This window comes from Burkholderia sp. Tr-20390, from assembly GCF_017104595.1.
Lineage (GTDB): Bacteria > Pseudomonadota > Gammaproteobacteria > Burkholderiales > Burkholderiaceae > Burkholderia.
Genome location: NZ_JAAGPC010000001.1, coordinates 1 through 115,343 on the forward strand (window position 1 = coordinate 1; position 115,343 = coordinate 115,343).

The 115,343-nt window shown below is 58.9% G+C and carries 120 protein-coding genes; 91 read left to right on the forward strand and 29 right to left on the reverse strand.

All coding sequences use genetic code 11. The features are described 5' to 3' along the window. Window positions 1-56: 56 nt before the first annotated feature. The 7 genes from G3N98_RS00005 (at window position 57) to G3N98_RS00035 (ending at window position 3,214) form a co-directional block, all read left to right on the forward strand. Window positions 57-383, forward strand: a complete 327-nt coding sequence (locus tag G3N98_RS00005; RefSeq protein WP_206146692.1) for a phage protein NinX family protein — start codon at window positions 57-59, stop codon at window positions 381-383. A 318-nt stretch (window positions 384-701) separates the two neighbouring features. Then, window positions 702-971, forward strand: a complete 270-nt coding sequence (locus G3N98_RS00010; protein WP_206146693.1) for a hypothetical protein — start codon at window positions 702-704, stop codon at window positions 969-971. A gap of 92 nt (window positions 972-1,063) precedes the next feature. Then, window positions 1,064-1,342, forward strand: a complete 279-nt coding sequence (locus G3N98_RS00015) for a hypothetical protein (RefSeq protein ID WP_206146694.1) — start codon at window positions 1,064-1,066, stop codon at window positions 1,340-1,342. 76 nt (window positions 1,343-1,418) lie between these two features. Next, window positions 1,419-1,991, forward strand: a complete 573-nt coding sequence (locus tag G3N98_RS00020; RefSeq protein WP_206146695.1) for a hypothetical protein — start codon at window positions 1,419-1,421, stop codon at window positions 1,989-1,991. Window positions 1,992-2,019: 28 nt separating this feature from the next. After that, on the forward strand, window positions 2,020-2,571 hold the full coding sequence (locus G3N98_RS00025) for a hypothetical protein (protein ID WP_206146696.1): 552 nt from the start codon (window positions 2,020-2,022) through the stop codon (window positions 2,569-2,571). Between the two features lie 36 nt (window positions 2,572-2,607). After that, window positions 2,608-2,931, forward strand: a complete 324-nt coding sequence (locus tag G3N98_RS00030) for a hypothetical protein (RefSeq protein ID WP_206146697.1) — start codon at window positions 2,608-2,610, stop codon at window positions 2,929-2,931. 16 nt (window positions 2,932-2,947) lie between these two features. Then, window positions 2,948-3,214: a hypothetical protein gene (locus tag G3N98_RS00035; RefSeq protein ID WP_206146698.1), complete on the forward strand. Its 267-nt coding sequence runs from the start codon at window positions 2,948-2,950 to the stop codon at window positions 3,212-3,214. On the opposite strand, the gene G3N98_RS00040 is transcribed toward G3N98_RS00035, so the two are convergent. The 15 genes from G3N98_RS00040 to G3N98_RS00115 form a co-directional block, all read right to left on the reverse strand. After that, entirely contained in the window at window positions 3,211-3,450 is a 240-nt protein-coding gene (locus G3N98_RS00040; protein WP_206146699.1) for a helix-turn-helix transcriptional regulator, read from the reverse strand. The genes G3N98_RS00035 and G3N98_RS00040 overlap by 4 nt on opposite strands. Window positions 3,451-3,800: 350 nt before the next feature. Next, the gene (locus G3N98_RS00045) at window positions 3,801-4,046 is read right to left on the reverse strand and encodes a helix-turn-helix transcriptional regulator (RefSeq protein WP_206146700.1); all 246 of its coding nucleotides are present in this window, start codon (window positions 4,044-4,046) and stop codon (window positions 3,801-3,803) included. 260 nt (window positions 4,047-4,306) lie between these two features. Next, entirely contained in the window at window positions 4,307-5,842 is a 1,536-nt protein-coding gene (gene pilV / locus G3N98_RS00050; protein ID WP_241025626.1) for a shufflon system plasmid conjugative transfer pilus tip adhesin PilV, read from the reverse strand. Window positions 5,843-5,858: 16 nt separating this feature from the next. Further along, entirely contained in the window at window positions 5,859-6,812 is a 954-nt protein-coding gene (locus G3N98_RS00055; RefSeq protein WP_206146701.1) for an ATPase, T2SS/T4P/T4SS family, read from the reverse strand. Between the two features lie 24 nt (window positions 6,813-6,836). After that, window positions 6,837-7,442 carry a type 4 pilus major pilin gene (locus tag G3N98_RS00060; protein ID WP_206146702.1) on the reverse strand — a complete coding sequence of 202 codons (606 nt, stop codon included), beginning with the start codon at window positions 7,440-7,442 and terminating at the stop codon, window positions 6,837-6,839. A gap of 29 nt (window positions 7,443-7,471) precedes the next feature. Next, entirely contained in the window at window positions 7,472-8,566 is a 1,095-nt protein-coding gene (locus G3N98_RS00065; RefSeq protein ID WP_206146703.1) for a type II secretion system F family protein, read from the reverse strand. A 7-nt stretch (window positions 8,567-8,573) separates the two neighbouring features. Further along, a complete protein-coding gene (locus G3N98_RS00070; RefSeq protein WP_206146704.1) occupies window positions 8,574-10,118 on the reverse strand; it encodes an ATPase, T2SS/T4P/T4SS family in 1,545 nt (514 codons plus the stop codon). Between the two features lie 9 nt (window positions 10,119-10,127). Then, complete coding sequence (gene pilP / locus G3N98_RS00075) at window positions 10,128-10,655, reverse strand: type IV pilus biogenesis protein PilP (protein WP_241025627.1); 528 nt, start codon at window positions 10,653-10,655, stop codon at window positions 10,128-10,130. A gap of 4 nt (window positions 10,656-10,659) precedes the next feature. Further along, the gene (pilO2, locus tag G3N98_RS00080) at window positions 10,660-12,147 is read right to left on the reverse strand and encodes a type 4b pilus protein PilO2 (RefSeq protein ID WP_206146706.1); all 1,488 of its coding nucleotides are present in this window, start codon (window positions 12,145-12,147) and stop codon (window positions 10,660-10,662) included. A gap of 5 nt (window positions 12,148-12,152) precedes the next feature. Continuing rightward, entirely contained in the window at window positions 12,153-13,901 is a 1,749-nt protein-coding gene (locus tag G3N98_RS00085; RefSeq protein ID WP_241025628.1) for a PilN family type IVB pilus formation outer membrane protein, read from the reverse strand. Next, window positions 13,898-14,725 (reverse strand): TcpQ domain-containing protein, encoded by an 828-nt coding sequence (locus G3N98_RS00090; protein WP_241025629.1) that lies wholly within the window; start codon window positions 14,723-14,725, stop codon window positions 13,898-13,900. Before G3N98_RS00090 ends, G3N98_RS00085 begins: the two co-directional genes overlap by 4 nt. Before the next feature lie 580 nt (window positions 14,726-15,305). Further along, window positions 15,306-16,367, reverse strand: coding sequence for a ParM/StbA family protein (locus G3N98_RS00095; protein WP_206146707.1), 1,062 nt, complete (start codon window positions 16,365-16,367; stop codon window positions 15,306-15,308). Between the two features lie 265 nt (window positions 16,368-16,632). Beyond that, window positions 16,633-17,820, reverse strand: a complete 1,188-nt coding sequence (locus G3N98_RS00105; RefSeq protein ID WP_206146709.1) for an ATPase, T2SS/T4P/T4SS family — start codon at window positions 17,818-17,820, stop codon at window positions 16,633-16,635. Next, window positions 17,821-18,660, reverse strand: coding sequence for a type IV secretory system conjugative DNA transfer family protein (locus tag G3N98_RS00110; RefSeq protein WP_241025630.1), 840 nt, complete (start codon window positions 18,658-18,660; stop codon window positions 17,821-17,823). A 10-nt stretch (window positions 18,661-18,670) separates the two neighbouring features. Next, window positions 18,671-19,114 carry a DotD/TraH family lipoprotein gene (locus G3N98_RS00115; protein WP_346779043.1) on the reverse strand — a complete coding sequence of 148 codons (444 nt, stop codon included), beginning with the start codon at window positions 19,112-19,114 and terminating at the stop codon, window positions 18,671-18,673. 801 nt (window positions 19,115-19,915) lie between these two features. Between G3N98_RS00115 and G3N98_RS00120 the strand changes: the two genes are divergently transcribed. The 3 genes from G3N98_RS00120 to G3N98_RS00130 all read left to right on the forward strand — a co-directional run bounded on the left by G3N98_RS00120 (window position 19,916) and on the right by G3N98_RS00130 (window position 21,843). Next, complete coding sequence (locus G3N98_RS00120) at window positions 19,916-20,908, forward strand: hypothetical protein (RefSeq protein ID WP_206146711.1); 993 nt, start codon at window positions 19,916-19,918, stop codon at window positions 20,906-20,908. Window position 20,909: 1 nt separating this feature from the next. After that, window positions 20,910-21,179 (forward strand): hypothetical protein, encoded by a 270-nt coding sequence (locus G3N98_RS00125; RefSeq protein WP_206146712.1) that lies wholly within the window; start codon window positions 20,910-20,912, stop codon window positions 21,177-21,179. A gap of 304 nt (window positions 21,180-21,483) precedes the next feature. Continuing rightward, a complete protein-coding gene (locus G3N98_RS00130; protein WP_206146713.1) occupies window positions 21,484-21,843 on the forward strand; it encodes a hypothetical protein in 360 nt (119 codons plus the stop codon). 69 nt (window positions 21,844-21,912) lie between these two features. On the opposite strand, the gene G3N98_RS00135 is transcribed toward G3N98_RS00130, so the two are convergent. After that, a complete protein-coding gene (locus G3N98_RS00135; protein WP_206146714.1) occupies window positions 21,913-22,548 on the reverse strand; it encodes a hypothetical protein in 636 nt (211 codons plus the stop codon). A 144-nt stretch (window positions 22,549-22,692) separates the two neighbouring features. Further along, window positions 22,693-23,481 (reverse strand): hypothetical protein, encoded by a 789-nt coding sequence (locus tag G3N98_RS00140; RefSeq protein ID WP_206146715.1) that lies wholly within the window; start codon window positions 23,479-23,481, stop codon window positions 22,693-22,695. 32 nt (window positions 23,482-23,513) lie between these two features. Between G3N98_RS00140 and trfA the strand changes: the two genes are divergently transcribed. Then, complete coding sequence (gene trfA / locus G3N98_RS00145) at window positions 23,514-24,992, forward strand: plasmid replication initiator TrfA (protein WP_241025631.1); 1,479 nt, start codon at window positions 23,514-23,516, stop codon at window positions 24,990-24,992. Next, complete coding sequence (locus G3N98_RS00150) at window positions 24,992-25,561, forward strand: DUF882 domain-containing protein (protein WP_206146716.1); 570 nt, start codon at window positions 24,992-24,994, stop codon at window positions 25,559-25,561. Before trfA ends, G3N98_RS00150 begins: the two co-directional genes overlap by 1 nt. 170 nt (window positions 25,562-25,731) lie before the next feature. Here the strand turns inward: G3N98_RS00150 and G3N98_RS00155 are convergent, their stop codons facing one another. The 3 genes from G3N98_RS00155 to G3N98_RS00165 form a co-directional block, all read right to left on the reverse strand. Beyond that, the gene (locus G3N98_RS00155; RefSeq protein WP_206146717.1) at window positions 25,732-27,033 is read right to left on the reverse strand and encodes a hypothetical protein; all 1,302 of its coding nucleotides are present in this window, start codon (window positions 27,031-27,033) and stop codon (window positions 25,732-25,734) included. Window positions 27,034-27,339: 306 nt separating this feature from the next. Then, on the reverse strand, window positions 27,340-28,407 hold the full coding sequence (locus tag G3N98_RS00160; RefSeq protein WP_206146718.1) for a ParB/RepB/Spo0J family partition protein: 1,068 nt from the start codon (window positions 28,405-28,407) through the stop codon (window positions 27,340-27,342). After that, complete coding sequence (locus tag G3N98_RS00165) at window positions 28,404-29,630, reverse strand: AAA family ATPase (RefSeq protein ID WP_206146719.1); 1,227 nt, start codon at window positions 29,628-29,630, stop codon at window positions 28,404-28,406. The genes G3N98_RS00160 and G3N98_RS00165 overlap by 4 nt, the downstream gene beginning before the upstream one ends. 988 nt (window positions 29,631-30,618) lie before the next feature. Between G3N98_RS00165 and G3N98_RS00170 the strand changes: the two genes are divergently transcribed. From G3N98_RS00170 to G3N98_RS00435, 53 genes are all read left to right on the forward strand, one after another. Next, window positions 30,619-31,218, forward strand: coding sequence for a hypothetical protein (locus G3N98_RS00170; RefSeq protein ID WP_206146720.1), 600 nt, complete (start codon window positions 30,619-30,621; stop codon window positions 31,216-31,218). 95 nt (window positions 31,219-31,313) lie between these two features. Next, entirely contained in the window at window positions 31,314-31,493 is a 180-nt protein-coding gene (locus G3N98_RS39615; RefSeq protein WP_241025632.1) for a hypothetical protein, read from the forward strand. Beyond that, entirely contained in the window at window positions 31,490-32,197 is a 708-nt protein-coding gene (locus G3N98_RS00180; protein WP_206146722.1) for a DotI/IcmL family type IV secretion protein, read from the forward strand. Before G3N98_RS39615 ends, G3N98_RS00180 begins: the two co-directional genes overlap by 4 nt. 9 nt (window positions 32,198-32,206) lie before the next feature. Then, the gene (locus tag G3N98_RS00185; protein WP_206146723.1) at window positions 32,207-33,208 is read left to right on the forward strand and encodes a DotH/IcmK family type IV secretion protein; all 1,002 of its coding nucleotides are present in this window, start codon (window positions 32,207-32,209) and stop codon (window positions 33,206-33,208) included. A gap of 10 nt (window positions 33,209-33,218) precedes the next feature. After that, complete coding sequence (locus G3N98_RS00190; protein ID WP_206146724.1) at window positions 33,219-34,631, forward strand: DotG/IcmE/VirB10 family protein; 1,413 nt, start codon at window positions 33,219-33,221, stop codon at window positions 34,629-34,631. Window positions 34,632-34,682: 51 nt separating this feature from the next. Beyond that, a complete protein-coding gene (locus tag G3N98_RS00195; RefSeq protein WP_206146725.1) occupies window positions 34,683-35,849 on the forward strand; it encodes a hypothetical protein in 1,167 nt (388 codons plus the stop codon). 90 nt (window positions 35,850-35,939) lie between these two features. Further along, window positions 35,940-36,437 carry a hypothetical protein gene (locus G3N98_RS00200; RefSeq protein WP_241025633.1) on the forward strand — a complete coding sequence of 166 codons (498 nt, stop codon included), beginning with the start codon at window positions 35,940-35,942 and terminating at the stop codon, window positions 36,435-36,437. Between the two features lie 28 nt (window positions 36,438-36,465). Beyond that, a complete protein-coding gene (locus tag G3N98_RS00205) occupies window positions 36,466-36,840 on the forward strand; it encodes a hypothetical protein (protein ID WP_206146727.1) in 375 nt (124 codons plus the stop codon). Window positions 36,841-36,857: 17 nt separating this feature from the next. Further along, complete coding sequence (locus G3N98_RS00210; protein WP_206146728.1) at window positions 36,858-37,682, forward strand: HNH endonuclease; 825 nt, start codon at window positions 36,858-36,860, stop codon at window positions 37,680-37,682. 2 nt (window positions 37,683-37,684) lie between these two features. Beyond that, a complete protein-coding gene (locus G3N98_RS00215) occupies window positions 37,685-38,902 on the forward strand; it encodes a hypothetical protein (RefSeq protein ID WP_206146729.1) in 1,218 nt (405 codons plus the stop codon). Continuing rightward, a complete protein-coding gene (locus G3N98_RS00220; protein WP_206146730.1) occupies window positions 38,889-39,089 on the forward strand; it encodes a hypothetical protein in 201 nt (66 codons plus the stop codon). Before G3N98_RS00215 ends, G3N98_RS00220 begins: the two co-directional genes overlap by 14 nt. A gap of 13 nt (window positions 39,090-39,102) precedes the next feature. Further along, complete coding sequence (locus G3N98_RS00225; RefSeq protein ID WP_206146731.1) at window positions 39,103-42,204, forward strand: IcmB protein; 3,102 nt, start codon at window positions 39,103-39,105, stop codon at window positions 42,202-42,204. A 12-nt stretch (window positions 42,205-42,216) separates the two neighbouring features. Further along, window positions 42,217-45,621 carry a hypothetical protein gene (locus G3N98_RS00230; protein ID WP_241025634.1) on the forward strand — a complete coding sequence of 1,135 codons (3,405 nt, stop codon included), beginning with the start codon at window positions 42,217-42,219 and terminating at the stop codon, window positions 45,619-45,621. A gap of 90 nt (window positions 45,622-45,711) precedes the next feature. Next, window positions 45,712-46,071: a hypothetical protein gene (locus G3N98_RS00235; protein WP_206146732.1), complete on the forward strand. Its 360-nt coding sequence runs from the start codon at window positions 45,712-45,714 to the stop codon at window positions 46,069-46,071. Between the two features lie 4 nt (window positions 46,072-46,075). Beyond that, entirely contained in the window at window positions 46,076-46,633 is a 558-nt protein-coding gene (locus tag G3N98_RS00240; protein ID WP_206146733.1) for a hypothetical protein, read from the forward strand. Beyond that, window positions 46,630-46,980, forward strand: coding sequence for an XRE family transcriptional regulator (locus tag G3N98_RS00245; protein ID WP_206146734.1), 351 nt, complete (start codon window positions 46,630-46,632; stop codon window positions 46,978-46,980). Before G3N98_RS00240 ends, G3N98_RS00245 begins: the two co-directional genes overlap by 4 nt. Before the next feature lie 108 nt (window positions 46,981-47,088). Continuing rightward, a complete protein-coding gene (locus G3N98_RS00255; protein WP_206146736.1) occupies window positions 47,089-47,547 on the forward strand; it encodes a transglycosylase SLT domain-containing protein in 459 nt (152 codons plus the stop codon). Beyond that, entirely contained in the window at window positions 47,544-48,386 is an 843-nt protein-coding gene (locus tag G3N98_RS00260; RefSeq protein ID WP_206146737.1) for a DsbC family protein, read from the forward strand. Before G3N98_RS00255 ends, G3N98_RS00260 begins: the two co-directional genes overlap by 4 nt. Next, window positions 48,383-49,165, forward strand: a complete 783-nt coding sequence (locus G3N98_RS00265; RefSeq protein ID WP_206146738.1) for a hypothetical protein — start codon at window positions 48,383-48,385, stop codon at window positions 49,163-49,165. Before G3N98_RS00260 ends, G3N98_RS00265 begins: the two co-directional genes overlap by 4 nt. Continuing rightward, the gene (locus G3N98_RS00270; RefSeq protein WP_206146739.1) at window positions 49,162-49,716 is read left to right on the forward strand and encodes a hypothetical protein; all 555 of its coding nucleotides are present in this window, start codon (window positions 49,162-49,164) and stop codon (window positions 49,714-49,716) included. The genes G3N98_RS00265 and G3N98_RS00270 overlap by 4 nt, the downstream gene beginning before the upstream one ends. Window positions 49,717-49,743: 27 nt before the next feature. Beyond that, on the forward strand, window positions 49,744-49,968 hold the full coding sequence (locus G3N98_RS00275) for a hypothetical protein (RefSeq protein WP_206146740.1): 225 nt from the start codon (window positions 49,744-49,746) through the stop codon (window positions 49,966-49,968). A gap of 123 nt (window positions 49,969-50,091) precedes the next feature. Continuing rightward, window positions 50,092-50,931, forward strand: a complete 840-nt coding sequence (locus tag G3N98_RS00280) for a hypothetical protein (protein WP_241025635.1) — start codon at window positions 50,092-50,094, stop codon at window positions 50,929-50,931. 35 nt (window positions 50,932-50,966) lie between these two features. Further along, window positions 50,967-52,517, forward strand: a complete 1,551-nt coding sequence (locus G3N98_RS00285) for a DNA topoisomerase (protein ID WP_206146742.1) — start codon at window positions 50,967-50,969, stop codon at window positions 52,515-52,517. A gap of 21 nt (window positions 52,518-52,538) precedes the next feature. Next, window positions 52,539-52,943, forward strand: a complete 405-nt coding sequence (locus G3N98_RS00290; RefSeq protein ID WP_206146743.1) for a hypothetical protein — start codon at window positions 52,539-52,541, stop codon at window positions 52,941-52,943. Window positions 52,944-53,114: 171 nt separating this feature from the next. Continuing rightward, on the forward strand, window positions 53,115-53,564 hold the full coding sequence (locus tag G3N98_RS00295) for a hypothetical protein (protein ID WP_206146744.1): 450 nt from the start codon (window positions 53,115-53,117) through the stop codon (window positions 53,562-53,564). A gap of 211 nt (window positions 53,565-53,775) precedes the next feature. Further along, window positions 53,776-55,167 (forward strand): hypothetical protein, encoded by a 1,392-nt coding sequence (locus G3N98_RS00300; RefSeq protein ID WP_206146745.1) that lies wholly within the window; start codon window positions 53,776-53,778, stop codon window positions 55,165-55,167. 179 nt (window positions 55,168-55,346) lie between these two features. Further along, window positions 55,347-56,447 (forward strand): hypothetical protein, encoded by a 1,101-nt coding sequence (locus G3N98_RS00305; protein WP_241025636.1) that lies wholly within the window; start codon window positions 55,347-55,349, stop codon window positions 56,445-56,447. 74 nt (window positions 56,448-56,521) lie between these two features. Then, complete coding sequence (locus tag G3N98_RS00310) at window positions 56,522-57,376, forward strand: hypothetical protein (RefSeq protein WP_206146746.1); 855 nt, start codon at window positions 56,522-56,524, stop codon at window positions 57,374-57,376. 83 nt (window positions 57,377-57,459) lie between these two features. Continuing rightward, entirely contained in the window at window positions 57,460-58,602 is a 1,143-nt protein-coding gene (locus G3N98_RS00315) for a hypothetical protein (protein ID WP_206146747.1), read from the forward strand. A gap of 168 nt (window positions 58,603-58,770) precedes the next feature. Beyond that, the gene (locus G3N98_RS00320; protein WP_206146748.1) at window positions 58,771-58,989 is read left to right on the forward strand and encodes a transcriptional regulator; all 219 of its coding nucleotides are present in this window, start codon (window positions 58,771-58,773) and stop codon (window positions 58,987-58,989) included. 485 nt (window positions 58,990-59,474) lie between these two features. Further along, on the forward strand, window positions 59,475-59,831 hold the full coding sequence (locus G3N98_RS00325; RefSeq protein ID WP_206146749.1) for a hypothetical protein: 357 nt from the start codon (window positions 59,475-59,477) through the stop codon (window positions 59,829-59,831). Between the two features lie 62 nt (window positions 59,832-59,893). Further along, on the forward strand, window positions 59,894-60,346 hold the full coding sequence (locus G3N98_RS00330; protein WP_206146750.1) for a hypothetical protein: 453 nt from the start codon (window positions 59,894-59,896) through the stop codon (window positions 60,344-60,346). 169 nt (window positions 60,347-60,515) lie between these two features. After that, the gene (locus G3N98_RS00335) at window positions 60,516-60,698 is read left to right on the forward strand and encodes a hypothetical protein (protein WP_206146751.1); all 183 of its coding nucleotides are present in this window, start codon (window positions 60,516-60,518) and stop codon (window positions 60,696-60,698) included. Window positions 60,699-60,709: 11 nt separating this feature from the next. Further along, window positions 60,710-60,934, forward strand: coding sequence for a hypothetical protein (locus G3N98_RS00340; protein ID WP_206146752.1), 225 nt, complete (start codon window positions 60,710-60,712; stop codon window positions 60,932-60,934). A gap of 23 nt (window positions 60,935-60,957) precedes the next feature. After that, entirely contained in the window at window positions 60,958-61,164 is a 207-nt protein-coding gene (locus G3N98_RS00345; protein WP_206146753.1) for a hypothetical protein, read from the forward strand. Window positions 61,165-61,412: 248 nt separating this feature from the next. Continuing rightward, window positions 61,413-61,637: a hypothetical protein gene (locus G3N98_RS00350; RefSeq protein ID WP_206146754.1), complete on the forward strand. Its 225-nt coding sequence runs from the start codon at window positions 61,413-61,415 to the stop codon at window positions 61,635-61,637. 121 nt (window positions 61,638-61,758) lie between these two features. Then, window positions 61,759-62,133, forward strand: coding sequence for a hypothetical protein (locus G3N98_RS00355; protein ID WP_206146755.1), 375 nt, complete (start codon window positions 61,759-61,761; stop codon window positions 62,131-62,133). A 1,105-nt stretch (window positions 62,134-63,238) separates the two neighbouring features. Beyond that, the gene (locus G3N98_RS00360; protein WP_206146756.1) at window positions 63,239-63,520 is read left to right on the forward strand and encodes a hypothetical protein; all 282 of its coding nucleotides are present in this window, start codon (window positions 63,239-63,241) and stop codon (window positions 63,518-63,520) included. 29 nt (window positions 63,521-63,549) lie between these two features. Further along, window positions 63,550-63,957, forward strand: a complete 408-nt coding sequence (locus tag G3N98_RS00365; RefSeq protein WP_206146757.1) for a GNAT family N-acetyltransferase — start codon at window positions 63,550-63,552, stop codon at window positions 63,955-63,957. 65 nt (window positions 63,958-64,022) lie between these two features. Further along, entirely contained in the window at window positions 64,023-64,493 is a 471-nt protein-coding gene (locus G3N98_RS00370; RefSeq protein WP_206146758.1) for a hypothetical protein, read from the forward strand. Between the two features lie 18 nt (window positions 64,494-64,511). Further along, entirely contained in the window at window positions 64,512-65,219 is a 708-nt protein-coding gene (locus tag G3N98_RS00375; protein WP_206146759.1) for a DUF5677 domain-containing protein, read from the forward strand. Between the two features lie 50 nt (window positions 65,220-65,269). Continuing rightward, window positions 65,270-65,557 (forward strand): hypothetical protein, encoded by a 288-nt coding sequence (locus G3N98_RS00380; RefSeq protein WP_206146760.1) that lies wholly within the window; start codon window positions 65,270-65,272, stop codon window positions 65,555-65,557. Window positions 65,558-65,804: 247 nt separating this feature from the next. Then, window positions 65,805-70,982: a strawberry notch C-terminal domain-containing protein gene (locus tag G3N98_RS00385; RefSeq protein ID WP_206146761.1), complete on the forward strand. Its 5,178-nt coding sequence runs from the start codon at window positions 65,805-65,807 to the stop codon at window positions 70,980-70,982. Between the two features lie 368 nt (window positions 70,983-71,350). Further along, a complete protein-coding gene (locus tag G3N98_RS00390; RefSeq protein ID WP_206146762.1) occupies window positions 71,351-71,878 on the forward strand; it encodes a hypothetical protein in 528 nt (175 codons plus the stop codon). Next, a complete protein-coding gene (locus tag G3N98_RS00395; RefSeq protein ID WP_241025637.1) occupies window positions 71,875-72,612 on the forward strand; it encodes a hypothetical protein in 738 nt (245 codons plus the stop codon). Before G3N98_RS00390 ends, G3N98_RS00395 begins: the two co-directional genes overlap by 4 nt. 1 nt (window position 72,613) lies before the next feature. Next, entirely contained in the window at window positions 72,614-73,411 is a 798-nt protein-coding gene (locus G3N98_RS00400; protein WP_206146763.1) for a hypothetical protein, read from the forward strand. Then, window positions 73,411-74,535, forward strand: coding sequence for a hypothetical protein (locus G3N98_RS00405; protein WP_241025638.1), 1,125 nt, complete (start codon window positions 73,411-73,413; stop codon window positions 74,533-74,535). The genes G3N98_RS00400 and G3N98_RS00405 overlap by 1 nt, the downstream gene beginning before the upstream one ends. Next, complete coding sequence (locus G3N98_RS00410) at window positions 74,532-75,668, forward strand: hypothetical protein (protein WP_206146764.1); 1,137 nt, start codon at window positions 74,532-74,534, stop codon at window positions 75,666-75,668. The genes G3N98_RS00405 and G3N98_RS00410 overlap by 4 nt, the downstream gene beginning before the upstream one ends. Window positions 75,669-75,676: 8 nt before the next feature. Then, complete coding sequence (locus G3N98_RS00415; RefSeq protein WP_241025639.1) at window positions 75,677-76,765, forward strand: M23 family peptidase; 1,089 nt, start codon at window positions 75,677-75,679, stop codon at window positions 76,763-76,765. A 23-nt stretch (window positions 76,766-76,788) separates the two neighbouring features. Then, window positions 76,789-78,165: a hypothetical protein gene (locus G3N98_RS00420; RefSeq protein WP_206146766.1), complete on the forward strand. Its 1,377-nt coding sequence runs from the start codon at window positions 76,789-76,791 to the stop codon at window positions 78,163-78,165. Window positions 78,166-78,167: 2 nt separating this feature from the next. Beyond that, window positions 78,168-78,527 (forward strand): hypothetical protein, encoded by a 360-nt coding sequence (locus tag G3N98_RS00425; protein ID WP_206146767.1) that lies wholly within the window; start codon window positions 78,168-78,170, stop codon window positions 78,525-78,527. 137 nt (window positions 78,528-78,664) lie between these two features. Next, the gene (locus tag G3N98_RS00430; protein WP_241025640.1) at window positions 78,665-81,922 is read left to right on the forward strand and encodes an LPD1 domain-containing protein; all 3,258 of its coding nucleotides are present in this window, start codon (window positions 78,665-78,667) and stop codon (window positions 81,920-81,922) included. Window positions 81,923-81,992: 70 nt separating this feature from the next. Next, on the forward strand, window positions 81,993-82,874 hold the full coding sequence (locus G3N98_RS00435) for a serine protease (protein ID WP_206146769.1): 882 nt from the start codon (window positions 81,993-81,995) through the stop codon (window positions 82,872-82,874). A 255-nt stretch (window positions 82,875-83,129) separates the two neighbouring features. Here G3N98_RS00435 and G3N98_RS00440 read toward each other — a convergent pair whose 3' ends face one another. Both G3N98_RS00440 and G3N98_RS00445 read right to left on the reverse strand, forming a co-directional pair. Next, entirely contained in the window at window positions 83,130-83,774 is a 645-nt protein-coding gene (locus G3N98_RS00440; protein WP_206146770.1) for a hypothetical protein, read from the reverse strand. 613 nt (window positions 83,775-84,387) lie between these two features. Next, window positions 84,388-84,990, reverse strand: coding sequence for an N-acetyltransferase (locus tag G3N98_RS00445; RefSeq protein WP_206146771.1), 603 nt, complete (start codon window positions 84,988-84,990; stop codon window positions 84,388-84,390). 304 nt (window positions 84,991-85,294) lie between these two features. Between G3N98_RS00445 and G3N98_RS00450 the strand changes: the two genes are divergently transcribed. From G3N98_RS00450 to G3N98_RS39620, 21 genes are all read left to right on the forward strand, one after another. Then, on the forward strand, window positions 85,295-86,704 hold the full coding sequence (locus tag G3N98_RS00450; protein ID WP_346779044.1) for a replicative DNA helicase: 1,410 nt from the start codon (window positions 85,295-85,297) through the stop codon (window positions 86,702-86,704). Further along, window positions 86,705-86,923, forward strand: coding sequence for a hypothetical protein (locus G3N98_RS00455; RefSeq protein ID WP_206146773.1), 219 nt, complete (start codon window positions 86,705-86,707; stop codon window positions 86,921-86,923). A 2-nt stretch (window positions 86,924-86,925) separates the two neighbouring features. Further along, complete coding sequence (locus G3N98_RS00460) at window positions 86,926-87,537, forward strand: hypothetical protein (protein WP_206146897.1); 612 nt, start codon at window positions 86,926-86,928, stop codon at window positions 87,535-87,537. Window positions 87,538-87,558: 21 nt separating this feature from the next. Further along, window positions 87,559-90,009, forward strand: coding sequence for a DNA topoisomerase (locus tag G3N98_RS00465; RefSeq protein WP_206146774.1), 2,451 nt, complete (start codon window positions 87,559-87,561; stop codon window positions 90,007-90,009). Between the two features lie 335 nt (window positions 90,010-90,344). After that, window positions 90,345-90,680: a hypothetical protein gene (locus G3N98_RS00470; RefSeq protein ID WP_206146775.1), complete on the forward strand. Its 336-nt coding sequence runs from the start codon at window positions 90,345-90,347 to the stop codon at window positions 90,678-90,680. Window positions 90,681-90,844: 164 nt separating this feature from the next. Beyond that, complete coding sequence (locus G3N98_RS00475) at window positions 90,845-91,294, forward strand: hypothetical protein (protein ID WP_206146776.1); 450 nt, start codon at window positions 90,845-90,847, stop codon at window positions 91,292-91,294. A 180-nt stretch (window positions 91,295-91,474) separates the two neighbouring features. Further along, window positions 91,475-92,119 (forward strand): hypothetical protein, encoded by a 645-nt coding sequence (locus G3N98_RS00480; RefSeq protein WP_206146777.1) that lies wholly within the window; start codon window positions 91,475-91,477, stop codon window positions 92,117-92,119. A gap of 38 nt (window positions 92,120-92,157) precedes the next feature. Next, window positions 92,158-93,867 carry a DNA primase gene (gene dnaG / locus G3N98_RS00485; protein ID WP_206146778.1) on the forward strand — a complete coding sequence of 570 codons (1,710 nt, stop codon included), beginning with the start codon at window positions 92,158-92,160 and terminating at the stop codon, window positions 93,865-93,867. A gap of 5 nt (window positions 93,868-93,872) precedes the next feature. After that, window positions 93,873-95,897: a hypothetical protein gene (locus tag G3N98_RS00490; protein WP_206146779.1), complete on the forward strand. Its 2,025-nt coding sequence runs from the start codon at window positions 93,873-93,875 to the stop codon at window positions 95,895-95,897. Between the two features lie 13 nt (window positions 95,898-95,910). Further along, a complete protein-coding gene (locus tag G3N98_RS00495) occupies window positions 95,911-96,204 on the forward strand; it encodes a hypothetical protein (RefSeq protein ID WP_241025641.1) in 294 nt (97 codons plus the stop codon). A gap of 3 nt (window positions 96,205-96,207) precedes the next feature. Continuing rightward, complete coding sequence (locus tag G3N98_RS00500; protein WP_206146780.1) at window positions 96,208-98,256, forward strand: DEAD/DEAH box helicase; 2,049 nt, start codon at window positions 96,208-96,210, stop codon at window positions 98,254-98,256. Between the two features lie 153 nt (window positions 98,257-98,409). Further along, window positions 98,410-98,820, forward strand: coding sequence for a single-stranded DNA-binding protein (locus tag G3N98_RS00505; protein WP_206146781.1), 411 nt, complete (start codon window positions 98,410-98,412; stop codon window positions 98,818-98,820). 83 nt (window positions 98,821-98,903) lie between these two features. After that, window positions 98,904-99,461 carry a hypothetical protein gene (locus G3N98_RS00510; protein ID WP_346779045.1) on the forward strand — a complete coding sequence of 186 codons (558 nt, stop codon included), beginning with the start codon at window positions 98,904-98,906 and terminating at the stop codon, window positions 99,459-99,461. A gap of 113 nt (window positions 99,462-99,574) precedes the next feature. Further along, a complete protein-coding gene (locus G3N98_RS00515; RefSeq protein WP_346779046.1) occupies window positions 99,575-100,123 on the forward strand; it encodes a response regulator transcription factor in 549 nt (182 codons plus the stop codon). Between the two features lie 278 nt (window positions 100,124-100,401). Continuing rightward, window positions 100,402-101,877: a hypothetical protein gene (locus G3N98_RS00520; RefSeq protein WP_206146782.1), complete on the forward strand. Its 1,476-nt coding sequence runs from the start codon at window positions 100,402-100,404 to the stop codon at window positions 101,875-101,877. Window positions 101,878-102,132: 255 nt separating this feature from the next. After that, entirely contained in the window at window positions 102,133-102,465 is a 333-nt protein-coding gene (locus G3N98_RS00525; protein ID WP_206146783.1) for a hypothetical protein, read from the forward strand. A 334-nt stretch (window positions 102,466-102,799) separates the two neighbouring features. Beyond that, window positions 102,800-103,111: a hypothetical protein gene (locus G3N98_RS00530; RefSeq protein WP_206146784.1), complete on the forward strand. Its 312-nt coding sequence runs from the start codon at window positions 102,800-102,802 to the stop codon at window positions 103,109-103,111. A gap of 162 nt (window positions 103,112-103,273) precedes the next feature. After that, complete coding sequence (locus tag G3N98_RS00535) at window positions 103,274-103,747, forward strand: hypothetical protein (RefSeq protein WP_206146785.1); 474 nt, start codon at window positions 103,274-103,276, stop codon at window positions 103,745-103,747. Between the two features lie 94 nt (window positions 103,748-103,841). Beyond that, complete coding sequence (locus G3N98_RS00540; RefSeq protein ID WP_206146786.1) at window positions 103,842-104,078, forward strand: hypothetical protein; 237 nt, start codon at window positions 103,842-103,844, stop codon at window positions 104,076-104,078. A 244-nt stretch (window positions 104,079-104,322) separates the two neighbouring features. Continuing rightward, on the forward strand, window positions 104,323-104,808 hold the full coding sequence (locus G3N98_RS00545) for a hypothetical protein (RefSeq protein WP_206146787.1): 486 nt from the start codon (window positions 104,323-104,325) through the stop codon (window positions 104,806-104,808). Window positions 104,809-105,109: 301 nt separating this feature from the next. Further along, a complete protein-coding gene (locus G3N98_RS39620) occupies window positions 105,110-105,622 on the forward strand; it encodes a hypothetical protein (RefSeq protein WP_241025642.1) in 513 nt (170 codons plus the stop codon). A 449-nt stretch (window positions 105,623-106,071) separates the two neighbouring features. Here G3N98_RS39620 and G3N98_RS00555 read toward each other — a convergent pair whose 3' ends face one another. The 7 genes from G3N98_RS00555 to G3N98_RS00585 form a co-directional block, all read right to left on the reverse strand. Further along, complete coding sequence (locus G3N98_RS00555; protein WP_206146788.1) at window positions 106,072-106,335, reverse strand: hypothetical protein; 264 nt, start codon at window positions 106,333-106,335, stop codon at window positions 106,072-106,074. Window positions 106,336-106,429: 94 nt separating this feature from the next. Further along, window positions 106,430-107,125 (reverse strand): hypothetical protein, encoded by a 696-nt coding sequence (locus G3N98_RS00560; RefSeq protein WP_206146789.1) that lies wholly within the window; start codon window positions 107,123-107,125, stop codon window positions 106,430-106,432. 26 nt (window positions 107,126-107,151) lie between these two features. Continuing rightward, window positions 107,152-107,487 (reverse strand): hypothetical protein, encoded by a 336-nt coding sequence (locus G3N98_RS00565; protein WP_206146790.1) that lies wholly within the window; start codon window positions 107,485-107,487, stop codon window positions 107,152-107,154. A gap of 48 nt (window positions 107,488-107,535) precedes the next feature. Next, complete coding sequence (locus G3N98_RS00570; RefSeq protein ID WP_206146791.1) at window positions 107,536-107,724, reverse strand: hypothetical protein; 189 nt, start codon at window positions 107,722-107,724, stop codon at window positions 107,536-107,538. Between the two features lie 56 nt (window positions 107,725-107,780). Continuing rightward, entirely contained in the window at window positions 107,781-108,170 is a 390-nt protein-coding gene (locus G3N98_RS00575) for an outer membrane protein assembly factor BamE (RefSeq protein ID WP_206146792.1), read from the reverse strand. A 69-nt stretch (window positions 108,171-108,239) separates the two neighbouring features. Continuing rightward, window positions 108,240-109,556: a hypothetical protein gene (locus tag G3N98_RS00580; protein WP_206146793.1), complete on the reverse strand. Its 1,317-nt coding sequence runs from the start codon at window positions 109,554-109,556 to the stop codon at window positions 108,240-108,242. A 7-nt stretch (window positions 109,557-109,563) separates the two neighbouring features. Next, window positions 109,564-109,806 (reverse strand): hypothetical protein, encoded by a 243-nt coding sequence (locus G3N98_RS00585; RefSeq protein WP_206146794.1) that lies wholly within the window; start codon window positions 109,804-109,806, stop codon window positions 109,564-109,566. A 330-nt stretch (window positions 109,807-110,136) separates the two neighbouring features. On the opposite strand from G3N98_RS00585, the gene G3N98_RS00590 reads away from it, so the two are divergent. The 5 genes from G3N98_RS00590 to G3N98_RS00610 all read left to right on the forward strand — a co-directional run bounded on the left by G3N98_RS00590 (window position 110,137) and on the right by G3N98_RS00610 (window position 115,321). Further along, window positions 110,137-110,538: a hypothetical protein gene (locus G3N98_RS00590; RefSeq protein WP_206146795.1), complete on the forward strand. Its 402-nt coding sequence runs from the start codon at window positions 110,137-110,139 to the stop codon at window positions 110,536-110,538. Further along, on the forward strand, window positions 110,535-112,334 hold the full coding sequence (locus G3N98_RS00595) for an SNF2-related protein (RefSeq protein ID WP_206146796.1): 1,800 nt from the start codon (window positions 110,535-110,537) through the stop codon (window positions 112,332-112,334). Before G3N98_RS00590 ends, G3N98_RS00595 begins: the two co-directional genes overlap by 4 nt. 29 nt (window positions 112,335-112,363) lie before the next feature. Continuing rightward, on the forward strand, window positions 112,364-113,710 hold the full coding sequence (locus G3N98_RS00600; RefSeq protein ID WP_206146797.1) for an AAA family ATPase: 1,347 nt from the start codon (window positions 112,364-112,366) through the stop codon (window positions 113,708-113,710). 315 nt (window positions 113,711-114,025) lie between these two features. Then, on the forward strand, window positions 114,026-114,742 hold the full coding sequence (locus G3N98_RS00605; RefSeq protein WP_206146798.1) for an A24 family peptidase: 717 nt from the start codon (window positions 114,026-114,028) through the stop codon (window positions 114,740-114,742). 18 nt (window positions 114,743-114,760) lie between these two features. Then, a complete protein-coding gene (locus tag G3N98_RS00610; protein ID WP_206146799.1) occupies window positions 114,761-115,321 on the forward strand; it encodes a hypothetical protein in 561 nt (186 codons plus the stop codon). Window positions 115,322-115,343 lie beyond the last annotated feature (22 nt).

The following is a 115,343-nucleotide window of genomic DNA, read 5'->3' on the forward strand; positions in this document are numbered from 1 at the left end:
AGGCGGATGGCCTATTTCTGGTCGAACTGCGGGCCAATACCGAATGCGAGGACTGAATGAAGGTTTCTGAACTGTGCGGCCCGAAGCTTGATTATTGGGTTGCGTGCGCCGAAGGCCTGAACCACGGGCACGCCGCGATCGAGGCATTGAAATACACCCCTTCGGTGGCATGGGCGCAAGGCGGCCCGATCGTTGATCGTGAGCGCATTTCCGTCGTCGAGGTCGAAAACCGTTGGTGGGCGGGGTACAAGCCCGCGACTGAAAGTATGTTTGGCTTTGGCTTCGACGGGCCAAACCAGTTCGGAGAGACGTATCTCGTCGCCGCGATGCGCGCCTTCGTCGCATCGAAGTACGGCGAAGAGATTCCAAAGGACTCCGAATGAAGTGCCCTGAGCGCAAATCGCCAGCGACACAGAGTATTTGCCGATCGAACGCAGCTGGATACTGGAGGGCTACTAAGATGACTAAAAGCACTGAAGTGCCGACGATTGCACAAGCTGAAGTTCTGCACGTTTGGTCGGTCTCGATCAACTGCCCGCATTGCGGCTAATCAGAAGACAGTTGGGTCGCAGACCCGCGCGAGAAAGTTCACGAATGCGATGGCTGCGGTAGGCAGTATCACGTTCCCGCTGACATCAAGATTTCGTTCTAACGACCGCGAAAAGCGCCGGTGTGGCCGGCACGAGAAAGAGAGGATCACGATGGAAACCAAACATTCCCTGACGAACCCCGATGGTTCGCACATGCCAATGGTCTCGGTCGAGCCGCTCGGTGCGACCGCTGAGAAGTGTGTCGAGTATTCGCACACCGAGACGGATAAGGCGGCTGGGGCGCAGATGCTTGTCGCTGACGGCAAGACCGTCATAGGCTTCATCGTGCGCTCGGATACAAGTTCACTGCACTACGCCAGCGCCGCCTGCGTTGAAGCCGTGCTTCACAACTCGAATGTCAAGATCGCGCTGAGAACCTGAGGTCGGAACCCAGCAGTTGAATCACAAAACCACTTGGCGTGCGTGCGCCCCGTTACCGGTTGGTGGCCGTGCGTTAGATTAGCGGAGCATTTATGACGGTCGAAGACTTCGAGATCGGGGATCTCGTCGAGGTGACAAATCTCAACCCAGTCGAGCGGCGTGCTCTGGGCGGAACAGGCGCAATTGCCAATGGCCAGCGTGGGATCGTGACCGAGAAATATCGGACAGACTTTCGAGTGCAACGCGGCAGCAATGCGGAGTTGGAATGGGAGGCGAACATCCGCCCGGATGAGGTTCGCTTGATCGAGCGCTTGGGGCGCGAAGAAGCGACCGCGCAGTTATATAGGATCACGAGAAGCAACACTCGATGAAGAAGGCGAGTGTGCCGGTCGCTCTTGCGAGTGCAATGTTCGCCCGCTCCCGTTTAACACGGAGAACAGAGACAGCATGTCGATTCACCCTGTAGTTCCGCTTGCGCTAATGCAGTGGGCCGATGAGGAATGGGTATCGCGTTTTTGGAAAGAAGCCGGCCTATCACGAAAGGCTGTTCTCCACGCCCACCCTGACGCGCGAATCAGCCCCTTGGGGAGCAGAATGCTTCATCTTGCCGCTATGTGCCCGGACCGTCCGTCAAAGGCGGTGACCAAAACCGTGATGGAATTTCTGCTCAACGAACGCGGTGCAGATCCGAATGTCACTGATGACTATGGGCGCACGCCGTTGACACTATTCATCACTGCCGCGAAAACTGCGTGGCGATGGGATGACGAATACGGCTGTGAAATTCTGTCTCTGCTATTTGAGCGCGGCGCAGACGCGAATGTTCAGTTTGTACCCGACTTTTTGCACATTGCAAACTGTAGCCGATGGACTCTCGCCCATCACTTGAACGATACCTATCATGGAGCGACGAAGCTCCCACCCGGCATGCGAAAGTTGCTTGAGGCTCGGATCGACCGAAGCATTGGTGATTCCGAAGGCAGAACCGCCGAACTGATCCAGCTTGATCTACCGGTGTAATTGCGGACTGGAACATAGGAGCCCATATATGGGATTGAATCGCTCGAATCCCGAACCGTTGCGGCTTACCCTGCCCGCCAGCGTGTTTGCCGAAGCAGTTCGATTGGCGGCCGAACCGCGCCGCGCAATCGAGCATCAAGCGCTGAATCAAGGCTTGCGGCTTGCAGTTGTTCAGCCAACTTACGCTGCCGTCGAACATCTGACAGCTTGGTGGAATGACACTGCGCCGCTTGAGCTGCGCGGCGCCTTCAGTTTCACACCCTACGTGAAGGTTCACGCAGGCTGGGCCTCAGGAGACAGGGAGGAAGGCTACGTCAGCGAGCAAGCCATGTTGCGAATTGTGCGCACGGGGGGCGTGGCAACGCTTCAGGACGTGATTGTGATCGTGTTTTATTCGACGCCCACGATGAACGAGCATCGGTGGTTCTCCGCGCCGAACGTCGCTGGCGGTCATGGAGCCGAAGGTGGCCTGCCCGCTTGGCTATCGGCCGAAGAGCTGCTTGCAACAGACGCGTATGACGCACTCCATGAATTTCCGTTTCGGTTCGCCGAGCTCTGGGAAAATCTGCAATCCAATTGATGCATCGGAAGGCGCTATGATGCATCGGAAGGCGCTATGAGCTTCGCTCAATGGTTTATGAAGGCATTCGGAGTATCGGTTCCGGCAGCTTTGGAAGCGTACCTCATCGCGCATCCACAAGGCGTCGAAAACGGTTATGGTCCGAAACTCTGGACTGCTCAGGCTATCCGCGACGAAACGGATGATCGCGAGTTAGCCGAAAAGGGAGTGTGCATCATCGGGGCTGCTGACGATACGCGCCCTATTTTGCTACGTGCACGCGACGGCAAGGTTTTCATCGTCGATCCGATGGACTATCGAACGGTCGATGCTTGGTTTTCCGACATCGATTCGTTGATTGGCCTGCTCAATCTTGAATGACGCACTGGAGACAGCCATGTTTCGACTGGAATGTCTTGGCGGGACATACGAGCCTCTCGAGGTGGACGAGGTTTGCACCGCCATCAACACCTTGCGTGACGTCGAAGTCCATATCGTGGATTTGCGCGAAGGCGGGAAAGCTCATCACCTGACAATCGGCCTCACTGGTTCCGTTCATGAAACCTATGGCTCGCGCCTCGTGATCCACGACGCCAGGTTGCTACTGAAAACGCCCGGCAGACCTGTCTACGCCTCACAAAGAGCGGAGCCCGGGATGAACTAGTCGGTATCGCGCGCAATCTCGATCTCCAACTCGGAGAACAGTCCCGATAGAGACATCTTCAGTGCAGCCGCCAGCGATACGATCGTATCAAGTGTAGGCGAACGCCTTCCGAGCTCGAGCAGCGAGATATAGGTCCTGTCTAGGCCCACTTGGACCGCGAGGTCATTCTGTGAGAGATGCAAGTCGCGGCGCAGTCTACGCAGCACCCGTCCGAAGCATCGATTGTGTCTCTCCACACACTCATATTTGACCGAGTTTTCGATCGAGCATTGTCCACGGGCGCATGAACAATCGTCTTCCGACTATTGTCGGAATCAACGCAAAAGCTGGCCCTTTTTTTACTGATTCTTGATTTGTGGCAATCTACAGCGGATTGTTCGGCAATACACGCCCCTGTCGTGGTAGTCGACCAGTGGGATGGTGGAAGTCGGGATTTGCAGACATGGGTCACTAACTCCCTGAGGAGTACGTCTCGCGTACGAGATTCAACCTCGTCGATGTCGACCCGGCACAAGCATAGACGGGAGATATGCTGTGGTCTGGGAGAAATTCAACTGACCCACTGTTGAATCCCGCTGATGCAGATTCAATCACCGCAGGAACGGACCTCCCGCTCGACCGCCGCAACGAAGTCAACCAACGGAACGTTCAAGGCTCGACACAATGCGACCATCGTGTCGAGCGTTGGGGATCTTTGGCCGAGCTCCAAGATGGAGATGTAGGTTCGGTCCCGGCCCGCATTGAAGGCAAGGGATTCTTGCGTCGCGTGCCGCTCCTTTCGAAGGGCACGCAGAACGCAACCGAAGGCACGGTTGTAACTGTTCGTCGTCATTCCGGCAGAAATTCGTCTGCCGGAATTGTCCTGATGCTGAATCTAACCTTCATCCGACTATTGTCGGAATTTCGTCAACAAACTTGAGATGTTATTAGGGCCAGACCGAGAATTGCGCGTTGCTACGAAGTGCGTTGCGAATTCGGTGTCCGGCTGGAGCGCGGCAAGACGATGACTAGTGCGCGCTGAGGCGCTGGCGGCCCTGCGGCGGAACGATCTCGGTCGCCGGCAACACCGCAATCACTGAACTCTTCCCGGAACTAGTGGGCACACACCACATATGCAATGCATCCCCCGCCGTTCTGTTCGTTACAGAACCAGCCGTTTCCGTTGGGCCGGCAGATCTGCGGTTGTATGACCCGTCCATCACCTCCGCGCACCATCGCGCAACTGCCACCTACCGCCGTATATGAAGCGGGGCACCATGCGGCGGCCTGCGACTGCCATCCCTGAGCGCTCGTATCGACTTGCACGGTGTTCAACGAGCCGGCTGCCGACCACACACCGGATTGGCAAAACAGTGGGCCATTGCCGGAATTTGCGATCAGACCGTTCGGTCCGCAACCAGCCCCCTGCTGGGCCCATCCGTTCACTTGCACATACTCGTCAGCGAAGAGGCGACCAGACACCTCGAGCTGGCCACTGCCGCCACCGCCCCCGACGACCGTTCGCCCACCTGACCACGGTTGCAGGTACAAGTTCTCTCCCGCGTTGATGTGCATTCGCCCCGGATTGGTAATCGACGTCCGGTCAACCGCCAACGTTACGTTGCCGTTGGTTGTCACACCGCTCCCCGACCACACCATTCCATTCGCATTGACGTTGGCCCCAGCGTTGACGTTGTTCTGCGCCGTCACTGTGTTCTGCGCATTCACGTCGCCCGTCGAATTCACGGTCTGCCCTTGGACCACACCGTTTTGCGCAATCCACGCAACAGGCGGGGCTCCGCCCCCCGGTCCAACGCCGATCGTACCGCCCGCGTAGATATCCCACGTGCGGATGCCACCGCCCCAGTTCGGCGGCATGTCATTCGCATTCAACCCGTTCGTCGCCAATTTGTTGGTGTTGGTGGTCCCGCCATTGTTGACGTCGTTGCCCTGCATGTCCAAAGCCGTCTGCATCTGGTTCAACTCAGGATGACCGGGCACGTTCACGCGGTACAAATACTGATTCGCCTGCGACGAGCTCTGGTAGAAGAGTGCACCCGCGAGGCGCCCGGAGCCCGGATTCGCGCCGAATGCAGTCAGCGTGAGCGGGCCCCAACTGCCTTTCGCGCCCGTCGCAACATTCGGCGACAAGTTCGAGATGTAGCCGCCAGCCCCTCCCACCAAAGCCGCGATCACGCGCATCTCATTCTCAGGAATCGGCTGCCCGCCCGTCGTCTGCAGCATCGGATTCAACCCATAGTTCGGCGCGGTGCCAGTTCGCTGAACCGCGAGCTGATAGGTTTGCCCGAACAGATTGGTTGCCGCCAGCCCTGCAGGCATCGAACTCGCGAGCTGCGCCCACGAATAGACGACAGTCGGATTCGCGGCCGCCACGATCGACGCGCTGTTGTTCTGGATGAACGTATTCGCACCCTGCATCGCAAGCTTGAGCTGATCCGCAGTGATCTGGTCGGTGCGACTATTTCCCCATTGCGCGATATACGGCCCCGACATCGCGATCATGCCGATGAAAATGCCGATCACCGCGATCATCTCGAGGGCGCCCATCCCACCTTCCCGCTCGCGCCGAGTCTCGATGGACCCATCCGGCCGACGGATATGCGAAAGAATCTTTCTGATCATCTTCATGTCCGTTTGGCGTGCCTCAAATTTGGCCGCCGCTCTTCCGCTTTGCCAGTTGCTCTTCGATCGCGTTGTCGATCAAATGGAAGTGCTTGTTCCGAATGAGACCTTGCACTTGTTGGTTACCTTCTACACGCAGCATCGTGTACTCGACCCGTTTGACTTCCTTCAAGCCATCCGCCGAATTCACCGTCTTGCTGACGAGCTTCAGGTGAATCACAGCGGCAAGCCCGGAAGCAAGTACCTTTTCAGGTTCATCAAGCGTCCCTGCGCAGAAGTTGCAGATGCGCATGATCGCGTCCTTCACAGAAAGAGCGTGCGTAGTAGCCGGAATCAGGTGTCCGTTATTGCATGCATTAACGACTTGCGAGGCACTGTCACTGTCGCGGATCTCGCCCAGATAAATCATGCCCGCACCCGTACGCACCGCACGCTTCAATTGCTCCTGATATGCATTCGCACCGCGCGCCTCCACCTGAATGCATCGCCCCTTGCCGTGCACACCATCCAGCGGAGTTTCCGGCGGATCCTCGATTGCAATCGCGGTTCCGCCGTGAATCTCGAGTCGAGCCTTAACAAAGGATGCCGCTTGCGTCGTCTTTCCGGAACGCATCTCTCCCGCGTATAAGACCAGCCCACGAAGATCCTTCCGCATCAGATATTCCATGTCCGGGCTACCAAGCCCCATCTGATGACGTTCCAGCAGCTGCGCGAGCGGCTTCCGAATGACGAAGACTTGCTTACCATCGGTATTGCGCAAGCTCGTCACGCGCAACAGCGAGCCCCCCCTGCGAAGCGAGAATTCGCCAACGGCCGAATCCGACGCGATCTTGAAGCATTGCTCGCGCAGCACGACGAGTTCGTCCTCATATTGCGGGGGAAGCTTCACGAGCTCGCTGTTGCCGTTTAGCCCCGCCACCTCCGCGAAGTCGTCGCCGAAATAGAGGTCCTCGAAATCCGCTTCACTGATCTTCATTACGCTCGCCTCACACCTTCGCGATTACGAGTTGGACGTGAACACGATGCTGTTCGTTGCGCCCGTACATGCGCTTTGCGCATTCGCGCTCGTAACGGGACCATTACCGAGGCTCGTACCGCCGACCGAAATGCCACCCGTCCAGTTTCCACTTTGCGATTGCTGGATCACGAGCTTGATGCAGTCCGCAGCAGGAACGCCCGGGTCGGTGAGTGCGAAACCGAATCCGGCGTTTGCCGCGACGAGCGTGTACTGCGAGCCGTAGGTATTGAGCAGCACCCCGCCGTTGTACGACAGGTTCGTCGGAATACCCTTGGCGTTGTAGAGCGGAACGATCAGGTCCGCGCCGTTCGCTGCGTATCCCGTACCGGACTTCAGATTCGATCGGAGCGCGGTATGCAGGGCCGAGACAGCGGAGGTCTCGCCGAGCGTGCTGTTGCTGGTGTTCATGACCGACACCCGGCCGATGATCTGATACAACATGAACAGCACGATCGCGATGATCGCGATCCATTCGAGCGCGCCGATGCCGCGCTGCGATTGCAGTTCCCGCTCCGAAGCGAAGATTTCCTTCGCGCCCGCAGAGCGGCGCGAATGCGTCACGATTTGATTCTTAAGAACGTTGCTCATGGTTTCTCCAAAAATTTCGCACTGAACTCTCACTGGCCCATCGACCCCATTGCCTGCATGCCGATCGCTCCAGCGCCGGACAGCAGAAAACCCATCACCCCAAAAACCGCAATCAGCGAAAGATTCCCCAACATCGCTGCGATCGCTTCCACTTGCTCCATGCTGTCTGCCATCCAGTCTTCGGCAAACTCCATCATTTGCTCGGGGCCGCCATTGAGCGGCGCGATAACACGCAAGTACTCGATGGCCTCCCGACTCGGAAATTCATGGCCTGCCATGTGCAGTGCTTCGCCAATGTTCTTCCCGTTCTTGACGCCCATGATGGCGCCTTCGACACGCTCCCTCATATAGGCGTTCGCATGCTTTAGTTCGTTATGCAGGATCGTGATCGCCTTGTCGCCTGACGCCTGCAGGACACCGAAGTTATAGAGAAATGTTGCTCCCCGAACCGTCCGGACAATCGACCAAGGCGGCAGTCTGTCGAGGTAAACGCGCGGCAGGCCGGTGACATGGCCGATACTCCAGATAACGGCGCCGATGACGGAGAAAACGACCAGCAGAACGAGCTCACCGTGCACGCCAACGATGTTTGCAAGGACGCTCATAATCTGAGCCGTCACGTCCCAACTCTCGGGCTTGGTCATCCGAATCAAGTTCGGCATAACCGTCTTCGACGTGTAGTACAGAAGTCCACCCATCGCCACCCAAAGCATCGTCGGATACGAAAGTGCCTTCGTCATCAACTTGCGCATTTCAGCCTTGCGCTTGACGATTTGCCGAGCTCGCAACAACGCCTCGTGTTGCCCTTGCTCACTGCGAGCGCCAGCGGCGATCGTCGCGGCTTCTTCGTACGGCACCCAGTCAACGAGAGTTGATGCGATGTCTTTCCCTGCTCGCTGACCGGCGAGGCACTCCTCGGCGACGATTGCTTTGATCTTGTTGGGTTTCGTGCCGCCTTCGCTGAAGACATTGTGCAAGGTGGTCAGCGCGGCCTTGAGAGTCAGGCCATTTTTTGTCAGCATCCCCAGCTTGCTGTAAAACGAGCTGCGGTCTTTCGAACTGAACCGCCCTCGCCGATACCATTCAGCAAGCTCTAGCGCCAGATCAATCAGCCATTCAAACATTTGCACCTCACGCGAGAGTGAGCTCGTCTTCATCGAGACCACGACGCATGGCCTCTTCCCCGGCCACCGGATCGACGATCCCAGCATTGGCTTTCTTGATCATGTGTTTCATCGACGTCATACCATTCATCTCTCGCACCCAGAAGCGGCGCGCTTCGTGACTTCCTGAGGAACGGTATACATCCATCAGCTGTTGTGTTGGTGTGGCAACCTCGGCTGCGACGGTCCGCTCGTAATAGCCGAGACCGCCGCATACCGGGCACTCAGTGTTATCCGATGCGCATCGAATCATCACGTTGTCCGCCTCGCAGTACTTCTCAATGCGCTCACGCACGTCCCCTTGAAGTTCTTGTTTGAACTTCGAGAACGGACGTGCGCAGCCCGGATGCGTACAGAGGCGGGGCACAAGCGACTGATTGATGAGACCCGTGATAAGCGATGCGTCCGTAAGACGACCGATCGGCACATTCAAGTCAGCCAAGCGATCAAGCGACGCGAAGATGTGCTTCGCGTGAGTTGTCGTCCACAACCCGTGCCCCGTCATAGCCGCCTGAATCGCAGCCATGGTGGATGAGAAATCACGGAGCTCGCCCACCATCAGAAAATCCGGGTCGAGACGCATCGCATTCGAGATCGCGAGAGCCCACGCACGCCCAACCTCGTCTGGCTTCGATGCGTCGTACTTCAGCGGCGTTTGATTCGCGCCGGGGATGTCGTACTCAGGTGGATCCTCGATCGTCAAGAGATGGATGTTGTACCCGAACAGCTCCAAGATCATCTTGCAGATCACCATCAACGACGTCGATTTCCCGGAGCCCGTGCTTCCGGAGAAGAGATTCACGCCATCACGACGGATCATTCGATTGATGTCGGCGATTTGCTCCGGGAAATAGCCGAGCCCGGGCAGCGTCTTGTCCCCGAGCGACCCCGGGTACAGAAGACGCAGCACAAAAAGGTTGTTCACCTCGAGCGGTCGCGTGGCAATTCGAGAGCCCGTCAGCCCGATCTCACGCAACCACGCACGCTCAATGCGCGCATCTTGCGAAATCTGCTCGTTATACGATCGCTGAGCGACGTCGGTCATCGATTCGTACATCGAACGACAGAGCGCCATGCCATCGGTAACAGTGATTTCGTCGACCGTATGCAGGACGCCATCGATCCGATACTTGATTTTCGTCGTTGTCTCGCCGTTCACAAAATGAATGTCGCTGGCTCGTCGTGCGGCGCCATCTCGGATTCGCGCGAGGACTTCCGTTTGCGTACTGCTCGGCTTACCTGAATGAGTGACCTTGTCAGCACTCGACAGGATCTCGCTGAGCTGATCGAGACTAGTTGCCTTGAGCTCGATACGCGATTGGCGAACACGACGAACCAACGACAAGTACGAGAGGACAGCTGGGTCCTTCACATACGCGTCGCCGACCAGCAGCTCATTGTTCGACATGAGCGCCACCTTTCCAGCAAGTGCAGGCGGCGGCCGAAGCTGCGAGTTACCGAACGAGATCACACTCGCCCGGGCCGCCGACTTCAAAGTTTCAATGGCACTCACGGATACTCCTTAACGCGGATTTGCCGGCGCGCCAAACATAGGCATGCGCATCGGCGTCGGACCAGAAAGCGGCTGCGGCACGGGTTCGGGAAGTTGGGGTGGTGTCGATGACATGCCCAGCGTCAAAGGGCGGCCACTCCGGTCGGTCACATCGACCGATCGATTCGTCGCCGAGATCGCCTTGATCGTGTAGCCGCCCGGCAACTTGCTCCCTACCTTGCCTGCGGCCTGAATGCCGCCGGCATATAGCAACACGGCAGAGGGACCAGCGTCGCCGTTCACGATCATCTTCACGTTCGGCAACGCCGAATCCACAACGCTTCTCGGTGCCGCTGACGCGGTCGCCGAAGGCGTCAACGCGCCATCTGCACCGATTTTTCCATCGAGTTTGTCCTGCGCCTGCTTCTCGAGATACTTCGCATTGAGGATGTACGTGTGGGTCTGGATCTTCCCCAATGTACCGACGTTGTCAGCCTCGTCAGCGTGAGCCAACAGCGGCACCGTCATCAGCACGCCTACGCTGACGAGTTGAAGCATCGAACTACCTTTGAACATACAGATCTCCCGAAAACGACCAAGTGAGCGTCCCTGATTCCGAACTGAACTTGGTCTCGATTCCGCTAATTCTCAAACCGTCCGATAGCTTCATCGATGCCATGATCGCCTCGGGCTTAATAACGCTGTCGAACTTGTAGGTATAGTGACGCCACGTCGGCTGCGGAACCTGCACATCGGACGCACCTTGCGGTGAATCCGGTAACTTGATCTCGACCGGCACTTCCGAAATGCTCAATGCCGAGATAATCTGCAATGCTTCAGAGTTAGCCGGCTCAAGCGTACCGAGAAGTTGAGACGTAGCGTCAAATGCTGGCAAGAGCGTGTCGTCTCCTGCGGCGGGCGCGCTGATTGGGACGGTGATCGTTGCTTCAGCACCCGACTCGGTGAAGCCCAGCACCGGCTTTCTCTGCTGCTCACCGATAGCCAGCAAGACTTGTCCAACGTTCTGTCCGAACGTGCCTTGTGTGGTCCCGGTCTTTCGTTGGTAGGTGATCGTCACCTTCGGCCCATCGCAGCGGGCGGACGAGAATAGCCATCCCGCGATACTCAGCGGAAGCGAGTCAGTCACGGCTTCACATGCAGATGCGTATTCACGCGCCGACGGAACAAATGCCCATGGATGCGCGAGCGCCTGCGCAAGAAGCTTGTTTCTCGCCGTTCGGTTCGCTTCCGCCAGTCGCGCATCGTCAATCGCCTTCTTTGCGGCGCGCTGTTGCGCGATCTTTACCTGTTGATCGTCGCTCCATTTCGCGTACGCTTGCCACGCCACAATGCCGATGATGGCGAGCAGAATGAGCTTCCGCGTCTCGGCCGTAGACAACGAGAACGAAATTGCGCGAAGCTGATAATCGCGACTGAGCTTGGTCGCCGACAGGGCGTCTTCGAGGTGAAGCTCAGTCTGCGTGAGCTCCAGCTCTGCAGGCGCAAACTGCTTGTCATCATCGAACCGCTCGTTACCTTGCGTGTACCGATTCAGGACTTCATTGAAAGCACCGAGTGCGTCTGACCGATTCAGAATCCGATCGGTATCTGCGACGATCAAGCCGTCCCAAACGGCAACAAAAAGATACTTTCCTTCAGAGACCGTGAAGAGTCCGATCCATCGGTCTCCGTGCTTCTTCGCTAGTTCACCTGCCAAGGTCGATGCCACGCTATACATGCGCTTGTATGCGCCATTCGTGGTGCTCACAAAACCAGCTTGAATTCCGCCCAGCTCACGTCGATAGGCGACGACATCCCAGTGCCACTGGTCTGCCATCTGCTTGGCCTCTTTCTTGTACTTCAGCGAGCTTGTGAGCGGCGCCCAGTGCAATCCAGTAACGAACTTGCGACCGTGAAATTCGAGGATCTCGATCTCGAGTGCAATTCGGTCATCGTCTTGCATTGCGCGCGCTCGACGGCCGCGCATTGTCAGCCTCTCGCGAAAGCGCGCGAGACCGCTCGGCACCAGTTTGCTTTTCAGATCCGACATGACAATCAGTCCAGCATGATGGGCGTGATCAGAACAACAAGCATCGACCGATTGCTTTGCGCGTTCACCCCGCCACCGAGGACCCAGTTCCAGTGCATCCCGGTTCCGGTGCGATCCGAATTGTCGTCGTTCTGATTGATACCGGTGAGCATGAGCGTGTCGCCCGGGCGAATACGCACTTTCTGCACGGTGTTCAGCGGCAGACTGATAATCGGCGCCTCAGCTGACGAGTCCCCCACCTTCACAGTCCGGATGTCGTCGAGGTTCGACAGGTTCAAATTGAACTGCACGAGGATGTCGTTGTTGTCCTGCACATAGGGGAACAGCGACAGGTTGAAGCCGACGTTGATGGTTCCCATCTGAATCGAAGTGCTACTGCCGACCTGCGCAGTCTGGGTCGTCTGCGTTCCCGCAACGTACCCTTTTTGGATGCCGACCTGCGTGGCGACCGCTTGAAAGTTCAGCGTCGGGAGGGCCTGCGATCGCTCGAGATTCGCCCTGCCCTGTTCGTTCAACGCGCTGACCACGGCTTCAGTTCCGGCCAATGGTGAGCCGCTGTTCTTCAAAATGGAGAAACCCGCGCTCACAGCCGCAGACGGCGCCGTGAATGCTGCGCCGGACAGCTTGATACCGTACTTGCCCGTCACCGTCTGGTACAGCGCATTCCAGTTGATCCCGGCGCTGTCATTGTTGGACAACGTGACCGAATAGACCTTGACGTTGAATTGGACGAACTTCGACAACCGCGCGTTTTGGTAATCGATGTATTTCTTCACCTGATCGAGCACGTCAACGTTGGCTCGAACCGTGACAGATCCCATTGACGGCGCGACAACGGCGTTGCCCTTTCCGGCCATCGTGTCGAGCGTGTTCTGGATGTCTTTCCACAGGTCCGTCTTCATCTTGATCGCGGTGCTCTGCATCGTGCTGCTCGTACCTTGACCATTACCACCTGATCCGCCACCCGAACCGCCACCCGAGCCACCGCTCGAACCACCACCCGTGCTCGCGCCCGCAACCATCGTGGTACCGCTCTGGAAGTTCGATTCCAGTTGCGTGTCCGTTGCGATCGATGCGATCGAGAACGTTCGAGTGTCGACCGCATAAATGCGGATAACTCCACTCTCGTCCTGTCGCCACGACAACCCACCCATTCGGGCGGTGAGCATGTCGAGGAAACCATCACCCTCGCCGTCGTAGTTGACGTCGATCAGGCTGTTGTCGTATCCAGCGCCGCCGCTGTATCGCGCCATCTGGGACGAATAGTTCGGCGCACCGCCGATGGGACCGACCACCGGCCCCGCACCGCTGCTCATCGGGGGCGCGCCGGCGCCTTGGCCTTGCAATTGCGCCAGCGTGCCTGCCGGATTTGCGATCTGCTGCATCGCGTCTTGAGTCACGCGTACCGGGACATGACACTCGCGCGTCACGATCTGTGCCGCCTCGAGAATCGAGATGGGCTGCTCGGTCGCGATCTGAATGTGGCAACTCAGGCTTTTTTTGGTGCCCGCAACCGGCTGCACTTCACGCTCGATCGGATCCAGTGAAACGTACTGGTGGTCGAGATACTGGACGATATCGGCATCCGGCCGAGCATCGCGCAGCCCGTCGTTCATCCGCTGATCGATCATCGACGCACGTTGATCTGTCGTGCTGTCCGTGCGTGCCGCATGCTGAACGGTTTCACATCCAGCAAGGGTGATGGCGAGAGCCGTTGCGGCAGCGATCGCAATAAGACGACGGATCTTTTTCAATTCGTACCCCGAAGCTTGATATGGATCAGACGCTGATCCTTGTTGATCTGGACTATGAGTGGCTTCGTCGATTTCTTGTAGAGCGTGATCAGCTGGGCCACGGCCTGATCGATGGTTCCATTGAAGCGCAGCGGCGCGACGATTCGATAATCGACGCGATGCTCGCGGTTCACACCGTCGAATGCTGCCCAATCCAGCGTCCAGCGGTATCGATCGCCGGGGGCGGCCGTTTGTTCCATCCAGTCGGCGAGGCCATCGCTGAGCATCACGCCCTTCGCCATAGTCCACAGGCGGGTCTCGACGGCGGGATCTTGTGGCGGCGCAACGGGTGCGGCTACAGCGACAGGCGCAGCGCCAACAACGAGGTTGTCACCGTCAAAGCGACCGTCGATCCCCGCATCGGCGAGAATTTTTCGAGCGATCGCCATTCGGGTATCGCCGCCCTTCCACGAGACCCGAGCCGTGGCTGGGATAGGCGTGTTGACGACGAGTCTGCCGCCACTTGGTACGAGATGAGTGAGTGCTTGGCGCGCGGGTTGGTTGTGCCCGAACCCGTCGATCTTATCGTTCCACGCGTCCGACGGAGCGCCGAGCGTCGTCGTTGCAACAGCGGCCGCCGGCACGGCAGCGGCCGTCGCCGCAGCTGTTGCAAGTGGCGACTCCGCTCCGGACATTCCCGTCGATGAAGCGGATGCGACGGAAAGCGGTGTGGTCGAACGCGGCGTCAGCGCCCGTTCGAGCGCCGGATCGACCGTGAAACCGGCGCGCGCAATCGGAGGCAGCATTGCCAACGCGCTGATGATCACCACCACCTTTTTCTTCATGCCGTCCTCATCCTTTCTTCATCAACTCGTCCAAGCGACGAGACCGCCCAGTCTCGATCGCACGTCGCCTTTCGCTGGGTCGGCCCCAGACCCCTCCGGTCTGGGACGCTCCCCGCCCGACACTTTTTCCGCATCCCGCAGTGCCTGCGAGGCCGGCTCCGCGACTACAGCGGAAGCCGCTGCTGCAGTCCCAGTACCCGCTGGGTCCGCCTCGACCGGAGCCACGCGCGCCGGACTCTGTTGCGCTTCGCTCGGCGGAGTTGCCTGCGCTGCACGCTCGACGCTTGTCTGCGCAGCAGGCTCAGGCGTACTCGGCGGGCGCCTTGCTCCACTTCCAAGCGGCCGCCCACGCAGGCGCTTGCGCGCCGCTTGGTCGCGAACCGCGTCGATCAACAGCGCATCGATACCGCCCGCGTTCTTCGGCAAGCTTCTTTGCATCAGCAGCCGCGCAACGCTTCCGTTCAGGCCGTTCGATACCTCTTGAAAGGCGTCGAACAGCGCCCGGTCCTCCGGACGCGCCAGATCGAGCGGGACCACGAATCTCAGCGTGGTTTCGGTCTCGCTCATCGCTACACCTCGCTCAGCGCGGCTGCAGGAACATCGCCGCTTTCAACATGCCGCGAGCGTTCGCGAACTGCGGGTCCTCCACGAATTCCGCGTGCGGGTACAGCTCCGCCAACTGATCACGCAACAGCAGCGCACCGCCGCCGACGAAAAAGACTCTTTCGAGGTCGGATGCATCGCGCATCTTCCGGTGCGTTGCCGCAATGATTTGATTCGCCAACTCGCCCTTTTGGCTTTCGATGATTGCGCTGCAGTCGTGATCCTTGCCGTACAGGCGAAGCACGCCTTCACGAACTGCCCGATCGACCTGTGCGGGGTTCAGGGCCGTCACCGAGAAGGCCGCCTTCAGTTCGTTCTCCACCGCTTTGTTAAGCGACAGGCCGCCGATCGGGTCCGTACCCGAGCGCTTGCCGTCGACGTCGCGGCCTCCGTTCATGACGACCGCCGTATCGGTGGTCTTGCCCCCGATGTCCACGATGGCGATGCCGCCGCTTGCCACCATTTGCGCGACGTCGTCGCGCTGGTTGCCGTCCCGATCGAGCAGAAGGTCGAAGAAGGCGGCGATCGCTTCCGATACGACGTTGTGCTTGACGATCGTCGCCAGCGCGACCGATTCGTTCTTGTTACGGACGGTGTTTTCGCGGAGATGCGCAACCTTCCGAGCGATGAAATCGACGTTCGGACGATTTGCGACGTAGTAGTCGCCGACCGGCAGGCCAGTTACGAGATTCACGCGCTGGCCGCCGAGGCCTGCCTTCGCGAGGGCGTGGTGCACCAGCACCAAATTGATGTCAGACAGCGCGTAATCGCTGAACGTCGTATCGAAGTACGGGAGCGTCGGCGACACTGCATACAGCGTACCGTCGGGCCCTTCATAAACGTTGTCATCCGCGTCGTTCAGGCTGATCAGGTCAGCGCCGCGCGTGATGCGCGACGGCACATGGATCTGCTGCCAGTCGTCGGTGACGATCTTGATCCCGTCATGACCATCGTCGGTGCCAGCGAACCGGATCTCGTCCCCCTGCTGGAGGTGAACCACGTTCGCGACACCCTCACTCACTGCTGCATTCTTCGTCATTTGCTGTGCACCCTTTTTTGATGCCGTCGCTTAGCGAATCTGCCGGACGGCTTTTATGGATCCGGACATCTTTGTCCGAAGGGCCCGACAAAAATTCGGAAAGTCGTAACCCTTGCGCTGGATGATAGCAAAAAAGAATATGAAAATGAATCCGAATGTGAGTGGTATTAGAGATTTCCAAAGTAGAAGCATCGGAAATGGGGAAAACGCACGCGCATCGAGCGGCCCGATCCGGGGCGTGTTCGCGGTATATCTCCAGTGGGTGTCAGCCACGATTCGCTCCGGTCGCCTGCGACTTGTAGAACCGCATGAGGTCCGCGCTGATCATTCCTCGCGCGTGTGCATCCTCTGCTGCCCGCCACATCGGATATCCAAGCTCTTCGAGCGCTTCCCGCATCTGCGACTCGATCTTTGCCGGCGTCGCGCGGCGCTGCAGGTCCGCTCGCAGATCTGCGTCGACCACGAGGTATTCGCGCAAAACGGTCATGCCACCGCCAAGCTTCGGCACGCGAACCTGATTGAACATGACGCGGGCGCTACTGATCGCGCTGTATAGCGTGGCCTCTTTCGATTCGTCACTGAAGAACGAGAGCAGTCGCGTAAAGATCCCGGGCACGTCGTTCGCGTGCAATGTGGTACCGACCGGGTGCCCCGTTACAGCCGCCTGCAGCACCGCGTCGACGGTTTGCCGGCTTCGCGCTTCGCCGATGATGATCATGCGGGGCAAGCGGCGCATCAGCTGCTCGATGCCAGCCTCCCACGAATCCACATCCTTTCCGACCTCGATCTGGAATACGACGCTGTGGTCACACTCGATCGCGTCGTACACCTGTTCAATCGGCTCCTCGAGCAGGACGATGTTCCCCTTGATCGGCGTGTCGTTCTCAAGCACGTAACGAATGACACCGGAGAAGAATGTGCTCTTGCCGGAGCCGGTCGGGCCAGTCACCCAGATGACACCATCCTTCGGCGTGAGGGCCTCGATTACTGCCGGAGGCAAATCGCTGTCGCTCAAATACGCCGGCTCCGAGTTGATTCGGCGCATCACAATCTGCACGGCCATGGTTCCGCGCAGTTCACCCCGCCCAGCAGCGACCCGGAAGCGCGTCGCCTTTTTCTCGCCCCGAGCGTCGCGCTCAACGGGATCTTTGACGACGTAACTCGCCTTGACTTCGCGACGCTGAATCAGCTCCGCCGCAGCCTTGTCGTTGTCTGCCGCCCAGTTCGCGAAGCTTTTGACCTCTTCGATCGTCATCCGACGTTCGGTGATCGGACGCAGGCGTCCGCCGATCTCACAAAGCACTTGTTCCCCCGGCTGGATTATCGTTTCGCTCGCATTGATCGCAACGATCTCCAGCATCATCTCCTGCAGATGCTTCGCATCGCGGAACATATCCGGCTCACGGAAATCCGTCAGGCGATCGGGTACGCCTTCCTTACTTCGAAAGACCATTTACTGAGCCTCGTCCGAAGAAGGCGGCTCGGTTAGCGACGGCACATCCGTTGTTGTCGAAGTGCCCGGCACCGGTTGCTGCAATCGATCGACTTCCGAGCCCAGCGCTTCCCAGTCCTTCATGTTCGTGTTGAACTCGGGCAGCACCGTGAGTCGCAGCAAGGTTTCATCGACGCTCATCGACTGACCCGTGGTGTTCAGCGGCATATCCATCTGCGCGACGATCGGCATCGTGACCATCCGCTTGAAAGCGAGGACCCGATAGTTCTTCATCCCCGTGTAGTCGCGCGTCAAACGATTGAGGTTCAGTTGGAAAATGTCGTCGGCCTGCTTCACGCCGTTGTCCCAGCCGTCGGCCACGGCTTTTTGCCAGATCTGGCGTTCGGCACCATCCCTCGGGTACAGCACCGAGCTCGGGGGTGCCAGCGGTCCGGGGTCATTCATCAGATATTCGCGCCACGTGGGCGGGCGCGACGTAAATCGGGCCTGCGCTTGAAACGCCCATTTCGTCCGTGCGATACGGATCACCTGATCGCCCGGTTGCGCATAGATGTCGTCGACGCGATTGAGCACCGGCGGCAGCACGCGACCTTGAATCATGAACGGGGTGAAATCCCACGTGACGTCGAGCTTGCGCGCTTGCGTACTCAGCGTCTTGTTGATCAAGCGACTTTCCGAGATCAGGCCGCCACGCGCACCCAAGCCGAACGCGGCGTCGCGCAAAGCGTTCAGGCGAAAATTCCCGAGATCAGCGGAGCCGGCGCCTGCAACGACACGTTGCTCTGCTGCTGGCTGGCTGTAGCTTTGAAGCGCCTCGAGGGAAACGGCATCGATCGGCATGTCGCGGCCCTCAGGTATTGCTGGGTTTGTAGGTGAGCTCGATCACCCCGGGTTTCACGGCCACGTCGAGCCACGTGCTCGCTGTCGTACCGACGTAGCGCAGCACTTCGAGCACCGGCATCTTTTTCACGTACACGTTCACGTTGACGCGGTCCGGCGGGCGCTTCCCGAAAACCTTGAAGGCATAGCCGTACTTCGATGCGATGTCCGCGAGCAGTTCCTCCACGTCACCGTAGAAGTCATAGCTGACCTTATCGGTCAGCAGTCGCGTTCGAACAGTGGCTTGACGCTGCACGGATGCATCCGCCGTCATCGCCAGCTCCCGCTGCGCGTTCACTGCAAGCGCTGTCGCCTGATCGAGCCGCGTGAGCACGTCGAGCCGACGTTGCTCCTCCGTCGTCGGCGTCGGCGGCTGAACCGCGCACCCACTCAATGCGGCGAAAGCTGCGGCCACCGCCAAAGCACGAGCGCGATACGCGGGAGCAGAACCCCGTTTTGCCATACGTCACCCAAATCTCGACTGTGATTGATGTCAGTCGCGATTATGCATGCCGAATCGTACGAAAATCAAATATCTTTTTGATACCGTTTTCGCACACACATCCATAAATTTTTGATTTGTTGCGGATTGTCGCGCAAATCCAACATCACAGAATTTCTTGTTGCCGGCATGAGGCGATGCCGCCACGTCTCAGTGCGCAGCGTTATGTCGGCGGAAAACGCGGACGATCTACCGCTCCTCGATCGGGCCTGAACTGTCCACGCTTCAAAGCGGCCGACAAATTTTTGCGTCCAGCGCAAAATTTTTCCGACTCTAGCGCCTGCCATCTCACTCGATTCTCAATGGCGCGCCGCGCACTGACGCCCCCCGTGCGTCGAATCAACGACTTACCGAATCGCGACAGCAAATATTTGCCAAATTTTGTGGTGCCAACAATATTGTGAGTTGAGCGCAGCCGCGTTCTAGCTGCTCTTCGTGATGCCGCTTGTCGCCGCATTTTTCGTGAACGACAGGGGCCGTCAGAGGTATCTAACGTGTGCGTTATGACACCCGTTACAAACAGGACAAAGTGCTGCGTTGTGAAGCACGGCCCGGACTGTTTGTAACGGGGGGAGATACCTAACATGCACTTCACGTTCACTCGCGCGGTTGACACGGCATCGCGCGGCACGATATGAAGGCGAAAAGACGCTGTTCGGTTCCACACGGGGCTAGACGGCTGCACATCCACACATCGGCACCGCACACTCGACCATGGAACCGTTCGCCAGCTTTTCCCCAACGATCTCAGACAAGACGAAGATCGAGTACGAGCAGTGCTATGAGCGGAATCGAAGACGATTCATGACCGATCTCGGAAAGACCGACATGGCACCCGACGAGGTTGTGGCACACCTGATACTGACTCGCACCGAATACGCGGCCCGTACATGGAGGTTCTACAAGTCATCGGCCATCTACTATCTCGAGACCTATCATCCGCATCACGAGACCGCGATCGAAGAATTGAAGCGTCATGGATCCGGCGATTTACGCGACGGGGGATCAAACACCAGCGGTCGCAAGCGGAAGGACGTGCCCGAATCCGTGTGGACCGAGATCAAGTACGCCATCAACGAACGCATCAAGCAGCAGTACAAGCACGCGGCCATGCTGCTCGCTGTACTGGAAGGCACCCTTCTGACTGGTCTGCGACCAAACGAGTGGGCATTCTCCGAGCTCGGACACCATGAGGCCGACGGGCGCCGGATCCTGCGCGTGCGGAATTCGAAGAACACGAACGGACGCGCAAACGGGACGCACCGCGAGATGTACGTCGACGAACTGGACGCGAGCGAGCTCATCGTTGTCGAGCATGCGCTCGCGGCTTGCCAGTCGGACACCACCGAGGAAGCTACACGCCTGCAGCGCGCACTCAAGCACGAGCTCGAAGCAGCGCGCGCGTTGGCCGTCGCCGGCAAGCGTCGTGCGCGATCAAGCGTGACGCTGTATTCATTTCGCCACCAGTTCATTGCGAACGCGAAGCTGACGTTCGAAGACCCCGTTATCACGGCGGCATTGAGCGGCCACTCGAGCACGAAGACGGCACACCAACACTACGGCAAGCGCCGCAACGGACGCGCGATGGTGCGCGTCTACCCGACCGAGTCCTCTGTTGCGGCGGTTCAGAATCGGTATCTTGAAACCTATCGTGATTTCGTCGCCCGACGTGGCGCGAACCGCACGCCCTCATTGAGCTCACATTGACATGGATGAACTGGACCCGAAGACCATCCGGGATGGCACCGTTCAATGCGCGGTCGACGCGTTGCGACAAGAGCTCGATGCGCAGCTGGCCGTGGCACCGCTTGATCAACGCGCGTCACACGAGGAGCTGGCAGCTTGGGTGAAGGGATTCAATCGGGATCGAACTCGGATGACCGAGATCATTCAACGGCGCAACCCATGGGCAGCGAAGTTCGCAGCCGGCATTCCCGACTTTTGGGATCGCGTAGAACGCAGGCTCGGCATCGATTGACGGGCTACGCCCGGTGGTGCGCCGCACGGCAGCGCAGCGGTAGCGTGATCGTGCCAGCAGTACACGGCGCGCCGCGCTCAGCCGAGCGCATGCGGTACACGTGGGTCCACCCTGATTGCGAAGCAACATTTCATCGCGCGCCCCGTCAGGGGCGCTTCGCCGGCAGGAATAAGTGACGTGCCGAACTCGGAAAAGGACAGTCTCGGGATCGCTGTTGGAATTTGGTCCCGGGTCGCAGCCAGCATAGCAATCACGAACAGCCACGGCCTCGATGTCGTGCCAAACCAATAGGAGAAGCGAGATCATGAACCCACTCACCTACCGGTGCGCCAGCACCGGCTTCAGCGTCGACGCGGTGCCGACCGATGCAGTCTGGATTGATGGCGACGATCACGAGTCGCTGGATGCAGTTCGAATGAGATGTGCAACAACGGCCGCTCGCTTCATCGAGGCCGCTCGATCGGCTGGGCTCATAAGTGCGCAGGAAATTGCGCGGGGAGACGTTTGGGTGACCGTCGACCGCAGCGACGGCATACTACGGGGCGATGTGAACGTGGAAACGCAAACCGACATATTCGAGTTCGAACCGCTGGAGCGGGGTCGAGCTGGTGGCCCGAGCTTTGTTCCGGTTCGAGGGCTCGATATTCTCGACGACGAGCGCTAGACGCCGGGCTGCCGCACGCCGGGGCAATTCCGAGGTGCCTCGGCAAATATTTGCAAAATTATTCCGAGTTCACCAGAAATTGAAGTGGCCAACATCGAATGCGTTCTTTAGGCCGGCATCACCGTCATAGACGAAATCGTCGAACCCCTCGGCACCCAACCCCGTCTCGGCAAGGCAAGCATCGATGTGGTGAGGCAAGAACCAGTCCCATTCGCCACGCTCGAAGATGACACCGTAGCGCTCGCCGATTCCGACGTCCTCAACGGCGAACACGATCCCTCGTTCGCCTTCCTGCGCCATCTCGCCGATTTCCTGCGTCGCAGTGAGGATACTGCCCGCAACGATATACCCGCGATAGCGATACCCAGTCGACAGCGACGACAGGCCGGGTTGCGGCAGTTGCTCCTCGCTGTCCTCATCCACCCTACGTCGATACGAGCCCGTGCGCGGTCCGCGCTTTCGGGGCTGCGGCTCTTGCAGCAGCGCGCCAGCTCTTGCATGCCGCATTGCGAGATGCTGTGCGCAAAGCTTGTACGGAGGCAGCCCCTCGACGGCGTCGTTCCAGTGGATCCGGCGTTGCCCGTTGTTGATAAGGCGACTCAGGTAGACAGTCGAGATCTCCCAGTACTTGGCGAGCTCGGCATGGCTCCAGCCCTTGGCACGTATGACTGCGCGCATCTCATCCGGAGATAATTGGCGACCCATTCTCGCTCCAATAAATAAACCTATAGGTTTATTTTATCCGGACGCGTGAGCTTGGGAAAGGCGGGGAACTGTATCGCCCAAATGCCCGCCCACAAAGAAAAAGCCCGTCCGAGGACGGGCTTGAAGGCGGAGTTCCGCGCCTACTTACGCAGTCACCAGTTGCAGGCGCCGGACACCGTATTCCTGCTCGGCTACCAGCGCGTCGCCGCTGGCACCGCGCTGAGCACGCTCTTGTGCGCGCTGATGCATCATTTCGATCAGGTCGTCCGGCAGGAACCCGAACTCACGGGCACCGGCCTGCACGTCACGCCAGCTGTACTTCGGCGCAATAGCGCCGGAAATTGCGTCGAACTGCACGGACCGGAACACCTCGTGACTAATCATTTCCCGTGCGTCGTGAAATTCGGACGGAGCGATCGTCACACGGCGCTCACAAGAGACGCCGAAGGCCTTTTCGAGCAGGCCGACGAGATCGTCCGCAGCGTTCATGATCGCGACCCGAAATTGGTGCTGGCGATCGTGCAGCAACACCATCCGGTCTCCGCCGCGCCCGAATCGTCGTGCCGCGTCCGTTCGTACCTCGACCAGCAGGAGATCGTCGGAGAAAAGCTCGGCGACCAGCGATTCAACCGCCTCACACCACGTTTCGGATGTTGCCTTGCTCGTACCCTCGGCGCGCCATTCGATCACGCCGCTGGTTCTCAGTGACGTGAAGTCTTCGTCGATGCCTAGCAGCGAGACGACGCGGTCGAAAGTCTGGCGAGATATCAGCTTCGCTGCGTCCTTGCCCTCCTCGCCCGAGCTGGCTCCGAGCAACGCCTCGTAGGACGCGCGGGGCATCCCGGTTCGGTGCTGAAACTCCTGCGCTGGTATCCCGCGTGCGAGCTGGATGTTTCGCAGCTGCCGCCGCGAGAGCGGTCGCTTTTCGTCCATTCCGTTCCCCTTCTCAGGTTGTCCACCCGTGAATGTATCAAAAAAATATACGTTTTTTACCTTTTCTGTATAATAGCAAGCCATTGCGCGACCTGCATCCCCTTTTCCGGCCTTTTATGACCGACTCATCCGCCGACTATGTACTGGTGAACGGCACGCACGTTGCGATCGACAAGAGCGAACATGTGCCGCTGATCCAGCAAACCGCGAGTGATCTTCATTGCTCGCTGGAGGAGGCATGGGATCACGTCAAGGAACACGTCGCACGCCTGCTGACGGATAATCCGCGCGCTCAGCGAAAGGCAGGACGCAAGGACACATCCGGAGCGGTCGACGTCATTCCTGCGGCAACATCCCCTACTCCGAAATCACCACCCGATACTCGCCTGAGGACGCCACGCATTGAGGTCGCCACCGACCAACGCGTGCTGCATCTCAATGGGGCGCCGGCGAACGCGATCCGCGAACTCGATCGGAACGAATTGGGGCTCAGCAACGACGAGTCTGTGGTCGAAGCGATCACGAGCGGGAAGATCAAGCTGGCCGAGGAGCATCCAGACGTTTCGTTGCTTCGTGCGACATCACCCGGGTTTATCGAATTCGGTACGGTCTCTGAGGATCGACGCGCGGCGATTGAAGCAGTCCATCAGCGTCAATACCGGTTCCCGTTCCACGCGGACGCGGTAAGGATAATGGCGACAGATCTGAACAAGACGTCGCTCTTCCATGTCGCCAGCAACAACACCCCACGTCGCTTCTGTCGCGACGAACCACTGGGCCGAATCGGCGAGACGGTTAGCGCCGTGTATCGCGGCGAAGAACTGCGCCATGACGATGAATTGGTCCTCATGCAGCTGATGCAGGTCGCGCGCGGAAAGTATCCCTACGAATCGTTCAGCATCTTCAGCGTGCCGTTCTTCAAAGGCTCGCGCGGCGTAACTCGCCGTGCGAGCTCAAAAGATATCGACAGTGTGATGGAGTCGCTGGCGCGCATGCGAGGCGGCTATCTGGTCGTGAAATCGCGTTCGAACTACATCACGGTGAACCTGATCAAGGATCTAGCCGGATCCGGGTCGAATCACCACGTGATGATCGATCCCGCGCTGATCATTTTGTACACGAGCTTCACTGCCTTGGATACGGACCACCTGTTCAAGACTTCTGGCGTCGCGCGGCAATTACTCAAGTACATTTCGACGATTCCGTCGACCTATGAGGAAACACGCCCTATCAAGGTGACGAGCCTCTTTGAGCTTTGCTACGGGACGCTCGACTCGCTCGAGCGCCACTATCGCGAAACCAACCCCGGCAGGTCCGACGCTCAAGTCCGGATCGCAATGAGCAAAAAGCTCTCCGACTTTCGTCGCAAGAACCTGCCGGCAGGCCTCGACAGCCTGAAGGACATGAACATCATCCGTGAGTACACGCTGGATGAAGCTACAGACAAGGTCGTGATCGTCCGCAACCCGGATGCATCGCCGATACGCGTCTTGGCGGGGCCTACTGCTTGATGGATCGCCGTGCCTTTCTCGCTGGCGCTACAGCCATCGGCGCTTCTCAGCTGATTCCTCAGATCGGACACGCCACCGATAACGACTTCTGGATCCGCGATCGCGAACTCTGGGTTCGTCGGGACCGGCCCGGGCGTGAGCTGGAGGAATTCCGTGTTGTTTACTGGTCAGGCGGCCGATTCGATCCCAATAATTACGTCAGGCTTTGCTATCTCTTTCGCGACTCGAAAGAGGACGTCGTGGCAGAGATCGATCCGAGACTGTTCAACCTGCTATTTGGCCTTCAGCGCTGGGTGCAGCTTGTGACTGGTCGGCTACTGCCGATTGATCTCACCAGCGGCTTTCGAACACCCCAGCACAACGCCTCGCTGATCAAGGAAGGCGCTTCACCGACGAGCGAGCACCTGAATGGCCGTGCTGCTGACATCAAGATCCCGAGCGTCGCACCAGCTGCTGTCGTGTCAATGGCGCGGTTCTTCGAAATGGGCGGAGTCGGAATTTACAACAGCTTCACACATGTCGATGTAGGCAGAGTTCACGCATTCGTCGGTCGTCGCCCTCGACGCTAGTTTTGCTGTCGCTTCGCTGCCCAAACAGCGCGGCGCAACCCTTTGCCGCCCAGTCTCTGGGCGGTTTTTTTGGCGAAAATATTTGCCAAATTTTGCGCCGGATAAATCGAATACCGCGACTGACGGCGATTGCTCATGTCTGCGTAGACAACAAACTTTTCGTTTGATTGTCATGCCAACACCCGATGTGGGGTGTTTCGGAGAAGGCTTCGCAGACCGCCAAGGGCCGAATTGCCGACGCTGCTGAGCGTCCAAGAGCGCTCCAGTTGATCAGCGTCAGGAGCCGCTACCGCGCGGTGGCTGAGGCCGATCACTGCGCTCATGGCGTCAACCAACGGATCACGTGCCGGACGCTGTTGCTCGATCTGCTTGGCCAAACGATGAGCATCACGGGCAGCCGCGAAATGCGTGTCGTCTGACGGCTGGGCCAGACGAATCCTGCCGGCATTCAGCGCTGTCACAAATCCGTCGATCCAATTGCTGCCAGCCGTACGAAGGCTCTCCTCGGTGACGCACTCGACCGTGAGCGTTTGCCCGTCGCTTGAAACCTCAAACCGCTTCGCGCCGTCCGCAGTCACGAATCGTTCACCCGCAAGACGATCGCGCTCCGCTTCAGCCGCAGCATGACGTTCCTCGGCCATGCGGGCCTCCACGAGGGCGACCTGCCGTTGCTTGGCGAGCCAAGCGAAGTCTGTGCCGCTTCGAAGCAGCGCGAAGAGGTAAGGGATCGGCTTGTTCGCTTTTTTGATGGAGTCCCAGCAGGCCGTGACGATGTCGCCGAGCTTCTTGCCGTGAGTTCGACGTGCAACGCCCATGAGCCAAAAAATGAAGTTTTTCTGAAAACCGACGGCCAGAAGCGGCTGAACGTCCTCAGGCAGCTGACCGGGTTGTCTCCTTTGAGAAGGAGGGTACGGATAAACCTTATATGTAAACCGGTCTGACACGGTGGCAGTCGGCTGGGCCGGCAAAGTGCTGTCGTCGGTCTTCAACTCGGAATCGACCACATCTGGCTTGGGCGTGGCCGGAAGCTTTGCCTCTTTGGCGGAAGCAATCAAGCCGAGGGCCTTCGCTGCCTGTTCTGAAAGATGAATATATGCGGCGCCAAACAGGCCGCCACGAGACTTCCTAATTTGCTCCGACACGGTGATCAGGCCCGCCTCGACGAGATCTTGCTCGGCTCGGTACCACGTACGCTCAGATTGTCCTGCACGACGCGACAAGTAGCTCCGGCGCGCAAAGACGGAGTTGAGCGGCTTGCGTGCGTCGACGACCAGCGCGATCGATGCGAGGGCTGCTCGAGCTCGCTTGGAGAGCGTAGTGATTTCGAGGGCGCGCTGGTGCGCACGGAGGGTCGGGTAGGGAAGGTTGCGGGCGAGCTCGAGCTCGTCGAGTTGAGCTTCGAGTGCCGAGAATTCGCTGTCGATAGGGTGAGCTTCACCCTCGCCAGCAACAGAGCGTTGCGCGATAGACATGTCGAGCGTCCATTTCTTCGAAAATGGATGGTCAATGCTTGACTGTCACTCGCGATCCGCTACACTCCGATTTGTCGAGACTCTTCCGGTTCCAGCCGGGGAGTGTAGCGGGGCACGATTCCAGTCGAGCCCAATTTTCAAAGGCCCCCGGTTCCAGCCGAGGGCCTTTGTCTTTTATGCAGCGGTTCTTACCTCATCGCATTCATCCGCATCTGTAAGTCCTTGATTTCAAACAAGTCGCTATTAGGGACTTGCCTAGCAAAATCCAACCGAACCGCTAACTCATTGATTTCAAAGGGGTCGCTATTAGGGACTTGGGTGTGTTGCTCCCGCTTCCCCGCTTTCAATCTCGCGGCGAATGAACGCCTCAATCTTGTCGGCCCAAGCCTGAGCATTGGCATCTACATCGCGGCCCTTGCCTGCTGCGAACTTCAATCCGACCGTGCCGCTTCGAACAGTGACCTCGCAAAACTTACTACGGCCGATCTTGATTGTGCGTGCCGGAGCCGGGGCGGTTCTGGGCGCCTTCGGGCGGGCGAGCTCTAACGCGCGCTTCTGCGTCATCTCTTCGTCGTTGACGAGCGCCTGAATTGCCTTCACCACGGCTTCTGCGTTGCCGCCAGCGGCAAGTGCAGCGAAATCTTCAGCTGCATTTCCGCCGACTCGATCCGGGCGTTGCGCGATCGCGTCGAGCGCGGCTTGGGGAAGCTTCTCGAACGAAAGGATTCGAGCGATATGCTGCTTTGACAGACCGCTAACTTCGATGATGTCTGAGCGGGTAAACCCTTGCTCGTTTTGCATCCGCATAAATTGCCGGTACTTCTCAAAATCGGGCAGGTAGGCGGACAACAAGTTTGCGAAGGCGGCGCCAAGTTCGGCCTCGGCCGCAGTGCCGTTAAACACCACGCCGAGGATTTCGTCTCTTCCGAGGTCGTCGCGATAAATCTCAGCTCGGTTGTGGCCGGAGACGATCTCGTTTCGGCCGTCGCCGAGCGGGCGATATCGAATAGGGTGGATGAGCGGGTTCTTGGACAGGTTGTCGCGCAATTCGTCGCGTTCGACAGGAGTCAGGTAGCGCTGCCGGCCCGGAACCCAGACCAAACTCGAAATCTTGACCATTGCCGCGCTGGATGTACCGCCGCCCTGCTCGAGCTCCTCGATCTTTCGGCGCGCTTCTTCCAACTGTTGCTTGGCGCTTTCTGCCTCGGCCGTTGCAGCGGCAGCTCGATCCTCGGCTTCATTGATTCGCTGCGTGATGTCGAACATCCGGCCGGGTGCAGAGAGCGGGCCGCGTGAATTGCCCGCAGTACGATCCTGCGCGTTTCCAGCTTGGAGCTGCGCGGTTCTCTCCAGCAGTGAACCTTTCGTTTTCATTCGGCGGACTCCTTCGACCAGATATGAGAGAACTGGTCATCGATATACTCGGCAAGCGCGTCATGAGGCTCGCGCAGCCGTTCATACTGTTCGCCTGACATGCGGGGCGCATCGCCGTCGGAATCGACGTCAAGCCGGCGTTGATCGTAAATCGTGGATAGCGCGCCAAGCGCAGCTGCTTGAACTTTTGATTCGGGGACGGAGAGAGGGAACACGAGATCGCCATACGCCTTTCGGATCCAGCCCTGCACGCCCTTCGATGCATCAGTCGATTTAACTTTGGTCATGAAGATGCTGAGGAAGTCGTATCGCTTCGACGCCATGACCTCAGGAAGCCGGGCAGCAATCTCGGCGAACATCTGCCAGAACTGGGTCGAGCTTGCGAAGTCCAGTGCCTCCGGCGGCAGCGGCATAACGATCGCATCAGCGGCCATGAGAACGTTTGTCGTGATGTAGCTGAGTGCCGGCGGGGTGTCGATCACCACAACGTCGTATTCATCGAGCAGCGGTTGGATCCCCTTGTTCAGGATGTCCCAAAACTCGAATCGACTGTCGCGCATGATGTGCGACGGAATTCCGAACTCGGCATCCTGGACTGCATTGCAGCTAGGAATAACGTGCAAGTTCGTCCAATACGTGTCGTGAATCGCGTAGTGCAGAGTTTCCTGTTCGCCGTAGATCAGGGGCAGGACCGTGTCGTCATAGCCGATCTCTGCATCCGGCGCATACCCGCAGAGTTGCGTCGCCGAACCTTGCGGATCGCAGTCGATGAATAGCACCTTGCGGCCGAGCAACGTCAGCGCTTGCGCAACGCTAATCGAGGACGTCGTTTTAGCAACGCCGCCCTTATAATTGGCAAATGCTACGACCCGCCCTCGCACTCCGGCCCTTCGCTGGACTCGGTTCGTAGTCGCCTTCACCCACGTGATGGCTTGCTCGAGCGTGAAAATTTTGGCGCGACCGGCCCCAGTCTGAGTTCCGACTGGAAGTCCAAGCTTAGTGGTGAGATAGGGCATTCGCTTCTTGTCGATCCCGCACAAGCCGGCAATGTTGGCGGCAGTGTAGGTCGGTGGAAGCTTGCGCGGATAAGGCTCCAGCATCGTTGCTCGAACTTGATCGAGAAAGTTCAGCGCTTGTGGTGCGATGCCATCGCGGATGTCTGCGATCGACACGGACGTGTCAACCACTGGAGCGTTCGGGGCGGGCGTATCGTTCACGGTCACTGGTTTTTTCCAAGTTCGCCAGAAAATTCTAGGTAAGCTGAAATTTTCAGGGTTTGTTTGAAATTTATAGCTAACCCGGAGAATATTCGGTTAACTCCCATACTTCAAGTAAACTCTGAAGAAATTCTGTGCCACAGAGTTTTGACTAGGGCGTCCGATCGGGCCCCGGATAGGCGTTCGTGTCGAAAAGCGCCCCCGAAACCGAGCTAGCAGCTCGGTCCGTGCGTGTCGAAGCTTGCGCGCCATCACTCCACCATCAGCTCCCTCTTAGCCAAATCTTCCTCCGGAATAGCTTGTGAGGCTGGCGGCTGCACGTGTGCGTGCGTGCTGAACTCGGAAACCGACAGGAAGTGGCTGTCCATCCGGCGCTAGTTGACGTGCCGAACTCGGAAAGCGTCGCTCTCAGATCCCCGCTGCTTGTGCCGCGAAGCTCCCAATTACGTGCCGAAGTCGGAAAAGATCAGTGGTCGAGCTCGGCGCGTGTACGTGTTGAAGTCGGAAGGGGTGCGTGCCGAACCCGGTAAACAGGCGTGCTGAAGTCGGAAGGTAGGCGTGCCGAACTCGGTAAGCGGACGTGTCGAACTCGGAAGGGGTGCGTGCCGAACCCGGTAAACGAGCGTGCCTATCTCGGAAAGGATGCGTGCCGAACTCGGTAAACTGTCGCCACAAATCGGCCCTAAGTCATTGATTCTGAATGGCTATTCGCGCTCGTCAGGCGCCGGCATAAGTATTTAAAAAGATTTTAAGAAGTTTACACAGAGTTTTTAGAGAGGCGGGTTTTCGTGTCTGCCAAGATGTGAAAAACAGCCCCACACCACCTTTTCTTCCAGCCGTCTCGCACTCGCACGGTCTACGTGTTGAAGTCGGAAAACCGCCGAACATGACGTTGCTACGCGCAGAATGATTCAAAAAAATATTTGTTTAGTGATTCAAACGTTGACACTATCCAAAACTGCCGAGACAATACCGACAAAATTGGAGGGTCGTGATGTCGGGCAGCGAAAGGGGTGTCGCCGAGCGCATGAGCTCAGGGGCGCATACCGTGCTTCGAGTTCTGGAGAAAAAGGCGTACTTCAAGCACCGCTTCTTGGAGCAGGTGCAGGCGCTCTATCAGGCTGACTCGGAACATGCGCTTCCGACGCTGCCGGCGTCGCTATATCTGACCGCCTTGTTTGTGCGCGTGCCCGTTGAGGTGAGGTCGCGCGTTGCCGAGCTCGCCGCGAAGAGGATAGTGAACGCCTTTGAACATTGCCCCACTCCGGCCGAAACCAGAACGCTTGTCGCGGAAGCCACCCTCGCGGCGCTCGACCTGTCGTTCGAGGCGCTTGCGGAGCGGGCGAAGTTGTTCACGGCCTGTCCGCCAACTGAGCAAGCGATCGCAGATCGCTGGGTTGAGCAAGTCATCTTTACGGCCATGAGCCGTATCGGGCGAGATCGACTTGCATCGATCTCGCCAGCGGAATGGAAGGATGAGGTTAGTCAGACGATCCTCGGCGACGCCGAGACTCTCCGTTCGTATCAAGTTCCTCATTCGGATCCGGTGCGCCTGATCCGCAAGAACTTCCGTGAGCTGTTACCGAAGGCATGAGCGAACAACGCAAAGACGCGCAGCGTCGCACGCCCGCTCAACCGACCACGTGGGGTAACCCGCGACGGAATCGCACGCCTCGCTTCAATGCGCTGATGCTCGCCTTCCTCAGGCGCCTCAACAAGTGGCTCGCCCCGGTCGCGATCCTCGAATTCCTCATCATCGTGGGCCTGATCATGACGCTTGCATTCGGCACGCAGTTCGCGCGCTTGTTCGCGTCAGACGGCTCGATGTTTTCCTGCGAAATCCCGCTCGCGGCGGATCAGCGCAAATGACCTCTCAGACCACCACACCGAAACATCCCCCGGCATCTCGTCAAGAGGGTGCGCAAGTCGTTGACCTCGTTCTCGAAAATGAGGGGCTACGCGTTGAGGCGAAGAAGAGTGAGTCGAAGCACTCGATCAACTACCTCGTGATCATCGCGGGGCAGTTCATGATCATCCTCTTCCTGTTGTGGCTCACGTTCTCGTACTTTCCGCTGCAGAAGTACATCCCAACGCAGAACGCCGCTGCGATCTGCTCATTCGAGCCGATCGACAAGCCCAACATCACGGCTGCGCAGGCCGTTGACTACGCAAAAGACGCCGTGGTGACGATCTACGCCACGGACTACGCGAACTATCGGACGACGATCACGAACGCGGCCGACAAATTCATGCTGCCGGAATTTCGCGGCCCCTTCATGCAGACAATGAGCAGGTCCGATTTTCTGAAGGCCCTCGTCAGCAACCAGTTCACCGTCACGCCGATCACCACGCCGAATCAACCGCCTCAGGTTGTGCGTGAAGGCGTTCTCAATGGCGCATACGCGTGGAAAGTACAAGTGCCGCTGACGTTCTACTACACGAGCGGCCGCCAGCAGCATGACGATCGCGTCGTCGCCGAGGTGACGGTCACGCGCACTGATCCGACAAAGATTCGCCTCAATCCAAGTGCGATCGGTGTGAGCTGGATCGACTTGAAGACGGCGGTGAACTAAGGGCACGAAATGAGCAAAAGAATCTTTCTCACCGCGATGACGCTCATAGCGTCGTGCATAGGTCAAGCGTCGCTCGCGGCGCCATCGGGGCAGGGCGCGGGCGCGCAAGCGCAGCAATCAGCTTCGGATCCGAAGGCGCCAGATGTCATCGCGCCGAACATGGACGATGCCACTCCGCCCATTCCGGTAACGAAGGAAGTGATACAGCGGCTCGTCGACGATCGAAACGCTCGAGTCCTAACGCCGAGGCAGATCGACTCAGTTCGCCGCACTGTCGATGCGGCGCGGCGGGCGGGCGTCTCCCCGTATCCGGGGGGAATGATCGCGGAGCCTCGCTCGCGCCAGATTCCATGGCGCCCGGACGTCGTCAAGCGTCCCGAGACGATTGAGATGTGGCAAGGGACGCTCTCGACATTCGTGTTCACCGACATGTCGGGCAATGCGTGGAATATCAAGTCGGTCTCCTTCGATTGCAACCTGTTCGACGACGGTCGCTCCTGCGACGGTGGCACGAGCACACAGGGAAAAGCGGGTGCGAGCGATGCGACGAACATGGTGTCGCTTCAGGCCAACAGTCCGTACTCCTACGGCAACGTCGTGATTCGACTCGATGGGTTGCCGACGCCAATCATCTTCGTGTTGCGAACTGGAAAATCGACGAAGACCGACATGGCGATCGACGTTCGTGTCGAAGCACGCAATCCATCGGCCCCGCCGCAACTGATTTCCTCCGCATCACTCCCTGCATTTGATGATCGCATGGACGGATTTCTGAGCGGTGTTCCGCCCCAAGGAGCGACGGCCATGAAGGTGGCCGGAGGGCAAGCGGAAGCGTGGATGCTGAACGGCTCGCTTTACGTGCGCACGCGTCTTTCACTGCTGTCGCCCGCATTCACGGATCGTGTGGGGTCGGCTGAAGGGATCTCGGTCTACAAGTACCCACGGTTTGTGCCCAGTCTGCTGGCCAGCGTGAACGGCATTCCTACATCGCTTCTCGTCAGTGGCAACTGAGGCAATCAAAATGGCATCGGAAAATAGCAACGTTTTTGATCCCGCAAAGCAGCGAGAGGCTGAGGCCGAGACTCGCGACATCAAGCGCAACAACATCAATCAGGTTTTCGGCCAAGGGAAGGGGCGCATTGCCGCTATGGCAGTTGGCGGTACCTTCATCGTGTTGTTGATCGTCGGATCGTGCACGTTGATGGGGGGTGGCCCCAATGCGCCGCAGGCTGCAGCACCGATAGGGGCGATGCCGAACGCCAGCGGAATGCAGGGCGACCAGATGGTGACGACGGCCCGTGAAGCTGAGCTCCGTCGACAAGCGAATCAAGAAGGAGCGTCGGAAGCGCAAGCTAACAAGCAACCTTACGTGGCCACCCCGGTCCTTTCTGCCAGCTCGACGCAAACTGCCGCAGGAGGGGATTGGGGTGGCTTCGGTGCCGGTGAGCCAGTAACGGCCAGCCAGCCGGCCGCAAAGGCGGCCGACCCTAACAACGTGAATCTCAACGCAAATGCAGGAGTGAACGGGACAGGTGCGAACAACAGTGCTGCTGGGGCGAACGCTCCACGGCCGCTGAACGATGTTCGAACCATCGCAGCTACGCTGGGCGCGTCCGATGGAGACGTTACTTCGCAAATCGACCATGTGCTTGGCGTGCCCCCGAAAAGCAACCAGCAAGGCGGAGGCGGTAGCAAGCGCTCGTTTACGACGGGCTACTACCCGGTCGTCGTGCAGCAGGTGTCCGCCCAAGCGTCGACCCAGCAAGGCGGCCCCGTGCAACCTGCAGTGCCGGGCATGGCGCCACCGGCAACGACTAGCGCAGCCGCAAATCAATCGGACCGACGCACGATTCCGCACTGGGAAATGGGCGACGCAGGTTACTGCCAAATCAAGTACGCGGTGAATTCGGACTTGCAGCGGAAGGATGTCTTCGCTGAATGCTATGGCGGTCCGTGGAATGGCGCGATCTTCAACGGCAAGGCAGAGCCTTCGCAGGAAGGGGTAGCAGATCCGGGATTCATCGTTACCTTCAGCGCTGCCCGGATCCCGGGTTACGGCACTCGCTCGGTGCAGGCGGTCGCGTTCACGAATGACACGCTCGAGGCCGGTGTGCAAGACAGCGTGAATAGCCACATGTTCGTGAAATTCAGCGAGCTTGCAATTGCGGGCCTGCTGAAGGGGATCGGTCAAGCAGCGCAAGTCGTGACCGGTTCGTCGAGCACCCAGACGATCGGCAACGTCAGCACAACTTCGCTCAGCGTACAGAGGCCGGACCTCGCCCAGATCGCCGAAAGCGCGGCGGGTGGGGTGGGGCAGTCACTCGGCGATTTCGTTCAGCGTCGATCCGATGCACTCAAGACCACAATCAAGATCTATCCGCGCAAAGACATCGGAATTGTGCTTTTGAATGACGTCGTGGATCAAAAACAATAATGTTTTTGTATCCTGCCTGTATAATTTCGCCGTGAATTCTTGGAGAGCACCATGACCGACGCCATCAGGGAGATCCGATTCTCTGACGATCCTGAAAACGAGGACCGCGATCCTGAAGATCTTGCGCCCGTGCAGCCAACTGGGGGCGGCCCTGCTAAGCCGCATAAGCCGTTCCCACTTGGCAAGTTGATGGGTGGAATCGGCGCTGTTGCAGTCGTGCTCGTCGTCGGGTCGGTTGGGCTCGTCAAAGTCCTCCAGCCGAAGCCGCAGTCGGATCAGTTCACGAACGTGCCGCAACCTCAGATGAGCGCGGGTGTGAGCGCGCAGTCGGCCATCGTCCAGATCGGTGCGCCTTGCGCGCCGAACGGTCTAATGGGGCAATCGCCAGTAGGCGTCGCGTACTGCCAAGGCGGTATGTGGACGTCGACGGCACAAGGACATTCCGGAGGGCAGCAAGGCGCACCGATGCAGCCACCGTTGCCTCAGGGCCAGTACCTCCAGCCGCAACCGCAATCGATGGCGGCGCAAAGTCAGCAGTCGGTGACGGCCGCGCAGAATGCGGGTGTGGCCGGACAGCTTGCTGTACAAAACGGCGGAGACCCGAATCCGATGGGTCCCGTACCTCATCGCACGGTAGGCGGTGCCGAGATGGCATCCGCGAAGACCGAAGCACCGGGGGGGCAGCAGCGTGTGGCAACTGCAACTGGGCCGGATCAAACGCAGCAAGCTGCGAGTGGCGATATCGCGGCTCAGCTGGCCGCAATGCAGGCGACGATCGCAGATTTACAGAAGCAACTCGCCGGCAAGAATGGTCGAGCGGCACCGAAAAGCGCAAACCACCCGACGAAGAGTGTGAAGAAGAGTGCGCCGATACAGACAGCGGCAGCAGAAGATGCCGAACAAGCTGACGGTGATGCTGGCGCCGCACCTGCGCCGCATCATGAACGAGTGGTGCGTATGAAGGCGCACACGAAGAAGGCCGCAACCACGGGCGACAAAGGAAAGCCGGATACATCGTATGTCGTCACTGGGATGATCGGCACGCGTGCGTTCATCACGAAGAAGGGCGGGAATGACGTGAATCCGGACAGTACGGTGGCGGTCGGCGACACGCTCGACGATGGGCGAAAGGTTCTTTCGGTTGATCCGAAAACCAAGCGCGTCTGGTTGTCGGGAAATCAGTACATCTCGACCGGCGGTGCCGGCAGCGACGAGTAATCGCGCGCGGATCGAGCGAATATGGACAGTACATCGAACACGGGCCTCGTTATTCTCCTGACTCGTATCGGGAGCGCGGCACCAGCGCTGTTGACCCTCGTCCTGACGGTCTTCGCATTCATTGGCGTGATCATGGTCGGGACGGCCATAAAAGGGTTTCATGATCTGACCGCATATGGCACCTACGGCCACGGTGGGTATCAGCACCGGACCAACGGCGGCCTGCTGTGGCGCTTGTTCATCGGGACTGTCCTTACATCGCTACCCATTGCGATCGGTGTACTAGGAAACTCGGTTTTTGGCACGGATGTCGCCACCGGCCTGATGGCATATCAGACCGGTGGAATGTCGGCGGTGCAACGGGCCGCGCTCGATGGGATCTTCAAGCTGTTTGGCCTCTTAGGTGTGATGTCGTTCGGTCATGGCTGGCTCGAACTCAATAAGCACAAATCCGGCATGTCGAACGGGTCGGTGCGAGCTCCGCTGGTATGGATAGGTGCTGGGCTTGGCTTGATCTACCTGCCGCAGGTCCTGAAGGTCATCGCGTGGGCAACTGGAATTGATGTGATCAACGTGCTTTTGTTTTAAGTGATACCACTCGCTAAGGAGAACGAAATTGAAAAACTTGATGGACATTCGCTACAAAGTCGCTGCGACATTGACCATCGCAATGCTGTCGGCCGTCGCCCGCGCGGATCAGCAATTCGATCTGACGAACATCTCGGGAACGAGCGGTGCGGGATCGGCCGACATCACGCAAGCGGTCAACAAATACAAGGGGTACCTGCAGAGCTTAATCACCCTCGTTCTGCTCTTCTTCGCAGCAAGCGGGGTTGTCCTCTGTGGCATCAGCATCAAGAAGGTGTACGAGGCGAACAAGGACAATCGTGAGCCGCCGAAGGTTGCAGTCATCGGTATCGTCGTCGGTGCCGCAATGACGATCGTCACCGTCATCATCGGCATTCTCCGCAATTCCGCGACCCCGACGTAAGCGTAGGGCACCGGCCGATGTTCAAGCGAGTGTTGCCGGAGCTGATCATCTCCGCCAAACGTAAAGTTTGGCGGATGAATGACCACGCCGGGGAAGATGCGGACAAAGCTTTTCAGCAGGTACGGCGCGCGATTCTGGACGCGTGTGGGAATGAGTGTGCGTTCTGTCAGCATACCTCGTCGAAGTATCAGGAAGTGCACCACGGCGACGACGATCACGCCAACAATTCGCGCGAAAATCTGTTCGGGACCTGCCCGCTCTGCCATCAGGTGTTTCACCTCGGACTGGCCGGGATGCGGGACGGCGGCCAGATCATCTATATGCCTGAAATGTCGCAGGCTGAGCTCAACCAATTAGTGATGCACATCTGGATCATCGATTCGACAAACGAATTGATCAAATCCGGCCCGAGCCCGTTCGCTGACACGAACGAGCGGCAGATCTTCGAGCGAGTCCATAGCGCGGCCACAAAGCTCCGTGGCTATCTCGAAAACAGACGCGCTCCGGTGTTGATGCGCATCGGCGGCTATGTCAAAGACAACAAGGCGCTGGACTTCGAGCCGACACTGAGCCAGATCACCCCGTCGCTCTTCGCGAACGTCCTCATGCAACTGGACGATGAGACATTCGAGAAGCGCGGTGAGGCGTTGGGTGGCCTCAGATTGCTGCCGAAGCCGGAACGGTTCGGTGAACGGATCAAGCATTGGCGCGACGAGGCAAACAAGATTCTGCCCGTCTGGCGCTGGACCAAGATTTTGCCCGAGGAGAGTATCCGCGAGCTCGTTCTCGGGTGCGTGAAGCGCGTCGATGAGGCAAACGCTCGACTCGCAAATGCGGAGTGAATATGCAATACGGAGTCGTGCTCTTCGACGATGAAGTGCGGAAATCGTCGACGAACAAGAAGCGCGTCGCCAGCGGCGCGTCAGTCTCGATCGATGGTGCGCCGTCTCGGCGTATCGTGTCGGTCAGCGAACTCGAGTCGAATGTGAAGTGGCTGACGAACTTCGGGTTTACCGATTTCAACGCAAACGGACTCGGACGCAACCCGAACTTCTACTTCAGTGGTTTTCTCCGTACCGAGTTGAAGGCGATCGCCGAAGAGATCGGTGCAGGCGACGAGCAGCTCGCCGCAGACAATGCAGCTGAAGTGCTCTCGGCGCTGTTTGGCCGAGTGATGCGAATCGCTACAGAACGCCTCGGCGTCGATCTCAAGACGAACAGCATTTCGACGAAAGGCCTAGCGGATTTCATCGCTGCCCGTGTAGTGAACAAAAACAAGATTCCGGATGAGATCAACGCCGCGTTGAATCACGCATATCAGACATACACGTCGGTGATGACGCGGGTTCCGCGAGACTGGAAGAAAGTCGTCCTCCGGCGTCCGCGCCACATTCACGCAATGGATGTACTCAGTACACCAGTGCCGAGCGAGCACCAATGGGTGTATGTGCAAAACGCGCGCCTGCCCGCAGGAAATTCCGACCGAATCGACTGGTGTTTGGGCAATGAACTGCCGGTTCTGGCAAACGTAGTCGTGAAACCTCGGCGCGGAGAGTACGCGAACCTCATCAGCTACAACGCGGGGGCCGCGAACGCACGTTCGTGGGTATGCCAACCGGAGCTGATGATGCTTGCGCAATTCTGCGACGTTGAGGTAATCGGCGCCTTTGTATGTGAAGCCGGGTTCGAAGCACAGAAGGAGCTGGAGTCATTTCCTGATTTCGGCGACTTCTCCCTTGCGTCGTATTCGCTCGGCCTGATTGCAGAGAACTTCTGGGTATCGATGGCGAGCCCTCGTACCAGCCCAACCAATCAGAAATTTTTTCCGCCGCGCGCGATCTGGTACCGGGCTATCGATCGCCTGTCGATGTTCATGCACGCGGTCAAGCTTCAGCGCGAGCGCTATCAGGTCTTTGCATACGGCCTCGGTAACACCACGGTGTACTACCCGCCCGGAGCCACGAAGGACGTTGTGGACTTCGCTGTTCTCGAGGGGCTCGATATACCGGCGGCGACGTACGCCGATATCAAAACGGAGATGCGCCTCAATGCTGACGAATGACGACGAGTATGCGGGCGATCCGAATGCGCCAACTGAAAACCAAATGCGACTGAAGCGGGTCGAGACCGCAATTCGTCGTCGCGGCTCGTGCCATTTGTTGATGCAGCTCGACGGCATCACCTTCATCGCGGACCGAGCTCAGCAGATGCTCGCGCTGAAGAATTTGAAATCCGAACTCGAATCCTGACCGGGGGCCTCACATGGGAATGCGCGCCGCATTTGCGGAAACACTGGATTCGGTTGCATCGTCGTTGATGGGCCTGCTGAAGTTCCACATCAATGATTATTGCGATCTCGAGACAACGCATGGCAATGCGCTAGTCGCTCGAGACGGATCCATGGGGACGGTCCTCCGCTATGACGGATTTCGCTCCCTGTTGGGAAAAAGCGAGTTCAAGGGCATGGCCGACGAGCTCGCGAACAGCATGGAGCACTTCTTTTCGAATCGTGGCCACCAGATGCAGGTGGTTTTCATGCGCGAAGAGGATCCCGACGATGAGGTGATGCGCTATCTCCAGCCGATGTACGAAACGGCGGAGACGTTGCACATGAACATCTCCGACATTCTCGACGAGAAGCGTGAAGTGCATCGCCGCTTGTGTATGGACGAAAAGGTGTACTTCGTCCTCTGGACGCGCCAGACGGTGCTCGATCCGACCGAAGTAAAAATCGGTCGAGAAGAGGCTCGCGAGTTTGCGACGCGATACAAGACGCCGGGTCTGAGGAGCGCACAGGACATCTTCCGACCAAATCGCTTTCTGATTGATCGACACGAGTCTTTCGTCGAAAAGGTTGTCGACGACATGCGCCGACTGCGCTGCTCGGTCAGCGTGATGCCGATTCATGACGCATTCTGCGAAATGAAGCGGTACTTCTACAAGACGACACCGATCTCGTGGAAACCGGTGTTGGTCGGCGACCCCGTGATGGTGCGGTGGAAAAACAACCGCAAACTTCACGACGCCAGCGAACTTCTCTATCCTCGGCTGGACGATCAGCTATTCAACGCACCAGCCGTCAACGGCAACCGCAAGAAGGTAGGTGGCCTTACAGATACCAGCGCTGTTCGTATCGGCGGTAGGGTGTTTTCGCCCGTAGTGATGAAGCTGGGTCCGAATCGACCCAAGCCGTTCGCGGAGTTGTTTCGCGCGATGAACAAGGCAACGACGACCGACGAAAATGGGAAGGTCAGTTCCGTTCCGTGGTCGATCAGCTTCAACATCGAAGGTGATGGGCTGTCGACGATCTTGCTCCGCAAGATCTTCGCCACACTCCTCGGGCGACTGTCCTCAGACAATAGAAACTTGTCGTCGTCTGCGCGAGTGCTCGAGCGATATCGCGAAAACAACAACCAGTCTGTCGTGAAATTTCAGGTGACGATGGTTACGTGGGCGGACCACGGCGACGACCGGCAACTCATGATCCGTCGATCCAAGATGGTTCGTGCCTTTGAGGGTTGGGGGAACGTTGTCCCGCAAGAGGAGCGAGGAGATGCGCTCGCGGTGCTGGCTGGCGCGGCACCGGGTGTAACGCTTCAGTCGGTGGCACCGGCTGCAGCGCCGCCGCTCCATGACGTTGCCTATATGTTGCCGCTGACGCGTCCCGGCAGCCCCTTCCTGAAAGGAACGAGCCTCTTTCGCTCGCTGGACGGGAAAGCGCTGCCCTACGAGATCTTCTCGTCGGAGCAAAACACGTGGCTGACTCTGCTCTTTGGCGGTCCGGGTAACGGCAAGTCGGTGTTGGCGAATCGCCTGAACCTCGAGATGAGTCTGCTGCCGGGCCTGAAGCGACTCCCGTATATCGGTGTCATCGATATCGGCATTTCGTCCACTGGCTTCATCTCGCTCGTGAAAGATTCTTTGCCGGACCACATGAAGCACCTTGCGGTCTACGTGCGCCTGCAGAATCGCGAGGACTACGGGATCAACCAGTTCGACACGCAGCTCGGCATGCGCTTTCCGCTTGCACGCGAGCGCGAGCAGATGAAGAACTTTCTCGTTGCCCTCGCCACACCTGCAAACCGGGGCAAGCCGCACGATTACATGGACGATTTTGCCGGCCGCGTGATCGATCTCGCATATCGAAAACTGTCGGATCAGGACGATCGCGGCCAACCAACGAAGTTTGTACCGAACCTCAATCGTGAATTGCGCAAGCGCATCGATGATGCGGGGATCGAGTACACGGAAGACGTCACGACTTGGTGGGACATCGTCGATAAGCTGTTCGAGCTCGGCATGGTGTATGAAGCGTCGATCGCGCAGCGCTACGCAGTGCCTACGCTGAGCACAATCGTCGAGGCGGCAGCCGATCCGAGGCTCGCATCTGAATTTGCTACAAGCGCAGAGAATGCCAACGTCGCGAGTGTCGTCGCCGAGTTCAACCTCCTGATTAAAACCGCCATCGGTGACTTCCCGCTGTTCCGTGGTGTCACCAAATTCGATTTGGGCGAGTCGCGCATTCTGGCCATCGACCTTCAGGACGTTGTTCAGACCGGTAGCGACGGCGCGAAGAAGAAGGCATCGTTGATGTACATGGTCGCGCTGAACGTGATCATGCGCCGCATCTCAATCATCAGGGAAGACCTTGATGACCCGAACATGCCGCCCCTGTATCGACGGTATCACGCAACCCGCGCCGAGCAGCTTGCGGAGGACTTCAAACGGCTGTTTGTCGACGAGTATCACAAGACCGGTGACAACCCGAATCTGCGCGAAGCATTCCTGATCTTCGGGCGAGAGTCGCGTAAGTGGCTACTCGAGATCATGCTCGCGAGCCAGCTGCCGGACGACTTCCGGGAGCTCGCACAAATCGCGACAAGCGTGATCATCCTCGATCAGGGCAATGAGCAGACGCGGAAGAAAATCGCGGACATCTTCGGCCTGTCGTCAGTCGAGGTGGGCGCTCTCAAAGCGTACGTCAACGGCCCGGAGCCGGGCGTTGGCGCGACCTTCTTGGCGAAAATCAAGACCAAAGGCGGAGAGATGTCACAGCTCTTTACGGCTTCCAGCGGCGGTATTGAACTTTGGGGGTTGTCGACTACAGGCGAGGACCGAAAGTTGAGATCGCTGCTCTACGACGAAATGCCGGGGCCGCAGGCTCGGGCAGTTCTGAAGGCTGAGTTTCCTAGTGGCAGCTGCAAGAAATTCATCGACGCCGAGAAAGCCCGGACAAAGGAAGAGCGTGGGGCGAGCTTCATCGAGGAGGATGCGGAGAATACCGTCATTGAATCGACGGCTAAGCGCCTCATCGCGAAATGGAAAAGGCAGGCCGCTCAGGTTGCCGAAGAAGCGCTGAACTAAGGACGCGGAGCGATGGCGGAAACCAAACAGCGCGGTGTCGATCGATCTGAGGAGCTGGAGAGCTCCCAGATCCGGCCGGATACACGTCCACTTCTCACGAAGGCGCGGACCTATTTTTCGTCGACTGACGGTGTCGTCTCAGCGATGCTCTGGTTGCAGGGCATTGCGCTGTTGACCGTGCTCGTGCCGATGTCCGGCGAGATCGTCGTCGTTGCGTCATGGCTGTTCTATCAGCTTTACGTCAACCCGGGCCACAACGATCCCAAACGCAAGATTCCCGGTACGAGTCGTATCGCCGGGAAGTTTCGCATCTATGACTTTCCCTACCGCGTACCGTTTTCAGCGAAGCGGTTCGATGGGTCGTACGCGATTCCAAGGTTGGGGAACGGGATCACGTACCTCGGCAAGGAGATATCGTCGAAGCTCGAGATCTGGAGCTCGGATTCGGACCTCAGAACACACATGCTTGTTCTGGGTACGACCGGTAGTGGTAAGACGGAGCTGTTGCTCGGCTTGGTTTTCAATGCGCTGATCCAGAATTCCGGTTTCATTTATACCGATGGTAAGGGCGATGTTGCGCTCTGGAACAATGTCTTCAGGCTTGCTCGCTACCTCGGGCGCGAATGCGACCTGCTGCTGATCAACTTCCTCACTTCCGGGCGCGACTTTCTCGACAAGCAGGTCGATCGTACGACCAACACGATGAATCCGTTCGCACTGGGTTCCTCGGGGATGTTGATCGAGCTGATCATCTCGCTGATGGACGACTCTGGTGGTGGCGGGGATATGTGGAAGGGGCGTGCTATTGCGTTTGTCGCAGGCCTGACCCGTGTTCTTTGCTTTCTGCGCGATCGCGGGTACATCTTGCTCGACTCGAACAAGTTCATCGAGTACTTCGAGCTGCCGGTGATCGAGCAGATCGTATGGGACAAGAAGATCACGATCGATGGTAAGGAAATTCAGATCAAGGATCCGCTTTTCGACAAGGTCCTTGAGCCGCTGAAGGCCTTCATTCTGACCTTGCCGGGTTACACGCAAGATAAGAAGGGCAAGCAGGAGCAGAAGACGCTCGAGCAGCATGGCTTCATCACGATGCAGCTGACGCGTTTGTTCGGCGACCTTAGCTTTACGTACGGATATATTTTCCAGACGTTGCTCGGCGAGGTCGATATGTACGACGTCGTCATCAATCGTCGAATTCTGGCAGTGCTGTTGCCGGCACTCGAACGTGCGCCCGATTCGCTAAAGATGCTCGGGAAGCTGATTGTTGGTGCCATCAAGCAGATGATGGCCGGCTGTCTGGGGAATCGCGTCGAGGGATCGGTTCGCGAGATCGTGAAGGCGCGTCCGACTAACGCCGCTGTACCGTTCTACGTCGTACTTGACGAGTACGGCTACTACGCTGTTTTGGGATTTGCTGTAGCCCCGGCGCAGGCCAGATCACTCGGTTTCCCGCAGCCGTTGCACGCGATGGTGCGCATGGCCGACGGATCGACACGAAGAATGTCCGAGATGCGGGTTGGCGATCAGATTCTCTCCCCGGACGGTACGACTGTTCGAGTCGGGCAAGTGCTGGACTATGAGGAGCTGCCGATCTCCCGGCTTACGCTGGAAAGTGGTCGTACAGTGGATGCGGCTCGCGTGCATCACTGGCCGGTGCGCGTGATGTACCAACAGCTCCGAGTACTGACAACGCAAGAAATTGAGGTGTTGGTCAAGTCGGGGGCGACGGTCGAGCTGTCGATCGCGGGCGGCGACGAGCTGAGCTGGGAAGTGGTGTCGGAGATCGCGCTTATGGGGAGCCAGCCCGCACGGTGTCTGGTTGTCGATGACGAGTTGCATTGCTACATGACGGACCACGATATCGTCACGCACAACTGCATCACGTTCGCGGCGCAGGACTTCTCCAGCCTGCAAAAGGCATCGAAAGAAGAGGCTGATGCGACGTGGGAAAACACCAACGTTCGTTGCGTCGGAAAGATCACGTCAGGCGAGAAGTCGGAGACTTGGGATCGCATCCGGGGGGTGGCTGGTGAGACGCTTGTCTACGAAAATGGTGCGAAGGAGCATAACGCCAACAGCATGTTCAAGTGGTCCACGAACATGGACGCACGTGTCAACCGCGTGAAGCGGCTCGAGTACGACGATCTCGCGCAGCAAGAGAACGGCGAGTTCACTTTCCTGATTGGCAAGAAGAACTCGCAGTCGTCCGGCGGCGTCCGGGTGATTCGCGCACGGACTTTCTTCACGCAAGTGGACGAGGCGCCTGCTGAGATTCGAATCAATCACTTCCTGAAGGTGGAGCCGCCCAAGGCAGGCTATGGTGAGCAGGACCTCGAGCGGCTGGATCAGCTCGAGAAGCTGCTCGGCAAGATGATGGCCGACGGTTCGCTCGCTAAGGCGTTCCCGAATCAGCCGGAGGCTATGCTGCCGGCGAAGCAGCCGTTCTACAAGATGAGCATGTTCATGCGGGAGGCCAAGGAGAAGCACAGCCTGTCGCTTCCTGAGGCTTGGCGCGTTGCGTTTGTTTGCGACGATCAAGAGATGAAGGTCGTTGCGGGCGCGGCAGCGCTTGCATCAGTCCCGGCAACAGCCGATAGCGAGTTGCTTGCAAGCGGTGCAATTGCGGCTGCGGCGGTGATCTCGACAGTCTCGGCAGAAGAGGACAGCGGAGACGTGGCTGTCCTCGTTGGCGAGGGTCCCGAAGAGCCGGCGTTCGAGATGGACCCGTCGTTCGAGATGCCGGTCGATATTGGTGGATCGACTGGAGCTGCCTCTCTTCTGGGCCTTGAGCCGATCTCGCTAGAGCCGGACATGGATCCGTTCTCGCTCGACGTGGGCGGGGCAGATCAAGCTGGAAAACCGGCGGGCGGTGGCGCTGGTGACTCCGAGACGGGTGAGGCCGAGGGCGGACGCGAGGGTGGTACTTCTAGCGGCGGCTCAGCGGGCGGTATGGGTATGGCGTTGAAGCCGATTCCGATTGCGGCCGATACGCCGACGGTGACGGGCCCGCTTGACCCGAAAACGCAGGTCACCGATTTCCTCGACGGGTATGACTTCGGCCGGAGTGTTGAGCAGGGGGCAGATACGGCCGGCGACGCTGCCGGGGTATCCGGTACCGAAGAGCCGCAGACGCGTGTTAGCGCACTGACATTCCGCGTCTTGGGGCAGGCCGAGGAGCCGAACGAGATCCAGTCGTACTTGGCGGACGCGATCGAGACAACACGCATTGCGCTTGGTACGTCTCGAGACTCGCTCGAGAACAAGGCCGCCGCCCAGCGCGGCGTGCAGGAACTCGAGCGTGTGACCAGCTACGTCGAGGGTGTTACACCCGGAGCTGCGACGCTGGAAGACTGGGATGCCACGATTGAGGATCTGGAAAGCGCAGCTGACGCGAATCCGCCGAACTGGCTGTAGAGCGATTCAAAAAGAAATATTTCTTTGAATCGAATTGTGGATGATGTGCCGAAAAGCACTATAATCGGCACATCGCTACGAGGTGTTGATATGAATGTCACGGATGCGGCGGGCTTCCTCGCCGAATACGGATCTCGATTTACGAATGATGCGGTGCGCGCATGGTGCTGGGGAGATGACGATGCCATTTTCGGCAAGCGCGAAGCGTGGTCAGTCGGGCACGCATCGACGGTCGAGGCGATCGCGTCGGTCGACCTGAGCGAGAACCAGCTGCAGCTCACCATTACCGAGCGAGACGTTGCTACTTCCACCGAAGGCAGCGACACGCACACGGTGTTCGACGTGCTGCTCGACTTTGACGAGCAGACCCTGACGGTCGATGGCGAAGCGCTGTTGTGCTCGCACGAGGCTGTACTCGAAGCAATCGAACAATTCAATCGTCGAGCCTGAACAGATGGGGCTCTTCCAGCGCGCTCGTCGCTTCGCGGTACGCGAGGTGTCCTATATCGCCGGCTACCAGCATGTTGCAGCTGGATGGAAGGCGGTGCGGCACAACTGGGATAACGCGACAAAGCGAGGGTGCCCCGCGTGCCGGAGGGGAACTCTCTATGCGTTCTACGAGGTCGTGGACGGCAGGCGGTTCGATGCGCTCGGCTGTAATCGGTGTGAGCACTTTGAATTTGTCGCCGACGAATCGAATGCGGAAGCGATGAGTGTCCTGCGCGAGTCAGCACATGCGGTTCTGAACGATGTCGAGTTCCGCGATTCACGCATGCGGCAGCTTCAGCGAACGAGTCGACTGTACTTCGGCCTGTCGGCGCTCTGCATTGCGCTGTCCGTCGTTGCGCTATGTCTCAAGAGTTCATTGTTCTTCACGGCAATGATGGTCGCCGTGCTGCTTTTCTTGAGAGGGGTGATTTCGAGTTACCGCTACTGGCAGTTGCGTGAGAACAGGTTGTTCGTGCCCGGTTCACTAAGAGTCTGGATCAAAACAGGAGCATGGTTCGTATGATCGAGCTGGATTGCAAGGCCGAATTGGTGTTGCGCCGGTTCGGCGGGGATTGCTTGACGGGCAAGGACCTTGCCGCAATCCGTTCGTCGGTGCTGGACATCACGCAAGAGCAGTTGGCGATCGAATGGGGCATCTCGCGCACCCTCGTTTCACGCATGGAAAGTACGCCGAATCCGGACCAGCGGACCTGCGATCAATATCGGGGGCTGCTGATGAGGGCGTTTTTCTTCAAGAATTTTGCGAAGGGTGGTGACCATGATTCTCTCGCTACACGAAGTCGAGACGGCGATCAATCGCTGTCGGGACGCCAACCCGCCGGTGAGGATGCGGCTCAGTACGCCGCTTAGCCAGATGGCCGAGGTGTACGGTCTCATGCTGTTTCGTAGTGCTAGCGAGATCGATGTGACGCCCTTCGGGGGCGAGGTCGTGGATCTCTACCGCAAGTGGCTTGCGACGTGAACTACTACGACGTCGAGCAGTATCGACCCGCCACGATCGAGTGTGTACTGCAGTCCGCCGTGCGCTATCAAGTGCCGGCGGACGTCCTTCTCGCGATTGGACAGCACGAGGCCGGGGAAGAAGGTAGCGCGATTCGTAACGGCAATGGGACATTCGATCTCGGCAGGGCCGGCATCAATACCATCCACGTGAATGACCTCGCGCGCTACGGCGTGCCGCCCGAGACGGCGATCCACTACCTCCGCTTCGACGGCTGCTTCAACTACGCGATGGCGGCGTACCTCCTGCGTCGTCAGCTTGTCGGTTGCGGACAGTCGTACTGGACATGTGTCGCGAACTACCACTCGCGCACGCCGCGATTCAACGCGGTCTATCAGCAAAAAATCATCCCGCTCGCGAGGCAATGGGCGGCCTACCTTCGAGAGCATTACCGAGTAAAGGGATTCGAACGTTGAGAAAGAAACTGATGACGCTGGTGGCGGCTCTCGTCGCCACGCACGCACTTGCGGAAGGGGTGTCGGTTCCGCAGGGTGTCGAGCTTCCTGCATTTTTCACGACGAACAAGTTCAAGGTGCTGGAGTACCGGAAGGGTCCCGGCGGCCTGAACGCATGGAGCGTCGAGCGCAATGGGGCCCAGACCGTTCTGTACACGACAGCTGACAACAAGGTGCTGATGTCCGGTGTGCTGTGGGACGCAAAGTCGGGTGCCAATCTGTCCGACGCATTCCTCGCGCCGAGCATGATCAAACCGGCGGTCGCGCAGTCGACGGATACGGCGGGCGCGTTTCAGCGAGCGACGGCTGCAGGCGCTTCGACGCCGATTGCGGCCGTCGCGAAGTTGCGCGGTGTAAAGGAGGGGAAGGGTAGCGTCGAAAGGACGATCTACATCCTCTTCGATCCGCGATGCCCGCACTGCAAGAACGTTTTCCGCGACACGCGCGATTTCGTTCGGAGCGGTGGCTCCATCAAGTGGATTCCGACGACGGTGTTGGGGCGGGATCAAATGGGTGAGGCGATGGTCGCCGATATCCTCCAGTCACCCAATCCGATCGAGGCGATGGGTCGTGTCGAAAGCGGCGGCTTCCGCCAGCCGGCGAAAATCGAGCAGTCGACCCGCGACGCGATCCGGGACAACGAAGAGTATTTCTGGGCGGCGTTCGACAACAATAAAGGCGCTGGCGCGCCGGGCGTTCCGGTGGCGTTTTTCCAAACCCCGGACGGCGCGCCTCAGATGGTCGGAAGTCTCGACAATCGCGAGCTGTTGGCTCGCATTTTCAAGGACATGAGCAAATGACGATCGCACTGGCAAAGTTCGATATTCTTCCCCTGCAAGGGGTAGCGGGGCTGTCGCTGACCGTGCGCCTGAACACGTCGGGCTGGACCCTGCCCGAAGGCGTGCGTGTCCGGTCGCAGATCGCGAAGCTGTCGTGTACCGAGCTCGAGCAGACCTCGATCGAAGTCGTCAACGAAAACGAAGGGGGCTTCGATGTGTATGTCATCGCTGGCGAAAGCTCCGGCGACAACCGCGCACTGGTCTCGCGTGTGAGCCTCAATTTGGCAACCGGCGCGGCCGAGCGGGAACGCACGATCGCGGATATCACCGACGCGCTGCAGGAAGGCTACCAGAGCGCTGTCTTCGATGCGATCGGCAAGTTGCATGAGCAGCAGATTGCCGGCGGTATGCAGTATGTCGTCGGCGCGCAAGCTGCAGCGGCCCGTTCGGCTCTCGGCGTGGATCCGACCGCAGTCGGGGCGGGCGTGCGCCGCTGGGTGAGTCCGGGGCGCTTGGCTTTCGCGGCGGTCATGCTGGTGGCTGCAGCGATGGCCGGCTACGGAATCTATGCGAAGACGCGCCCGCCTGAGGATCCGATTTCCGCAGCGCTGTCGGGCCCGGACGCGCAGGCGCGAATGAATGCAATGATCGCCGGGGCACTGAAGCAGCCGCTCGGCGCCGCAGTGAATCCTCAGGCCGGGATTCTCCAAGGTCAGAGCGTGACGCTCGAAACGCTCAAGGCCATGGGGCTCGATCCGGGCAAGGCCAATACCGGCTGTCTGGTTGGGGTCAAGCCTTGACCGCGCGCGGCGCTTTCTTCCTCAAGCATTCCCTGCCTTCGGGCGACGTCCTGTTGTCCGTCGCAGAGCTCCAGCTCATCCGCGAGCAGGCCCGCACGTTGCTCGATCGGTGGATCAAAGAAGGCGAGGGGGAGCTCTCCATTGCCTATGGCGCCTATCTGCCGCAGATCGGGGTGGGGTTGCCACTGGCAGAGAGGGACATCGCCGACGCGGTAGGGCACGGGCTGGGGTTTGTGTTTGGGGGCATCGTCCAGACACTGCAACTCGTCGACATCGACCTGCGACCGAGCGCCGGCTCGGTCGGCCGGATCCCGTTTGCTGCGCTTGTCAGGGCACCCGATGAGCCGTCGAGGCTCTTGCGGAATCAGCAGACGATGCTCGCTGCATTCCTTCGCTACAGCAACCTCGACCCGGCGACCAACATTCTCAACCGGCCCGGGGTGTTCGCAATGCAGATGTTCTCTCCCGCGCTATCGGCCAGCGAAGCACCGAACTGGACCGGAAAAATCAATGAGAAGCAGCTGCGCCGGAGCGCGCGCTGGGTTCGGTAGCGACTCGTGATGGATCCCTTCGTACCCGTGCAACTGACCCTCCTGTCGGTCGACCTCGAAATTGAATGGGAGCGAGGGCCGATCGAGCGGCGGGCGCGCGAAATCCACGCGAAAGTTGACTTGCCTGACTGGAAGCTGCCAGAGACGTGTCGGGGCCTTGAACGGATTTTGGACGCGGCGATAGCTGGCGGAAAAGATCCGCGACAAGCAGTCGCACACCTCGATGCCGAAATTTTGCGAATTTTTACGTGAAATTTGCTGGTATACGCGACCTCATGCAGAACATCACAAATCGTTTCGTATCATGTAGAATGCAAAAACAAATATCAGTGTGATGCGAAATCGATGCCAACTCCTATCAGTAAGCACCGGGACTTGGATGAAGTCCAGCTGCGGGCCATGATCAACCATGCGGCGAAGTCATATCCGTTTCTCGACGCGACGTCCGAAGATTCCGTGTACGCATTGGCGCGGCTCATGATTGACGTCGACTATGTCGTCGACCGTATGACGACGCCGGTTCGCGCGTCGTTGGAGTTCCTCCGCAGCCTTGCGGACGAGCGGATTGGCCCCGGAGCGCGAATCGCTGAGCGCGACTTCGTGTTCGTTGTCAAGATGTTCGGTCTGAAGATTCGAAACAAGGGTGGCTTGCTCGAGTTCTTGCCGCGTAACGAGTGGATCAAAGAAGGGGACGGCGACAAACCTGCGATCGAGGTGACGATCAACGACCAGACGCAGGCGAAGACGGTCGAGTTCGAGATCTCTGACGTTCAAAGGCACCGGAAGATTCATTCCCGGCGGATCGAGGCCGCTTATAACCGACTGGTTCGGCTGCATCGCGATACGCAACTGGCGTTGATCTTCGTCTCGCTGGTCAATAGCGGAAAGACCATCGGTGAAGCGAAGGATGAGCTTCGAAACAACAACGATGTGAAGGATCACGAGTACAACCGCATTCGCGAGCGAGCGCTGGAACTCGGGATCTTCGACCGGACGCGCAAGCGCACCCGGACCCAAGGTCGCGTTACGCTGGATCCGGACGTCATGGCCTTTGTGGAGGAAGAGGCGGCAGCGTCGCAGGGTGGGCGCATGCACCGACGCACGCCGACGCAGATGGTGAATGAAATGCTGCGTGACCTCCATCTGCTCGTGAAGAAGAAGCCGCTGATCCCGGCGCCGAAGGCTCAGCGCGGCAAGGCTGCCAGCGGAGAGTGACGGGGCGCGTATAGGCGTGCCCGTTGGGAGGTAGCGTGCGCAATCTGGTGATTGTCGAGGCCGCAGGGAAAATCGATTCCCTGCGTTCCTCGCTCAAGGCAATCGGCTTCTCCGCCGAAGTGATTGCGACTGTCGGGCATGTGGCGGACAACCCTCGTTCGCTCAATCCGATTTGCCTCGATTCAGATCTTCGCGAGACTGCCTACGATTTTCGTGAAGATCGTCTGGCTCTGCTCGAAAAGATCCAGCGAGCAGCATTCAACGCCGACCGTATCTTCATTGCGACCGATGACGACCACGAAGGCGACGTCATCGCGCATGATGTCGCGCGGTATCTCTCAGATTTCCGTGACAGGCTCTGTCGGGTCCGATTGCGAGCAATCACGGAGGTGGAGCTGAAAGAGTCTTTCGGTGGACCACTGTCGCGTGATTTCGATGTGCCTGCGTGGCATGGAATCTGTCGGAGAATCGTGGACCGCGCTATTGGCGCCGCGTTCACGCAAGTAGACGGATCCGCGACGATACCAGTCGGACGCGTGCAGAGCTCGCTGCTCGCTAGCCTCAATGTCGAACCTCCTGTCATCGGGCAGTACCACGTACCTCTCAAGCTGAGCGATGGGGCAGTCTATTGGGCGGCGATCCCAATCTCGACCGATGAAGATCTCGATCGTGCGATGGAGATCGAGAGGCTTGCGGCCAAAGCGAAGGTGAGGCTTCTCGAAGCCGTGGAACTGGATGCTCCATGCGCCAGCCCTTGGGGTTACGAGGACATCGTTGCAGAGGCCGCACTCCGGCTGCACATCGGCATTGACGACGCAGCGATGGTGTTTCAAGAGGCCTACGAGCGCGGTCTTGTAAGTTATCCTCGCGTGCGCGCTGGTGCGTACACAGCCGACGCCGTCGAGATCGCTGCAGCTATCGCGTCGCACAACGGTTGCGTTTTTGATTCGGGGCGGCTTCCGTTGCGGAGTACGGCCGACGATGCTCGACGCGCGCACGAATGTCCTCGGCCGGTACACGACGATTTACTGCTCGGGCGGCCGATGGGAGTGCTGGATAACCCAGAGGCGCTAGCGGTGTTGGTTGCTCGAAATGTCGTCGCGTGTGGCCAGACCGTCAAACAACGGCGCGTGAAAGCGATCGCCGATGATCAGATTCTGATGTTTGAGCGTGACCTCGCGCGCCCCAAGCGACCTTGGAAGTACGTCGAGCGCCGCGCCGGATACTCGCCCGTGCCTCGCCCCGTAGCGTTGCTGCAATACATGGCGAACGCGGAGCTCGGGAAGCCGAGCACGGCCGTCGCACACGTCTCGAAGTTCCTCCAGCGCGGGTTGATTGAGGAGGGCGGTCTCGGGTTCCGGCTGAATCATCGTGGCGAGCGTTGGCTCGCTCACGCAGCGGCGCTCGGCTTCAAACCGGAGACTTCGAGTCAAATGGAGCGGGCGATTGAGTCGCCTATGCTAGATCCCCACGAGCGAGTGCGCGAAGTGCTGCGGCAGCATGGATTGCTGGACCAGATCAAGCGTGCGACCACGGCAGCACAGACAACGGCGGCCTTGGACGAGTCAGTGCCGGAGCCGTTTTGAAAGACTACTTGAGAAGACGATATGACCATCGAACGACTTACTCCCGGTGACATTGTTGAGATGCGCGATTCCGTCATGGGCGGCCTGAAGCTTGGGCTTGTCGACGACACCGGCCTTGGCTACTTCGACATTCATGGAGAGAACGAACTGCCGAAGCTGATTCACAGCGAGCTCCAACCGCGCACGCTTGGGGCCGTCGAATCGTGGCTTCGGGACCTCGAGCCGGCGTTTGCCGAGGCCCTGTCCGTGGCGTGGCTCGAGATGGTCAACAAGCGTGTGGACGTCCTGACGATCGCGCGAGCGCTGCGCGCCGGGATCGAGCAGCAGATCACGGTAGTGGAACTCCTCGAGCGGGCAGGCAGGGAGGCTACCGACCGAATTCTCGCGGGACGGGAGGCGGTCAAATCAGCGCTGCCGCACGATTGACGCGGTTTCGTTCCCAGAGAGATAGCCCGGCGTGAGCCGGGCTTTTTTTATCAACCGACAGTTACTATTTGGTCACGACATCTCAAAAACGTCAGTTATTCGCTTGCTTCGGGGTAAACGTGCGCCAAAGTGATATAAAATAAAACATGAAACTTATTCAACGGACGCACTATGAACACGTTCATCGACGGACTTTCGCGAATCGCGCGCAAGGTGGCAAATGACTACGAAGCCCGGGGTGGGAAGTTGCTTCGGGACGGCGAGAGCCTCGACGCCGAGGAACTGGCGGCGCCCGACGGTGGATTGGGCGCGCTGCTGTGGATGACGGGCGAGTTTGTCTCGGACTTTGCTGTGGATTTTGCCACGCTCAGTCTGGAGCGGAGCGAGCGTGCGTCATCGGGGTATCGCTTGGCATCAGTTGTAACGAATAAGCCGGGCTGGGACGAAGTGGTCGCGCTGGCATTTTCAGACTTCCTGCGCAATGAAGTCATGGGGCCGACCGTCGAGTCAGTCGACTTCGGTCCTCTCTTCGAGAACTTTGGTGAATGGGTAAAAGATCTCGGCCACGAGCGGTTGATTACGGTCCAGATGGTTGCGGTCGAGGCCCGTAGGCCCGAATAAGTTAAGATCGCTGCGCACAATTGGAGCTAAAAACAAATATGTTATTTGTGCGAGTGTTGATCAAAACAACATAAAAAGGCCAAAATAAGCTATTTATTTTTGCTTGTGTGTCTGCTGCATGCTAAAAATGCACCTAGATCGCTAGTGCGTTCAGTGAATGAATGCGGAGGGCGGTCGATTCTGTCTGATCGACGATTCTTAGGAGCAAGTCATGCAACTGAACGCACTGAGCGCGAACGGCGCAGCCAAGAAGAAGCGCAAGGAAGTGCCGAAGAATGTGGTCATCCGGCTCGACCGGATCGTGAACGAACCGGACAAGCCGGCCGTCTTCCACGGCATGGTCGTCGACACCAACGAGCCGGTTCGCATCCGCATGATGACCGTGGACGAAGGCGCGCTCGCCAACGCGCGCAACGGCGAACTGCTCGACGCAGCTCGGGCTCGCATCGAGAGCCAATACGTCGGCACGGGCGAGAAGCATCGTCCGCGCCCGTCGGAAATCGGCAACGAGAAGAGCAAGGTCTACTGCGCCAAGGGCGGCCTGCTGATGTTCACGAAAGTGTTGCCGGCCGAAGACGGCCTGCTCAAGGCGCACTGGGTCGAAACGTTCGAAAGCGGCCCGGGCGTTGCGTGCCAGAAGGTGCGCGCGAACATCGCAGTCGGTGAAATCCGCGACCGCGAAAACAAGGAACGCGTCATTTCGTCGTTCGTGTACGCGGACGTCATCAAGCCGGAAGCTGCGGTCATTCTCAACGCCGATAACGCGCAGGACTTCCTGCTCGAGTCGTTCTCGAATCGCGGCGAGGACAACTCCGTGCGCAAGCCGTTCGTGCTGATGCGCCTCGTCGGCGACGGTGGCAACGTGATCACCGATCTGCCCGAAATGCGCGTCGGCGCGGCCGTGGTCGAAGATTCGATTCGCGACCACGACGCCGGCATCGACAAGAAAGTCTATCGTCCGGCAGCGGCCGACGAAACGCTCAAGCACATCATGAACCCGGAAAACGTCGACCGGGATGCGATGATCATGCGTGCGGTCCTCTACGGCCTGTCGGACCAGCCGGGCTACCCGGACTACAGCAAGGTCGAGAACGAGCACATGCGTGCCGACCTGAACATGATCGTCGACAACGTGCGCAGCGGCGCGGTCACCGCCGAAGTGATCCCGGGCGAGCGGATCTCCGCCGGTCCGGCAACGAAGGCGAGCTTCCTCAAGCAGGCGCAGAACGAGAAGCATCCGCTGCACCAGTATCGCGGCACGCAATTCATCCCGACGATCGAAGACGGCAAGGAAGTCCGCAAGCAGCGTGATCACCTGAAGTTCTACTTCGACACGTACATCACGAGCAAGGTCGGCGCGGGTGATTATCTCTACTTCGTGAAGGCCGCCCCGGCCGATCTGTTCCCGACGAAGCAGTCGCTGTACACGCTCGACACCGCGAACGACCACAAGGCCACGGCTGAAGCCTCGCGCGAGCGCGTCAGCACGGCGGCCTCCGAGCTGGTCGACACGACGGGCGAAGCATTCGATCCGGATGCGCTGAGCAACGTCGACGGCGAGCTGGCGGCCTCGGTCGATGCCGTCGACCTCGAGATGCAATAAACACGTCTCGTGCCTTCCGTTCCCCGGAACGGAATTTAAAGCCGCCTCCCCCGGGCGGCTTTTTTTCTGCCATCGGCTGCTGCTTGGTGCGTTGTGAAGGGCGTCGGTTTACAGCTACGGCGCCGTACCGAGCTACCAAAGATGCTTTCCAAACCAACACTCCTCGGAGGATCCCTACTATGGACGTACGCCAGACCAAAAGCGCTCTTGCAAGCGACGAAGTGCTCGAAGCGCTTGTGGCGCTCGGAGAAGACCCGAAGGCGAGTCGTGTCGAGCAAGTTCGCGCGTTGATCGAATCTGCCTCGTTGCAGGCTGGCGAGCGCGCAGACGTGGTCCGCCGTGCTGTCGACGAAGCTCGGAATCGAGTTGACGCCACGCCGACAACGTTTCGAGATGTCGTGCCAGAACCGAGAACCGGAGTCGAGATCGATACCTATGGGCCGGACGGCATTCGAGTGCAATCGAAATCGCGTTGGTTAGTTGGCGAGTGGCAGCACGCGTGGTCGTGGAACAACGACGGTCGGGCAGAAGCCAATTGCCGCATTGTCGTCGATATCGCAAACGAAAAATTGACTGCAGCTCAGGTGGCGGATCGCGGCCAGTGGGCGAACGCAACTGTAGATCAGCAAAAGGATCTGGCAGCTTCACTGTTTATTGAGCACAAGGTGTGCGCCGATCCGAAAGCATACGACCTGCTCGAGCTCGAGCGGCTCCCGAAATGGGCGGCGGCCATGATAGGAGGAGGCGAAACTCCGTCATATCGAGACGGTGAGGTCATCGGTTTCGATCGACATGGCACCGCTATCGAGTGGAGCGCGGGGGCGGATATGCCCGTCGAATCCGGCATGACACGAGACATGATCCTCTTGGCTAAGCGTTCGGCAATGGGACGCTTCTTCTTCGTTCCCAGTGCTGAGGATGACGATGACGGATTCGATCGGCTGATGTCGATGCAGTCGATCGACGATATCGCGGCGGCGTCGAGCGATCCGAATGGCTGGGGGCACATCTTCCTTGCGGACCACTGGCAGGGGCATCAGCTGACGAATATCCAGAAGTGGGTCTTCAAGGATGCGGCGCGCTTGATCGCAACGATGTGCGGCGTATCGCCGGGTGCGGCGATCGAACACGTCCAGAAGCACCGGACGAGCCATGCGCCCAACCACAATCGAACGCGGATAGAGGACTGGGACATCTCATTCTCGCCGACAGTCAATCCTGCGTCGCTGGATAGTGTCGAGCAGCACGTGAATACGTCGACACCGTCGTTCGAGATGTAACGAAGCGTATTGCAGGATTCAAGACAAGTCAGGCTAATTGGTGGGCGAGCCACCGCAACGATAGGAGAACATTCATGACGCAAGCGACGAATGACCCGCAGCGCACGCCCACATCGGCCGCGCAAACGGATGATGACTTCGTTTCGCATTTCGGCTCTTGGCGAGAAGCGTTGATCATCGCCCGCGACCGCGCACGTGTGGTCCCGCCGGATCTGGACGATAAGAGCTACTGGGAACGCGAGATTCGTGCGTATGACGAGGCGTTCGCCGCCTACTCGCCGAGTGCGATCCCGGACGACTTCCGTACACATCACTCCGCGTGGCGCGAAGGGCTCGCAATTGCTCGCGACTGGAGCGTTGTACAGCCGCCGGATGTTGATGATCGCGCATACTGGGAGCATGAACTGAAGGCATATGACCGCGCGTTCGCCGCGATTGGGATCAAGCCGGTTCAGGAGCTTCCCGCAATCGGCATTGCGACGGGCAACGTGGCTGGCGCGCCGGTCGTGATGCTTGAAGATGGGTATAACGGACACGCGGTGCAGTTCGATGCTAATCCAGTCGAGATCGACGGCGAGAGTGTGAAGCTTCGTTGTGTCGAGCCGGGCAAAGAGTACATGACGGCGTGGAGATCGGCAGAGGTTTTGCGGGATGCAATTGAGTCCCAAGAGGCAGCTCGGGGCGCGAGCCGTGATTGGATACGCGAGGTCGCACGGAACGTGCTGAAGCAGTACGCCGGTGTGGAGCGAGTGTCGAATCTGTACGATAGCGATCAAAAATTCTCGGGGGCACTCCTCGACCTCGCGGGAGCGGATTTCGAATACCCAGATTTCGCGCATCTCTCAGTTGCCGACGCCGTGAAGAAGGCCACTCGACTGGGTGGACCACCTGTGGCGAAGCCGGATCAGTCGCCCAGCCTCGGCATTTGACATCAGAAAGCTCAATAAAGCCGCTCGAGCACCCTGAGGGGTAGCTCTGGCGGCATCGCTCAGAAAATCAAGAAGTTTCAATAATGAGTAAACCTAATAAATCACATATTTCCGATGAGGCCATTGCTGGCGCGCTGACAGAACTCGGGGAGGATGTAAGCGTCGAGCGTGTCCGGCACGTGCAATCTAGGTTGGAAGGCATGGGGCGCCTCGACAGTGCCGATGGCGACGCATTTAGGGCTGCTGTCGACGTCGCTCGCAACGCTCCGGATGGCTATCCAACTCAAGATCGACAGAGCCACGACGATGCGATACTCGAAAAGTACATCAAGATGTCGGCGGACTCGGTTGCTTCTCTCAGGAAAGACGATGTCTTCCGCGTGCTCGATGGCATCGCGAAAGAGAACGTCGATGGCGTAACGCGGGCTGAACTGGCTTCGTACATCACGAACATGCGTCCGGATCTCGAAGACGAGGTCCGAGAGGTCATGACAGAAGAGTTCCTTGCTGATAGCTGGTCGGCAACAAGCGCCATGCCGGCGCCGCACGCTCGTCGTGCACTGGACCTTGGTGCTTCAGCTCGGCTGGCAATTCCGGGGACCACGTCCAAAGAATCGGTGCTCGCTCGTCTTCCGGGGGTGTGGGATGACGTGGGCGGAGGCTTCTATGTGAAGCGATACCAGAACACTGCCGATTTTCTCGAGGCCAACGTTCTGAGCGACGGAGTGTTGCGGCTTCAGGCCAAGGTCGTCGGTGGGGTCGGCGGATTCATGAATGCAGTTCAATGTGTGCTGGAGAAGCGAGTTGATCCGCGCGACGCCACGGACATTCCGTCTACTGTAGAGGCTCTCGAGGGCGCTTTGGCGCGTAGTGGGAATCCGGAGAGGATGGAGGTCCCGGCCATCGATATCGCAGATGCGCAGGCTGCAGGGTTCCGCGTGGAATTTGGAGCAGAGGACTACCCAGACGAAGCGCTGCGTGGGCGTTGGTGGTGGACGATCACCCAGCCGGGGTGGTCTGGTATCGAAGCCAGTGAGGCGAACTTCGCAGCCGAGAATGAGGCATGGGCGGACGCGATTCGCGCGCTGCGGGAAGATCCAGCATTGACGTCGACAGCTGACGCGGGCGAGCGAGGGATGGCCCAGACCGACGGAAAGCTCCACCCTGATATCAACGGTCGCAGCTTTCCGTCGCGGTGGGGCGAGTCTCCGTCACCGGATATGTAATCAGCCGACGTGCGTTCGGATCGCCGCGCATCCTCATGAGGGATGCGCGGCTTTTTTTTCGTCTCTCGGGCACTGAAGAATGGCACGCAGCAGCCGATCAGCAGCCGGAGATCGACTCTGGTCGCGCTTTGTCCTAAGATACTCGATGAGTATATTTTGGGGGGGCGCGTGAAGAAGGATCTTCCGCAAGGACAACAGGACTTTCTGCGGCATGCCATGGACGTGCTTGGGATGACGCGTGAGGAGTTCGCCGAGCGCATTGGTGCAAAGAAGCGGGCGCTTGATAACTGGTTGCTGCCGTCGAGTTCGGCGGAACATCGGGCTATGCCGGACATGGCGTGGAAGTTTATCCGGGAGATTCTTAGCCACCTCGAACAAAAGCCTTGACTATACTCACTGAGTATATAAAATGAGCATATACTCAATGAGGATATGACATGAGCGATGATGCTTACTGCTTGTACTTGGTCCGCCGGGCGTTGGCTCGCAGCGATGCAGAACTGCGCGGATACCGCGCGGTATACGAGGTCCGAGCCCGCCAGCTGGCCCAACGCATTATTTCGAGCGGCTTTGCCTCCTGCTAATGCTGGCAAAGGATGGACCTGCAACTGACATCTGTGACTAACTATGAGAAGACGAAAACTACCGCCGATCGTAACGAAGCTTTCCGAATCGGAAAACCAGACTGTTTGGAAGGTTGAGTTGCCGCCTAACGGTTCAGGGTTTCGGTCGACCTACCGTGCAACGACTTACCCGAATAGTGATCTCGTGTTCGTAGAGACGTGGGTGAAGAAACTCAAATCGTCGAACAAGAAGGTCGTGGAGGTCATGCGCGCTCACCTCGCAGGCGGTGACAGAACCGGGAAGATCTGATGAAGGTCCTAGTCGACAAGGCGGCGCTCGATGCCCTCCTACGATCGGCTGTGCCGGCGTACGAGGGTGACACGTCCGTCATTGCTCACGAGCTTAACCTCGACGAGTTGGTGGGCGAGGCAGTTGCGGCGGCACAGCCACGCAGGCGTGGGCGGGCTGGTGATAGCAACATCGACCCGCTCGACCAGCTTGTTCAGGTTGTAATCGGGGTTCCGGAATCCATGAACCGGTTCATCAAGGCGCAGGTCACCGAGGCGGGAACGAATGTGCAGGCTTATACGCGGGCGGTTCTGCATCTTGCGATGCGCGCGGGTCTCATGGACAAGGTGGCCGAAGCCATGCGCGGGGATGTCTGACGCTAGGCATCAATGAGTCGAAGGATATTGGAGTCTTGATTACAACCCGAGGGGAAAGAGCGATGACAGGGATGCATAAATTTCTAGTTTGCTCGTCAGATGAGCCGATCTCGAGATCGTTCGGTTACATCGTCGAAGCACAATCGGCCGAGGAGGCGCGATTAATCTACCTCAGTCAAATTTACATGAAAGACTCGATCTTTCGTGACTCGGTGCTGGACCTCTCGATGAATCTTTCATTTGTCGAACGCTTTTACCTTGGTACGCCTCAGGAAACGTACCGCTTCGAACAAACCGGTCTCGCATCAGTTCCTGATGGCGTTGTGGCGGAGCGAGTGCGCGAATTTTTTGCGCCGAAGCCGTCCTTGGGCGAGGCATTCTTGAAGTTCATGGGTGACGGCGACAAATTGCGAGTTACCGAAGAGATGTTCGAGTTCATCGCGACGCATGATGGTGATGGAGGCGTCGAAGTGCTTGAGCTTGATAGCATGCCGACTCTGTCGGCACTTTGCTAGATTTTCGATGACCGGCATTTACATTGAGTCGATGAAGCGCCCGGCAGAGCAACATTCGTCGGCTGGGACATCCCGATCACCGTGGTCTGACGTTCACGCTGAGATGGACATGCTTGAGTAAGGCGCTGCCGTGAATTTGTAGCGACACCGCGCGGAATGGAAAAGAGCTATGGCGACATCACGAGGATTTGACGATTGGGCTGCAGAAGTAGCGAGGGCGTTTGTTGGCCTTGGCGTTCCGCTGCTCGAAGCGAAGCACATTCCGTATGACAACGAGGAGTGGTTTCGCAGGGAGTTCGATGCTGGCGAAAGCGCTGCGATGACGGCCCAAGATTGGGTCAACAACAGCTAGGACGATGACCGATGACCGAGATCCTCACTGACGCTGAGCGCGCGGCTATCCGAGCTGTCGCATCTGGCGACAAGGCGCAAGTCGACGCCGCTCGCGCCGCTTTCAATCGGGCCACGCCGCTGCACGGCGTCAGTGCATGCGTTGAGCTTCAGTTTATGTCGGAGCTTCTGGCACCGACCCCTGATCTGTTGTTGCGTTCCCAGTATCGTGCAGCGGTGCTGAAGAATCGGCGTTAAGCCGAGACATCGGAGGACGCGACGTGAAGAGACTCGAATATCGGCTCTCGCAAGCGCGAGATGGTGCTCCGCTCGCAATTATCGACTCGGCATTGGGGAGTGGTCATGACATCTCACCAGCTGATCTGCGGTTACTGGCAAGTGCGTTGCTCACGATTGCGGACGAGGCGGAGAATGTGAAACTCGATCCACGCGAACTATGGAAAGCTGGTGCAATTGATCTGAAGTAGGGGGGGAGTTGAGTAAGAAAATTTGGCACCTGAAATACGTCGCCGGCAATCCTGCGATGGCCACGCGAGTGATTCACGCTGCGGACAATCCACGCACGCGTGCAGTCGCTCTAGCTGACGCAGAGAAAGTTGCAGAGAACGGATGGCGCGTGTGGGTTGAACATGCAACAACAGGGGCGCGGATCTTCGAAAGCGAAGAGGAGCGTGCGCATCAATCTAAAGCCGGTTAGCCGCACAGGAGGCATGTCTTGAAGGTACTGACTGCGGATTCGGGATACCCAGACGGCAAGGGCGGTCCCGCCGATATCAGCGTACGCCAGCTGGCCGATGGGCTTGTTGGCCGCACGATCGGCAAGGTCTTGTTCGACGGAGGCGACCTCGTGCTTGGACTAAGCGATGGCACGGCGGTGATCGTCCGTGGCAATTCGATCGAGGATCAATCGCTGGCGATCAGTGTATTGCGGCAGGCATAGGTATCTACGATGTATCTCGGAGCAATCATAGTCCGCTGTCCGTATTGCGGGCACCCAGCACTTTCCAGCGCGAGCAAAGGGGTGTGGTGTAGCCACTGCAAGAACGGAAGGATTCGATAGCATGAAGGTCGTGAACTTCGACGACTTTTGCTCACTGCCGGCCCCTGTCCTGTTTCAGGAGCTGCCTTGCATCGATTCCGAGAGCACCGACGTCGGCGCCCTCTCGGTTCGAGGCGGAGTGACGCATTTCAATGGGCGCGCCAGTTCCTTTGTGTGCGTGCGAACGGTGCCAGATTCTCTGGTCGACGTGGTCGATGGCTGTGCCGTGGAATGGCCGGAATCGAGCTATCGAGATGGCCCATTTGAATACGTTGCCAATGCTAGGCGTCGGTTCTTGGTTTGGGATCGAGAGAGCGTTGAATTACTGCGGACCATGCTTGGATCTGCGTCCGATTTCTTCGGGGAACATACCCCCAAACAGGTAGTAGTCGAATAGGTACGCAACGATGCGCGACCAACTCTCAAAAGGACTCTTTCGGCGCTGGCTTGACATTGAGGCCGCAGCCGGAAAGTCGCTCAAGCGGACGCTGGAGGAAATCAACGATGCGTGCGGAACGGCCTATCGACACAACTGGCCCGCTAAGATGGAAGAGGCTGGGTACTCACTCGAGCGTATCCCGGTCGCCGTACGTCGCCACATGATGCGTGCCGTATTGCCCGCCGAGCTAAGCGCACGGGGTATTGCGGTTACCCCCACGTATGATCGAGCAGCTACTGAGGGCGTTGACGTAGTACCGTAGCGGTGCTGTTATCTAAATCAAGTTCGGCGCCTATCAGCCGATATTGACTCAGGGGCTCGCGATGCGGAGCGGTACGATTGTTCATGAAGGAATGTGAGGACCATTACATGACAGAGATGCTTGAGCAGGCCGTGGCATACGTGGCCGCGCACCCGACTGCATATATGTTGGCGGTTCTGTGTTTCTCCGGCTGTTACATTCTGGTAAGCCGCGAGAGCCGAAAATGGCCCGAGGCAAGTATTGTCCATATTCACTCGGACGGCAGCGAAACGTCATTCGGACGACATGTGGTTCACGGTGGAGTGCGTCCCGATGATGAATTCAAGATCGCGAACCAAATGTACAGAGTGGTATCAGTCGACCGAGGTCCCTACACCGGCCACCTCACGGTGCACGTGACCGGCAGGGCGCACATTGGGCTTCGGGCAGCGTAAGAGGCGAAAGAAGAGAATGCGAACAGAGCATACGATGTCCCGGCTTCGGGGCGAGTTGATGGCGCACTTTGAGCGTCGCTTCGAAGCGGACCTTAAGTATGTGCGTGAGAATTGCGCGACAGTGAACATCTCATATGATATCGGCGAGGAGAAGGGAGGGCGGCTAACGGCTACCGTCACTCTGACGTGTACCAACGGCGGGAAGGTTACCAAAAGCCCGGCCCTTTACGAATACCGTCAACGGCAATCATCGGGAGGCGCAGAGGGCTGGTATTGCTACAACGACTGGCGAGACTGACCTGCGAGATATTGCACTTTACTGAGATGAAATCGCGCGTTGGTACGAGAGTATGTCGAGGAGAATTCCGTGACAATCAGCGAGCGGTTCTTGGCGATCAAAGGGGATGCTGAGCTGAAAGCATTTCTGGATGTCTATGGCTTTCGTGAGCTCGGGGCCAATGCGAAGTGGAATATTGGGGAATTCGAAGCTTCGTATCACGGGACCAAGTACCGGATCGGCTACCGCTGGCACGACCCATCGCAGGTCTATTCCGTCCGGTCTGATGTGCACAAGGCGCGGCTTTGGTCGATTGACGCGCAGGGCGCCGTGTGTATACACGGTGACATTGAGTTTGACGAGAACGCCTAATTTTAGAGCAAGGGTAACGGGGAAAGACGATGATGAAAGCCGGGAGATACACGTTCGAGCCGATCACGAAGATTGGGTCGATCGCATTTGCAGTTGAAGTTGAAGATCTGAACGATGGCGAGTTCGCAGTACTCTTCTTTGCAGACGGAAGTACTCGCGTGGGACGAGCAAAGGTGCGCGTCGTCGAGGGCCGAAATGTGTGGATCAACCACATCGAAGTCGATGCGCTCTTTCGGCGCCGAGGATATGCGTCAGCGCTCGTGCAGTGGATCGTGGATGCGTGTGGTCAACGACTCGTTCCCGTCAACGAGCGAGGAGATGGCCCGGCCTTCTGGTCCGCGCTGCGTGACGATCCGAGGTTTGCGGGATCGGTTGAAAGCGGGATCTCGCAAACTACCTATGTCGAAACAATGCGCCAGTTCGGGTTGCTCGACTGAGTCGTGCTCCAGCAACGGCTCCAGCGGCAGCAGGCAATATAGCGTGCCTGTGCGTGGGAACGGCGATGATCGATATCTCTGAGGCCTCGATTACCGAACTACTCTCCGCGCATAGCGCGCTGCTCGACGAGTTGCGCCGCAGAGGGATCACGCGATCAGGGAATAATCCGACGGGGGATTATGCGGAATGGCTGGTCGCGACAAAGTTGGGTTTGAAGCTGGCGGGGAAGTCGTCGAAGGGATTTGATGCGACTGATCGGCAAAGCGCTCGGTATGAGATCAAGGGCCGTCGCGTTACCTCGATGAATCGATCGACGCAACTCAGCCCTATTCGAAATCTATCCGGCGCGCATTTCGATTTCCTTGTTGCTGTCGTGTTCGACAGCACATGGAAAGTCATGGTGGCGGCCAAAATTCCATACACTGTGGTCTCCCGTGTAGCTTCGTACAAAGCGCATGTGAATGGTCATGTGATCCACGTTCGACCATCGCTGCTATCGGTTGAAGGTGTTGAAGACATCACTGCGCTGCTTTGAGCCCGGAGGAGATTCAAAATGGATGACTTCAGTACCAAGGGGTTCTTGTCCTCGACGTTGGCGAGCCAACAAGCGCGCGCACGCGAGCGCTTCAAGGCCGACTTTGACGCATGCGAAGCGTGGTCTGATCGGGCGTTGGCGTCACTGAATGCGATGACTGCTGGCTTCAAACATCCGTCAGTTCTATTTGCCGTCGCGTGTTGGATGCGTTGCATTCGTGCATGCCAAGCGGGGATTCTGCTCGCTGAAAGGGGCATGATGCCAGATGCGCTGACGCAAGCTCGTAGCGCAGTCGAGAGTCTATTCTATGCAGTCGCGTTGGTCGAAAACCCAGAGTTGCTGGAGCGCTTTGTTGAGCACGACATGTTCGAGCGGATCAAGCAGGCGAGGGGGGTACTTTCCGTGCCCTCGATCATGCTGCATGTGACGCCGGAAGATCGGGCGCGCATCGAGGCGTTGACGTTGAAAGCAGCAGAGAAGCCTCGTGACTGGCCTGCATACGAGGCCGCGCGACACGCCAATCTTCTCGAGCTCTATCAAACACTCTTTCGTGGTTTTTCCTTAGGCGCAGCTCACTGTACTCTGACGGCGCTGGATCACGAGCTCAATCCGTCGTCGCTTGGCGATTTGGACTTCGGGCCGAGCTACATGCAGCTGACCGAGACGTTGGATATGCTCGGCGTTTGTCTAAGAACGGGTGTTGAGAGGTTCGCGGGCAAGCTGTAACAGGAAACCTTTGACGAAATGTTATCGGCAATAGCCGAAAGGATAGTGAGATGAGCTCATCCGGATCAGCGTATCGTTTGGATATCGAGGTAGATGAGGAGCTTTGGAGGAAATTCCGCCCGGCAATTGAGGGCGAGACGTCTCAGACGTGGACGGTGTCCGTGAAGGAGCGTGACGGCATTCTGCACAAGAATGTTGTCGCATTCGAGGACTTGGCATTTCCCCTTGGAATGTCGCTACGCAATGCACTCGAGAAATTCGGGGTCGCCTATGTTTGGTACGACTACTCGGAAAAGCATCCCACGTGGCAAGCCTTCGACCCGCCTCCGCAGCGCTAATGGCGCGCACCTCGGTGTTGCGTCGATGACGTCGACACTGAACGGCGTGCCGGCCGGTGGCGGGTACGCCAATGTCAGGCTAATCCACCCATGCTGTATTTAGTCGGAATCAAAAACAAAAATTAAAATGCATCCGATTTGGTGCGGTATCTACAAAAAACGCCAAAAAGCGCTATTTTGTGTTTGATTGCGTCGCAATCGCGCCTTGATAATCGAAGCATTGGCTATCGATTGGACGGAATGGGGCATGGTCGCGAAGAGCGCTGAAGTGACGTGGGTCGATCTCTCTGCGATCGGCGTGTATATGGGTTCGTGGCAGCACCCGAGCGACCCATCGAAATCTCTTCCGCTAGCCATGGTCGACATGGGCGGTGCCCATGAAGCGGCGATTCGCAAGCTTGGCTTCCGGCCGATGACGGGGGTGAAAGCCGCCGGCATCTATGTTCGCGACGACACGGCGGTGTCGCGTGAGATGCTTCATGAAGCTTTCGGGCAAAAGAACGTTCGCTTCGTGCGTGGCGCGCGCGAGGCCATCACCGGCATTTTCCAGAGGCAGTTCCGCGAAAAAACGCAGCTGAACGCCAAGGCCGCGTTCGCGCAGCAGCGCGCACTCGGCCTCAATCACCGGGGCGAAGTGGTCTTCGAGACCGCGCTGGGTCGACACGTCGTGCGCCGCGTCGACGGCGCGTCACGCTTGATCCCCGAGGCGAGTGGAGCGCCCGAGGACTTTCTTCGCGCGCGCACTCGGGACCAGCTGCGCAAAGTCGCACGGGGTTTCGTCCAACGCATCACGCTGCGACGCGACACGCTGCGTCGGGAGAATGTTCAGAACCTTATCGCTCTGTCGAACGAGGGCGGATTCACGCCTCGCGATTATCAGGAAGCGATCGAGGTCGAAGTCGGGGCGCTGTTCACGCGGGAGGTTGTGGCAGCAGGCCTTGCTCGTGGCGCCGCACCACTAGCCGCTTACGATATCGCCGATCGCATCTATCACGGAATGCCCGAGCTGAGGGAGCGCACGTCGAACTCGATTGCCAACCAGCAGTATTCGACACCGATTCCAATGAGTACGCTGGCGCAGGCCTTGCTGACATGCGGCGGTGAGCCGGTTGGGGCTGCGTATCTTGATCCGACGATCGGGAATGGCAGTCTCGTCTCGCTGGTCGCCGCGCAACGCGCTGGTGGAATGGCGGCCACGGTTTGCGGCGTTGAGATTGATCCGGCCCGAGTTGAGTCGGCGCAAGAGGTTGCCGATCAGGTTGTGCTCGGTGACGCAACGAAGATCGATTACCGTCGGCAGTTTGCGCGTCCGGATGGGTTCGATTTTGTCATCGCGAACCCGCCTTTCGGCTCGATGGATCAGCGCGAGACGGTGGATTTGCCGGCCAACAGTGCAGTCCGATCAATGAGTGTTCAGCGTCTTGATCATTTCCTGCTGCTCAAGTCGCTCCACGCGCGGAAGGACCAAGGTCGAGCAGTCTTTATTACCGGCGCGGACAACGTCATGAAGGCGGGCGAGATCATTGGGGCGTCGAAGCATCTGATCGCGTATCTGCACGACCACTACGAGATCGACGGCATCGTCGACGTGAGTGGCGAGCTGTATAAGAAGCAGGGTGCTGGGTATCCGCTTCGCATGTACGTGATCGGCGATCGCAAAGCGGTACCGGAGCAAACGGAAGAACCGAAATCGCTGCCGGTGATCAGGTCGTATGAAGGGCTTCGTGCATGGGCGGAGGGAATTCTCTCAGTTCGTGCTCCGGAGCAGCGCCGTCAGCTCGAGCGCGTTGATTCAGCGGTAGACGTGAGGGAGCCGCAGCCGGGAGCCGGTGCCGACGGGGTAATCGAAGGCGCTGGCCCGCAGCGCGTGGCAGAAGGGACGACGGACGGGCAGACTGGATCGGCAGTGGCGGCGCAGCCGGATGACGCGCGTCAGGAATCTGAGTTCCAGCAACGCTACGTAGCGTTCTCGAATAGTGGTGAGGCGTCGACCATGATTCCCGCGAACCTTTCCGGGCCCGTGTACGAAGCACTGGCGCAAATTAAAGGCGAGCACGGGGATATCGATGACTATGTCGCACGCGAGCTCGACTACGCAGTGAATGACCTGCCGAAGTACTTCTCGCCGGAACAGATCGATGCGCTCGCGATGATTTGCTCGGCTACGAGCCGCAAGCTCGGCTTCCTGCTCGCGGATCAAATGGGCGTGGGCAAGGGGCGTGTGCTCGCTGGGTTCGCTCGCCGGGAACGCCTGCAGGGGCGCATTCCGATGTTCGTGACGATTACGGACAACCTCTTCTCCGACTTCCTCGAGCGCGACATCGCGTCGATCGATAGTCGGCATCTCTTTCAGGCTCCGCTCATCGTCAACGATCAGTCGAAGACCGTCGACTCGGACGGTAATGTGATTGTCCGCTCGATGAAGCGTCCGGACTATCGCAAGCATGCTGAAGAGGGCCGGCTCCCGGAAGGAACGGATCTGATTATGCTGACGTATTCTCAACTGTCTCGTCCGCAAGAGAAGCATCTCACGTCACGCTATATGCGAGCCCTGTGCTCGTCGTACCCGATCTCGCTGATTCTGGACGAGTCGCACAAGGGCGCGGGCGCGAGCAACACCAGCGAGAACCTTGCGGGAATGATCAACGGTCTGGACGTGACGGGCGGGAACATCGTTTACTCGTCCGGCACGCCGATCAAGGGGGCAAAGAATCTTTCGCTGTACCGGCGGATCTTGCCGGAGGGTGTCAACCCTGAGGAGCTGCTGGACGCAGTGCTGAGCGATCCGATCTCGTTGCAGGAGGCGCTGAATTACGAGATCTCGGCGCAAGGGTGTTTGATCTCGCGCGAGCTCGACAATACCGGCATTGAGAAGGAGTTCGTCGTCTCCCGGTACGTGAAGCGCAACGAAGAGGTGGCCGATCAACTTTCGGAGATCCTGAGCGCGATGAACTACATCTCCGGGGACGTCCGGAAGATCGTCGGCAATCTGAACCGGGATTTTGCCAAGCAGTTGGAATCGATCCCCGAAGAGCAGCGTGCAGGCCAGCGCATGGGCGCGACCAGCGTGAACTTTGCTTCGCGCATGCACGCACTGGTGTGCCAGATGCTGCTCGCTATGAAGGCTCGGGAAATTGCCGATCTCGCGATCGAAGCCATCGAGGCAAATGAGAAGCCGATCATTGCCCTGCAGCGTACGGGTGAGTCGATGCTGGCTGACTACCTTTCGGAAAACAGTGCGGAGTACGACGATTCCGAAGAGCGTGTGCAAAAAGATATCTCGGGCGTGACGCTCGATAAGCCGATCAACTTCCGAGACTACTTGCACAAGACGCTTGAAAGGCTGATGTGGATCACGACGGTGGGCCGCTATGGCGATGTGACGAAGACGCGTGCGGCAAGCGAGGAAATCGATGATTCCGCAGCGCGGATTAAACAACTGATCGACGCACTGCCCGATGACTTGCCGTTGGCGCCGATCGACTATTTGCGTGAGGCGCTGGATGCGCGGGGTTATACGCTGGGGGAAATCTCGGGGCGGAACTTGCGGTCTCGGACGCTTGCTAACGGAAAGGTGTCGATCGAACCGATGCCCGGTCGGACTGACAAGACGCGAGTCAATCGCGTGGTGCGTGAATTCAACAACGGGGATCTCGATGCGATCGTGCTGACCGGTGCAGGCAGCACGGGCATTTCGCTGCAGGCAAGTCCGGCAGTGGGTGCGGATGTTCGGCCGCGCGTGATGATCAAAGGGGAGATGCAGCAGGACATCACGGCGGAGCGGCAAATGGATGGTCGCCACAATCGAACCGGACAGATCGAGCGACCGAAGTACAAGATTCCGGTGACGGGACTGCCGGCCGACGATCGGCAGGCGATGATGTTCAACACGAAGAACCGGTCATTGACGGCCAGTACGGTGGCGAACCGCGACAGTAAGGAAATCATCCGGGAGGTGCCGGACCTGCTGAATGTCGTGGGAGACATGGTGGCCGAGGAGTTGTTGAAGGAGAACCTGCAACTCGCTGATCACCTTGATATCGCGATGAAGGATGACAGCGATTCGTACCAGAAGCCACCGCTTTATTACATCAAGGTGCTGACTGGCCGGATCTGTTTGCTGCGCGTAGACGCCCAGCGCTCGCTCTATGAGGATCTCCAGTCTCGATTCCACGAGAAGGTCGATCAGCTCAAGGCAGAGGGGCGCAATCCGCTGGAGGTGCAATGTCATGACTGGCGCGCCCGGCGTATCGACCGCCGTGCCTTCATGGGCGCATCCAACGCGTCGACGAATGAGCGTTCGCAGCTCAATTCGCCGGTCTACTTGAGCCAGCTCGAGTACGAGGAGGAGCTGAAGGCGTTCAAGGCATCAGAGGTTGACAATCGGATCGCGTTTGCGTGCGCGGAAGGGGTCCCCAACGTTGAAGTCATCAGCAAGTATTTGCGCGAGCAGCGCAACGAGATCCTGAAGCGTTACACGCCCAAGCGCTTCGAGACAGTCGAGGCTGCACTATCCGATAAAGAGCCCAACGAGACGAAAAATACTGCGGCCAAGCTGACGTGGCTTGACGAGAACCTTCAGTATTTGCGTCCCGGTGCCGTATACCGTCAGGAGGACCTTGAGGGCGTGCCGATTCCGACTGTGATTGTTCGGGTCGGTGTGCCGTCCAAGCTCGAAGGCTACCTGCGATTGAGCGAGTACGCGTTTTACACGATGCGGCCGGGGAGCGACGAAGTCAGGCTCGAAACTGCGAGCTCGCTGTTCGCGAGCGGTATCGATCTCGAGTGGGCGCCGTTTGCCGAGCATGAAGAAGCACGTGATGCATTTGATGCGGCAGAGAACGGCGTTGTCACGCGCCGCGCGCGGGTGCTGGACGGCAACCTGTTCGAGGCGACGTCGCTGAACCTGCGTGAGCGGATCGGCCGAAAGATCGTCTACACCGACGAGGGCGGTGCGCGGCAACACGGCATCCTTGTGTACGCGAATGTGTCCGAGAAGATGCTTGCCGCGATTCCCGAACGTATCCGCGATGCGGGGTTGGTAGCCCGATTTGCCGAGCATCGGCCGGTCACGACCAACAGGAGCGGTGACTGGCGCGAAGACTTCGGCGTGATGGTTCGTAAAGGCAGTGCCGGCAGGCTGGAGCTCGTGGTGCCGGGCACGAAAAAATGGGGTGGCGACATTTTCCTTGACGAGGCGCTGACGCCGATTGCCGGGAAGGAGTCGGAGTGTCGCTTTCATCTCACGTTCCGATCGGCTGGCGGGAAGATGATTGCGACACTGCCGGATGACGGCGTGCTCGGGGTGGTCCGCTACCTCATGGATCACCACGGATTGTCGTTTTTCACGCGCGAGCGAGAGGAGCTGGCACGCATTCGTGAGATGACGGGGCGCCCGAGTGCAAACGAGCTGGCGCCTGCCTGATGGCCTGCAGGGTGCCCGACTGCTATAGCAGGTAGTCGGGCACGGTCTGTTTCGGAGGAGTGGTTGGTGCGGCGGCCGCAGGGGGTGAGGCGGCTGCAGGAGCAGCTTGCGGCAGCGCAGGCGGGGTGGTTGTAAGCGACGGTTGGCCGACTTCATGGGGCGTCAGGCGGTACTTCTCGACCCATGTCTGCTCGAGCACATCGGCGCGGGACGCGATCTGAACGTCCAACTTCGCGAGAGCGAGCACTATTCGGTGCCGCTTATGTTGCCAAGACAGCACTTGCATGCAGGTTCCAAAAAAGAAAATGTTTTTTATTAGTCCCTATTGGACTAAAATACAATGAAATCTGCAAAAACGCGAGGAAAACGTGGCTGAGAATCCGAATGCGGTGAGCGCCAGCGGCCGAGGCGAGCCCGAAAGACTGTTTCGCGTGTCGGATCCTGATCTGATCGCGGCGCACATGAACGCCAAGGATCAAACCGGGATGACCCTCTACCAGATGGGCTTTCTCGGGAAGGTCGAGCACTGGGTTCTCAACCGGATTGCCGAGAAAAATGACGCGCTTGCCGGCGACGTCACGACGCGATTGCAGCGGCTCGACGACATCGTTACGAATTTCCGAAACAAGATTCCGGCGGACAATCCTGCGTTCATCCAGATCCTGTCGTGGCTGACCATCGAGCAGGCGATGTACACGGTCGAGTACTTGCAGGGTTGCCAGCATGAGTTCTTCATGCAGCTGGTCGAGTACTGCAAGTGCAACGAACTCAATGACGTCAACGCGGATCTCGCGCTGAAGCGGATCCGCGCGCTCAACAAGACGCGCCTGCTGGATCGCTGGTTTAGCCCGGCAAACGTTGACTTCGTCATCACCACGCTCACGGGCCTCCAATGAAAGTGCGTCAGCTCGTCTCTTCTCTTCGCGTCCGCTCGGTCGGCAAGAACGCGCTCTTCATGGGGGCGGGAGCGGCCCTCGCCACAGGTATTGCCGTGATGGCGCAGCAGTCATCGACGGACCCGAACACGTCGTCGACCAACTGCGCAGTATCGACTGCCGCGCAATCGGCGTTGAACAACCGGATCACGATGATCGGGATGACGCAGCCTGATCCGTCGAAGTACTTCACGGTCGGGGGTGTATCGAGTTGCATTGGGGCGATCACGAACATCGATCTGTCGAAACTGATTCCTGATCCGATGGGGATCCTGACATCGCTGGCTCAGCAAGCCTTGCAGATGGGGGTCAACGCTGCCTGCACTGCAGCGCGCAACTCGCTTTCGGATCTGCTCGGGAAGTACAACTACGCGGCCGGCATTCTCAACAACGGGTCCGGGTTCATCACGGGATATCTCGATCAGCAGATCGGTAAGACTGTTGGCGTCGCTCTGACGACATACGGCACCAGCTACTCCGCCCCGCCCGGCGTGCCGACGACGATCGATCCGCTGAGTGGCATCACGGGCGCCTTGAACAATACGGTCGGGTCAACCGCGTCGCAGGTCACGTCCACGGCTCAAAGCACCGCGCAGGCGGCCGCATCAGCGGTGACGGCTCCCGTGGCTGCTGCAGCGAATTCCGCTCTGTCGAGCACGTCGTCACTCGGTTCGAAGATTTTCGGGGGCAACTAAGATGAAGTGGCGTCTCGGGGTTGCGCTGCTGGTTGTACCGCTGGCAGCGCACGCGCAGCTCGTGCAGTGGCTGTACGAGCTTCAGCGCTCAACGTCTGCCCTCGGGGTTCTGACTGCGCAGATCAGCCTGAGCGGTGCGCAGGCAAACAATCAGGCGTTGCAGGCGCAGCAGGCACTCTCTTCCAGCGCGATCGACCTGTATATCCGCGACCAAGTCCGTCAGACGATCGACAAGTACGGCGAGAAGGGTCAGCTCGTTGACGGCTGCTATCAGGTCAGCATGGCGACCCAGATGGGGGCCACGAGCGAGGCGACGTCGACGGGTGCGGCCGCTGCGCTGGCGCGGATCTATACGCTCTCGGACAGCGGGCTGGGTAGTGCCGGCGGCATTGCTGGCGCGTTGGGGGCAACCAAGCAGGTCACGCAATTTCCGTTTGCGGCATCGGTCGGCGCGCGGTCGGCCCGTCATGCCACGAACTACTGCACCGTATCCGAAGCGCAGTTGGGGTACTGCACCCTGAATGCGAACGGGATGCAGGGTGGAGATCAGGATTTCTCGCTCCATCTGCAACCCGGGAAGACCTACGGCTGGGATCAAACCGAAGCGATGACCGACTTCACGAAGCGTATCGCTCCAGTTCGGCCGGTGCCGCAGTCCGGGAAGTGTTCAACCCCGGCATGCGTAGCAGCTTTGGCCGCGCGGCGTGATCAGGAGGCGTTGATGTCGATGGCGCGTTTCTCTTTCATGCGCTTCAGTGCGGCGCACGAGACCCAGAAGAGTGCAACGGCGGGCGAATGATGGCGCAGACGAAACGAAAGATTGTTGGCGGGGCCAAGAAGGCCGGCGCCGCTGGGGCGCTGATGGTGATCGGCGCAGGCGTGGCGTGGGCGTCGTGCGGCGGAACAGAGGCGCTCGTGACGAGTGCGGCAAGTGCGATGGCAGGAGCAATTGTCGCGCAGATCACGGCCAACACTGCCCAGATCATTGCGCTGGACACGGTGCAGACGAGCACGATCACTGGAGCGCTCAAGGTTGCGACGAAGCAGGTCGAGATGTCGGGCGATCAACACGACAGCGCGGTGTTGCAAGCGGAGCAGGCCGCAGCATCGGTTGCGACCGATTTGGCTAACAAGGAAATGATCGACAAGGCGATCGAGGACTATACGTCGCAGGGCTACAACCCATGCGTGCAGCTGACGGCCACGAAGCAGATGGCAGGGGCAGAGGCTAAGGTCAACGCCAGCGTTCCCGCCCGAGTCCAGAACGAAGTGCAGGCCGGTGGCGGGAAGTACGGCAGTTCCGGGGCTGTACTGGCTCAGCGTGAACAGCTGCATCGATCGCTGTTTTGCACGCAGTCCGATGTCGATGCGGGAATCTGCTCCAGCGTTGGTGCAATTCCCGGGGGCGATTCGAACGCGTCGCTGATCTTCAGCACGGATACGAGCGCGAACATGGTTGCCGCGAAAAATGCGACGATCAACGGCATTATCGGGCTTCCGGACGCGCCAATGCCGGCAGGAATGGGGAACACGCCCGCCGGTGCAGCGTACGTGATGCAGAAGAAGGAGAAGGACGCGTATCTGGCCTTTCCGGCGTACTCGCTCAAATCAATTCAGGCCGATGCGGAAGGCTTCGATTCGTTCATGAGTGAGCGAGTCGGCCAGTATTTCGGTACACCCGCTGCACAGAAGTGGGCGCAGGATCAGGCATCTCAGGCCGAGCGCGGAATTGTCGTGGATCTCGTCAAGCTGGAGGGCTTGACGCTGAAGGTCCGCTTGCGCGAGTTCCGCCAGTCGTTGCGTCGCGAAGCGAATGCGGCGGCTGAACTGGCGCTCGAGAACGACCGTATCAATGGCACGAAGACAGCGGCAGCGGCCGAGCGCGCGCTGGCGGCGCAATCGTCCTCGAAGGTGGTGCAATGAATCGCACGTTCAAAAAGGCGGTGGTAAGTACGGTGCTTCTGTCGGTCACCGGATTTTCGGTTGCGGCAGGGTGTCCGGCGGTGGTCGACTCGGCATGGCAGGCAGGCCTGACGGCAGCGCAATCGTCGATCGCGATCGCGGTACAGGGTATGGCGCAGGGCATTTCGGTCGCACGCGCGCTCAATCTCGAGCGCATTATGGGCTCGATCAGAGTGTTGAACGCTCAGATCAGTGCGACGTCGAACAAATCGTCGCAGATGAATCTGAGCGCGAAGCAGGCGAGCGCGAACGTCGCGGTCGAGATCTCGAATCGCAAGGCGGTCATGCAGGCGATCGCGGACTATAGTCCCCAGACCGGTCAGGGTTTTGACCCGTGCGGCGAAGAGCAGCGATCCAAGAACATCGCGATCGCATTAGGCGAGGCCGCAAACGACATGCAGGAAAAGGTCGTACGTGAGCTCGATTCTGCACCCGGGCGATTTGTGGCCGATCCGTCGACTGTGGTTGCTCAGCGTATGCAGTTGGCGAAATCGACCTACTGTACGGCCGACGAGGCGCGAGCTGGTCTTTGCTCGACCCCGGGGGCGATGGCTGGCAAAGATGTCGACGGCGCGAATTTCTTCACGTCGGCTCAGGTTGGGTCGGATTCGGACAATGCGAAATCTGCATTACTGAACAATATGTTCGGAACGCCTGATATCGCGCTGAACAAAAACACGGCTGCGCTTCCTGCCGGGCAAGCGTACATGGAACAGAAGCGCAACAAAGATGCAGTTGCATCGGTTGCGCAGTCCTCTCTGAAGACCATTCAAGGATGGACGTCCTCGCGCGGCGGGTCGGGCTCCGATACGCAAAGCGTGCTCGACGCGTTGTCGTCGAAGATCGGCACGTATTCGGGCGGTGAGAACTACGACGCATGGGCGCAGACGCTGGCTTCGCAGAGTCAGCGAGGTTTGCTCGTAAGCTTCTCGAAGATGCTTGCGACGGATCTGTACGTTACGTACCTGAATTACCAGTCTGGGGAGCGCGAAGAAGCGATCGCGGCCGCGCGACTGGCGCTGCATGCGAGCGATATGCCGACGGGTGACGCGGCGCTGCAGAACGCGGCGGCTCGGCCGAAGGTGGCTCAATGAGCGTTCGGTTGTCCGTATTGTTCGGGATGGCGCTGACTTTTATGTCGGGGCAAGCTGGTGCGCAGTGCTTGGCTGACCCGGTCAACATCCCGACGAACATGGTGACGAGTACGTTTGGCAAGACGCGCTTGCTCGCGCAGTACTCGGCCCCGCGCATTCACTGGGGCGTCGATTTTCAGGCGCGTAACCCGAGCAATCCGAGCCAAGGCGCGCAGCTCACTGCGGTGGACAACGGAACAATTATCGGCGCCGGATTCTGGGGTAGCGGATACGGGAATCGCGTCGCGCTCCGACGTTCGAACGGTGACATCGTCACGTACAACCACTTGGCTTCGGTTGAGCCGAAGCTGAAGTCCGGCGGTGCAGTCGGCTTTCGCGAAAGCAGCGGTTCCGCAATCGGGACCACGCAGGTTGCTGTCGGAGATGTCGTCGGCGTCGCGGGAGGAACGGGTAACCATATGGATCGGTACGATTTGCCGATTCACCTGCACCTTGAGTACGTCACGGACTACGCGGGTACGAAGCTGCGGGAGACGAACGACGGGACGAACAAGACCCGCAGTCACTACCTGCGTAATGCGCTCGAATACATGTGCAAGACGTACCCGTTCGCGGCGGGGGCCGGACCGGTCACGCAGGGCACGGGCGGGCAGGCGCCGCCACCGATCGCTGACAGCGGTGCGGCCGCCAGCGAAACGGTGCCGACATCGGCCGTGCAAATCTACGAAGCGCAGAAAACGCAACCGACGGTGACGGACCGCGAGCGTTACGGCTTCCCCGATGTGCCGCCGTACCAAACGTATGACGGGATGAGCGAGTCGCAGATTGTCGACGCTGAAATGTTGCGTCGCGCGCTAGACACCGAATGGGAGGTACACCTCACGGACTGGAGCGAACGAGGTTTGATGGCGGAGATTTCGCGCATGCTAGCCGCAAGAATGTGGCTGCAGCAAAAAATCTCCGAGCGTCGTGCGAGAATTGAGGCAATGCAGTCGATGGTCGTTGCTTACAAGACAAATCGATACCTGACACCCAAAGTGCAGGCCGCTTATAGCCGCGTGACGAACGCGATGACCGACCGCAAAATTGCCAACTAATGAGTTTTCGAAGGGAGCACAACATGACAATTAAGTTCGGGGCACTCTCCCAAGCTCCAGCCGGTGACGAAGACGCTGAGCGTTTGTTGTCGCTCAGCGAAGACGTGCTGGAGGCGAGCACGCGCGGCAAGCCGATGCGCGAGCTGTCGGGCGGCTCGGCTAAGCCTGCAGACGCTGCAGAGGCAGCTCCGGAATCAGCGGCGGGGGCGACGTCGGCAGCCGACGGCGCGGCGGAGGAGGCTTCGGCCGACAAGGCCGAGGATACGTGGGTCGCTGAAGGCGGCAATCTGCCCCCCGAAGATCGTCCGGACGAGGAGCAACAGAAAGCGACGGCCGAACAGGAGGCGGGCGACGATGTGTCGGCGCCTGAAACAGGTTCGCGTTCCCGGAAAGGAAAGGGTCTTTCGTCACTGGCGCAGCTGGCGTCGGGGAAGATCGCCAAGGGCGATGTGAGCCTCAAGCCGTCGCGTGTTGCGCAGTCGATCATGAAAGGCGCACCTGCTGATCGGTTTGCCACGGACGACGACCTGAAGGATCTGCTCACTGGCCTTTCGAATCCGACCCCATCACCGGCCGAACCGGCTCAACCCACCGTTGCACCGGCGCAAGCGACTGGTGAGCCGGTGGCAGTTCCTGCGCGACAGGCGGCAGTCGGTGCGGCCGCCGTTCCTGCTGCCGCGCAGACCGTAGGGGACCTCGTCGGGCAGGGGATTGCCGGCGCGGTCGCCGCACCGTTTCTCGCGATGACGTCCGCGCATCGCCATCTGCGTCAACGTTTCAGCACGCAGCCGGGCGCAGAGAAGGTGGTCGGCACGCAGGCGAGCGCGGGGCTGAGTGCCGGTGTGCCGCTTGCGGCACTGGCGCGGCTCGAAAAGATCAGCACGTGGAAGTGCGATCAGATCGAGAAGTCGGCGAATGCCGTATTGGCGGCGGCCGACGGGCTGCGGGGTATCGATGGATTCGTGGTGTGGGAAGACGGCTTGACGAAGGAGGCCAACAAGCGGGGGATTTCGCCGACGGAAGTCATCACCCAGATGCGTCACGACGCGGATCTCGCGCCGCTGCGTGAGCAGATGACCGCGCTGTGGCGCGACAATCCGGCTGCAGTGGCCGCGTATCGCCGTGAGTCGGATGTGTTCGAGAAGCACCTGAAGGACGTGCGCGAGAAGTTCGCCAACAGCGATGAAACGGTGCGGTCACGTGTCACCGAGGCCATGAAGGGGGTCGAGACGCAAACCAGCGATCTTCCGGGCTTCGGTGCCAACGAAGGCGAATACACTGCGACGCTCGGTGAGCGAGTGCGGGAGATGGCACGCGCAATGATCGCCTTGCTCGAGGCGCTCGTCGCGCGCCTGACGGGCAAGGCCCCAGCTGATTCAGCGCCGGAGATTTCCGGATAGACATGTACGACACAATAAATTCGCTAAGCAGGGGTGGAGTTTTTTGGGGCGCTGTCGTTAACCAATGGCCCCTTCCATTTTCTTTGGGGGATATGGACGGGGTTGTTTTAGCGATGGGCAATGAAGAGGGGCTGGTGCTTGTGCTTGTGCCAAGCGAGCGACTGGACAGCTCCGATTGCCTCAATTTGCAACTGAAGGATCGTCGCAAAGACCAGATACATCTGGCAGTGACGATAACGCGCGAGGGACGCTTTATCGCCGGGGCTCACAATGGCGAGACCATTGACGAGCTCGGAGCTGTGGACGCCCTTGCGCTCTACGTGCCGTTGATACGAGGACAATGGGAACGCGTCTTCGTGTGATGTAGAACGCCAATAAGACAAACACGGGGTTAAGCAGCATGGCAACGTCGAGTAACGACTCGATTCTTTGGCCGGATCTGAGGGCCTACGGATCGGCATTGAGTGTGGCATTCAATCCGTCATTAGGACGGAACTTGTTGAAGTTCAGTATCCTCGATCGCGAGCTGTTTCGAGACCGCAGCGGTGTTCGAGGAGACCTGAACACTGTCCTTCGACAAGCCGGATTCTCGTTATGTGCCAACGAGACTCAGGTCAACCAAACGCGCGCGTACAGCATGGCGGTGAGCAGGGGGCTTACCGTCGAGGAGGCCGAAGCGGCGCAAATTCAGGCGCGCGAAGCGTTGTTTTTCTATTCGCCGACTATCCCATTCAATCGTGAACGCCTGCGGAGCTTCGTCCCGGCGCTCCGGGACACTGACTTTCAGCGGGTCGCGGTATCGAGCGTGAAGCACTACGATTTCATGTTCGCGGACGAAGAACTCGCGCGTTCATTCATTCGGCAACAGCAGAATCTCGACGGCGCGGAGGCGGGTGTGTTTTACACGACGTCGCGCGATCGCGAACTGACAGCGCAATGGGCGGGCTCCCACCATTCGCTGCACGAGTTGCTCGAATATCGTGATCTACCGCCGGCAGATGCGCGAGGAATCGCGTTCGACGGCGTGTTATCGGGCGCGCTTGCATTCCATCCAGTGGCAGATGTCGAGCGCTCCGTGCGGCGCCAAACGATCGGCATCGACGGCATGCCTCTTCGTGCGCCATCTATGCAAAGCGCCTTCATCGGCTTCGCGACGCGCGAAGCGGCTGTGGCTGCGAACGGCGGCACGGACGATGGCGTCGAGCAGGTCGAAGTGCCGTTCGGTATCCCGTTCGGCTTTGCCTCCGATGATGCGCGGATGATCGTCCTGAAAGACGCTCGGTATCTCGAGTTCAATGAGATGGAGTTCCCGGAACTCGAGGCTGGACTCGCGTCGAATGTGCAGCGGAACCGAGATTTTCTGTCCCATGTCCAGCGCGTTGTCGACGCGTACGAGTCGCTGCGCGCCGACAATTTGCTCGACTCGGCCAACTGGTCGTCATTGCCCGTTGCGGCGGATGTGAAGGCGCGATTCGAACAGATCTTTTCCGACATGAAGGCGGCGCTCGCGCCGGTCATGCCGCATCAGGGATTTTTTACTGTCGAGGCGCTTGCGGCTTATGGTGGCCAGCGCACAGCACGCTTTGCGGACCACTTTCCAGCCGGTTTTCTCAGGTTCGTCGACGACTTCCGGACCAATCTGTACAACGCCGCGCAGCGTCGGCACGACGAGCTGACCGCCGAGGTGAGCTTCAGAGCCGGAATGCAGCGCGTCATGCAGGCTGTGATGCCGACCAATCAGGCAGCGGCCAAGCGCGAAGACGCGGGCGAGAAAATCGGCGGTGCGCGAAAGGACTACGCGCAGCGCGCGTTGGCGCGTTCTGAAGTGGCGTCGCTGTCGCCCCGGGAGCGCATTGACATTGTCACGAAAGATAACGTTTGGCCCAAGCTGGATATGGCAGCGATGCGTGACAGCGGCGTTGAGCCGCATGTTGCATTTGTCATACGCGAATTTCGTCACGCCTTGCCCGCGACTCCTTGTCGCGGCGGCCGTAACCGTAAGCGCATCTTGCTCGAGCGACGGGCGGCCGAACCACTCACCGATGAACGCTGCGACAGCTTCATCAAGGCTGTCGAGTTGGTGCGTGACTGCCTCTCGACGGTCAAGACAGAAGCCGATCTGCACCGGGCGTGTTTTGAGATTCGCAAAGCGTCGGACTTGCCTATCGAGTTGAGGCCGATCAACGCCGATGGCAGCGATCGCACGCGTCTCTATAGCGGTGAATCCACGTACTATTTCTGGGACTCTGACCACTGGTTCTTTGACGGAGCCGGCCAGAAATTCACCGATGCGTTGCCGAATGTCGTCTTCGAAGAAGCAAGTGGGCGGGCACGTGCAGGCTACGCTTTGGTTCGCAAGCTGGAAGCGGCGCGAGTGTCGACCGACGGCGGCTGGAACTGGGCAATCAAGGAGCGGCGGGCCTCGTCCGACGAGGACGGCGCGCAGAGGAAGGTCGAGCGCGTTGAACCGGTCGTCCCGCATCTCGATGACATTCGACGGGTTGGTCCGGATCATCGCGAGGATGCCGCAGTGGACGAAGCCGCGTTCATGGCTGCATTCGGGTTTCGCGGTGTCGAATATGGCAAGTGGTTGCCGCAGAACGAGCGCCAGATGGTGCTGAATCACGCGTACGACGCGTTCATGGATTTGGCCGAGGTGATGGGTATGCCGCCACGAGCGATGAGCCTTGGCGGGGAGCTCGCTGTCGCGTTTGGCTCTCGAGGCAGCGGGGGGAAGCAGGCGCCAGCTGCGCACTACGAACCGGGCAGGCGTGTGATGAACCTCACTCGGCTCAACGGTGCTGGTTTTCTCGCGCACGAATGGTGGCATGCATTCGACGACTGGCTGGCCCGCGCCTCGGGACTTTCTGCGAGCCACTTCGCGACGGAACTGGCCACGAGGGCGCGCACTGCACGCGTAGTGCGAACTTCGCACATGCCTGAAGCGATATCGGATCTTGCAGGCTTGCTGACGCTGGCCAAGAGCGTTCCGATGCCGCTGAATGAGGTACTGCAGCAGCATTCGAGTGTTGAAGTCCATAGCGAGCGCGTTTCGATCGATGCATTCGTCGAGCGGAGATTGCAGGACTGGATTGCGTCACTCGATAAGCTCCTCCCGGAAGATCGCCGGGATGGCGCCTTCAAGGGGTATGCGCTTGCTCAACTGGAGAAGCACTGGGTCGACGTCGACGGGTTCGACGGTGTGACGCTTCGGCGAATCGACGATGGCGAAAAGCTGGTCGCAGGTATCGCCGAAGCGATGGATGCGGCATTTGGATCGCCCGATTGGCGCCAGCGATCGAGCACGATCGTCACTCGGGCGGACTTTACCATCTCGGTACAGGAGCGGATCCTGAAAAAGCTCACCGATGTCCGTGATGGTTTTACGCCCGGCAAATACCGGAAGGATTCCGTCTACTTCCGAGATGCGCTTTACTACGACGATTTCCGAAGCAAGCCGTACTGGTCGACTGATGTTGAGTTGTCCGCGCGCATGTTCGAGACGTGGGTACAGGATAACGTTTCGAGAGAACGAGGGCGACGCAGTGACTATCTGGTGTACGGTCGCGATGATCGGGTCAAGGCCGAGCACTGGGGCTATCCACGTGGCATCGAGAGGCGCGTGATAGCAGCGGCGCTCGATAACTACTTCGAAACGCATCGGGCTGATCTGCTGCACATGCTCGACGATCCGGAAATTCAAAAGCGCACGTCGCTTCGAACCATGAGGGATCCGGTGGAGAGCGGACCATCGTGATCAGAGCGATTCGGGTCGAATCGACGCCATCGATCCCGTGTATTTCGAGCACACAGACACTACGGAAATAATGAGCAAAGAAAGCCGCCGGGCAAACCGGCAAAGGCGGGGCAGCGAGAACGGCATCGCGCAGTCGCCACGGTTCGCCGCGACCTTGAACGGTGTTGTGCCAGTCGATCCAAACGGAGCGATTTTGCCGATCATTCGTGAGATCGACGGAGGGCGGAGCGGCCAGATCATTGGGACTGGCTTCTTCGTCGCGCATGGACTCGTCATAACTGCTGGGCATGTGGTTGATGTTTCCGTAGCTGACTCAAGCAATAAAAGTGAGCAGCTCCTAGACGCGCCGCTGTGGTGTGTCCAGATCATACCCGGCACCAACGAGTACCACTGGCGTCCAATCGTGCGTGCGCAACGACATACACGATCAGATATCGCGTTGTGTCGTTTGCGCCCGGCCGTGAATGAACACGGCGGGCCGCTCGGCAATCCAATCCTGCGTTTGAGCGACCACGATCCGGAAATTGGTACTCCGGTGGCCACCTACGCTCACCCGGATTCACGCGTTCGTCGACGGGGAACGCGCGTACAGATGGAACTCCGACCACACTACTACGAAGGCAGAATCGACGATCACTTCCCGAACGGGCGCGACAGCTGCGTTATCACTTGGCCATGCTTTCAAACATCGATTCACATCCATGGCGGGGCAAGCGGCGGTCCGGTGTTTGACGCAGTGACGGGGACCGTCTTTGGCGTTTGCGCGACGAGTTTCGAACCGTACACTGATACCTCGTACGTGACTAAAATCCATGACGCGATGGGAATGCCGGTATCGGTCGGGCAGACTGCGGGCACGCTTGGATCGTTGACGACGACGCTGGGGGAATTGAACAATCAGGCAGCCGTCATTGGGAGCGTGCTTCGTCCGTTCGGTGCGGTGTACAAATGAGCCGTCGCGGGTTTGTCTTTCATCTGCCTCATTCCCTGAAAGAGGCTTCGTGAAAATCTGACTTGCTGAAGGGAGCCAAAATCAGCATGGCGTGCAAGGCCTCATGCAAAAGCGAGGTCTGTGGGGCCACTGATGATCGATCTCGTGAAAACCGAGCAAGGCTCTTTTTCTCATTTTCATTTTTTTCAAGACCGCGCCGTGGCGCCACATCCTACGGTATCGCAAACACCCTCAATGTGTGGATTCGTCGGCTTGTTATGGATTCGGATCCTCTGCAGGCGAATCAAGATCGAGCTCGGCTTGCGGGTGCGGCGGCCGGACCATGTCAAAGCCGTCGACCTCGTCTCCTCCTTCGACCACGAATCCGTGCCGCGCATACCAGTCGCGCAAGTCGTCGGTGGTCAGGCGCTCCCGGCCCGAATCGTAGGCCTTCGCAGTCAGGGTGATCTCTTCGCAGTGCTTGTCTGCGAGGGCGAGGACGATCTTGAGGGCGCGCGTTCCATCTCCTTGCCCCGGTTCCACCGCTCTGATGTCGGACACGTGCAGACCGCCGTTTGGCGTCGATGACGCTTCGAGAAGCGCGAGATTCCGTCCTCCTTCGGTAACGATTCGCTGACGCGGGTTGAACGGGCTCTGATCGAATCGCATCGCGATGTCACGGAGGGTATCGCTACCCTTGGCCCCCCGCCTGAGCACAATTCGGGGTCGCTCGTCGATGACTTCCCTTGCCACGGTCAAAACAGTGTCATCCGCATTGTGGCTGGCGGAGGCATTGGCGTTGAGGCGCGTGCAGATCTCTTGCACCTGACCCGCTGAAGGGTCCATGCCGTTGCGAGCCAAGACTTCAATCACTGCATCTGCCGAGTACACGTCCGCGTTTGGCTTCGAGAGGTTGGTCATGATGATGTCAAGTAATGCGATCTGTATGAGGTGATTCCACGTTCCAAGTCTACGGCGACGTGGACGGCAAATAAAGAGCGATTTCACTAACATCGAAACGACTCTTTGTTCTGTTTTTCTTTTTCGAAAATCTGCGCCAGTTGGCGTCGCAAACCCCGTCACAACGGTCTCATGAAAGACGTAATGCGGATGGGGCCGAAACAGGCTCGGGTTCGTCGTGGAGCTGGCGGCGGAAGGCGCAGACCCCTTCGCGCTCGTCAGGAGTATGTGAATCGCGGTTCCGTGAGCGACCAGCTGAGGCATCGCCACAGGTGTCGATCTCGCTAACCCCGTACAGGCTCTTTGTCTATTTCTTCTTCTTCGCAATGCCGCGCGCCGAGGGCGCGCTTTACAACCATGGCTTCTCGCACGTCGAACCTCTGGAGCAGGTAAAGGGAGGTGCATGATTCCGGCTGAAAGGCGATTCCGTGAACGGCGAAAGGCTCTTTGTCGTGCTTCGCTCTTTTTGCGCTGCGCCCTGCGGGCGCGGCGCTGTGAGGGGGCTGATCGGGGCCGCAACTTTCAATTGCGATGACGAAAAAAAGCGGACTGATTTCGGGAAGAGCGCGAGCCGTCACGCCTCGGGGGAATTGATGTCGCAAGAAGCGGTGTGTCGCATGCGGAGCAGCATGCGGCCGTCTCGCGTTTCGAGCGCGCAGAGGGCGATGTAGGCATTCTTGGCCGCGTTGTTGATGGCGAGGTCCGAGTACAGGTTGTATTGCGACGACAGGCGCTCGAGCAGGCGACGGTAAACACCGCAACGGCGCACGTCTTCGCGCACCTCCGCATATTCGATCTGCAGGCAGGTGTCGCTGCGATTGCACCAGACTAAGGCAAGTGTTCTGCCGTCATTGCCGGTAAGGCGCGCGATCGTGTCGGTGGGGGTGTCGAGCTTCCACGGCGTATCGCCGCCTTTGTTTGCTTCGAACGTCAGCGTGCTGCCGGCATCGGGAGGTGTTGCGCCAGATTCGTCCGACGCTAGGCGGATCGCGGAGCGAATGGCCGCAGCGCGGTCGTTGGCTTCGAGAATCGTTGCGGCATCGAGGCGTGAGCGCATCGATTCCGCATGGGCAACGGTCGGATCCTCGCCTAATTGAGCGAGGGCGATGATGACTTCTTCGGTCGCGATTGGAATGGGATGCCCGGGTGCGGAGATTGGCGAAGGGAGAGGCTGCATCGTCTCGATGGAGGTTGGAAAGTGCGAAATTATAGGGGAAAGCAGGAAATATCACGGCATCATGATCGGAATGGTATCAAAAAAATATATATAAACGTATGGGCCTAGTTGCCGGCGGGGTGGCGGCGGCGCTGTCACCTTTCGTCGATGCTAGAATCCGATAGAACGTGTGTTTTTATGAAAATTACAATACATTCCCTCTGTTACGATTGAAAAAAATGTATTATTTTGAATCGTGATGCTACAATCCACGGCAAATCGTCGTGGGAATGGAGCCGTGGACCGGAGAAGGGAAGACGCTGAGGTGGCCGCTGTCGAGGCCGAGGAGTGTGTCGTTGCTGCGTTGTTCGGAGAGCAGGGCGCAGTCGCGTTCGACACGCTCGCGCTGCGCGTGCGGCCGGAGGATTTCTTTGTGCCGGCGTATCGGCTCGTCTTCGAGTCGTTTGGCGAACTCGTCGATCGCGGTACCAAGGCTGATCAGGCCACGCTTGTCACCCAGTTAAAGTCGAAAGAGTCTTTTACGGATAGGACGCGCGAACTGGTCGAGCAGGCCATCGTGGTCTCCTATTCGATCGAAAACCTCGAGAGTTACGCGGATGCCATCGTCGAGAAGGCGCGCGCCCGAGCGATTCACGCCGAGCTGCAGCTCGTTCAGAAGGAAATTCCCCGAGTGGGGGGCGAGCTACGATCCGCCGAGGTCCTGCAGCGGATTGACGCAATCTCGCTGAAGTTCGCAGACCGACAGACCGACGAAACACTGCTGAAGTCGGCGAGCGATGGCCTCAGTGCGGTCGTCGCGCGCTGGGAGAAGATCGAGAGTGGCGAAGTACTCGGCATCAAGACGGGTATTCATGATCTCGATGATCGTCTGGGTGGTCTGCATGGTGGCCAACTGATCATATTGGCGGGGCGGCCTAGCATGGGCAAGACCGCGAAAGCACTGAATATTGCAGCCCATGCTTCGATTCTTTCAGTCGACGAGCTCTCGCTCGATGCGCTGGGAGTGAATCCGGAGCCGTCACCGGATCTGAGTCCGATGGGTGCGATATTTTCGCTGGAAATGGGGCAGGTCCAGCTGACCATGCGGATCCTGTCCAACATCGCAAACGTTGAGTATCGCCGTCTGGTCCGCGCGGAATTCGACGAAAAGGATTGGACCAATCTCAACGGCGCCTTCGTGCGCTACGGCCGCTCCAACATTCACATCAGTCAAGAGTCCTACCTTACTCCGGCGTCGCTTCGCGCAAAGCTGCGGATGCTTATCCAACGAACGAAGCAGAAGCTTCGGTATGTCATCGTCGACTACCTGCAATTGATGGATGCTGATGGCCCTTCTGCCGGTGCCAATCGAACCAACGATATCGGCGCGATCTCGCGCGGGCTCAAGAAGATCGCAACCGAATTTGACGTTCCCGTCATTGCACTGTCGCAGCTCAATCGCGAGCTCGAGAAGCGGGCAGATAAGAGGCCGGTGATGTCGGATTTGCGTGAGTCCGGCGCGATCGAGGCTGATGCCGACGTGATCCTGTTCATCTATCGGGACGAGGTTTATAACCCGGATTCACCGCAGAAGGGCATGGCCGAGTTGATTATCGGCAAGGGCCGCGACGCAGGGCTCGGGATGGTTCCGGCGCACTGCCAACTCGAATATCAACGTTTTTCGTCGATGCCGAAAGGCGCCTATTCGTACGAATCCGCATACGGAGGATCTTGAATGAAAACCCACAAGCAGCGCGCGATTCTGCTCCTCATCTTCGCATCGATACTCGCAGGACTTGGCTTCTACGCAATGTTCCGAGGCAATACGAATCACTTCGTTGCCGGCGGGATCGCGCTGGCGCTGTTCGCGTGCTTCTTCGCCGTGTTCAATCGTGCATGGGATGCGTTTGAAGCGTCTGGCAAGGACGCGGGCTTGGGTCGAGCGGGTCAGTGACGATGGCGGCTCGCGCGAATCGAAAGAAGGGCAGTACGCCGACCGACAAGAATCGGGTCTTCGATCATATCCGCAAGCGGATAGGCGAGGAGCTGCAGCGGCCGGACCTGCGTGTGCGACCTTCGTCGCAGTTGGAGCTCGCGATCTCAACGTTTGCGCCGTCGCAAGTCCTCCTCGGATTCGAGGTAAGCGACTATCCATTCATCGGAGCGCGCTATGTGTCCGTGCGCGATGGCCATGTATATATCGTCAACGGCTCGACCGACGACGGGGAACAGATCGTGGCATATCGGCTGAACTTCATCCAGTCGACCATGACAACTCAAGGTGGAATTGCGGTTGCGATTACGCCGGACGGCTGGATGGACTCGACGATGATCATGTTTTCGTTGACGCACGAGCACTTCGAGATGAAGGGCGGAGTGCTGCAGGGCATCAACGACCAGATGTTGGAGCGTCGAAGTTATCCGATCAAGAAGGCGCATGCCTACTGGGCGCATTGGACGCGGCGCGGTCGCGCGCGGCTGACTACGCTGCCGATGATCGGGAAACTGTTCGTGCGCAAACGACCCGCGCCGCGCGATGAAGGCGACGACGCTGAACTGAAATACTGAAGAAGCCTGAGGTGATCTGAAATGGGTAAGAAGCTGATCGTTGCGGAGAAGTTCTCCGTTGCCGCTGATATCGCGCGGGCGCTGGGTGGATTCGAGGAGAAGCGGGCGGGAGACAGGAAGTGGTATGAGCGCGACGACTTCGTTATCTCATGTGGAATTGGCCATCTGGTTGAGATCGGCGTATCGGACGAGCAGAATACCTACGACATCACACGCCTGCCGATGATCCCTGACCCGTTTGTACTGAAGCCGGTGCAGAAGACGTTCGGGCAGCTGCAGCTCCTGATCAAACTGATCGGGCGCCCGGACGTAGACGGACTGATCAACGCGTGCGATGCGGGACGTGAAGGGGAGCTCATCTTCAGGTACATCTATGCAGCCGCTAAGAGTAGAAAGCCGTTTGAACGGCTTTGGCTTCAGTCGATGACGCCGGAAGCCATTCGCGCTGGTATGAAGAACCTGCGTAGCGCGCAAGACATGCAGACGCTGTTTGAGGCTGCACGCTGTCGCTCCGAGGCGGATTGGCTGATGGGGGTGAATCCGACCTGCGCGCTGACAGGTCTTTACACACGAGAGTCCGGGGATCTGGACAAGCATTCGACAGGCCGCGTGCAGGGGCCAACGCTTGCGATTATTGTCGACCGAGAAGACAAGATCCGGACGTTTGTGTCCAAGGATTACTGGGAAGTTCACGCGAAATTCGGCGCTCAGGCAGGGGCATATTCGGGCGTATGGATCGATCAGCAATTCGTCAAAGACGATAGCAACGACGATGCGCGGGCTGAACGGCTCTGGAGCGCGAGCCGTGCGGCAGAGATTGCGCAGAGGTGCCGTGGCGCTGAATCGACTAGCGTTGTCGATGAAACGAAGCCGGTCACGAAGCCGCCGCCTTTGCTTTTCGATCTCACGGCGCTGCAGCGCGAGGCCAATGCGAAGTTTGGATTCTCGGCCAAACAGACCCTCGACCTTGCTCAGGCGCTCTATGAAAAGCACAAGGTCCTGACCTATCCGCGAACTGATGCGAAAGCGCTTCCGGAGGACTACGTCGAGACGGCCAAGGGAGTTATGCAGGCATTGAGCGGCTCCTCGTCGGCCAAGTTCGCTGCGGAAGCGCTGAGCAATGGTTACGTGAGCTTCAGAAAGCGGATCTTCGATAACAGCAAGATCAGCGACCACTTCGCGATCATTCCGACCCTGACGCCAGCAGCAGGACTTTCCGACGCCGAGCGGAAGATCTACGACCTCGTCGTGCGGCGCTTCATTGCGGCGTTCTACCCCGATGCGGAGTTTCAAAAGACAGTTCGACTGACGACCGTCGAGGGTGAGGTGTTCAAATCGAGCGGTAGTGTCACGACGCGAGCTGGCTGGATGGCAGTGTATGGGCGTGAAGAAGGCGAGGAAGATGCCGACATGTGTGCCGTTCAGCCGGGTGAGCGACCGTTGGCTCGCGACGTCGACGTGAAGGCTTGCGAGACGAAAGCTCCCGCGCGCTATACGGAAGCGACGCTTCTGGCTGCGATGGAGCACTCGGGCAAGTTCGTCGAGGACGAGGCGTTGCGCGAGGCGCTTGCCGGGCGTGGGATTGGCACGTCGGCAACTCGTGCTTCGATTATCGAAGGATTGTTGGGAGCGGACGCCAAAAAGCGCCCATATGTGCTTCGTGAGGGACGTGAGCTCGTGCCGACCGAGAAGGCATTCAAGCAGGTGCGTTTCCTCCGCGAAAACGGCATCGAAGCGCTTACGTCGCCGGACCTGACCGGTGAATGGGAGCGCAAGCTGAAGTTGATGGAAGCCGGCAAGTATCGTCGAGACGATTTCATGGCTGAGATCGTCGCGGAAACGAAGCGGATCATTGAGCGAATTCGGGCCAAGGCACTAGCCGCTGATGCGGCTGTTACCGCTGCGCTGACGACGCCGTGTCCGAAGTGCAACGGTGCCGTAATGTGTCAGCCGGTCGCGTACGCGTGTAGCTGCGGCCTGCGCATCATGCGCGTGATCTTGAAGCGGGGCCTGACCGAGGCAGAGGCCGAAACGCTGATGCGCGATCGTGAAACGGGCGTGTTGGAGGGGTTCGAATCACCGCGTACCGGTAAGAAGTTCGCGGCGAAGCTGAAATTCTCCGAAGCGCTGGACAAGCTCAATTTCGAGTTTCCCGACCGTGATGGCGCGAGTGGCACGGGAGCGACTGGCGTGCCGGTAGGCAACTGCCCGAAGTGCGGAAGTCCGGTGGTGCAGCGCGGGGACAATTATTTTTGCGAGAAGAACCGCCAAGCCGGCGCAGAGTGCGATTTCAAGATTTGGGGGACGATCGGGAAGAAGCGGATCGATGTGCCGACCGCGAAGGCGCTGCTCGAGGTAGGCCGTACCCCGTTGATAGATGGATTCGTTTCGTCCAAGCCGGGCGGCAAGAAATTCTCGGCGTATCTCGTGCGCAAGCCGGATCACACCGTAGGGTATGAATTTGAATCCTGACGCAGTTTGCGTCAGCTCATCGGACGGGCCGGAAGGCCCAGTCGAACACGTACAGGCGCGCAAGCGTCCCGTGGCTGCCGGCAGCAGTTTTCAGAAGAGGTTTGATGAAGAAAGACGACTTTGCTGCATTCGCCGTCGGTGGGGTGTGATCTACGACCGCGAGCGCTACACACTCCTGCGCGCCCACGGCGAGGAGCTCGCGTCGGGCGCTGCTGACGAAGCAACGCGGCTTCACTGAACGCATCGGAAAACACGCGGGCGCCTGATCGTTGCTGCTGCCGGCCGCAACGATCAGGCGCCCGACTCGGGAGCAACACTTTTTGGGGAAGCAAAGAATGAAGAAGATCATTGTGTTTGTTGTAAGCATCGGTATTTTTTCGGCGGCACATGCACAGGAAGCGTTCAAGCCTCCGGTCGTAGCGCCCGTACAAGGCGCACATTGCAATGCTGGAATGGGGCCGGTGCCGCTGATGGCCTACGATGCGAACGGCCACCTGTTGCAGTGCGCCAGCACCTCCACGAACGGCGAGCAATCGTGGGAGTACGTTGCCGAAAGGGACCTCGATCGCATCACTCGCAGACTCGACCAACTGAACGCCACGAACGCACAGATTCTGGTGGCGCTCACGCAGCTGGTCGCGGCCCAGTACGCCAACGTCCAGAAGCAATAGCGCGATCGCCTGACCCTTGCCGCTCGCCATTGTGGGTGGCAACAGTCAAACGAAAGCTGACGCAGCCTGCGTCAGCACATCGCACGGGCCGGAAGGCCCAGCGGCACAAGATCAGGCGCGCTAGCGTCCCGTGTCTGCCGGCAGCAGTTCTCAGGAGAGGTTTGATGAAGAAGTCAGTTTGTGTATTGTTGGGAGTGAGTGCTCTCGCGTTGACGATGCAAGCGGCGATCGCAGGCGACGAGTTGGTCACGATGCGCACCTTGAAGGTCGCTGGCGTAGAGGTTCGTCTGCCAAAGACCACGTCGGCAGACGGCACGATTTGCGTGAGTTACCTTGCCCGTGCGTCGCGCGAGATGTCGGGGCAGGTCGATTTGGCGGTTTCTAGCGTTTGCGGGAAGGGCGTCGTGACGCGCAACCGTGAGGGAAAGGAGGTCGAGGCCCCGGGCGGCTACACGTTGCGAACGGTCACGAATGGCGATCTGAGCTATGAGATTCCGGAAAGCGCGGCTACACGTGCCCAAACGGAGCAACTGATCCCGGCAGGCAACGGGAAGAAGTGCGTGTTGAAGGATGTCGTGATTACTGGCAACGCGGACGTTCGCTGCGCCGGTTGATCGGCCGGTCGGTGACGTTGGTTGACTGGCGCCGTCTCCCCTTTACGTCGTGAAAGATGGCCTCCCGTCCCGTAGTTGTGATGCTCCTATATTTTTTTGTCCGAAAAGGATGCAAAAAAATATAGGAAATTGCTACCATATCGAACACAGAGATCTACCGGAGGCGCGGCGCGCGCGAAAATGATGGGAAAGAGCCTTTCGTATGTGCTGCGTCACGTCGTTTGTCCGGCGGCGATCTCTCTGGCGGCCGGGGGCGGCGTCGCTGCTCCGGCCAACACGGTGCCGCTCAACACGACCTTGGCGCCGAACTCGGCGCAGGCGACTGACGCGGAGCTGACGCTAGCGTCTGGTTTTGTGCAGTGCGATCCGAGTGTCGCGCTGCAACGTCCGCAGCTAGCTGCGCGCGGGGTGCGGTTTCTTGGCCCGGGGCAACGGCTTGCGCCGCCCACGCTCTCCACGTCGGTTCGAATGATTCTCGCGCCGCAGCTGCCACCGCTCGGACAATCCGAGCGCGCGGCTGACGGGAAGGGGTATCTGACGGCAAGCGCGATGTATTCGATAAAGCAGCCGGTGCGGTTGCTGAACTCGGATATCAAGCTGACCGGCATCGGTCAAGCTGCCTATTTTTCGCAAACCCCGCCGATCGTTGCGATCACTCTGAAGTTCGATCGCCCGGTCGCGGATGCGATCGACGTGCTCGACGGCCGGTTCGGCGGAGCGATCACTCGACGACTGGGAGAGGAGTATGCATCCGAGCACATCTGGTTCACTCCGGATCCGGTTGCGAACTCGCTCACATGTTATCGCCATCCGGACGTCCAATGAGGACGAGTGCCAAGCAGGTTGAGGCGCTGAGCTAGCGTATGGGCGCAAATCATCGATTCGACGACGCATTTCTAGACGAGGTTCGGGATCGTACGGACCTTGTCGAATTCGTCGGTCAGCACGTGAAGCTGAAGAAGGCGGGAAAGGACTATATCGGCTTGTGTCCGTTCCACGCCGAAAAATCGCCGTCGTTCACGGTGAGCCCGGTCAAGCAGTTTTATCACTGCTTTGGCTGCGGGGCGCATGGCAACGTCTTCAGCTTTCTTACCGAGCATTCGGGCTATGACTTCGTCGGTGCGGTCGAAGAACTGGCCTCAAGAGTAGGAATGTCGCTGCCTGAGCGGGCAAGATTGGCGGCCCGTGATGTCGAAGTGGTGGCCCGACAGGATGGTATCGGCGCGACGCTCGAGCGTGCTCGGAAGTTTTACTTGTGGAACCTGCGAAATTATCCAGCAGCTATCGACTATATGAAGCGGCGCGGTCTGCAGAAGGCAACGGTGGTGCAGTTCGGGCTCGGATATGCAGACGAGAGCATTTGGCGAAAGCTGGGCGATGTCTCGGTCGGCGCACTTGAGCAGGCGGGGCTGATGACGGTGGATGGTGACAGCGGTGTCTACCGGGATCGTTTCCGCGAGCGGCTCATGTTTCCGATCTGGAACGAACGCAGTTCGATGATCGGATTCGGCGGACGCGTGCTTGACGACCGTCAGCCGAAGTACCTCAACTCGCCCGAGACCGAGGTGTTTCGGAAGGGGGAGGAGCTGTACGGGTTGAACTTCGCGAGACCTTCGATCCGACAGAGCCGCGTCGCCGTGGTTGTTGAAGGGTACATGGACGTCGTGATGCTCCACCAGCATGGTGACACCCGGGTGGTGGCGTCATTGGGAACGAGCCTTACGGAAGATCAGCTGCGCAAGCTCTACCGGATGGCCGACCACGTCGTCTTCTGCTTTGACGGGGACAAGGCAGGGCGAGCGGCTGCGGACCGCGCGGCACGCGTCGCCATCGGGATTGCTGCTGATGGCAAGACGGCATCGTTTCTTACGCTGCCGGGGGAGCACGATCCGGACAGCTTTGTGCGGGAGCACGGTGTCGACGAGTGGCGCGCACTCGTTGATGTGAAGGCGCAGCCGTTGTCGGAAAAAGTGATCGCGATGATGACCCACGGGCGTGACCTGCGTGTCGCCGAGCATCGGGCCGCATTTGCCCGCGATGGTATCGAAACGCTGGCAGCGATCGGTCATGCGCCGATGTTTCGCGCTGCGCTACAGGCCGAGCTGGAACGACTTGCTCAAATGGCGCTTGTGGTGCCGGATAAATCCTCGGCCGAGACTCCCTATCGTGCGTCGCTGGTATCGCAGATCGGCGCTCAGGCTGGGCGGGGGGGAGAGCTTATGCCGGATCTCGCGCGCGAGGCGTTCTACCGGCGGTATGCGCTTCTGCTCGCACTCGACAGCGAAGCCGGTGCGGAGATCCCTCACCAGCTCCTCGATGACTTCTCTGAACTGATTTCAGGCTGGTTCGCATGCGCCTCGACAGATGTCCGCGAGCGCGTGGAGACGGCCGCTCGCATTGTCGAACCAGCATTGCGGGCTGTTGTCGTCGAAGCTGTCCGTAACAGTAATCGTCGCGTCACGATGTTGGCCGCCGACGCGCTTGAGCGGGAAGTCGCAGCGCTTGTTCAAACAATTGGTGGCGAGCTCGTGCAACGCGCGCGAGTCGAGGAAGCCGCCGCGCTTTTCAGATAGAACGCATGAGTACAAAAGGTCCTAAGTCACCGGCGGATGAATCGCTTGACCCACAGTGGTATGTCGTTTTGGCGCTGCTCGTCGGGGTATTGGTGTATGCCTTCTGGTATACGGCGCACGAGTACATCGCCGGTGTCTACGCTGCAATCCGAGTCGGCCAGTTCTCGCTGTTCGTACTGAGCCGCACGATCTGGGGTGCGATTTCCGGCATCGTATTAATCGTGCTCGCGGTAGCCTTGACACTAAAGAAAGAGTGGAAGCCCTACGCGAAGTGGGCTGCAATCGCGGGGGCCTACTTCGTCGGTGAGTATGCGGTGACGCGCTTTACAGTGAGTGCTTGGGGAAGCCTCGTTGGTGTAGCGATCATGTTGATTGCGTATATCCTCGGCTGGGTCGGTCCCCTCAAGAAGTATACGGGGCCAGTGATGATGGTCGGGGTTCTGCTGGCAACAAGCGGTGTCGTCGGTGGGATTTTCACCAGCTGGTTCTTCTTCTTCCTGCATTCGGCAGCACCGTTCATTGAATGGTCGCATCTGAGCAAGTCGAGCGTGATCGCTAATGTATTCACGCTCTTCGCAGTGAATTTGCCCCTCGCGTTCTGGGTGATGCGTCGATCTTTCACGACGAACCCGACCAATCACAAGCACTTCGGGAAAACGCAGGACTACACCCTGCACAGCTTTACCGATGAGCAGGCGAAGCACTACCCGCACCTGAAGCTGTTCCGCAAGCTCGACCTGACGGCGCGCCCGATTAACTCGGGCAAGTACCGCATGGCTGACACGGAGAAATATTTCGCGATCAAGCATCGTCTGCTCGATCGCGTCGACAAAGGCAACGAATTCAAGGTCAATCGGGACCGGGCGGCCGAGATATTCCGGCGCCAGATGGGACGCTTGTGGCGATCGCCGAAGGACCTCACGAAGTGGGAGGCGGCAATCATTGCCGCCCTGATTCCGCGAATTGCGGCGTTGGATCTGAAGATGTCCGAGGAAGACTACAAGGAAGCACTGGCGACGACGGATCGGTTGGTCGCTCAGTACTGGGCTGATGCCGGCGAGTCCTACGATCCGAATACCGACAAGATCACGATCGACATGGACGACGCGCTCTCTGTGTTGAGGAAGTATTGGAATCACACAACCGTTCGACCGTACTTCAAGCGCCACGCGTACGTATACACGCTGATTTACGCAATGCTTGGCGACGCGCGTCGGCTTGGGGTGTTGCCCGCCAACGAATTCCGTTGGTTGCGAGTGGCAGATCGCCGTCTGTGGCTGATGGTCGATAACGTGGGCCGGATTACCGCATTTACCGAAGTCGCCGGCATCTACTCGCATTTCTTGCATGAGACGAAGGCCAAACGATCGATCGACCGCCCGGCGATCGAGGCGGCGATCAAGGGCTTGGTGGAAGGCGTCGACAGCTACAAATTCACCGAGGAGGAGATCGAGCAGATCAATGACCAGCTACGAGATACCGAGGAAAAGCCGACTGTCGACCCCAAGGCCGTGGCCAAGGAGAAGCAGACGCTCGTGCTCGGCGCGCTGGTGGTGAAGAGCCCCGAACGGAATGATTTGATCGACGTTGCCATTCTCTCCGAGAAAGGCGAGGTCGTATATCAGCAGATCTGCAAGCCGCAAGTTGCTGTCGAATACCTGCGTGATCAGCACGGCATCGGTGACGAGCATTTGGCGAAGATCGTCGCGGCGCCGACTTCGGCCGCAGTTGTCCAGAAGGTCCTCGAGGTGGTCAACGGCCATGCACTCGTTGCGTTCTATGGGGACGAGCTGCCGCTCTTCCCGGGCATCGAGCGGTCGGCCGCGAGCGTTCGCGTGCTGCAGGATCCCGACGAGCCTGAAAGCGTGCAGGCCGCCGTGATGATGGAAGGCATCGTGCAGCAGACTCCGGCCGTCAATTCGGCGGAGGACTGCGCGAGGCTGGTACGCGAGCTCTGGCTGAAGGCTCGCGAAGCTGAGATGCGCGCCGAGGCGCAGCACCAGTCGTCTGGCGCGAAGAATTCGAATTGAAGTCGAGGAGCTGATGATGCCCGTTCAACCACCGCCGTTTGGCGATGTTCTCGCGAGTGTGCTGTACCTCGTGATTCTGCTTTCTGTGACGCGCTTTGCATTGCGTTGGTTTCTGGGCGTGCGGGCGCTGCAGCGGAAATGCGAGCGACAGGCGTTCATGCTGGATCTGATGGCGAAACGACAGGGGATCGAACTGCCTGCAGAGGTTCCGCGTGCGGATCGGCTCGCATGCGTGCGGCGCGCAGCCGGACGCGCGCGAGCGCGCATTCGTGAAGTCAGCTCGCTGCTCGCGTCGAAGGTCCGCTGATCAATGAGCTTCAGGCTTTCCGCGCTGAGATGGGATAGCGAAGTTGCCCGCCGCGCCAAGGCAGGAGCATCGGTTGCGCCGCGTCCGCTCGTCGAAAAGGTTGTTTTCGACGGCCATCAGTTCGGAGTCTTGTTCACGCACTTCAAGGGCGCGAACGTCATCATCAAGCAGGAGCCATACTCAGGCAGGTTCGTCAACACCAGTGACCACCCGTACTACCGATATTGGCGCTTCAGTCGACAGGCGCTATACGACAACGGGGAAGCGCTTGTGCAGGCGCTTGTCGACGCCGGTAACGGTGCGGTCGTCGAGACCGTCGCGTCATTCTTTGAGAAGCTGACAGACGCACGGACGAACCCGCAGCACGACGCCTTCACGCAAGATCTGAAAGCGACCGTGTATCAGCTCGAGTCCGGTGGGGCGGTGATAGTCAGCTCGTATCATCCTGCCGTCGTCGCGTTGGCGCAGCAGATGGGTGGGCGCTACCTCGGGCCCATGAAGGCGTGGAAGATTGCGCACGCCAGTCCGGCGGTGGTCCGCGATAACTTGATCAGTGAGCTTCGTCTTCGCGACGATCAGGTCGACCTCGCGCAGGGACTGTTCAGTATCGTCGACGACGCGTTCGTGCCGCGCGGCAATCAAGGCGCAACGATCAAGGTCCTACCCAGCGACATGCCGGACTTTCCGGCTGCCGCCGAGATCGAGCATGACAACGAGGTCTATCTCGCGGTTACGTCGCCGCTCGCTCCGACGTCGCTCAGCGACGACGAGATCTGGTCGAGGATCGCACTTTATCAGCTCTACGACTTCCAGAAGGACGGCGTCTTCCATCTGGTGCGGAACACGTCCGCGCTGCTTGCGGACGACATGGGGCTGGGGAAGTCGCGGCAAGCCGTCTGTGCGGCGGATATTCTCAGCAGCCTCGTCTCGCGGGGGCAGGTCCTTATCGCGTGCCCGGCAAGCCTCTTGATCAACTGGTCGCGCGAAATCGCGTTGGCCGTGCCGGGCGAGGAAAGCATCTCGGTCGGGAAATATGACCCGTCCAAGCGCTGGATCGTGATCAATTACGATCGGCTCGATGAGGTCGTGCCCTACGCAGACCGCTTCGCGGCAATGATCCTCGACGAAGCGCACCTGTTGAAGGAGCCAACGGCGCAGCGCACGCGTCTCGCCTTTGACGTGGCCTCGAAGGTGCCGTACCGCGCGATTCTGACTGGCACGCCGATTCTGAACCGGGAGTGTGAGATCCACACGTTGCTTCGTTTGTCGGGGCACCCGATTGGGAACATTGATCTCAAGGCGTTTGAGAAGCAGTTTGCAGGCGACGCTGCCTTCCGTGCCGCGCTCAACGAGCGTATCTCGGAATGGAAGCTGCGTCGCACGAAGGACCTCGTTCTCAAGCATCTCAAGGGCAAGCAGCGTCAGGCCCGCTACATCGAAATCACGGCAGAAGAGCGCGATCGTTACGACCGGATAAACGGCGACATGGCGATCCTCACGTTGCCGAAAATCACGATGCTGCGGAGGGAGCTCGAGTCGTACAAAGTACGCCCAATCGTCGAGATGATCAAAGATCTGAACGGCGACGACAAGGTGCTGCTGTTCTGCGAATTCAAAGAGAACGTCGCGCTGTTCAAGCGAGCCTTGGACGAGGTCGGTATCGGCTATGCGGTGCTGACCGGCGACATGACGTCCGCGACACGTCGACAACGATCGATCGACGAGTTCCAGACGGACCCGTTGAAGCGCGTCTTCATCACGACGACCGCCGCAGGCGGTGTTGGTCACAACCTGACTGCGGCCAATTATGTGTTCCTCGTGTCGTTGCCATGGACGCCGGGTCTCGCAGCGCAGGCGGAGGACCGAGCGTTCCGGAACGGCCAACTGCGTCTGGTGATCGTGCAGATCCCGCTCGTCGAAAACACGATCGACATTGATCTCGTGGAGATGCATCGAAACAAGCAATCGATCGCGGCCGAGATTCTGGATCCGGAGGAAGCTGAGCGTCTGGCGATGGCGGAGTTTGCCGCCGGCTGGCGCAAGGCGGCGTAGTGGTGTGTTTGACGCGCAGCCGTGCCTGCTTTTCGAGATAGCACGTCGCTGCGCGGGTAGGAAGCCTGCTTGCGATGGCGGCGGAAGCGGTACAGGTCGTCAGTGCAGGAGTCGAATTTTAACCGGGGCATCGTGTCCCATTTGGAGGTTGTCATGGCAGTGTACGGTGAACTGGAGTTTCGTCAGATCGGCTATTTGGCCGCGAATCCGGTGTTCCGGAAGGACGGCGACATGAAGGTTGCCAACTTTCGCCTGATCACGAATATCGGGTGGAAGGACAAGGCGACACACGAAGAACGGAGCCGCGCCGAGGGCTTCAACTACGAGCTCTGGGGCGAAGGGGCGGAGTACTTCGCGGAACGCATGAAGAAGGGTGGCCGTGTGTACGTCGTCGGAGAGCCGCGCAACGACTCCTACGAAAAGGATGGTGTCACGCACTACGGAATGCGGATCCGCGTCTCGCGTTGGCAGGATCTGAGCGGTCAGGCAGCAGAATCGAACGGGAAACAGCGCGACGATGCGGGCGGCACCGGTGCGCCGCCGGATGGAGACGTCCCGTTCTAAGCGGGCATGCGGAACGTGGGCCAATTGATTTGGCCTGCGTTCGCGTCGCATGTGATTTGAGAAAGGTATGGAGCGACGATATCGTGCGGGGGAAACAGGTGATCACGCAAAGCGAACTACTCGAGCTCATGGCGGAGCAAGCACATTGCAATGCGCTATCCAATGCTTACTGGATTGATGCCAACTATCCGCTCGAGCGCCACATTGGACTGCTGACGTCCGCTGCCGTCGCGCCGCGCGGGTGGGTGTGGCAGCAATACCGTGAGCATGATGTGATGATCAAGACGCTCGGCGCGATCTGGCGTTGCGTGATGTCACGCTATCTCTCTCACGAACGCGGGGACGTCGCTCGTGCAACTGAGCAGTTGTGCGTGGCACTTGCTGCGCCGCGCTTCGTATTCTTCGATCTACGCTCATATGAGTTTGCGTCGATGCCTCTCGTTGAGAAGGTCGAGCTAGCAGGCGCGCTAGCGCTGGCGGGGCGAGTTTATCCGGTCCTGTTCTCCGCGATTCTTGAAGACTGCGACGTTTCGTGGCCTGAGCTGGTGCGTCGGCTGGCGCGCGTCAATGTGCTGACGTGGGAATCCCCGATGTTGCGCGAACTCGCGCGCGTGGGTGAACGATGCATTCTGGCGGCCTGATGGGGCAAGGAGCGTATGTGCTGGTCGCGATGGCGGACGAGCTGCGACAAGCGGGCATTGAATCCATCCTGAGGTGCGGTGGGATCGCAACTGAGTGCGTGGGAGTTACCACCGTGAAGGAACTTCGCGAACGGCTCCGTGATGCCCGCCAGTGCGCGATGCTGATCGTGGATCTCGATTTCGATGAAGCAGTATTCGAGGTGATCGCGAAGGCGAGGTCGCGTGCGCCTGAGCTGCGCGTGCTTGCGTTCGATCTCCGTCGCGGCGCGGACAGGGCGGTTCGGGCTTTCCGAAGTGGTGTGCTTGGCGTCATCGGCGAGGGCGCGACGCGGTCGGACATCGCTGAAGCGATTGACTCGGTGATGCGGGGCAAGCGATTCGTGCATGGCGACGCTGTGAATGCGCTGGTCCAGCAGGTCGTTGAGGACAGTGGGCGGCTACCGCACTATGAACTTTCGAATCGAGAGTACGAGACGCTCTGTCTGTTCGGCGCCGGCAAGCGCCTAAGTGACATTGCGCGCGCCATGTCGATTAGCGTGAAGACCGTCAGCACGTATCGCGCGCGATTGCTCGAGAAGCTGAAAATGAGCACCACGGCTGAGCTGATTCGGTATGCGGTGACGCACAATCTTGCGAACGGCGCATGTGTCAAAAGCGCGTAAAAAAAGATACTGAAATCCTCGGATATCGAATGTAATTCTGAAAATGCGATATTTTTTTGCGTGAATATCGGTAAATATGTAGCATTTGTGTGTCGTCTCCTATACGAATATTCATCGATCCGCTGTCGGATAAGCGCGACTTGTATTACGCCGTTGCGCGGCGAGTGATTCGGGTTGTCCGGTCTCGAAAAGATTCTTTCGGCCGGTCGACGCTGACGTGTCGTCTTAGGCGCGATAGGTAGTCACGACGCAATCGAGAATTTATTTTTGGAGGTTTCATGAGCTCGGTGACAACGTCCCATACGCATACGGCAGTAACGTCGGAGGAAACGGCGGTTTCTTTTGGTATGGGCGGGACGAAGCACGACGTGATCATCCCGGCGGGCACGCGATGCGTGAAGCTGGAGGGGGGCGGAGGTACGCCGCAATGGGTGGTTGAAGATCTGTCGTTCATCCATGACAAAGGCAGCGTGCTTTACCACGATGCTGCGCAATACCGCATCACGGTGGAAGAGAGCCGTCTCGCTGACATTGCTTCAGCTGGTCCGACGATACAGGCTCCGGAGCTGCGCGTGGTGCCGGCCCCGGAAGGCACAATGCGTGTTGCGGACGGAATGGGGCGGATCATGCCGGAAGCGGCGCTTCGAGAGCAGTACAAGGACCTCATTTTCGCGCTGCAGGATGCATGGGGGCACATCCACGGTAGTCGCAACGAGGACCTGAAGACCCGGGCACAAGCGATTTTGAGCGAATGTGGCGATTTCGCTGATAAGCCTCCCGTGATCTCGGCTGATCTGAATATTCGAATCTACCGGGTACTGGTTGACAGCAAGGATCTGATTCTCGGAACGGCTTCATTTGCCAGTCAAGGGTTGCGCAATAAACTTAACGACGTGCTCGACGCGCATAGTTCGCTCGCGATGGAGCGGAAACCGGATATCTTGGACGTTGCGACCGCAATGGACAGGGTTAGTTGGGCGCGTCGTTCGTCGTCAACTGAGAGTGTATGGTGGCTCAAGCCTGAAATTAACGATGTCGTCAATGAGGGTGTGAGAGCTGGGTATCTCCACCGACCCTCAACGACACAGGTCGAGTGGAGCGAATCAGGGCGCCTAGCGCTCAGGGCCGCCTACGCAGATATTGCACGAAGTCGTACGCTGCCGGCGGGAGAACCTGTTGCAGGAAAGCAGCCAGACAAAAGCTTATCGGCGGATGAGGTTGATGCGATCTCCCGCCTCAAGGCCTCCGGCGGTGTCGCCGTGCGGCCTTCGACGTCGCCGGGATTCGGCGAGGGATTTGACGCCTACCGACTTCGGGAGAATGGCAGCGAAGCAGAAATTCTTGGCTCCGGCGCCACCGAGAATGAAGCTTGGCTATCGGCAGCAATTCGACTTGCCGAATACAAGCCCGGTGTGTTGCAGATGACCTCGCGTGAGTTTGGCTCGGTCTGGACCACAAACGTATTGTGCAAAGACGGTTCACTCGGGATCCTCGAACGGCGCACGCGGCTGGAGATCCGCAAATTGCAGGATGAGTACGCGGTATTTTCGATCTATCGCCGGTACCTTCGCGGTGAGGATCCGTGCGATGTGCGCCAAAGGCAGGAGGATGGTCGATTCGTGACACTGGGGCAGGCCGCTGACTATGTTGGTCGCTACATCGGCGATTATGCAGAGGCTGCGGCTGACAATCGCGCCTCGGCGATTGAGGCGCAAGCCGAGTCGGACGCGGAATCTGCGTCGCCGTCGCTGTAACTTGTGCCGCTCGCCGCGCGTGCACTCAGGCCACGTTTAGCTGGGGCGTTTCTCTCCGAATATGTAGCGGGCAACGGAAGTTGGACAAGGCTATTGGATCGAGCACGTAGTGCACAGTGCATCGGGGTTCGAAGTCCACCATCAAGCTCGGCGTCGGGGCGAAGCGATCAATCGCTATCTGGAGGCTGCAGATGTAGGGCGTTCTGCGCGACGTGTAGTCGTGAGACAATCGAGAGAACTTTTGGAGGTTATTGCATGAAATCGGTGAAAACCCCCCATACGCATACGGCAGTGACGTCGGAGGAGACGGCGGTTTCCTTCGGCCCGGGCCGGCTGAAGTACGATCTGGTCATCCCGGCCGGTACGCGATGCGTGAAGCTGGAGGGTGGTGGCGGCACGCCGGTGTGGGTCGTAGACGACTTGTCCTTTATCGAGGACAAGGGAAGCATGCTTTACCACGACGCCGAGCACTACGGCATCAAGGTGGAAGAGAACCGGCTCGCGAACATCGCTGCGATCGGGCAGGCGGTGCAGGATCCCCAGTTGCGCGCGGTACCGTCGCCGGACGACAACTCGCCGTCTCCGTAAACTCGTCCGATCGGCTCATCAGGATTCCGGCCCCGCTTTCGCGGGGCTTTTTCTATGGTGGTATCGTCGGATTAGCGTGCCAGAGCGAGATCAAATCGGTGCGGTGCCCGCGATCAAGGCGGTTGTCAGATCTGATTAAAGGCGGTGCAATTGATGTCGTTATAACGTAGTGCTTTTGTGAGCCACGCTGCAAGGTCCGCGCATGGACGGACAGCTGCTGAAATTGAGTTGACATGGTGCACATGTGCACCTATCATTATTCGGTATAAGTGTGTTATCTGGGGGCAAGGTGGGCGCGCGCAATTGCACGAATTTGATAGCTGATGACTCAAATATGAACTCTATGAATGCATTGCGGAATTTTGGACAGAGCAACCGCGCGAGCGCGGCGATGAGAGATTTTCTCCGGAAGGCGCTCCTTGTGCTGATCGTGTTCGGTACCGGGTTGTTAGGCGGCTTCCAATTTGCCGCTTGGTATCTCGCAGAAAATGTGCGGCCTGATACTCTGGCCAACGAACAAGCCAGATTGGCGCTTGCTCAGATCAAATCCGTCGTCGGAACCGGGTGGATTGGTTTGGCATTCCTTGTGATAGCGATGTTGGCGTTTCTTAGTACTTTCAAGGTCTCGCGTCACGACGGTAAGTAATGGATCAGCGACAGTGAGCGCAAGGTCTATCCGGGATGGCGACCGGTGTGAGAAAGGACCAGAAGGGGGTAAAGATGCCGGATGAGAAAGAGACCGTCGGCAAGGTGAATGTAATTTACCAAAGGAAGTCGTCGGGCCAACCCGCTAACGGAACGATCTTCTTTGACCGGTGCATCGTTGGCCTCGGATGTCAGAGAACGACCGGCAAGCATACTCCGCTCGACTGGCAAGGCATTTTCCGGACATTTCGATCGCTTGGCGGCTGCGTCAGAGCCCGATGGCGATTCAAACGTTCTTGCGAGACTGGTGTCGCAGGTGGGTCTAACCAAACACAACGATATGGATCACTCAATCATTATGTCGAGATCGGATAAGAGTTGGAGCACAAAGAAAAAGCTCCCGTTCTGGCTGCGGCGGGTCGACGTCCCCGTGCAGGGGCAGGCAGCGGCCGAGCAAAGGACTCAATTCAATTGGCCGCTCGTTTACGTGCCGGCTTACGCGCTAGGTGCGGCGCTGGTTGTCACGACGATAGTTCTTATCCTTGGCGGTATCGTCGGTGTCGCCGTGTCGTTCGTGAAGGCGTTTCCTGTCATATCCGCATTCGCACTGCTAGCGTTATTGTTCAAGCGCAGCTGATAAGGCCGACAAGTAATGCGAACAGAAACTAATCAACTAGTTTCGGTCGCGGCTGGCGGAGTGGCGAGCGGCAATATGCAAGGAATATTCTCGAATGAAGATCAAAATCAGTAAGCGAGGTACTCGTTACGAGGTGGACCCCATAGAAATGCCGGGCAGCCCACCCATCGGGAAAGGGGAGAGTGTGGCGGAGGCCTTGGCCGAGTTTTTGATTTTCTATAGGAAGCGTCTCGGGATCGAAATCGAAGTCGATCCTTCGGTTGACGGTGAGGAGCGAAAACGCTTCGTCGAAGCAGCAGCAGTTGCAGAGCGTGTTTGGGATCTGTATTGAGGCATGGCAAGTATGTGTCATGCAAGGCCGAGCCCGGCGGGTAATGCGATGGCTCTCCGGTGGTTGGGTTGCTGAGCCCGATTCCGGATCTGCGATCATGATGAATGGCTCGCGGGTCAGCGGTGGATACGATGCAGGTGCAGTACGAGCCGGATTCGCGACCCGCGACGACCATGGGTGCTGGCGTGCTACGCCATCCGAATTGGCGCTTCGAGACCGGTTGAAACAGGTATAGGAGATCACTATGCGTAATGCAATCACGCCGCACGAGTTGGCAGACGAGGCGGGCGCGATCCGAGATCGCTGGCTCAGTCGGCCAGATGCGATGGCCATTGCCTTCGCAATTGCCATGTCGGAGTCGTGGCCGCGCAGATGGTTTGTATCGATCGCCGCCGCGATGTGTGGGGTGATGCGAGCGGCAGATCGGATGTTGTGTGTACTCGAAGACGATCGCGGCAAGCGCCTCGTTTCGCCGAATGCTCTACGATATCTGAAGGGGCGGGTGTCACGTGAAGTGATGGAGCGTGTTCAACGTCTTCACGAGCTCGAGGTCGAAATGCGCCACCGGGCGTTGGGCGGCAGTTTTCCGCCCCCCGCTGCTGGCGTAACCGTCGAGGTGTTGATCATTGAGTTGGGCGCAGGGTACCTCGCCGACAGGCGCAAGCGGATGCGAGCCCGTGGAGGGCGAGTCGAACGCTTCGACGCTGCAATCCGGCGCGGTCGCGAGTAGCAGCGCGGAATATGACGCTTGGCTATGGTGAATACGGTTCGGCCGAAGCGAAATCAGCGATCGGTTAAGTGACTGGAGCTCAAAGATGGCGATTCTTTGTTATTCATTGATCTTGGACACAAGCGGGAAACCTGCCATCGTGCTCGAGTCCGCTCTCGGTGATGGGCAGCATCTTGATCCGGACACGTTGCGACGCCTCGCAAACAGTCTTTGTCAGATCGCCAATGATGCCGAGCGCGTCAAGAATTTAGGCATCGGAATGCCCTACCGGTCGGCATTCGAGTACTAGAGGCCCGAGAAAATGAGTGTGCATGCAACAATCTTTGTTCTTTTCCGCGTGCCGCCTCCTGCCGCACGAGTGGTCGAACTGGATGGACTGATCGAGCACTGTGCTGGCGCGCGGCGGGCGGAAAGGACCGACGACTTCGAGCGACTGGTGGTGGTCGACGAGGCAGATGAGTACGTCGATGTCGCATCGAACGGGATGCTGATTTACTATGCCGGCGCTCGAGCTGCAGCGCGCAGCAATGGGGATTTCATCGAAGGTCGCCTGTTTAAGATTGACTACCTGACGCGCTATTGGGAGGTGTTCAGGGGTGGGATGGACTTCTTTGACGGACCTGCAATCCGGTATGCATTGACGCTAATGGTCCTGTTGGCACAGTCGGACATAGAGGGCGTGTGGTACGGCGCAGACGAATATCACCAAGGCGCTCACATCAAGCGCATGACGAATGAGATTGCCCACCGCATGATTGATGAGTACATCGCACGTAAGTGCACGCAACGAGGAGGCGTCGGTGGCGAAATATAGGCCATTTGACGGGGATGGTCGCAAGAAGGTGCGACCCATTGATCCGCCGGAGGGTACGTTGCCTATGGCGGTCACAAACGCCACTGGCAGTCGTCTCTACGAACACTTTCTCCTGACGGGAAGTAGTTCCCACAGTGGGCAAGGTGCGACGGTTTGGGTCATAAAAGCCGCATGCGAGGCGAACGGGACACCGTACAAGATCGAGCGCGTTGGAACGAGTAGTGCAGGTGGATTTTTCGTTCGCCGCCTGAAGGTCGCAGGTCAAGATGAATGCCGGATCTGCGGGCGCGCGCTCGACAATCCGGCAGATCCGCTGAGCACCGATTGCGGCGGTGATTGTCTGAAGTGCATGGCGGATTGCGGTGATCCGGACTGTGTTGAAGCAGTCGAACGCATCGAGGCCGCAGCTGGACATGTGAAGCGCTAGCGTAATGTTTGGGCGGGCGAGATTAAATGGATTCCCGTCGCTTGCAGCGTTGTTGCGTGCCGATACAGCTTCCGTCACAACCACCACAACCGTGCCGGTCACGAAGCGCCTTCAAATCGCAGCGCCAGACGGTGACTGGGGCGGGAGCACGGGTACCGACCTCGATGCCGTTCTCGCTGGCAAAGAATGTCGGCTCGCCGCGTTGGCCACGCCGAACTAGGTCTTCGATATAGTCGCGCCCGAACGCCTCCGCGAGCGATTCGACGAAAGCCGCGATCTCTGGCATCTGGTCCCGCTTTCGCTTCCCGCTTGGATCCAAGGCAAGCTCCCGATCGATACCACAAGGCTAGGTCGACGCGGTGCGACGGCCTAGCGCGGCTTCACCATTTCGTGTTTGAGCTCAGCGTATCAGGGGCGGCAGCCGGAGTCTCATTCGCAGTGGGACCGCTGGCTTTGTGCGCCTCCACCTTGCCTGCACCTCGATCACCGCGCTTGCGCGGTTGGAGCGGATGAATCAGGAGCCATACAAAGACGAGCGCCAGACAAGAGGACGCGTACGCGATAAAGCTCAGGTATTGTGAGCGAGCTGCAAGGAGCGGCATCGATGTTTGCATCTCGCCGAGGTCTGGCCCGGCTACCATGTCGCAAGGGATGGATTCGGTTGCGCTGAGCGTTCTCCCCCGATCATGGGTGTTCGGCTTTTTCCACAGCACGTCGTTCCCGTGCAGACGTTGCTCTGCGGCCGCAAGGTCAAAGCTTTGCCGCTTGTTGGGGTCGTACTTGCAGGCGATTGCGTAGGACCCGAGCACTGACGTTGTTTGAACAAGCGTCTGTATGGCCTGCATCTGGACGGCAAGACGCAATGTGGACGCAAGAATAAATGCGGCTGGGGTCACGCCGATGAAGAGCAGTGCGAACGCGGCCGAAATATTGAATTTGGGCATATCTCCGTTCGTTGTAAGTCGCCGGACGAAATGCCCAACGAGGTAGGTGAGGAGCGGGGCGAGGGCTCCGAACATCTGGTATTTCAACGAGACGTTGATGCCGGCAATGAAGTCGTTGCTGATGGGGCTCATGTCTTCTTCGCTTATCAGGGTAGTAGTCAGTTGGGGCGACTGGCTGTGAGCAAGCCGTAGAGATGCTCGAACATCGTGCGTGCAAAATTTGAGCGACTTTGCTCACCTTCGGTGACTTCCGGGGGGTAGGCGGCGGTTGCCTCGAGCGCGACGAGGTTCAGTAGTTCAGTGATGGAGATGCCTCCATTTTTGGCGAGCCGATCGGCAATTTCGGCTACTGCGCGTGTGAGCGCGCCGTGCAAATTGCCGGTAAGGTTCGTCATATTTCCTGCGAGCACGAGTTCGCACGCATCTGCCGACGCAGCGCTCATGAACGGAAGCGAACGTTCGAGGCGCTCGCGTGCGGTCGAAGTGGTGTACATGGATTGTCTCCACGCTGCATTCGCCGATCGCGACGAGCGGTGGGCAGATCAGAGGAGGGACGACTGTTCGCCGGGAGTGAATGCCGTTAATTCGCGTGATTGGACGGACGGCGCGTGAGCTCCACCAAGCACGACGACGTCGCGACATGCGGCGTCCAGCTTGGCGGTCTCTTCGGTTGAGGAGAGCGCCGAGAGTGCGATGACGACGTCGGGGGTCAGCTGGACGTAGTAAGGCATGATGGGCTCTCCTCTCGGGTGTTTTGGGGTGATCGCAGTGGCGTCGCGTCCTCGTGTCAGTTTGCGAGGCCGGTGCGGATCTCGCTCTTCGATGCCGCATAGCTGGACTTCATCACCACTCCCTTGTCATTGAAGAGGATCGTCAGCACTTTCTTGTCGACGTCGGCGCCGCCGGCAAAGATGCCGACGACCGGGACGAAGTTGATTGCCTTCGATGTCTGCTTCGCGTACGTGTACTGCCAGATTTCGAGGCCGGAGTCGGTGAACGAGACGCTTTCGGCCGCGCCGAGGTAAGCCTCGACGTCCGACTTGGTCGACTTGCCCTTGATGATGTGCTGGTCGATCTCGGTCGAGCTGGCGCTTCGAAGCGTTTGATTGCCGGCGCTCGCGCAACCAGCGAGTGCGATGACGGCCGCGAGGATCGCCGCAGTGGTGGTTCTCTTCATGGTGCTATTTCTCCGCAGGTTGATGTTGATTCTTCGGGAAGTAATCCGTGTTTGGTGCCGTCACGCGTCCTACATTGCGAGCTGTTGGTCGCACGTGTCGTCGACGTGAGATTCGGCGCTTCGTGATTGCGTGAGCTCCTCGATCACGGAGACGCGCGAGAGTACGGTCTGTTTGGTCCCCTTGTACTCCTCGTGCTTCTTGACGGTAGCCTTGACGTGATAGGTCTTGCCGGCTTCCATGTCGGTGTATCCAGATGCCAGCCAGCGAAGTTGATTGCCTTGGCAATCGTGCATCAGGCAGAGTGTGTTGGTGCCATAGGGGCCTTCGAGGAGGAGCTTCTTGTAGAGCGTGACGTCGAATTCCTCGCGCTTCTTCTCCGTTCCGACATAGTCGGATTGCCGGTCGAATTGCATCGCGCGCCTCGGTTCCAGCACCTCCGTCTGATACTTGCGGACGATGAACGCCGCAAAACCGGCATGGCGGTCAATGAGGGCGTCGTGCGCGGATACAGACCACATGTTCGCGTCGAACGCCTCGACGGCTTCGCGCTCAGGAACGTCGGCATAGCTTGCGCGGGCGTGGGCGAGTGCGTTCGCTGCGATTTCGATGTCGATCGCGTCGACGTCCGGTTCGACCTTGGCCTCCGGCCCGACGCGGTTCATCAACTTCTTCAGTTCGTCGAGCGCACTGTGGGAAGTCGAGAACGCGGGCTCGCAGCCGCTGCTGCGATTGGCGGCCGCCGTCGAAGACGACACCCATCCCTCCCGGCGGATCATGCGGGAGACGATGGCGAGGAACGGCAGCATTGGGCTGGCCGCCTCCAATTTGCAATCGCGAATGCCGTCGTAACCACCTTGGAGCTGTTCCTGCATCTCGGAGAACTGATCCCATACGCTTGTTGCGCCGAGTGCGAACTCGGGAGCGAATCCCGTGAAGGTCTCGATGCAAGAACTGCCGATATGGAGCAGGTCGCCGTGTTGGTCAGCGAGCAAGAACGTCTTCGCGCGATCGCGCTTCGTTTGGCAATGGTCGCATTGCGCGTCGCAGGTGAGATATCGGGTAGGAATGCGGAAGTCACCGAAGGTCTGGAAAGCTTGGTTCCGGTGGTCGATTGCCGCCATGACCCGATAGTCGCCCAGCTTCACGCGCTGACCACCAAGCGTCACCTGAACGGTGCGGATATGGGCGGCGAACCCTTCGGATCGGTTTTCGATGAACTGGGTCCCGAACCGGCCGAGCTCGAGCGTGAAGGCGGCAACACCATACTTTGCGGCGCGCCGGTTCAGCTTTGCGAGGTTTCCGCGGAGCAACGGCAGCCGCTCGGCGGCGACAACAGTCTTGAACGCGTACGCGTCGCTTGCATTGACGTCGTGCATCTTATCCATGGTCACCTCAACGTGAATCACGCGGCATGCTTCGAATCGCGGCAGGCCTGCGCGCGAGCGTGATGCCCCACTTCATTCCAGCTACACCGGTCGCACCGATAGCGATGGCGATGGCCAAATTTGCCGGCCATTGCTCGGGCATCGCGTCAGTGCTCCAGAGTCGAGCGATCGCGAGCAGGTGAAGGCAAAGAAACAACACGAAAAACGCCGAAATGATCGTCAGGATCCATCCCGTCACTGCTCGAAACATACCGCCCCCGGGAAACAATCGAGATAAAACACCGAAAATTTCCGCTGAGTATAGCCTTGTACGTGTTATGTGTACACGATAGAATGCAAAAACATTTCTTTTTTTGAGCGTTCGCGCGCTTGTGACGATGGCGACTCTCGAGGTTCCCAACATCCGGAAACGCGCCACGCTGCGGGACCGGGAAAGTGGTGAGGTGTTTCGTGTAGCCAGCATCGGCAAGCGCTACGTGCGATACCGCGCTATTCGCGGCTCAGGTCGTGGTGTGGTGCTGCGCGAGTCGCTGGATGAGGTATTCGAAGTGAGTGATCCGGTGCCGGCGGAGAGCGATACATGTCGCAGATAGCGCTGCTGGAGGACGCACCGTTGGTGACGGCGGCCACGGTCATCCGTGCTCTGCGTGAGGTGCGCATTGGGCTGGCCGGTCAGGACGAGTCTTATCTGACTGACCAAATCGCGAAGCAGCTTCGCGCGCAGAACCTTCCCGCACGGACGGAATATCGATTCGGGCCGCATTGCCGCGCCGACGTATGGATTGACGGTGTCGTCGTCGAAGTGAAGAAGCGGCGGCCTGCTCGCGCGGAGCTCGTGGCGCAGCTCGAGCGCTACGCGGCTCAGGCGACGTGCCGGGAGATCGTCGTCGTGCTGGAGAGAAGCGTGCGGCTTACGTCGACGATCAAGGGTAAGCCGGTGCATGTCGTTAGCTTGAACTCGCTCTGGGGAGTCGCGCTGTGAAGAACGATTTGCCGCCGTACCTGCTGCTTCCCGAGCACAAGACTGAACCGCTCGGCGTCCTTGAGAAGATCGAAGGTCCGCATGGGCCGTTGTGGCAAGTCACTGGTGACCCGCAGATGGTCACGATGGCGAAAAGGCTTTTCCCGGCATCTGAGGGGCGGGGTGCAGGGATCGCGAAGTTCCCGGTGAATCAGCGCCTGTTCGGTGATCTGGTGTGGTTCCTTCATCGATACCCACTGGACATCGTATCGAAGGACGAATTCCTCGCTGACTACGAGCGCTCGTGCTCTTTCGTGCTGAAGCGCCAAGAGATCCTGACACACCCGATCAGCCGGGCTCCCGACGTGCTCTTTACGGGCGAATTGCGCCCTTTTCAGCAGGAAGGGCTCGACTGGTGCCTGACGAATAAGCGGACGCTTCTCGCGGACGACATGGGGCTGGGAAAGACCGTGACGGCCAGTGCGGTGATTGCAACCGAGCCGGCTTGGCCGGTGTTGGTGACGCCTCCACCACATCTCGTCAAGCACTGGGAGGCGTTTCTCGCCCGCTTTCTCGACGTTCAAGGCAATTCGGCCGGGCCGTTGTTCAGTGACGGCAAGCTGATCGTGCACGTGATCCGTGGCACCAACCGCAAGAAGCAGCCGCTGCCTGCAGCGCACATCTACATTTGCCACTATTTGCTGCTGCGGCACTGGCGAGAAGAGCTCGCCGCTTCCGGGCTTAAGAAAGTGATCTTCGACGAGGCGCAGGAGCTACGACATTCCGGGACCGAGAAATATTCGGCCGCGAGTGAGTTGTCGTCTATGGCCGAGATCGTTCTCGCGTTGAGCGGCACGCCGATCTACGGACGCGGCGGCGAAATGTGGAACGTGATGAACGTGGTCGACTACCACTGTCTGGGCGATTGGGACACGTTCACGCGCGAATGGTGTGCGGGATACGGCAACGACGTCGTGAAAGATCCCGAGTTGCTCAATGCGACGCTCCGCCGCGACGGGCTGATGTTGCGTCGTCGCAAAGAGGATGTCGCCGCGCAACTGCCTGCAAAAGAGCGCATCGTCGAGTCGGTCGATTCCGATCAGGGCCTCTTCGCGAAGTTCGTTACCGAGGCAGTGCGGTTGGCGAAGAGCGCGAAAGCATCGAGCGATCGTTCTGAGCGTGGGCGCCTGCAGATGCAGGCAATCGAGCTGACGCGCAAAGCAACCGGTGTGGCGAAAGCACCGTCTGTCGCGGCGTTCGTGCGAGGCATGCTCGAGGCGGGCGAGCCTACGGTAGTTTTCGCGCACCACCATGATGTCGTCGACTACCTGCAGCAGGAGCTGGCCGACTTCCGCCCGGTGTTAATCACCGGACGACAAACGGAAGATCAGAAGTGGGATGCGAAAGAGTCTTTTATCAACGGTCAGTCACATCTTTGCATCGTCTCGCTTCGTGCGGCAACTGGAATTGACGGGCTTCAGTCGCGGGCGCGAGTGGCCGTGTTTGCCGAACTGGATTGGTCCCCGGCGATCCACAAACAGGCAGAGGACCGCCTCCATCGCGATGGACAGCTGAATCCGGTGCTTTGCTACTACCTCGTATCAGAAGTCGGGGCGGATCCGGACATGCTGGAAAACCTCGGTGCAAAGGCGCAGCAGTTTATCGGCTTGATGGGCGACACGCCGGAGACGGCCGCCGCGCGAGAGCTATCCGAATCCAACGCGCGCAAGCACATGCAAAACGTACTCGCCAAGCTGATCGGGGAGGCAACCGATGCCCTCGCTATCGAGCATGGTGAGGCGCTGGTCGCGGTCTGACGCGCAAACACAAATCAATGGAGCCGAACATGAGCAAGCCCGTGAATCCGTCGCCGCAGGCACGTGTGCCGATGTGGCAACAGGCCATCAATTTTCACAAGGCGGAGTACCCGGACGAATTCGGGTTGATTGTGAAGGACGAGCACTACTATCCGCGACTTGCGGAGCTGCTGCTGGACCGGAGGAAGAAGAAGGTTCATAGCTACCTCGACATCGAGCCAATCTCGTCGTCGCTGATGGTGTCGAACAGTCGGCCGACCGTCGTAAAAACCAAGGCCGGAAATCGCTTGATGTTCGGCGACGCGTCAGGGGCTTTTCGTGTTCGCCTGTCAAAGGAACACGTGATCCATATCCTTCGGTCCCGACTGAATTCGAAGGTCGCGATCGAGTATGCGATCGGCACGAGGGCTGCAATGCTCGAGTTGCACAACCTCGTCAATGCAGGGATGAAAAAGTTCCGGCGTGTGTTGCCAAAAACGGGGGTATGGGACATCGGGATTTTCGATAAGCAGGTGTACTACACGAAGGTTGACGCCACCATACTCAAAGAGGCAGAACGTTTTACCGTACATCCGAAGTTCGCCGAGATCGAAGCCGACTTCTTGCAGTTCTTCGAGGAGATCGAGCTGTACACGCGTTACGGGCAGTCTGGTATGCGCAAGGTCCTGATGGCGGGCCCTCCGGGGACTGGAAAAACGACGATCGCGCAAGCACTGGCCGCCAAGCATTCGAAAAGCATCGCTTGCGTGCAGGTGGACGGAAAGCATCTCGTTTCCGCATGCGTCGAGGCAGCGAAGTACAAGCGGCCGACGATCATCATTGCGGAGGAGGTCGACGATTTCTATCACGCGGGTGCGGAAGTGCTCAGCTTTCTAGACGGAATGCGCACGCCCAAGAATCCGGCCGGGACCTACGTGATCTTCTCGACGAACTATCCGAAGCGGATCGATCCTCGAATCCTCAAGCGCCCCGGTCGCATCGACAAGATCGTCCCCGTCGCTGCATTTCGGTCGAAGGCCGCCGCGCAGTGCGCACGCATGTACCTGCCGGAGGGCGTATCGATTGACGACAAGACCCTTGGACATCTGCTCGATCGCACCACGCCGGCGGAGATCAAGGAAATCATGATCATCGCGCTCGGGATCGCGCGGGCGCGTAAATCCGAGTTCGATGCCGAGGCCATTCGTTTTGCTCGTGAGCACCTGACAGGTGTGTTGAAGGAGACGCTTGCGATCTGCGCCGACGACATGGACACCCGCGACAGCGATCATCGTCGCCTCGGGAGCGAGCCCGACTACATGTCGTATCTCAACGATCCCCCGGAGACAGCCGAAACCGACGGTTCGTCTGATGAGGCACCGGCAGTGACGGCCTGAATGGTTTAGTAGGTAAGCGGAGATTGCGATGAGCTTAAAAAACAGACCGATCGTGCAGGTGGTTCACATTGAGCTGCCGCCGCGTGCGGTGATCAGATCCTCGTTTATCGAGCCAATTCCTCCGCGTGTCGGTGACGTTGGCGCGATCGTCGACGTCGTAGACGACGGGCGCGGAGGAGTCGGATACGTAGTGGAATCCGTTGTAGAAGAGGGTGCACATCGCGGTAGCACGCGGTGGGTAGCGATTTTCTCGGTTCAGGAACTCCGCGCGTCAGCAGATCTCCGCCATGTGATCAGCAGGGCGTCGGAGGCGTGATGCTATCGAACGCGCTCGGTACATGGCTGGTGGCCGGAATTGCTTGTGGCTGGGCCCTCAATCGCGCTGCACTGTCTGCGCCGCATCTGCTCGCACGCGCGTGGCGGCTTCCCGTTGACGCGATCCTCTGTGATGGCGGCCGGGAATCCGGTGTTCTGCTGCGGATCCGGTCACTCGGCCTTCAGTTGATCACCGGGGCGCTCGCGGTGATGATCGCTTGGCGGATCGGGATGTCGATCCGGGCACTTGCGGCCGCGATCTTTTGCGTCTGGCTACTGCTCCTCGCGCTGATCGACCTCGATACGCGGCTGCTTCCCGACGTGCTGACGTTGCCGTTTATGGGATGCGGGCTCGCGTGCGCCGTTGGCGGTCTGTTCGTGTCGGCCTCGGCAGCGCTGGTCGGCGCCATGATCGGCTGGGCAGCGCTGATGGTCGTCCATTGGGCCGCGCGGTTGCTCTTCGGACGTCAGGATGCAATGGGACAAGGTGACGCCAAGCTGCTCGCTGCTGTGGGCGCTTGGCTGGGATGGAGCGCAGTCATCGACACGTTGCTCGTGGCCTGTCTCACCTGTCTGGTCTTTGTGCCTGCAGCTCGATGGATGAAAGTCATGAGGGCTGGGGAGGTATTTTCGTTTGGCCCCTTCTTGGCAGTCGGCGGGATCGCGGCGATTCTTGCGTGGCCGTATGGAATTGTCGACTTCGGGTGGGGCTATTGAGCATAGCCGGGGGCGTTGATGGAACTGAGTGAATATCTGCAGCTTCGAGCCGAGATCACCCAGCGTGGGTACGGCGATGACATAGCGTGGTCGGAGAGTGTTGGCGCTCCCGGGAGTGCTGAGCTGTTCGCTCAGGAGCATGCGTTTGTTGTGTGCAATTCAGGCATGCGTGCGCAGATCGCTTCAACGATTTACCGGAAGGTCATGGGGGCGCTACTCGACGGACAGCATCCCTCGACGGTTTTCGGACACAAAGGGAAAAGCGAGGCGATGTGGGCGGTTTGGCAGAATCGGGCCGATTGGTTCTCGCGTTACTGGGCAGCCGACGACAAGGTAGCCTTCCTTGGGAGCCTGCCGTGGATCGGCGATATCACGAAGTGGCATCTTGCAAAGAACTTCGGCGTCGACGCGGTCAAGCCTGACCGCCACCTCGTGCGAGTTGCCGCTCGCTATGAGACGGATCCAACGACACTTTGTGCTCGTCTCGCGCGTGCTTCTGGTGACCGGATCGGGACGGTCGACACCGTAATCTGGCGAGCATGCAATCTCGGCATTATCACCCTGAACAATAGCAACTAACGGTCAACCGAGATCCGTTCCG

Coding starts and splice junctions, on each gene's coding strand:
- G3N98_RS39615 (WP_241025632.1), top strand. CDS start 31,314: ATGCTCGCCTTCCTCAGGCGCCTCAACAAGTGGCTCGCCCCGGTCGCG.
- G3N98_RS00240 (WP_206146733.1), top strand. CDS start 46,076: ATGGGGCTCTTCCAGCGCGCTCGTCGCTTCGCGGTACGCGAGGTGTCC.
- G3N98_RS00340 (WP_206146752.1), top strand. CDS start 60,710: ATGACCGAGATCCTCACTGACGCTGAGCGCGCGGCTATCCGAGCTGTC.
- G3N98_RS00610 (WP_206146799.1), top strand. CDS start 114,761: ATGGAACTGAGTGAATATCTGCAGCTTCGAGCCGAGATCACCCAGCGT.
- G3N98_RS39620 (WP_241025642.1), top strand. CDS start 105,110: ATGAGTGTGCATGCAACAATCTTTGTTCTTTTCCGCGTGCCGCCTCCT.
- pilO2 (WP_206146706.1), bottom strand. CDS start 12,147: ATGTCGGATCTGAAAAGCAAACTGGTGCCGAGCGGTCTCGCGCGCTTT.
- G3N98_RS00105 (WP_206146709.1), bottom strand. CDS start 17,820: ATGGTCTTTCGAAGTAAGGAAGGCGTACCCGATCGCCTGACGGATTTC.
- G3N98_RS00325 (WP_206146749.1), top strand. CDS start 59,475: ATGAAGGTCCTAGTCGACAAGGCGGCGCTCGATGCCCTCCTACGATCG.
- G3N98_RS00130 (WP_206146713.1), top strand. CDS start 21,484: ATGAACCCACTCACCTACCGGTGCGCCAGCACCGGCTTCAGCGTCGAC.
- G3N98_RS00375 (WP_206146759.1), top strand. CDS start 64,512: ATGGATGACTTCAGTACCAAGGGGTTCTTGTCCTCGACGTTGGCGAGC.
- G3N98_RS00540 (WP_206146786.1), top strand. CDS start 103,842: ATGAAGATCAAAATCAGTAAGCGAGGTACTCGTTACGAGGTGGACCCC.
- G3N98_RS00380 (WP_206146760.1), top strand. CDS start 65,270: ATGAGCTCATCCGGATCAGCGTATCGTTTGGATATCGAGGTAGATGAG.
- G3N98_RS00505 (WP_206146781.1), top strand. CDS start 98,410: ATGGCAGTGTACGGTGAACTGGAGTTTCGTCAGATCGGCTATTTGGCC.
- G3N98_RS00470 (WP_206146775.1), top strand. CDS start 90,345: ATGAAGAAGATCATTGTGTTTGTTGTAAGCATCGGTATTTTTTCGGCG.
- G3N98_RS00060 (WP_206146702.1), bottom strand. CDS start 7,442: ATGAGCAACGTTCTTAAGAATCAAATCGTGACGCATTCGCGCCGCTCT.
- G3N98_RS00590 (WP_206146795.1), top strand. CDS start 110,137: ATGTCGCAGATAGCGCTGCTGGAGGACGCACCGTTGGTGACGGCGGCC.
- G3N98_RS00230 (WP_241025634.1), top strand. CDS start 42,217: ATGGCGGAAACCAAACAGCGCGGTGTCGATCGATCTGAGGAGCTGGAG.
- G3N98_RS00605 (WP_206146798.1), top strand. CDS start 114,026: ATGCTATCGAACGCGCTCGGTACATGGCTGGTGGCCGGAATTGCTTGT.
- G3N98_RS00005 (WP_206146692.1), top strand. CDS start 57: ATGAAGGTTTCTGAACTGTGCGGCCCGAAGCTTGATTATTGGGTTGCG.
- G3N98_RS00155 (WP_206146717.1), bottom strand. CDS start 27,033: ATGTCTATCGCGCAACGCTCTGTTGCTGGCGAGGGTGAAGCTCACCCT.
- G3N98_RS00330 (WP_206146750.1), top strand. CDS start 59,894: ATGACAGGGATGCATAAATTTCTAGTTTGCTCGTCAGATGAGCCGATC.
- G3N98_RS00465 (WP_206146774.1), top strand. CDS start 87,559: ATGGGTAAGAAGCTGATCGTTGCGGAGAAGTTCTCCGTTGCCGCTGAT.
- G3N98_RS00180 (WP_206146722.1), top strand. CDS start 31,490: ATGACCTCTCAGACCACCACACCGAAACATCCCCCGGCATCTCGTCAA.
- G3N98_RS00120 (WP_206146711.1), top strand. CDS start 19,916: ATGGAACCGTTCGCCAGCTTTTCCCCAACGATCTCAGACAAGACGAAG.
- G3N98_RS00305 (WP_241025636.1), top strand. CDS start 55,347: ATGGACGTACGCCAGACCAAAAGCGCTCTTGCAAGCGACGAAGTGCTC.
- G3N98_RS00440 (WP_206146770.1), bottom strand. CDS start 83,774: ATGACCAACCTCTCGAAGCCAAACGCGGACGTGTACTCGGCAGATGCA.
- G3N98_RS00140 (WP_206146715.1), bottom strand. CDS start 23,481: ATGGACGAAAAGCGACCGCTCTCGCGGCGGCAGCTGCGAAACATCCAG.
- G3N98_RS00560 (WP_206146789.1), bottom strand. CDS start 107,125: ATGAGCCCCATCAGCAACGACTTCATTGCCGGCATCAACGTCTCGTTG.
- G3N98_RS00235 (WP_206146732.1), top strand. CDS start 45,712: ATGAATGTCACGGATGCGGCGGGCTTCCTCGCCGAATACGGATCTCGA.
- G3N98_RS00585 (WP_206146794.1), bottom strand. CDS start 109,806: ATGTTTCGAGCAGTGACGGGATGGATCCTGACGATCATTTCGGCGTTT.
- G3N98_RS00365 (WP_206146757.1), top strand. CDS start 63,550: ATGATGAAAGCCGGGAGATACACGTTCGAGCCGATCACGAAGATTGGG.
- G3N98_RS00220 (WP_206146730.1), top strand. CDS start 38,889: ATGCTGACGAATGACGACGAGTATGCGGGCGATCCGAATGCGCCAACT.
- G3N98_RS00370 (WP_206146758.1), top strand. CDS start 64,023: ATGATCGATATCTCTGAGGCCTCGATTACCGAACTACTCTCCGCGCAT.
- G3N98_RS00025 (WP_206146696.1), top strand. CDS start 2,020: ATGGGATTGAATCGCTCGAATCCCGAACCGTTGCGGCTTACCCTGCCC.
- G3N98_RS00110 (WP_241025630.1), bottom strand. CDS start 18,660: ATGCCGATCGATGCCGTTTCCCTCGAGGCGCTTCAAAGCTACAGCCAG.
- G3N98_RS00490 (WP_206146779.1), top strand. CDS start 93,873: ATGAGTACAAAAGGTCCTAAGTCACCGGCGGATGAATCGCTTGACCCA.
- G3N98_RS00455 (WP_206146773.1), top strand. CDS start 86,705: ATGAAAACCCACAAGCAGCGCGCGATTCTGCTCCTCATCTTCGCATCG.
- G3N98_RS00425 (WP_206146767.1), top strand. CDS start 78,168: ATGTACGACACAATAAATTCGCTAAGCAGGGGTGGAGTTTTTTGGGGC.
- G3N98_RS00530 (WP_206146784.1), top strand. CDS start 102,800: ATGAACTCTATGAATGCATTGCGGAATTTTGGACAGAGCAACCGCGCG.
- G3N98_RS00520 (WP_206146782.1), top strand. CDS start 100,402: ATGAGCTCGGTGACAACGTCCCATACGCATACGGCAGTAACGTCGGAG.
- G3N98_RS00600 (WP_206146797.1), top strand. CDS start 112,364: ATGAGCAAGCCCGTGAATCCGTCGCCGCAGGCACGTGTGCCGATGTGG.
- G3N98_RS00135 (WP_206146714.1), bottom strand. CDS start 22,548: ATGGGTCGCCAATTATCTCCGGATGAGATGCGCGCAGTCATACGTGCC.
- G3N98_RS00385 (WP_206146761.1), top strand. CDS start 65,805: ATGGTCGCGAAGAGCGCTGAAGTGACGTGGGTCGATCTCTCTGCGATC.
- G3N98_RS00495 (WP_241025641.1), top strand. CDS start 95,911: ATGATGCCCGTTCAACCACCGCCGTTTGGCGATGTTCTCGCGAGTGTG.
- G3N98_RS00185 (WP_206146723.1), top strand. CDS start 32,207: ATGAGCAAAAGAATCTTTCTCACCGCGATGACGCTCATAGCGTCGTGC.
- G3N98_RS00555 (WP_206146788.1), bottom strand. CDS start 106,335: ATGCCAGAGATCGCGGCTTTCGTCGAATCGCTCGCGGAGGCGTTCGGG.
- G3N98_RS00580 (WP_206146793.1), bottom strand. CDS start 109,556: ATGGATAAGATGCACGACGTCAATGCAAGCGACGCGTACGCGTTCAAG.
- G3N98_RS00035 (WP_206146698.1), top strand. CDS start 2,948: ATGTTTCGACTGGAATGTCTTGGCGGGACATACGAGCCTCTCGAGGTG.
- G3N98_RS00420 (WP_206146766.1), top strand. CDS start 76,789: ATGACAATTAAGTTCGGGGCACTCTCCCAAGCTCCAGCCGGTGACGAA.
- dnaG (WP_206146778.1), top strand. CDS start 92,158: ATGGGCGCAAATCATCGATTCGACGACGCATTTCTAGACGAGGTTCGG.
- G3N98_RS00575 (WP_206146792.1), bottom strand. CDS start 108,170: ATGAAGAGAACCACCACTGCGGCGATCCTCGCGGCCGTCATCGCACTC.
- G3N98_RS00190 (WP_206146724.1), top strand. CDS start 33,219: ATGGCATCGGAAAATAGCAACGTTTTTGATCCCGCAAAGCAGCGAGAG.
- G3N98_RS00020 (WP_206146695.1), top strand. CDS start 1,419: ATGTCGATTCACCCTGTAGTTCCGCTTGCGCTAATGCAGTGGGCCGAT.
- G3N98_RS00030 (WP_206146697.1), top strand. CDS start 2,608: ATGAGCTTCGCTCAATGGTTTATGAAGGCATTCGGAGTATCGGTTCCG.
- G3N98_RS00195 (WP_206146725.1), top strand. CDS start 34,683: ATGACCGACGCCATCAGGGAGATCCGATTCTCTGACGATCCTGAAAAC.
- G3N98_RS00460 (WP_206146897.1), top strand. CDS start 86,926: ATGGCGGCTCGCGCGAATCGAAAGAAGGGCAGTACGCCGACCGACAAG.
- G3N98_RS00245 (WP_206146734.1), top strand. CDS start 46,630: ATGATCGAGCTGGATTGCAAGGCCGAATTGGTGTTGCGCCGGTTCGGC.
- G3N98_RS00010 (WP_206146693.1), top strand. CDS start 702: ATGGAAACCAAACATTCCCTGACGAACCCCGATGGTTCGCACATGCCA.
- G3N98_RS00400 (WP_206146763.1), top strand. CDS start 72,614: ATGAAGTGGCGTCTCGGGGTTGCGCTGCTGGTTGTACCGCTGGCAGCG.
- G3N98_RS00395 (WP_241025637.1), top strand. CDS start 71,875: ATGAAAGTGCGTCAGCTCGTCTCTTCTCTTCGCGTCCGCTCGGTCGGC.
- G3N98_RS00310 (WP_206146746.1), top strand. CDS start 56,522: ATGACGCAAGCGACGAATGACCCGCAGCGCACGCCCACATCGGCCGCG.
- G3N98_RS00545 (WP_206146787.1), top strand. CDS start 104,323: ATGCGTAATGCAATCACGCCGCACGAGTTGGCAGACGAGGCGGGCGCG.
- G3N98_RS00315 (WP_206146747.1), top strand. CDS start 57,460: ATGAGTAAACCTAATAAATCACATATTTCCGATGAGGCCATTGCTGGC.
- G3N98_RS00300 (WP_206146745.1), top strand. CDS start 53,776: ATGCAACTGAACGCACTGAGCGCGAACGGCGCAGCCAAGAAGAAGCGC.
- G3N98_RS00045 (WP_206146700.1), bottom strand. CDS start 4,046: ATGACGACGAACAGTTACAACCGTGCCTTCGGTTGCGTTCTGCGTGCC.
- G3N98_RS00150 (WP_206146716.1), top strand. CDS start 24,992: ATGGATCGCCGTGCCTTTCTCGCTGGCGCTACAGCCATCGGCGCTTCT.
- G3N98_RS00095 (WP_206146707.1), bottom strand. CDS start 16,367: ATGACGAAGAATGCAGCAGTGAGTGAGGGTGTCGCGAACGTGGTTCAC.
- G3N98_RS00210 (WP_206146728.1), top strand. CDS start 36,858: ATGTTCAAGCGAGTGTTGCCGGAGCTGATCATCTCCGCCAAACGTAAA.
- pilV (WP_241025626.1), bottom strand. CDS start 5,842: ATGAAGATGATCAGAAAGATTCTTTCGCATATCCGTCGGCCGGATGGG.
- G3N98_RS00090 (WP_241025629.1), bottom strand. CDS start 14,725: ATGAAGAAAAAGGTGGTGGTGATCATCAGCGCGTTGGCAATGCTGCCT.
- G3N98_RS00355 (WP_206146755.1), top strand. CDS start 61,759: ATGAAGGTCGTGAACTTCGACGACTTTTGCTCACTGCCGGCCCCTGTC.
- G3N98_RS00435 (WP_206146769.1), top strand. CDS start 81,993: ATGAGCAAAGAAAGCCGCCGGGCAAACCGGCAAAGGCGGGGCAGCGAG.
- G3N98_RS00170 (WP_206146720.1), top strand. CDS start 30,619: ATGTCGGGCAGCGAAAGGGGTGTCGCCGAGCGCATGAGCTCAGGGGCG.
- G3N98_RS00405 (WP_241025638.1), top strand. CDS start 73,411: ATGGCGCAGACGAAACGAAAGATTGTTGGCGGGGCCAAGAAGGCCGGC.
- G3N98_RS00015 (WP_206146694.1), top strand. CDS start 1,064: ATGACGGTCGAAGACTTCGAGATCGGGGATCTCGTCGAGGTGACAAAT.
- G3N98_RS00290 (WP_206146743.1), top strand. CDS start 52,539: ATGACCATCGAACGACTTACTCCCGGTGACATTGTTGAGATGCGCGAT.
- G3N98_RS00410 (WP_206146764.1), top strand. CDS start 74,532: ATGAATCGCACGTTCAAAAAGGCGGTGGTAAGTACGGTGCTTCTGTCG.
- G3N98_RS00215 (WP_206146729.1), top strand. CDS start 37,685: ATGCAATACGGAGTCGTGCTCTTCGACGATGAAGTGCGGAAATCGTCG.
- G3N98_RS00055 (WP_206146701.1), bottom strand. CDS start 6,812: ATGAAGATCAGTGAAGCGGATTTCGAGGACCTCTATTTCGGCGACGAC.
- G3N98_RS00335 (WP_206146751.1), top strand. CDS start 60,516: ATGGCGACATCACGAGGATTTGACGATTGGGCTGCAGAAGTAGCGAGG.
- G3N98_RS00265 (WP_206146738.1), top strand. CDS start 48,383: ATGACGATCGCACTGGCAAAGTTCGATATTCTTCCCCTGCAAGGGGTA.
- G3N98_RS00295 (WP_206146744.1), top strand. CDS start 53,115: ATGAACACGTTCATCGACGGACTTTCGCGAATCGCGCGCAAGGTGGCA.
- G3N98_RS00480 (WP_206146777.1), top strand. CDS start 91,475: ATGATGGGAAAGAGCCTTTCGTATGTGCTGCGTCACGTCGTTTGTCCG.
- G3N98_RS00445 (WP_206146771.1), bottom strand. CDS start 84,990: ATGCAGCCTCTCCCTTCGCCAATCTCCGCACCCGGGCATCCCATTCCA.
- G3N98_RS00475 (WP_206146776.1), top strand. CDS start 90,845: ATGAAGAAGTCAGTTTGTGTATTGTTGGGAGTGAGTGCTCTCGCGTTG.
- trfA (WP_241025631.1), top strand. CDS start 23,514: ATGTATCAAAAAAATATACGTTTTTTACCTTTTCTGTATAATAGCAAG.
- G3N98_RS00525 (WP_206146783.1), top strand. CDS start 102,133: ATGAAATCGGTGAAAACCCCCCATACGCATACGGCAGTGACGTCGGAG.
- G3N98_RS00570 (WP_206146791.1), bottom strand. CDS start 107,724: ATGCCTTACTACGTCCAGCTGACCCCCGACGTCGTCATCGCACTCTCG.
- G3N98_RS00500 (WP_206146780.1), top strand. CDS start 96,208: ATGAGCTTCAGGCTTTCCGCGCTGAGATGGGATAGCGAAGTTGCCCGC.
- pilP (WP_241025627.1), bottom strand. CDS start 10,655: ATGCTTCAACTCGTCAGCGTAGGCGTGCTGATGACGGTGCCGCTGTTG.
- G3N98_RS00125 (WP_206146712.1), top strand. CDS start 20,910: ATGGATGAACTGGACCCGAAGACCATCCGGGATGGCACCGTTCAATGC.
- G3N98_RS00565 (WP_206146790.1), bottom strand. CDS start 107,487: ATGTACACCACTTCGACCGCACGCGAGCGCCTCGAACGTTCGCTTCCG.
- G3N98_RS00065 (WP_206146703.1), bottom strand. CDS start 8,566: ATGTTTGAATGGCTGATTGATCTGGCGCTAGAGCTTGCTGAATGGTAT.
- G3N98_RS00225 (WP_206146731.1), top strand. CDS start 39,103: ATGGGAATGCGCGCCGCATTTGCGGAAACACTGGATTCGGTTGCATCG.
- G3N98_RS00160 (WP_206146718.1), bottom strand. CDS start 28,407: ATGAAAACGAAAGGTTCACTGCTGGAGAGAACCGCGCAGCTCCAAGCT.